The organism is Gammaproteobacteria bacterium (genome assembly GCA_029882975.1).
Classification (GTDB): Bacteria; Pseudomonadota; Gammaproteobacteria; order SZUA-152; family SZUA-152; genus JAJDNG01.
Genome location: JAOUJW010000018.1, coordinates 1 through 98,548 on the forward strand (window position 1 = coordinate 1; position 98,548 = coordinate 98,548).

85 protein-coding genes, 2 tRNA genes and 2 pseudogenes are annotated in these 98,548 nt (G+C 47.8%); 30 read left to right on the plus strand and 59 right to left on the minus strand.

The window, feature by feature from the left end:
• Nucleotides 1-204: 204 nt before the first annotated feature.
• From OEY58_13605 to rpoE, 13 genes are all read right to left on the minus strand, one after another.
• A tRNA-Met gene (locus tag OEY58_13605) sits at nucleotides 205-281 on the minus strand.
• A gap of 204 nt (nucleotides 282-485) precedes the next feature.
• On the minus strand, nucleotides 486-1,226 hold the full coding sequence (pdxJ, locus tag OEY58_13610) for a pyridoxine 5'-phosphate synthase (GenBank protein MDH5326489.1): 741 nt from the start codon (nucleotides 1,224-1,226) through the stop codon (nucleotides 486-488).
• Nucleotides 1,227-1,246: 20 nt separating this feature from the next.
• Nucleotides 1,247-1,978: a DNA repair protein RecO gene (gene recO / locus OEY58_13615; GenBank protein MDH5326490.1), complete on the minus strand. Its 732-nt coding sequence runs from the start codon at nucleotides 1,976-1,978 to the stop codon at nucleotides 1,247-1,249.
• Nucleotides 1,979-2,013: 35 nt separating this feature from the next.
• Entirely contained in the window at nucleotides 2,014-2,904 is an 891-nt protein-coding gene (era, locus tag OEY58_13620; GenBank protein MDH5326491.1) for a GTPase Era, read from the minus strand.
• Between the two features lie 29 nt (nucleotides 2,905-2,933).
• A complete protein-coding gene (gene rnc, locus OEY58_13625; protein MDH5326492.1) occupies nucleotides 2,934-3,590 on the minus strand; it encodes a ribonuclease III in 657 nt (218 codons plus the stop codon).
• A gap of 91 nt (nucleotides 3,591-3,681) precedes the next feature.
• On the minus strand, nucleotides 3,682-4,074 hold the full coding sequence (locus tag OEY58_13630; GenBank protein ID MDH5326493.1) for a DUF4845 domain-containing protein: 393 nt from the start codon (nucleotides 4,072-4,074) through the stop codon (nucleotides 3,682-3,684).
• Between the two features lie 94 nt (nucleotides 4,075-4,168).
• A complete protein-coding gene (gene lepB, locus OEY58_13635; protein ID MDH5326494.1) occupies nucleotides 4,169-5,008 on the minus strand; it encodes a signal peptidase I in 840 nt (279 codons plus the stop codon).
• Nucleotides 5,009-5,013: 5 nt separating this feature from the next.
• Nucleotides 5,014-6,816, minus strand: coding sequence for a translation elongation factor 4 (lepA, locus tag OEY58_13640; GenBank protein MDH5326495.1), 1,803 nt, complete (start codon nucleotides 6,814-6,816; stop codon nucleotides 5,014-5,016).
• Between the two features lie 189 nt (nucleotides 6,817-7,005).
• On the minus strand, nucleotides 7,006-8,427 hold the full coding sequence (locus OEY58_13645) for a DegQ family serine endoprotease (protein MDH5326496.1): 1,422 nt from the start codon (nucleotides 8,425-8,427) through the stop codon (nucleotides 7,006-7,008).
• 60 nt (nucleotides 8,428-8,487) lie between these two features.
• On the minus strand, nucleotides 8,488-8,967 hold the full coding sequence (locus OEY58_13650; GenBank protein ID MDH5326497.1) for a SoxR reducing system RseC family protein: 480 nt from the start codon (nucleotides 8,965-8,967) through the stop codon (nucleotides 8,488-8,490).
• Complete coding sequence (locus OEY58_13655) at nucleotides 8,964-9,911, minus strand: MucB/RseB C-terminal domain-containing protein (protein MDH5326498.1); 948 nt, start codon at nucleotides 9,909-9,911, stop codon at nucleotides 8,964-8,966. Before OEY58_13655 ends, OEY58_13650 begins: the two co-directional genes overlap by 4 nt.
• Before the next feature lie 15 nt (nucleotides 9,912-9,926).
• The gene (locus OEY58_13660; GenBank protein MDH5326499.1) at nucleotides 9,927-10,511 is read right to left on the minus strand and encodes a sigma-E factor negative regulatory protein; all 585 of its coding nucleotides are present in this window, start codon (nucleotides 10,509-10,511) and stop codon (nucleotides 9,927-9,929) included.
• Nucleotides 10,512-10,543: 32 nt separating this feature from the next.
• Nucleotides 10,544-11,125, minus strand: coding sequence for an RNA polymerase sigma factor RpoE (gene rpoE / locus OEY58_13665; GenBank protein MDH5326500.1), 582 nt, complete (start codon nucleotides 11,123-11,125; stop codon nucleotides 10,544-10,546).
• A gap of 233 nt (nucleotides 11,126-11,358) precedes the next feature.
• Between rpoE and nadB the strand changes: the two genes are divergently transcribed.
• Complete coding sequence (nadB, locus tag OEY58_13670; protein ID MDH5326501.1) at nucleotides 11,359-12,999, plus strand: L-aspartate oxidase; 1,641 nt, start codon at nucleotides 11,359-11,361, stop codon at nucleotides 12,997-12,999.
• Here the strand turns inward: nadB and OEY58_13675 are convergent.
• The 6 genes from OEY58_13675 to sdhC all read right to left on the minus strand — a co-directional run bounded on the left by OEY58_13675 (nucleotide 12,944) and on the right by sdhC (nucleotide 16,965).
• A complete protein-coding gene (locus OEY58_13675; GenBank protein MDH5326502.1) occupies nucleotides 12,944-13,423 on the minus strand; it encodes a hypothetical protein in 480 nt (159 codons plus the stop codon). The genes nadB and OEY58_13675 overlap by 56 nt on opposite strands.
• Nucleotides 13,386-13,637, minus strand: coding sequence for a succinate dehydrogenase assembly factor 2 (locus OEY58_13680; protein ID MDH5326503.1), 252 nt, complete (start codon nucleotides 13,635-13,637; stop codon nucleotides 13,386-13,388). The genes OEY58_13675 and OEY58_13680 overlap by 38 nt, the downstream gene beginning before the upstream one ends.
• Nucleotides 13,638-13,676: 39 nt before the next feature.
• Nucleotides 13,677-14,381 carry a succinate dehydrogenase iron-sulfur subunit gene (locus tag OEY58_13685; protein MDH5326504.1) on the minus strand — a complete coding sequence of 235 codons (705 nt, stop codon included), beginning with the start codon at nucleotides 14,379-14,381 and terminating at the stop codon, nucleotides 13,677-13,679.
• 64 nt (nucleotides 14,382-14,445) lie between these two features.
• Nucleotides 14,446-16,209, minus strand: a complete 1,764-nt coding sequence (gene sdhA / locus OEY58_13690) for a succinate dehydrogenase flavoprotein subunit (protein MDH5326505.1) — start codon at nucleotides 16,207-16,209, stop codon at nucleotides 14,446-14,448.
• A 46-nt stretch (nucleotides 16,210-16,255) separates the two neighbouring features.
• Complete coding sequence (gene sdhD / locus OEY58_13695; protein ID MDH5326506.1) at nucleotides 16,256-16,588, minus strand: succinate dehydrogenase, hydrophobic membrane anchor protein; 333 nt, start codon at nucleotides 16,586-16,588, stop codon at nucleotides 16,256-16,258.
• A complete protein-coding gene (sdhC, locus tag OEY58_13700) occupies nucleotides 16,585-16,965 on the minus strand; it encodes a succinate dehydrogenase, cytochrome b556 subunit (protein MDH5326507.1) in 381 nt (126 codons plus the stop codon). The genes sdhD and sdhC overlap by 4 nt, the downstream gene beginning before the upstream one ends.
• Nucleotides 16,966-17,089: 124 nt before the next feature.
• Here sdhC and OEY58_13705 point away from each other — a divergent pair, with 124 nt between their 5' ends.
• A complete protein-coding gene (locus tag OEY58_13705) occupies nucleotides 17,090-18,136 on the plus strand; it encodes a folate-binding protein (GenBank protein ID MDH5326508.1) in 1,047 nt (348 codons plus the stop codon).
• Between the two features lie 13 nt (nucleotides 18,137-18,149).
• The gene (locus tag OEY58_13710; GenBank protein MDH5326509.1) at nucleotides 18,150-19,016 is read left to right on the plus strand and encodes an HDOD domain-containing protein; all 867 of its coding nucleotides are present in this window, start codon (nucleotides 18,150-18,152) and stop codon (nucleotides 19,014-19,016) included.
• A gap of 25 nt (nucleotides 19,017-19,041) precedes the next feature.
• Here the strand turns inward: OEY58_13710 and OEY58_13715 are convergent, their stop codons facing one another.
• From OEY58_13715 to recJ, 5 genes are all read right to left on the minus strand, one after another.
• Entirely contained in the window at nucleotides 19,042-19,479 is a 438-nt protein-coding gene (locus OEY58_13715) for a response regulator (protein ID MDH5326510.1), read from the minus strand.
• Nucleotides 19,480-19,648: 169 nt separating this feature from the next.
• On the minus strand, nucleotides 19,649-21,754 hold the full coding sequence (locus OEY58_13720) for an EAL domain-containing protein (protein ID MDH5326511.1): 2,106 nt from the start codon (nucleotides 21,752-21,754) through the stop codon (nucleotides 19,649-19,651).
• Between the two features lie 240 nt (nucleotides 21,755-21,994).
• The gene (gene lysS / locus OEY58_13725) at nucleotides 21,995-23,524 is read right to left on the minus strand and encodes a lysine--tRNA ligase (protein MDH5326512.1); all 1,530 of its coding nucleotides are present in this window, start codon (nucleotides 23,522-23,524) and stop codon (nucleotides 21,995-21,997) included.
• A 55-nt stretch (nucleotides 23,525-23,579) separates the two neighbouring features.
• A protein-coding gene (gene prfB, locus OEY58_13730) for a peptide chain release factor 2 (GenBank protein MDH5326513.1) occupies nucleotides 23,580-24,678 on the minus strand; the annotation gives its coding sequence in 2 pieces (ribosomal slippage) (nucleotides 23,580-24,602 and nucleotides 24,604-24,678; 1,098 coding nt in all).
• A gap of 73 nt (nucleotides 24,679-24,751) precedes the next feature.
• The gene (gene recJ, locus OEY58_13735; protein MDH5326514.1) at nucleotides 24,752-26,542 is read right to left on the minus strand and encodes a single-stranded-DNA-specific exonuclease RecJ; all 1,791 of its coding nucleotides are present in this window, start codon (nucleotides 26,540-26,542) and stop codon (nucleotides 24,752-24,754) included.
• Between the two features lie 98 nt (nucleotides 26,543-26,640).
• Between recJ and moaB the strand changes: the two genes are divergently transcribed.
• From moaB to OEY58_13765, 6 genes and pseudogenes are all read left to right on the plus strand, one after another.
• The gene (moaB, locus tag OEY58_13740; protein MDH5326515.1) at nucleotides 26,641-27,156 is read left to right on the plus strand and encodes a molybdenum cofactor biosynthesis protein B; all 516 of its coding nucleotides are present in this window, start codon (nucleotides 26,641-26,643) and stop codon (nucleotides 27,154-27,156) included.
• A gap of 192 nt (nucleotides 27,157-27,348) precedes the next feature.
• Nucleotides 27,349-27,447 (plus strand): annotated as a pseudogene (locus tag OEY58_13745) (prepilin-type N-terminal cleavage/methylation domain-containing protein).
• Nucleotides 27,424-27,798 (plus strand): type II secretion system protein GspG, encoded by a 375-nt coding sequence (locus OEY58_13750; protein MDH5326516.1) that lies wholly within the window; start codon nucleotides 27,424-27,426, stop codon nucleotides 27,796-27,798. Before OEY58_13745 ends, OEY58_13750 begins: the two are co-directional and overlap by 24 nt.
• Nucleotides 27,799-27,808: 10 nt before the next feature.
• Nucleotides 27,809-30,640, plus strand: coding sequence for an EAL domain-containing protein (locus tag OEY58_13755; GenBank protein ID MDH5326517.1), 2,832 nt, complete (start codon nucleotides 27,809-27,811; stop codon nucleotides 30,638-30,640).
• Nucleotides 30,641-30,945: 305 nt separating this feature from the next.
• Nucleotides 30,946-31,290 carry a helix-turn-helix domain-containing protein gene (locus OEY58_13760; GenBank protein MDH5326518.1) on the plus strand — a complete coding sequence of 115 codons (345 nt, stop codon included), beginning with the start codon at nucleotides 30,946-30,948 and terminating at the stop codon, nucleotides 31,288-31,290.
• 57 nt (nucleotides 31,291-31,347) lie between these two features.
• On the plus strand, nucleotides 31,348-32,154 hold the full coding sequence (locus tag OEY58_13765) for an HDOD domain-containing protein (GenBank protein MDH5326519.1): 807 nt from the start codon (nucleotides 31,348-31,350) through the stop codon (nucleotides 32,152-32,154).
• A 10-nt stretch (nucleotides 32,155-32,164) separates the two neighbouring features.
• On the opposite strand, the gene OEY58_13770 is transcribed toward OEY58_13765, so the two are convergent.
• Nucleotides 32,165-35,107: a PKD domain-containing protein gene (locus OEY58_13770; GenBank protein MDH5326520.1), complete on the minus strand. Its 2,943-nt coding sequence runs from the start codon at nucleotides 35,105-35,107 to the stop codon at nucleotides 32,165-32,167.
• 169 nt (nucleotides 35,108-35,276) lie between these two features.
• On the opposite strand from OEY58_13770, the gene OEY58_13775 reads away from it, so the two are divergent.
• The 3 genes from OEY58_13775 (at nucleotide 35,277) to OEY58_13785 (ending at nucleotide 37,172) form a co-directional block, all read left to right on the plus strand.
• Nucleotides 35,277-36,212 carry a DUF6279 family lipoprotein gene (locus OEY58_13775; GenBank protein ID MDH5326521.1) on the plus strand — a complete coding sequence of 312 codons (936 nt, stop codon included), beginning with the start codon at nucleotides 35,277-35,279 and terminating at the stop codon, nucleotides 36,210-36,212.
• A gap of 100 nt (nucleotides 36,213-36,312) precedes the next feature.
• A complete protein-coding gene (locus tag OEY58_13780) occupies nucleotides 36,313-36,612 on the plus strand; it encodes a hypothetical protein (protein ID MDH5326522.1) in 300 nt (99 codons plus the stop codon).
• Nucleotides 36,609-37,172, plus strand: a complete 564-nt coding sequence (locus OEY58_13785; protein MDH5326523.1) for an NUDIX hydrolase — start codon at nucleotides 36,609-36,611, stop codon at nucleotides 37,170-37,172. The genes OEY58_13780 and OEY58_13785 overlap by 4 nt, the downstream gene beginning before the upstream one ends.
• A gap of 153 nt (nucleotides 37,173-37,325) precedes the next feature.
• Here the strand turns inward: OEY58_13785 and OEY58_13790 are convergent, their stop codons facing one another.
• The 3 genes from OEY58_13790 to queA form a co-directional block, all read right to left on the minus strand.
• Complete coding sequence (locus OEY58_13790) at nucleotides 37,326-38,681, minus strand: sodium:alanine symporter family protein (GenBank protein ID MDH5326524.1); 1,356 nt, start codon at nucleotides 38,679-38,681, stop codon at nucleotides 37,326-37,328.
• Nucleotides 38,682-38,773: 92 nt separating this feature from the next.
• Nucleotides 38,774-39,832, minus strand: a complete 1,059-nt coding sequence (locus OEY58_13795; GenBank protein MDH5326525.1) for a hypothetical protein — start codon at nucleotides 39,830-39,832, stop codon at nucleotides 38,774-38,776.
• The gene (gene queA, locus OEY58_13800; GenBank protein MDH5326526.1) at nucleotides 39,833-40,885 is read right to left on the minus strand and encodes a tRNA preQ1(34) S-adenosylmethionine ribosyltransferase-isomerase QueA; all 1,053 of its coding nucleotides are present in this window, start codon (nucleotides 40,883-40,885) and stop codon (nucleotides 39,833-39,835) included.
• Between the two features lie 76 nt (nucleotides 40,886-40,961).
• Here queA and OEY58_13805 point away from each other — a divergent pair.
• Nucleotides 40,962-41,048, plus strand: a tRNA-Leu gene (locus OEY58_13805).
• Between the two features lie 49 nt (nucleotides 41,049-41,097).
• On the opposite strand, the gene OEY58_13810 is transcribed toward OEY58_13805, so the two are convergent.
• Together OEY58_13810 and OEY58_13815 are read right to left on the minus strand one after the other, a co-directional pair.
• Nucleotides 41,098-41,829 carry a general secretion pathway protein GspB gene (locus OEY58_13810; GenBank protein MDH5326527.1) on the minus strand — a complete coding sequence of 244 codons (732 nt, stop codon included), beginning with the start codon at nucleotides 41,827-41,829 and terminating at the stop codon, nucleotides 41,098-41,100.
• A gap of 12 nt (nucleotides 41,830-41,841) precedes the next feature.
• The gene (locus OEY58_13815; protein ID MDH5326528.1) at nucleotides 41,842-43,551 is read right to left on the minus strand and encodes an AAA family ATPase; all 1,710 of its coding nucleotides are present in this window, start codon (nucleotides 43,549-43,551) and stop codon (nucleotides 41,842-41,844) included.
• A gap of 250 nt (nucleotides 43,552-43,801) precedes the next feature.
• Between OEY58_13815 and OEY58_13820 the strand changes: the two genes are divergently transcribed.
• Together OEY58_13820 and OEY58_13825 are read left to right on the plus strand one after the other, a co-directional pair.
• A complete protein-coding gene (locus OEY58_13820; GenBank protein MDH5326529.1) occupies nucleotides 43,802-44,233 on the plus strand; it encodes a PilZ domain-containing protein in 432 nt (143 codons plus the stop codon).
• A gap of 69 nt (nucleotides 44,234-44,302) precedes the next feature.
• Nucleotides 44,303-44,629 carry a S24 family peptidase gene (locus tag OEY58_13825; GenBank protein ID MDH5326530.1) on the plus strand — a complete coding sequence of 109 codons (327 nt, stop codon included), beginning with the start codon at nucleotides 44,303-44,305 and terminating at the stop codon, nucleotides 44,627-44,629.
• 14 nt (nucleotides 44,630-44,643) lie between these two features.
• Here the strand turns inward: OEY58_13825 and OEY58_13830 are convergent, their stop codons facing one another.
• The 3 genes from OEY58_13830 to glgC all read right to left on the minus strand — a co-directional run bounded on the left by OEY58_13830 (nucleotide 44,644) and on the right by glgC (nucleotide 48,567).
• Nucleotides 44,644-46,638, minus strand: coding sequence for a hypothetical protein (locus OEY58_13830; protein MDH5326531.1), 1,995 nt, complete (start codon nucleotides 46,636-46,638; stop codon nucleotides 44,644-44,646).
• On the minus strand, nucleotides 46,638-47,099 hold the full coding sequence (locus tag OEY58_13835) for an RNA polymerase sigma factor (protein ID MDH5326532.1): 462 nt from the start codon (nucleotides 47,097-47,099) through the stop codon (nucleotides 46,638-46,640). Before OEY58_13835 ends, OEY58_13830 begins: the two co-directional genes overlap by 1 nt.
• Before the next feature lie 229 nt (nucleotides 47,100-47,328).
• Nucleotides 47,329-48,567: a glucose-1-phosphate adenylyltransferase gene (gene glgC / locus OEY58_13840; protein MDH5326533.1), complete on the minus strand. Its 1,239-nt coding sequence runs from the start codon at nucleotides 48,565-48,567 to the stop codon at nucleotides 47,329-47,331.
• A gap of 202 nt (nucleotides 48,568-48,769) precedes the next feature.
• On the opposite strand from glgC, the gene OEY58_13845 reads away from it, so the two are divergent.
• Nucleotides 48,770-49,741 carry a metallophosphoesterase gene (locus OEY58_13845; GenBank protein ID MDH5326534.1) on the plus strand — a complete coding sequence of 324 codons (972 nt, stop codon included), beginning with the start codon at nucleotides 48,770-48,772 and terminating at the stop codon, nucleotides 49,739-49,741.
• 14 nt (nucleotides 49,742-49,755) lie between these two features.
• On the opposite strand, the gene OEY58_13850 is transcribed toward OEY58_13845, so the two are convergent.
• Genes OEY58_13850 through OEY58_13860 form a run of 3 tightly spaced genes read right to left on the minus strand, consistent with a single transcriptional unit; the run spans nucleotide 49,756 to nucleotide 51,091 of the window.
• On the minus strand, nucleotides 49,756-50,235 hold the full coding sequence (locus tag OEY58_13850) for a CDP-archaeol synthase (GenBank protein ID MDH5326535.1): 480 nt from the start codon (nucleotides 50,233-50,235) through the stop codon (nucleotides 49,756-49,758).
• A 4-nt stretch (nucleotides 50,236-50,239) separates the two neighbouring features.
• Complete coding sequence (locus OEY58_13855) at nucleotides 50,240-50,671, minus strand: hypothetical protein (protein MDH5326536.1); 432 nt, start codon at nucleotides 50,669-50,671, stop codon at nucleotides 50,240-50,242.
• 39 nt (nucleotides 50,672-50,710) lie between these two features.
• Complete coding sequence (locus OEY58_13860) at nucleotides 50,711-51,091, minus strand: DUF2384 domain-containing protein (GenBank protein MDH5326537.1); 381 nt, start codon at nucleotides 51,089-51,091, stop codon at nucleotides 50,711-50,713.
• A 237-nt stretch (nucleotides 51,092-51,328) separates the two neighbouring features.
• On the opposite strand from OEY58_13860, the gene OEY58_13865 reads away from it, so the two are divergent.
• Nucleotides 51,329-52,558 (plus strand): hypothetical protein, encoded by a 1,230-nt coding sequence (locus tag OEY58_13865; protein MDH5326538.1) that lies wholly within the window; start codon nucleotides 51,329-51,331, stop codon nucleotides 52,556-52,558.
• 1 nt (nucleotide 52,559) lies between these two features.
• On the opposite strand, the gene OEY58_13870 is transcribed toward OEY58_13865, so the two are convergent.
• Complete coding sequence (locus tag OEY58_13870) at nucleotides 52,560-52,847, minus strand: hypothetical protein (protein ID MDH5326539.1); 288 nt, start codon at nucleotides 52,845-52,847, stop codon at nucleotides 52,560-52,562.
• A 165-nt stretch (nucleotides 52,848-53,012) separates the two neighbouring features.
• On the opposite strand from OEY58_13870, the gene mtgA reads away from it, so the two are divergent.
• The 4 genes from mtgA (at nucleotide 53,013) to OEY58_13890 (ending at nucleotide 58,653) form a co-directional block, all read left to right on the plus strand.
• Nucleotides 53,013-53,729 carry a monofunctional biosynthetic peptidoglycan transglycosylase gene (gene mtgA, locus OEY58_13875; GenBank protein MDH5326540.1) on the plus strand — a complete coding sequence of 239 codons (717 nt, stop codon included), beginning with the start codon at nucleotides 53,013-53,015 and terminating at the stop codon, nucleotides 53,727-53,729.
• 172 nt (nucleotides 53,730-53,901) lie between these two features.
• A complete protein-coding gene (locus OEY58_13880) occupies nucleotides 53,902-57,330 on the plus strand; it encodes a hypothetical protein (protein ID MDH5326541.1) in 3,429 nt (1,142 codons plus the stop codon).
• Between the two features lie 8 nt (nucleotides 57,331-57,338).
• Nucleotides 57,339-58,316, plus strand: a complete 978-nt coding sequence (locus OEY58_13885) for a lipase family protein (GenBank protein ID MDH5326542.1) — start codon at nucleotides 57,339-57,341, stop codon at nucleotides 58,314-58,316.
• Between the two features lie 10 nt (nucleotides 58,317-58,326).
• Nucleotides 58,327-58,653, plus strand: coding sequence for a thioredoxin family protein (locus OEY58_13890; protein MDH5326543.1), 327 nt, complete (start codon nucleotides 58,327-58,329; stop codon nucleotides 58,651-58,653).
• A gap of 38 nt (nucleotides 58,654-58,691) precedes the next feature.
• Here OEY58_13890 and OEY58_13895 read toward each other — a convergent pair whose 3' ends face one another.
• The 4 genes from OEY58_13895 to OEY58_13910 all read right to left on the minus strand — a co-directional run bounded on the left by OEY58_13895 (nucleotide 58,692) and on the right by OEY58_13910 (nucleotide 62,568).
• Nucleotides 58,692-59,255, minus strand: a complete 564-nt coding sequence (locus OEY58_13895) for a chalcone isomerase family protein (protein MDH5326544.1) — start codon at nucleotides 59,253-59,255, stop codon at nucleotides 58,692-58,694.
• 70 nt (nucleotides 59,256-59,325) lie between these two features.
• Nucleotides 59,326-60,507, minus strand: a complete 1,182-nt coding sequence (locus OEY58_13900) for a peptidylprolyl isomerase (protein MDH5326545.1) — start codon at nucleotides 60,505-60,507, stop codon at nucleotides 59,326-59,328.
• A 226-nt stretch (nucleotides 60,508-60,733) separates the two neighbouring features.
• Nucleotides 60,734-61,816 (minus strand): hypothetical protein, encoded by a 1,083-nt coding sequence (locus OEY58_13905; protein MDH5326546.1) that lies wholly within the window; start codon nucleotides 61,814-61,816, stop codon nucleotides 60,734-60,736.
• A 221-nt stretch (nucleotides 61,817-62,037) separates the two neighbouring features.
• Nucleotides 62,038-62,568, minus strand: coding sequence for an NUDIX hydrolase (locus OEY58_13910; protein ID MDH5326547.1), 531 nt, complete (start codon nucleotides 62,566-62,568; stop codon nucleotides 62,038-62,040).
• A 79-nt stretch (nucleotides 62,569-62,647) separates the two neighbouring features.
• Between OEY58_13910 and OEY58_13915 the strand changes: the two genes are divergently transcribed.
• Entirely contained in the window at nucleotides 62,648-62,809 is a 162-nt protein-coding gene (locus tag OEY58_13915) for a hypothetical protein (protein ID MDH5326548.1), read from the plus strand.
• Nucleotides 62,810-62,818: 9 nt separating this feature from the next.
• Here OEY58_13915 and OEY58_13920 read toward each other — a convergent pair whose 3' ends face one another.
• From OEY58_13920 to OEY58_13940, 5 genes are all read right to left on the minus strand, one after another.
• Nucleotides 62,819-64,324 carry a type VI secretion system contractile sheath large subunit gene (locus OEY58_13920; protein MDH5326549.1) on the minus strand — a complete coding sequence of 502 codons (1,506 nt, stop codon included), beginning with the start codon at nucleotides 64,322-64,324 and terminating at the stop codon, nucleotides 62,819-62,821.
• Between the two features lie 292 nt (nucleotides 64,325-64,616).
• The gene (locus tag OEY58_13925; protein ID MDH5326550.1) at nucleotides 64,617-65,456 is read right to left on the minus strand and encodes a tetratricopeptide repeat protein; all 840 of its coding nucleotides are present in this window, start codon (nucleotides 65,454-65,456) and stop codon (nucleotides 64,617-64,619) included.
• Nucleotides 65,457-65,586: 130 nt separating this feature from the next.
• The gene (locus OEY58_13930; protein MDH5326551.1) at nucleotides 65,587-66,810 is read right to left on the minus strand and encodes a carotenoid 1,2-hydratase; all 1,224 of its coding nucleotides are present in this window, start codon (nucleotides 66,808-66,810) and stop codon (nucleotides 65,587-65,589) included.
• Between the two features lie 3 nt (nucleotides 66,811-66,813).
• Nucleotides 66,814-69,393 (minus strand): ABC transporter permease, encoded by a 2,580-nt coding sequence (locus OEY58_13935; protein MDH5326552.1) that lies wholly within the window; start codon nucleotides 69,391-69,393, stop codon nucleotides 66,814-66,816.
• Nucleotides 69,390-70,091: an ABC transporter ATP-binding protein gene (locus OEY58_13940; GenBank protein ID MDH5326553.1), complete on the minus strand. Its 702-nt coding sequence runs from the start codon at nucleotides 70,089-70,091 to the stop codon at nucleotides 69,390-69,392. The genes OEY58_13935 and OEY58_13940 overlap by 4 nt, the downstream gene beginning before the upstream one ends.
• Before the next feature lie 294 nt (nucleotides 70,092-70,385).
• Here OEY58_13940 and OEY58_13945 point away from each other — a divergent pair, with 294 nt between their 5' ends.
• A complete protein-coding gene (locus OEY58_13945; GenBank protein MDH5326554.1) occupies nucleotides 70,386-72,683 on the plus strand; it encodes an RNA-binding transcriptional accessory protein in 2,298 nt (765 codons plus the stop codon).
• Nucleotides 72,684-72,691: 8 nt separating this feature from the next.
• Here the strand turns inward: OEY58_13945 and OEY58_13950 are convergent, their stop codons facing one another.
• Nucleotides 72,692-73,177, minus strand: a complete 486-nt coding sequence (locus tag OEY58_13950) for a hypothetical protein (GenBank protein MDH5326555.1) — start codon at nucleotides 73,175-73,177, stop codon at nucleotides 72,692-72,694.
• Nucleotides 73,178-73,397: 220 nt separating this feature from the next.
• Here OEY58_13950 and OEY58_13955 point away from each other — a divergent pair, with 220 nt between their 5' ends.
• Complete coding sequence (locus OEY58_13955; protein ID MDH5326556.1) at nucleotides 73,398-74,918, plus strand: hypothetical protein; 1,521 nt, start codon at nucleotides 73,398-73,400, stop codon at nucleotides 74,916-74,918.
• A 198-nt stretch (nucleotides 74,919-75,116) separates the two neighbouring features.
• Here the strand turns inward: OEY58_13955 and OEY58_13960 are convergent, their stop codons facing one another.
• The 5 genes from OEY58_13960 to OEY58_13980 form a co-directional block, all read right to left on the minus strand.
• Entirely contained in the window at nucleotides 75,117-76,355 is a 1,239-nt protein-coding gene (locus OEY58_13960) for a DUF3391 domain-containing protein (GenBank protein ID MDH5326557.1), read from the minus strand.
• Between the two features lie 181 nt (nucleotides 76,356-76,536).
• Nucleotides 76,537-77,016, minus strand: a complete 480-nt coding sequence (locus OEY58_13965; GenBank protein MDH5326558.1) for a WbuC family cupin fold metalloprotein — start codon at nucleotides 77,014-77,016, stop codon at nucleotides 76,537-76,539.
• A 7-nt stretch (nucleotides 77,017-77,023) separates the two neighbouring features.
• The gene (locus OEY58_13970; GenBank protein ID MDH5326559.1) at nucleotides 77,024-77,836 is read right to left on the minus strand and encodes a rhodanese-like domain-containing protein; all 813 of its coding nucleotides are present in this window, start codon (nucleotides 77,834-77,836) and stop codon (nucleotides 77,024-77,026) included.
• 445 nt (nucleotides 77,837-78,281) lie between these two features.
• Nucleotides 78,282-79,586, minus strand: a complete 1,305-nt coding sequence (locus OEY58_13975; GenBank protein MDH5326560.1) for a hypothetical protein — start codon at nucleotides 79,584-79,586, stop codon at nucleotides 78,282-78,284.
• 20 nt (nucleotides 79,587-79,606) lie between these two features.
• Nucleotides 79,607-80,080 (minus strand): hypothetical protein, encoded by a 474-nt coding sequence (locus OEY58_13980; protein ID MDH5326561.1) that lies wholly within the window; start codon nucleotides 80,078-80,080, stop codon nucleotides 79,607-79,609.
• 158 nt (nucleotides 80,081-80,238) lie between these two features.
• Between OEY58_13980 and OEY58_13985 the strand changes: the two genes are divergently transcribed.
• Nucleotides 80,239-81,852 carry a hypothetical protein gene (locus tag OEY58_13985; protein ID MDH5326562.1) on the plus strand — a complete coding sequence of 538 codons (1,614 nt, stop codon included), beginning with the start codon at nucleotides 80,239-80,241 and terminating at the stop codon, nucleotides 81,850-81,852.
• A 9-nt stretch (nucleotides 81,853-81,861) separates the two neighbouring features.
• On the plus strand, nucleotides 81,862-82,701 hold the full coding sequence (locus tag OEY58_13990) for a decaprenyl-phosphate phosphoribosyltransferase (GenBank protein MDH5326563.1): 840 nt from the start codon (nucleotides 81,862-81,864) through the stop codon (nucleotides 82,699-82,701).
• Nucleotides 82,702-83,179: 478 nt separating this feature from the next.
• Here the strand turns inward: OEY58_13990 and OEY58_13995 are convergent, their stop codons facing one another.
• The 4 genes from OEY58_13995 to OEY58_14010 all read right to left on the minus strand — a co-directional run bounded on the left by OEY58_13995 (nucleotide 83,180) and on the right by OEY58_14010 (nucleotide 89,179).
• On the minus strand, nucleotides 83,180-83,878 hold the full coding sequence (locus tag OEY58_13995) for a hemolysin III family protein (protein ID MDH5326564.1): 699 nt from the start codon (nucleotides 83,876-83,878) through the stop codon (nucleotides 83,180-83,182).
• A 242-nt stretch (nucleotides 83,879-84,120) separates the two neighbouring features.
• Nucleotides 84,121-84,360 carry a hypothetical protein gene (locus OEY58_14000; GenBank protein ID MDH5326565.1) on the minus strand — a complete coding sequence of 80 codons (240 nt, stop codon included), beginning with the start codon at nucleotides 84,358-84,360 and terminating at the stop codon, nucleotides 84,121-84,123.
• A 128-nt stretch (nucleotides 84,361-84,488) separates the two neighbouring features.
• Complete coding sequence (locus OEY58_14005) at nucleotides 84,489-87,593, minus strand: error-prone DNA polymerase (GenBank protein MDH5326566.1); 3,105 nt, start codon at nucleotides 87,591-87,593, stop codon at nucleotides 84,489-84,491.
• Between the two features lie 50 nt (nucleotides 87,594-87,643).
• Complete coding sequence (locus OEY58_14010; GenBank protein ID MDH5326567.1) at nucleotides 87,644-89,179, minus strand: DNA polymerase Y family protein; 1,536 nt, start codon at nucleotides 89,177-89,179, stop codon at nucleotides 87,644-87,646.
• A gap of 155 nt (nucleotides 89,180-89,334) precedes the next feature.
• On the opposite strand from OEY58_14010, the gene OEY58_14015 reads away from it, so the two are divergent.
• Nucleotides 89,335-89,517, plus strand: a complete 183-nt coding sequence (locus OEY58_14015; GenBank protein ID MDH5326568.1) for a hypothetical protein — start codon at nucleotides 89,335-89,337, stop codon at nucleotides 89,515-89,517.
• On the opposite strand, the gene imuA is transcribed toward OEY58_14015, so the two are convergent.
• Nucleotides 89,511-90,134, minus strand: a complete 624-nt coding sequence (imuA, locus tag OEY58_14020; GenBank protein ID MDH5326569.1) for a translesion DNA synthesis-associated protein ImuA — start codon at nucleotides 90,132-90,134, stop codon at nucleotides 89,511-89,513. The two genes, OEY58_14015 and imuA, sit on opposite strands and share 7 nt — an antisense overlap.
• 70 nt (nucleotides 90,135-90,204) lie before the next feature.
• Nucleotides 90,205-90,807, minus strand: coding sequence for a transcriptional repressor LexA (gene lexA, locus OEY58_14025; GenBank protein ID MDH5326570.1), 603 nt, complete (start codon nucleotides 90,805-90,807; stop codon nucleotides 90,205-90,207).
• A 700-nt stretch (nucleotides 90,808-91,507) separates the two neighbouring features.
• Here lexA and OEY58_14030 point away from each other — a divergent pair.
• The 3 genes and pseudogenes from OEY58_14030 (at nucleotide 91,508) to OEY58_14040 (ending at nucleotide 97,150) form a co-directional block, all read left to right on the plus strand.
• Nucleotides 91,508-96,145 (plus strand): annotated as a pseudogene (locus OEY58_14030) (DUF4157 domain-containing protein).
• A gap of 185 nt (nucleotides 96,146-96,330) precedes the next feature.
• Nucleotides 96,331-96,795, plus strand: coding sequence for a hypothetical protein (locus tag OEY58_14035; protein ID MDH5326571.1), 465 nt, complete (start codon nucleotides 96,331-96,333; stop codon nucleotides 96,793-96,795).
• 121 nt (nucleotides 96,796-96,916) lie between these two features.
• Nucleotides 96,917-97,150, plus strand: a complete 234-nt coding sequence (locus tag OEY58_14040; protein ID MDH5326572.1) for a hypothetical protein — start codon at nucleotides 96,917-96,919, stop codon at nucleotides 97,148-97,150.
• 483 nt (nucleotides 97,151-97,633) lie between these two features.
• Here OEY58_14040 and OEY58_14045 read toward each other — a convergent pair.
• On the minus strand, nucleotides 97,634-98,548 hold a 915-nt coding region (locus OEY58_14045), incomplete at its 5' end, for a hypothetical protein (GenBank protein MDH5326573.1).

The window sequence follows — 98,548 nt, forward strand, 5'->3', positions numbered from 1 at the left end:
GCGGGCGCAGGATTTGAACCTGCGACCTTCGAGCGTCTGCGACTGGCAAAAGCTGAGCCCGACTTCATCTCGGGCACTATCCATATCTTCTCTTCGATTGGTAGCGGGGGCAGGATTTGAACCTGCGACCTTCGAGCGTCTGCGACTGGCAAAAGCTGAGCCCGACTTCATCTCGGGCACTATCCATATCTTATTCTCTTCGATTGGTAGCGGGGGCAGGATTTGAACCTGCGACCTTCGGGTTATGAGCCCGACGAGCTACCGGGCTGCTCCACCCCGCACTCGAAGGGCTCGCATTCTAACTAAAGTGCGACCAACAATTCAAGGCTTTATCGTAATTTTTCCTTATTTTTTTTATTTTTACGTGAAAAAGCCGGTTTCAGTCGCTCTCAGTCCGTCGCTCTCGGCACCCAGGGCTGCCCCGACATACACCATTCGTGGGTGTCGCCCCCGGCCTTCAGGATCCCTGCCCGACGCAGTTTGTCTCAGCAAATTCGCGCGTCCAACATCAGCTGTTTCATTTCCCTGACCGCCGCAGCCAATCCGGTAAACACCGCTCTGGCAACAATGGCATGGCCAATATTTAATTCCCGAATGGCCGGGATAGCCGCAATATCTTTTACATTATGATAGTGCAAACCATGACCGGCATTCACTTTTAAGCCCAGCTCTTCCGCTAAGGACACAGCCAGAATGATTTTCCTTAACTCCGATTCACGCTGCTGGGGTGACGCATCAGCGAAGTGTCCGGTATGAATTTCGATACAGGGAGCCCCACTGTGTGCCGCCGCTTCAATCTGATGGGGGTCCGCATCAATGAACAACGAGACTCTAACACCGGCCTCCTTAAGGCGTGAACAGGCGTCTTTGATAGACGCCACATTCCCCAGCACATCCAGACCACCCTCGGTCGTTAATTCTTCGCGCCGCTCCGGAACCAAGCAACAATCCTGAGGCTGAATTTTTTCAGCCATGAGCAACATTTCTTCTGTTACCGCCATTTCCAGATTCATGCGAGTTTGCAGTATGCCGCGCAACAGCTCCACATCTCTGTCCTGAATGTGGCGCCGATCTTCGCGTAAATGCAGGGTAATGCAGTCAGCTCCGGCTTGCTCGGCTTCAATCGCAGCCTGGATGGGGTCAGGATAAAGCGTGCCTCTGGCCTGTCGCAAAGTCGCTATATGATCAATGTTTACACCTAATAAAATTTCGCCAATTCGTTCCATTTTTTGTTTCCTTCTAACCGTTACAACGATGAGCGCAGCAGCTCTCTACTCATCAATGGCTTATCCCCCAGCAACCGACTTAAGGCATAACGCAGCAAAGTCTTCGCCTCTTTAAACACAACAGGGTCTACTTCTTCTAGCAATGAACCCTGCGCCAGTACCTGCAGCGTTCTTCCACTAACCCGTACTCCGGCTATCTCGGGCTCGGCATGAGGCACCGGACCGCGATCCATTTGATAATCGTAGCAGGCATCAGTTGCCACGGTAGCGCCGGATACGTCGTATGTTAACGACAAGCCGTACCCCAGGTTATCCAATAACTGTATTTCAAATACTCGCAGAACCCCTTGCAATTGCAAATCTGTAGCAGCCCCACAGAGCAAGCGTAGAGCCGAATCGTATTGGCTGAATAACTCAATTTGGCCCTCCGCTTCGTGTACGCAACGTACAATGACCTCGTTTAGATACAAGCCACACACCAAGGCTCGACCACGCAACGCCATAGCGGTGCCCTGAGGCTCCACTGCGGTCAGGTTCATCAACTCGCCTTGACCGGACCAACTCAACAGCAAGGGTTGAAATGGTTGCAACAGAGCATAATTGCGCGAACGTGCGGATTTTGCACCTCTTGCCACCAACGCTACGCGGCCGTGTTCCGGACTCATAGCGGTAACAATGAGACTGGTGTCACGATAAGCCCGAGAATGAATCACATAGGCAGGCTGCAGTGTTACTCGGCTGAACTTCGTCATAGCATTACGTTACATGACCTCACGACACAGGGGCACTACTCATCATCATGGTAGCCCAAACTTCGCAAGGCCCTTTCATTATCCGACCAACCTTGCTTTACTTTTACCCACAACTGCAAAAACACCTTACCATCGAACAGTAATTCCATGTCCTTTCGAGCCGCCTCACCCACTTTTTTAAGGACCTCGCCTTTTTTACCAATGACGATGGCTTTTTGACCCTCTCGTTCCACCCATATCAAGGCGGATATATGCCGTACCGATTCTTTGAAAGAGAATTTTTCTATCTCCACCGTCAGGTAGTGTGGAACTTCGTCGCCCAAACGGCGTAGCAGCTTCTCCCGCACCAATTCTGCCGCTATAAAACGTTCGCTACGATCCGTAATTTGATCTTCCGGAAATAAAGGCGGACCGGAGGGTAACAACTGACGTATGTGAGTTTCCAGAATCTGCACGCCTTCTGCTGTTTTGGCCGACAAGGGGATAATTTGATGAAACGGATATTTTTCTGTCAGCTGTTGCAAATATGGCAGCAAATCGTCTTTGCTTTTTAACTTATCCACTTTATTGATGACTGCAATGACTGGTAATTTTTGTTTTTTCAATTTATCCAGCACTAACTGATCTTCATCCGTCCACTTGGTGCGATCCAATAATAAAACGATAATATCTACGTCATGCAGGGCGCTGTCTGCCGCCCGGTTCATGTGCCGATTGATAGCACGCTTGGCACCCAGGTGCATGCCGGGTGTATCCACGTACACCACTTGTTCTTCAACCTGATTCTTTATACCGATAATTCGATGTCGGGTGGTCTGAGGTTTGTGTGCTGTGATGCTGATTTTTTGCCCCAACAAAGTGTTGAGCAAAGTTGATTTACCTACATTCGGGCGACCTATGATCGCCACATATCCGCTTTTAAACATTGCGATAATTTCCGGGAAACTGATTAAAACTACTTATGAGAATGGATAAACTCGAGCATTTGCTTTGCAGCCACCTGCTCGGCTTTTCGACGACTGGAACCCGCACCGCTAGTGCGATGGGAAAGGGTTTCCACAAAACATTCCACTTCAAAAACCTGTTCGTGGACGCTGCCTTCCTGGGACAGTATGGAATAAAGCGGCAACTGCATTTTACGTGATTGCAAATACTCTTGTAACTGGGTTTTAGGATCTTTTAGTGACTCATCAATGCTAAGACTATTTAACAACTCTTGAAAGTGATTTTGAACAAAGTCTCGAACCGCTTCCATGCCCCCGTCCATATAGACTGCGCCTACAACCGCCTCAAATGCATCCGCCAAAGTGGAATTTCGCCGAAAACCACCGCTTTTCAATTCCCCTGGACCGAGTTGCAAATAATCACCGAGGTCCAATTTTCGCGCTAATTTCGCCAGAGTTTCGCCTTTCACCAAACTGGAACGGCTCCGGCTTAACTCTCCTTCAGTGGCACGAGTGAAGCGCAAATACAAATGCTCGGCAATGAGAAACCCCAAGATGGAATCCCCCAAATATTCCAACCGTTCATTATTGCCGGCCTGCTTACTCCTATGGGTCAGCGCTTCTTCCAACCAAAGTGGCTCTTTGAACTGGTAATCCAATACTCCCATCAATTGGCGCAACAGTTTTACCCTTTGCGGAGTCAGACGGCGCTTGTTTTTATCTTTAGAAGAAAGTAATGGTTCCTCGAAAGTTTTGTTACTACTGACTTTCTTTCCCGTCAACCTTTGCATCCTCATCGGTGGTAAACCTCACCACTGCATCTACGTTACCCAGTAAAGGCCGACGTACTTCATAATTCACCACAACCGTGGTAGTAGCGCCATCACGTACGATTTCCACGTGTTCGTCCAAATTTACGTTCTTCACATTATCCACGCCGAGACGCTTTGACAAGGTGGATAGAATTTCCTCATCCGTCATTTCCGCCAGTCCGGGATTGGCGTTTAGTTTGGCTACATGGGACTTCACATTGAAATCTTCCAAGTAAACCGGTATCAAGCGGAGCGCCACCAATACCGCGAACCCTCCCACCACTAAGAGGAATGCCATGGATATAGCGGTTAAGCCCATTTGAGTTTTTATATTGCGCATTACACGACTCCCAAAATTGACGTTGATCACAGACTCCGTAAATAATAGCAGCTAAGGTGGCTTTTTGACGCGTATTCAGCGCCGTTAACATAATCTACTGAATAGATGTACCAATTCGATCCCAGGAAATGTAGCCATCGACCGCCCCATCCCAATTAAACCAGATCATAAAGGCACGTCCCACCAAATTTGCCTCGGGTACTGTACCCCAGTAACGACTGTCCTTGCTGTTGTCGCGGTTGTCACCCAACACAAAATAGGAATTTTCGGGTACCGTGAAGGTCAAATCATCCGCGGGCCTGTGATGATTAATCAGTACACTATGACTCAAAGTGTCCAGTTGTTCTGTGGTCATTTTTGCTCCGGACATGGCAACACCTTGCCCGACGCCTAAATAAACCGTATTGCCGCTTTGCGGCATTTCCTCACCATTGATATACACAACTTTATCGCGGTACTCCACTCGGTCTCCGGGCAGCCCAATGATGCGTTTTATGTAGTCAATTGAGGGATCCTCCGGATACCGAAATACAGCGACATCCCCACGCTGGGGTGAACCCACGTCTATTATTTTAGTGTCCAATACGGGCAACCGGATTCCGTAGGCAAATTTATTCACCAAAATAAAATCACCCGCCAATAAGGTTGGCATCATGGAACCCGACGGGATTCGAAACGGTTCCACCAAAAAAGATCTTAGTACCAAAACAATGAGAATAACGGGAAACAGGGAACGTGAATATTCCACTAAAATCGGTTCTTTGCTTACCCGCTCTCTGGCTTCATCCAGAGTTTCATCAGGTCCGGAATCATTTAACTGCAAACTATCGGCGCGACGACGCCTCTTTGGAGCAAACACAAAAGCGTCTATAGCCCAGATGATGCCGGTAATCAACACAGCCAAAACCATCACGGCCGGAAAATCTAAGTGCATTGTTTTCATTTTTTTCCCACATGTAAAACCGCTAAAAATGCTTCCTGCGGAATTTCCACAGAGCCCAATTGTTTCATCCTTTTTTTGCCGGCTTTTTGCTTCTCCAGCAATTTGCGTTTTCGGGTCATATCACCGCCATAACACTTTGCAGTAACGTTTTTTCGCAGAGCTTTCACGTTGGTTCTGGCAATAATGTGCGAGCCAATAGCGGCCTGAATCGCCACTTCGAACATTTGCCGCGGTATAATTTCCCGCATTTTTTCCGCCAATTCGCGCCCACGATAGTGCGCCTGGGAACGGTGAACAATTACGGCAAGCGCATCCACTCTGTCACCGTTGATAAGAATATCCAGTTTAACCAAATCGGCGGTTGAAAAGCGTACAAAATGGTAGTCTAAGGAAGCATAGCCACGACTAACCGACTTAAGCCGATCAAAAAAGTCCAATACGACTTCGTTCATTGGCAATTCGTAGTCTAAGGAAATTTGATTGCCCAAATACAGTAGCTTTTTCTGAACGCCACGTTTCTCTTCACACAAGCCAATCACATTTCCCAAATACTCTTGAGGTACAAGAATACTGGCCACGATAATTGGCTCGCGAATTTCACGAATGTAGTTGGGTTCCGGTAGTTTCACCGGGTTGTCCACATAGATAACCTCACCTTTGGTAGATTCCACTTCATAAATAACCGTAGGTGCGGTAGTGATCAGATTCATATCATACTCACGCTCCAGGCGTTCTTGTATGATTTCCATATGCAACATACCCAAAAAGCCACAACGAAACCCCAGACCCAAGGCCTGGGAGGTTTCCGGCTCATAGAACAATGCCGCATCATTGAGGCGTAGCTTCGCCAGAGCATCCCGCAAGTCCTCATAGTCTTCCGAACTGATGGGAAACAAACCGGCAAATACTTGCGGCTTAATGGGCTTAAACCCCGGTAGAGGTTTTTGGGCGGGATTATCTACTGCGGTAATGGTATCCCCTACGGGAACACCGTTAATATCTTTAATGCCGGAGATAATATATCCCACGTCACCTGCGCGCAGTTCCGGCAAGTCTTTGCGCTTAGGCGTAAACACACCGACTTTATCCACCAAATGGCTATTACCGGTGGACATCACTTTCATTTTCTGACCTTTGCGCAAACACCCATGCATCACTCTGACTAAGGAAATAACACCCAGGTAACTATCGAACCATGAATCTATAATCAGCGCCTGCAAAGGTCCATCCTCATTGCCCTTTGGCGGCGGAATCCGTGCGACCAATTGTTCCAGCAGATTATCCACGCCGATACCGGTTTTAGCACTGACCTCGACGGCATCGGCGGCTTCGATACCGATAATGTCTTCGATTTCGTGTTTAACCCGTTCCGGGTCGGCAGCCGGCAAGTCAATTTTATTAAGTACCGGTACTACTTCCAAGCCTTGCTCAGTTGCGGTATAACAATTCGCCACGCTTTGAGCCTCTACGCCTTGAGAAGCATCCACCACCAACAATGCACCTTCACAGGCCGCCAGTGAGCGGGACACTTCATAGGAGAAATCCACATGTCCTGGGGTGTCGATAAAATTTAATTGATAAGTGTTGCCATCTTTGGCCTTGTAGTTAAGTGTGACACTTTGGGCTTTGATGGTTATGCCCCGCTCCCTTTCCAGGTCCATGGAATCCAGAACCTGTTCTGCCATTTCCCGTGCTTCCAAGCCGCCACACATCTGGATAAACCGGTCCGCAATGGTGGACTTACCATGATCTATGTGAGCGATAATGGAGAAATTTCTAATATATTGCATATAGGACATGCATTAACCCGCAAGGCTGTTTCATTTGATAACTTATTCATTTAACCGAGATTTTCACTTTCGGTATTCCCGGAACCGCGCTATTGTAAATCAAATTGGCGCCACCACCTAATGGCAACGTTTGCTGCATGATAATTTGGGGAAGAGGATTGGCGGGTCCCTGTGTGCAACAAAGACCCGCTGAGGTGACTACTTCTCTGTAATTTTCAGAGCTAAAAACTCCGGGTCGCCACGACGTTGGATCAGCAATGGCACAGATTTACCGCTTGGTAAATCTTCTGCTATCTCTTTGAAATTTTTAGCATTCTTTATGTCTTTGTTCTGCAACATCAAAATGACATCCCCCTTACGGACGCCTGCTTTTCGGGCCGGACCGTTACCAATCTCTTTAACTATCACCCCGTTTTCCTTAATTTCCAAACGCTTACGCTCCTCTGCTGTAAGATCGGCCACCACCACGTTGAGCTTATTATCCGCTAAACGTTCCGGTTTTTGGGGTGCCGCAGCTATCTTGGTATCTTCATCAGGCAACTCACCAATTTTTATGCTTAGTTGCTTTGTCTTACCCTTTCGCAAAACTTCCACATCGACATTTTTACCCACCGGAGTTAAACCCACCAAAGGGGGCAAATTTGAGGATCGCACAATGTCCCTGCCATTAAATTTTGTCACAATATCGCCCACTTCAAACCCATATTTTTCCGCCGGACTATTGGGGAGCACTTTGGCAATCAAGGCGCCCCTGGGTTTATCCATACCAAAGGATGGCGCTAATTCCCGAGTAACATCCTGAATCAGGACACCGAGCCAACCCCGGGCCACATGCCCGGAAGTTTTCAACTGATCCACAATGTTCATAACCATGTTAATGGGTATAGCAAAAGACAACCCCATAAAACCGCCGGTGCGACTGTAGATTTGGGAATTAATACCAATGACCTTACCATCCAAATTGAACAAAGGGCCGCCCGAGTTACCCGGATTAATTGCAACATCGGTTTGGATAAAAGGTACATAGTTTTCACGGGGCAGACTCCGGCCCTTGGCACTGACTATACCGGCTGTCACTGAGTGATCAAAACCAAAAGGCGAACCTATGGCCAGCACCCATTCACCCACTTTTAACTTATCCGAGTCGCCGATTTTGACCACGGGCAGGTTTTTTGCTTTCACTTTCAAAACCGCCAAATCGCTGCGCTGATCACTCCCTACCAACGTGGCCTCCAACTCTCGACGGTCATTGAGACGAACAATCACTTCATTGGCGTCTTTGATAACGTGGTAGTTGGTTAACACATAACCGTCTTCAGAGATAATAAATCCTGAGCCCAGAGATTTAGAATCGAAATCATCGGAATCCCCGCCACCCGGACCACCTTCTTCACCGAAGAAATGTCGGAAAAGATCACCAAAGGGGCCTTCGGGGACTTCTCCAGGAGCAGGCATTTTGTGTTTGGGTGTACGCGGTGGATGCTTTATTTTCTGAGTGGTACTGATGTTAACCACAGCGGCTCCATATTTTTCTACCAAACGCGTAAAATCCGGTAAGTCCCTGGCTTGTGCCGGTATCGCCAATAGGCAAACAACTACAAAACTCAACACTTTCATCATAGATTTAGCCAACACTGTTTCTCCTGCATAAAATTCCAAGCACTATCCAGAGCCATCGCCCTATCCGTTGACAGAGCTTTTCACCCGCAACGGGTCAGTTACCAACCGTAATAGAACCGGCTGATAACGCCTATCCAATCGGATAGAAAATCCGAAATACCTTAACCACACCGCACCCAATCCCAAACCGAGCAGCGCCAAAATGACCGTGACGAGTTCCGACTGCAATAACAATTGCTGTTGCAACACCTCACCTAACAGTCCAAAACCAAACATCACCAGCAAGGGAACGATGTAAACCGCCACAGAACCCTTGATTAAGGCCTGCTCTTCCAAACCAATGACAACCCGGTCCCCCTCACTTACCGATAGGGTTTTCAATACGGCCAAACGCTTTTGCCGGGATTGAAAATAGTCACCTATAATGGCTGTACCACATCCCTTGTTTACCGCACACTGACCACAAACGCTTTTTTGTTCGGTTTGCACCCAAACCAGATCCCGATCCAATTTCACCACCGTGGCATTTTGCTCGATCATTTTTGTGTGTGGTTAAGCGAACCGGCAATAAATTTCACCGTTTCATGGGGTACTTCTCCCACCACGGTCACCTGGTGATTATCATATTTTGAGCCGTAGATATTGACAGCACCTTTTCTAAAAGCACCTGCATATCCTTGGTTTTCAGCACCTATATCCTCTATATAGATGGAAATAGACGCAAGCCCATCACTGATAACCAGATGTTCCGCCGATTGATCACTGTTTTGAATTTGTTGGATGTAGTGTCCGGTCACCATAAATCCATTTGGTAACTGCTTCACTTCCCAGTTAGCGTTCACGGAGGGGGCTCGATCATCTTTTTTATTATGGTGCCAAGTGTATGCCTCCCCGGATACACCCGGGTTAAGCATAGTATCGGGAATATTTTTTAACACTTCGATGTTCACAAACATCATTTGCTCCAGCGGTTTACCGGATTCTGTCAATTCTGATTTAAGCAATAAGCCACTGCTTTGGTCCACCCAGAGACGGTAACCATAGCGGTATTGGTCCTTGGGCTGAATCAGGATAATATGAGTTTGGCGTCCGGCAACCCTATCCGTACCCCCAAGCAGAATATTATATACCCCGACAAAATCACCGATGTTTTTTGACAATTTAGCAAATAGATGACTGTTGAAACGTCGTTGACGCACTACCACTGAGCGGCTATCGGGTAAATAACTGGTCACCACATCATTTTTTCGGATCACTTCTCTGGGCGCACCGCTTAAATGCACCAAACGCTCATATTCGCCATTTTTGTCTTTCTTGTGAATCAACTGCATGGATTCCAACTGACCGTCATGGCTATACACCAGGGTTCCATGATAGTTCAGGGTCTTTAAAGCTTCTCCCATTTGATTTAAGTATGTCACGGGATCGGGTTGATCCGCCCATGCTGCAGGAAATCCCGCCAGGAAAAGAAACAATAATTTCACTTATTTCGCCCGCACTTATTTCGCCTGAGTACTGCTCGGACTGACTACGATTCTCGCATAGGGCATCACTCCCTGAATGTGAGAGCGAGTTACGGTTTGGTTATGGTCCACCAGATATTTATTCAACTGGGGATTATATTGGGTGGCATTTGCCGGAATAGGACTCATGGGAAGGGCTCCCGTAGCCGCCGTTGACGGCGCGGGATTCAATCGGACAAACTCAGTGCTATCAGGCATTTCGGCAACTTGGGGTGCCGTACTGTCGGTGGTAAACATTTGTACACTCACAACAGTGGCAACCGCCACGGAAGCCGCTATGGCAATTCCGGAAACTTTCCGCATCAATGGTGCTACAAAATTCGGTAAACTTCTGGGGGCTAGAACGGTAGGTTCGGATTCGAGTTGCTGACTGACGGAGAGGTATAAATCGGGGTTGAGAGTTTTGGGTAAGTTGTGGCGCATAGCATCACTGATCAGATGATAACGTTGCCAGCGTTGTTTCAGTTCCGGGTCCGCATGTAAACGATCCACCAGATGGTCACAATCTTTTAGTTCTCCATCCACGAATGCTGAGAACTGTTCTTCAAATGTCTTCGTCATATTACAAGCCCACCGTATCAATCCTGACTTACTCAGTCTCTTTCTAATAAAGGTTTCAGAATCTTGTCTATGGCTTCCCGTGCCCTGAATATCCGAGAACGGACTGTGCCTACCGGACATTCCATCGCTTCTGCGATCTCTTCATAACTCATGCCGTCAATCTCACGCAAGGTGATAGCGGTCTTCAAATCTTCCGGCAAACTATCAATCGTTGACAATATCGCTGATTCAATTTCGTCTCGGTTCAACAAACCTTCAGGGGTCTCCTGCTCTTTTAATGCAGACTGCCCTTCAAACTGTTCAGCATCCTGTACATCGATATCCACATTCGGTAACCGCCTGCCTTGCGCAACCAAATGATTCTTAGCCGTATTTATCGCTATGCGATACATCCAGGTGTAAAAAGCGCTGTCACCCCGGAAGTTTGGTAATGCCCGGTAAGCCTTAATGAAGGCTTCCTGGGAAACATCCTGTGCCTCGACAACGTCTTTTACATATCGGGTTATCAATTTTACAACTTTGTGCTGATACTTCAGTACCAGTAAGTCAAAAGCTGATTTATCGCCTTTCTTCACCCGATCGACAAGCGACTGATCTGTATTCCGTTCGCCCATTTGGGCCAAACCCCTTCTGGAAGTAGGGCGAACTCGTTAACTCTACCAGGGTAGACAATAGCCTATCTGGTTAGTTCGCCAAAAATTTATTCTTTTACCGTTTACGGACCCTACGGGGCAACCCGGTAGACTAAAAACAGTAATGATAAGCAATATTTCACTCACTTGCGAATTTTACTTAGCAGATTATTGTAATATCATGCAGTTGAGCGCGCTATCGTAGAATTCACACCATGCATCAGGCAAACATATTTGACATACTTATTATTGGCAGCGGTTCTGCGGGCTTGAGCGCCGCTTTGCATCTGGATCCACAAACCCGCGTGGCCATATTATCCAAAGGTGAATTGAATGCGGGCAGTACCTCATTCGCCCAAGGGGGTATTTCCGCCGTTCTGGACCCTATGGACTCCATCCAATCCCATATTCAGGATACACTGAATGCCGGTGGCGGCCTGTGCAACGAATCGGTGGTCCGATATGTAGTGGAGCACGCCAAAGACCAGATACAGTGGCTCATTGATTTGGGTATGCCTTTCACCCAAGATGAAAACCAAGGCTACCACCTGACGCGCGAAGGTGGTCACAGCCATCGCCGCGTCATTCACACGGCAGACATTACCGGAAAGGCCTTATCCCAGACCCTGACCGCCGGCGTAGAGCAACGGGACAATATTCAGGTATTTGCCAATCACATTGCCATAGACCTGATTACCGGAGCCAAATTGGGCTTGCACTCCAACCGGGTATACGGCGCTTATGTGCTGGACCTGAACTCAGGGCAAACTCGCGTCATTCAGGCCAAAGCCATCATTATTGCCACCGGCGGTGCCAGCAAAGCCTATTTGTATACCAGCAATCCGGACGTATCCACCGGCGACGGCATTGCCATGGCCTGGCGTGCCGGTTGCCGGGTGGCTAATATGGAATTTATCCAGTTTCACCCCACATGCCTATACCATCCGCATGCTAAGTCCTTTCTCATTTCCGAGGCAGTACGTGGCGAAGGGGGCAGACTGCTGTTGCCGGATGGCAGCTCTTTCATGGATAAGGTGGATCCCAGAGGCGAATTGGCTCCACGTGATATTGTCGCTAGAGCCATCGACCATGAGATGAAGCGCCAAGGCCTGGATTGTGTCTATCTGGATATTAGCTTCAAATCCAGACAATTCATTCAAAGCCACTTCCCTAATATTTACGAACGCTGTTTGCGCTTTGGTTTTGACCTGAGTCGTCAACCCATACCCGTGGTACCCGCCGCCCATTACACTTGTGGCGGCATTATGACCGACATCAACGGCTTAACGGACATCGATAACCTCTATGCCGTGGGTGAAGCCACCTGCACCGGACTGCATGGCGCAAACCGCATGGCCAGCAACTCCCTATTGGAGTGCCTGGTTTTTGGAGCCGCCGCAGCTAAACATATCAACCAGTACATGGACAAAACCCGGGACTTACCCCAATTACCGGAATGGGACGAAAGTCGGGTCACCAATTCAGACGAAGAAATCGTTGTGGCACATAACTGGGACGAATTGCGTCGATTTATGTGGGATTATGTCGGAATCGTCAGAACCAATAAGCGCCTGCAACGGGCGATGCGTCGTATCAATATGCTGGAACGTGAAATTCACGAATACTACAGCAATTTTAAAATAAGCAACGATTTACTGGAACTGCGCAATCTGGTGACGGTATCCAAGCTGATCGTATTATCTGCTCTGGCCAGAAAAGAGAGCCGTGGTTTACACTACACGCTGGATTATCCCCAACTGGACAACAGCATGGCACCACAAAACACTGTGTTAAAACCGCCTAACTTTCTGCCACTTGAAATGCCAACGTCTTCAAAATCACCCGAAGCCTCCTGAAGGGCTCAACTGGTAATGAGTCGGGCAGAATTACCACATTGAAACGTTGATTTTGCTCCGTTTTAAACTGCAAAACGACCAGCTGAAGATGCACAAAGCTGCCCGGCAACAATTGCGCAATTTGATCCGTATGCTCCCGTGTATGCAACAGCCATTTGTTACTACCCAAGTACCGGATGGCATGAACCCTGTCGCTACGCACAAACACCGGCAAGGACCACCCACTCAACCAGCCCATGCCGGTCAGGGCTCGCATCCAAACCACAAAGACAAAGGTAATGCAGAGAATCTTTGCGGCATAGGATAGATCCAAGGAAACAGGAAATACAATGGCACCCAGTGCCAACAGATTTAGAGCGGCGGCTGCAATCCGCGAGGGTTGCAGCTCAATTGAAAGCTGAGCGGCGTATTTTTTCAACGACACTGGCTCGCATGGGATCCATGGGTATTACACGCCCCATTAAATACTCCAACAATAACTCGTCTGATTCCTGTAACAAATGCTCGAAACATCGTTGTTCGGCCGTGCTCAGATCATCGTATTGTCCGGGGTAGAAACCGCAAAGTAATGTATCCAATTCCAGCATACCCCGGCGACACTGCCAATAGAGTTGCGACATTTTCTCTCGTTGATCCATGACCAAATCCTAAGCGACCCTCACCGACTCAACATCGACTTACAGTAAATGTTTTAGCATGAGTTTACGTATATTGCCGATGGCGGCCGTAGGATTCAAGCCCTTGGGGCAAACGTCAACGCAATTCATAATGGTGTGGCAACGAAACACCTTATAAGCTCCCTCCAAATCACGCAAACGTTCATCGGCCGCCTGGTCGCGGCTATCCGCCAGAAAGCGCCAGGACTGTAATAAGGCGGCGGGACCACGAAATTTTTCCGGATTCCACCAGAAAGAGGGGCAAGACGTGGAACAACAACCGCACAGGATGCATTCATACAAACCGTCCAAGCAATCCCTTTGTTCCGGTGTTTGGTAATATTCCACCTCCGGTTCCGGATCGTTGACGATTAAATAGGGCTTTACCGCACGGTACTGATTATAAAACTGCTCCATATCCACAACCAAGTCGCGGATCACCGGCAAACCGGGCATGGGGCGAACGCAGACCGGCTGCTTCAATCCTTTGAGCGGCGTTATGCAAGCCAATCCGTTGCGGCCATTAATATTCACACCGTCGGAACCACAGACTCCCTCTCCACAGGAGCTGCGGAAACTGAGAGATTCATCCAATTCCGCTTTTATTCTGTTCAAAGCATCCAACAGCATCATACCTGACTGTAGGGACTCCAATTCGTAGTCCTTCATATAAGGTTTGCTGTCCGTCTCAGGGTTAAAGCGGTAAATGGAAAATTTCATTTCAATACACTCTTATGTCTATACACTCTACGCTGCGCTCTATCTCACCAACTGTTGGCTGCCCTCGGTATTAATAAACACGTTTTATGGGCGGAAAGGATTCCACGGATAAGGCCTTGGTCCGCACCGGTTTGTAGTCGAGGCGGTTGTCTTCACTGTAGTACAGGCTGTGTTTCATCCAATGTTCATCATCCCGGTCAGGAAAATCCACCCGTGAGTGCGCTCCCCGACTTTCCTTTCTTGCTAAGGCACTGACCACGGTCGCCATACCGATTTCCATCAAGTTTTCCAATTCCATGGCCTCGATTCTTGCCGTGTTAAAGGTTTTGCTGTGGTCCTCTATTCTGACTTCATGCATTCGGGCTTGCAGTTCCCGTACCTTTTCCACTCCTTCGCGCAACACAGCCTCATCCCGAAACACGCCACAGTAATGTTCCATGGTTTGCTGTAATTGTTGCCGAATCCGGTTGACGGATTCCCCCGCCCCGCGCTTGTCCCAACGCGCCAAACGAACCATTGCTCGATCGACACTGGATTCATCCAAAGCGCGGTGGGTGCGATTCTCCCTCAGGTAATCAATGATTTGCTTACCCGCAGCTCGTCCAAACACGATGATATCCAAGAGGGAATTACCTCCCAAGCGATTAGCCCCATGCACAGAAACGCAGGCACACTCCCCCACCGCATACAATCCCGGTACCGGCTCTTCCGCCCCCTGCCCCAGAGGCGCCACCACTTCTCCAAAACGGTTGCTGGGAATTCCACCCATGGTGTAGTGGGCAGTAGGGAATACCGGTATAGCTTGCTCAATAGGGTCTAAATGTAAAAAGGTCATGGCCATATCTCGAATACCTGGCAAGCGTTTCTTAATCACTTCGGCACCCAAATGATCCAGTTTTAACATGACATGGTCTTTACCCGGCCCGCAGCCTCGCCCTTCTCTAATTTCGATAGCAATGGCTCGACTCACCACATCCCGACTGGCCAGATCTTTGGCGTTGGGTGCATAACGCTCCATAAAACGTTCGCCCTCGGCGTTTACCAGGTACCCGCCCTCCCCTCTGGCCCCTTCGGTAATCAACATGCCTTTTCCGGCAATGCCCGTGGGATGGAACTGGAAGAACTCCATGTCTTGTATGGGAATCCCCGCTCGTAGAGCCATTGCCATACCATCCCCCGTATTGATACGGGCATTGGTATTGGTGCGAAACAGTTGCCCCACTCCGCCTGTGGCAATGAGAGTGGTTTTGGCTTCGATCACCAAAGGCTCACCCGTTTTAATGTCCAACAACACGGCACCCAGAATAAAGCCTTCACTATCCTGAATCAGGTCAACCGCAAAGTATTCATCAAAGAAATGGGTTTTGGAGCGAATGTTTTGCTGATATAAGGCATGCAATATCGCGTGTCCGGTTCTATCTGCCGCGGCGCAGGTACGCGCCGCCTGTTCGCCCCCAAAATTTTGACTTTGACCGCCAAAGGGTCGCTGGTAGATCTTGCCGTTGTTTAAGCGCGAGAAAGGAACGCCGGAGTGTTCCAGTTCGATTACCGAATGGGCGGCGGCACGGCACATGTATTCGATTGCGTCTTGATCCCCCAGGTAATCACTACCCTTAACGGTATCGTACATATGCCAATGCCAGTTATCGGGGGACACATTTGCCAATGCAGCATTCATTCCCCCTTGAGCGGCAACTGTGTGGGACCGGGTGGGAAAGACCTTGGATACGACGGCGACGGTCGCTTCTTCCCGGGATAATTGTAAGGCTGCACGCAGTCCTCCACCGCCGGCACCGACCACCAAAGCATCAAAACGTCTTTTGTTGATGGTCATTACATGCTTCTCCATGCCAACCAAATTGCAGCAGCGCTTACAACCATCACAGCGTCCTCATTAAGATACTCACTCCATAGATCAAACATGCGGCAAGATAAGTTCCCAGCAGAGCCAGCAGACTCAAGCGCAACCCCATAGGTTTGATGTAGTCCATGACCACATCGCGCAAACCAACCCAACTGTGTGCCAACAGAAACACCAAAAACAACACTAAAGCGACTGTCACTACCGGCGACTTCAGGACATCCAACCACACGCTATAACTGGACGGCGGATCAAGCAGCAGGGCTACCAAAAACACCAACAAGTATAGCGCTAAAAATACAGCTGAAATGCGTTGGATTAACCAGGTGCGAATACCCGCAGAAGCACTCATATCATCCACCCACCGATCAACAAGGTTATAACCAAGGCGGCAATATGTACAAACCACGCACTGAATCTGGCCGGCGCACGTTTAACCCAGATATCCATATCGATTAATAAAAAACGCAACCCTGCCAGAAAGTGATGGCACAATAGCCATAAGAATAGAATCAATACGGTTTTTGCCATGACGCCGTTCAGAAGATTGCTAATAAAATTGAACGCCTGCTCATTGCGCAACGACAGATCAAATATATACAACAGGCCGGGAATAGATAAGGTGAGCAACACTCCTGCAGCTCGGTGCAAAATGGAGAGTAACGCCGTTACGGGCATTCGAATTTGGAATAGATTCAGAAAAATTGGTTTTTTATTTGTATTGTCCATTACTTAGTAGTGTATACCAGTCTACGCAAAGTTCTAGTCTTCACGTTACGTCCTCCAAACGTTGTCCCATTCGCTTGACAAAAACGGTACAATAGCGACCTTGCCAAGCACCGAAGAGAAAAACATGAACCACTGGTTAGAATTTCTGCAATCTCAAAACGCCCACATCGATGATGGCGAGGTCGTTCATTTTGAACAGACGAACAACACGGTAAAAGAACCGATGATCAGCCCCTTGAGCCATTATGGTGTACTGGCTTTGAGCGGGGCCGATGTTGACACATTTATACAAAATCAATTTTGCAATGATGTTCGACTGACCACCCTGGAACAAAGCCAGCTGAGCGCTTATTGTTCCCCTAAGGGTCGGGTGCTGTCCTTGTTCCGGCTGGTGCGGCAAGCGGACCGTTATCTCCTGCTCATGCCACGGGAACGGATATTACCCACACAGCAAAGACTGAAAATGTTCGTACTGATGAGCCAGGTTGTAATCGAAGATGTGAGCAATGAAATGGCGATCATGGGATGCTACGGACCGGGAAGTGACGCGTTGCTCCAACAAACGCTGCTGCAACAGGCGCATCTGCCGACACAAACAGATCAGTGTGTCCAAATCCCCCCTTTGACTCTTATCCATGTATCCCAGACGGGCCCTATGTATTTAATCCTGGGTTCGCAAGAAAGTATCATAACTGCATGGTCACAGCTGCAAGATGGGGCCAATCCAACCGGACCGTACAGTTGGCGCTGGCATGGTATTCAGGCTGGATTACCGGAAATCTACCCGGCCACATCGGAAGACTTTGTGCCGCAAATGTTAAATTTACACAGTCTCAATGCGATCAACTTCAAAAAAGGATGCTATCCAGGCCAGGAAGTTGTAGCCCGTGTACACTACCTGGGCAAGCAAAAACGCCGCATGTATCTGGCACATGCTCACACCCAAACCGTGCCCCACGCCGGTGAAAACTTGCATACCAAGGATGATCCGCAAGGACAGAGTGTCGGTAAAGTGGTTTGTGCGGAACCCGCACCCGATGGAGGCGCGGATTTTCTAGCGGTGATACAAACCAAGAACGCCGAATCGGACTCGATTCAATTGCCTGACGGCAGCCTCATCACCATTAAAGATTTGCCCTATTTCGTCGAATTAGAGGGTAAGAAATCGTGAGAGACACTCCCATATGGAAAGTGCTGGAAAACTGTCGGATTCCCCCCAATCCACCCTGGACGAATTGCTGGATCAAATTCTTCTGGATCTAAAAAAGGACCGTTTGAGCCTACCGGTCTTGCCCCAGGTGGCATCGGGAATTTACCAGGGTATTAATGACAAGGATATTAACGCCAAAGAGCTGGCCAAATTTGTGGCAGTGGAACCGGCATTGTCTGCCAGGATTCTACAGGTGGCGAATAGCCCCTTAGTTCGAGGCAACTCCAAAATTGACAACTTGCATTATGCCATTACTCGAATGGGTAACACTTTGGTACACACCATCATTGTCAGTTTCCTGGTAAAACAATTGTTCCGCAGCCCCAACGTCGTCCTACACCAGATTCTATGCGATTTGTGGCAACACTGTTGCCATGTGGCCGCAATCAGTCACATACTGGCTAAAAACTTCACCCGGCTGTCTGCTGAAGAAGCTATGCTGGCAGGACTGTTGCACGATATTGGCAAATTACCTATTTTATCAAAGGCGACACAGAACCCGACCCTAGCCCACAATAAACCATTGCTCGAATCCATTATGGAACAGCTTCACGGTCAATTGGGGAAAATCATTCTAAAAACCTGGAATGCCGGCGAACAGTTTATTGCAGTTGCGGTGGAGCATGAAAATTTATTGCGCGATTCGGAAAAACCGGATTTAGTGGATGTGGTTCTGGTAGCCAATCTACACAGCCATGCCGGTGATCACCACTATCAAGGTTTGGACTGGAGTACCATTCCTGCTATGCAAAAATTAAATATTGACGTGGATCGCAGTATGGCTTTACTGGACGCGGCTAAAAAGGACGTTATCTTGATTAAGGAGTTGCTACAGGGTTAAACGAATTTTGCACAAACAGGGAATCTCATTCACCGGGCAATACATTCATTAACAACCAGTACATCCCCAATTGTTTAACCGCCTGAAGAAACTCTTCAAAGTCTACCGGTTTGCGAATATAACTGTTGGCGCCATCATCGTAACACGCCACTATATCCCTTTGCTCTATGGACGATGTTAAAACCACCACCGGTACGTGCCTGGTCCTATCGTCGGACCGTAATTTTTTTAAAACTTCCAAACCATCCACTTTAGGTAGTTTCAGATCCAATAAGATTAATTGCGGCTGTGCGGTTATATCCCTATCAGCATAAGGTCCGGTGCAAAACAAATAGTCCAGCGCCTCTACACCGTCACGGGTCACAACCACATCATTAGCTATATTGTTTTTATTGAGGGCCCGCAGAGTCAGCGCTTCATCATCTGGATTATCCTCCACCAACAATATAACTCTGTCGCTCATAGCTCTCCTTTGGCTCCCGTTCGACTCCCCCTTTAGGCAAGAGGTGACTCATAATGTAACAGTGAATCAGCCGTTCCCTAAATCTACTATAAATTCGCAGCAGCAACAACTTGGATACAAGGGCGCTAACTTCATTGCCAGGATATTGCGGGATAGCACAAGCGACAGATCACATAGTAACCAGTTGCCGTTGTTCCGGTCGACGTTCTTTTACCAGCATTTCCACCACTTGATCCGCGCGCATAGGTTGAGCGTACAGGAAGCCCTGACCTATGTCACAGTCGTGCTCCCGTAGAAACTCCAGCTGAGCTTTGTCTTCAATCCCCTCGGCCACTACTTTCAGATTTAAACGATGTGACATGGCGATAATGGAATCCACAATGGCGGCATCATCTTTATCGTGTACGATATCAGAGACAAACGACTGATCGATTTTAAGCACATTCAAGGGTAGCTTTTTTAGATAACTCAGGGAGGAATAACCTGTTCCGAAATCATCAATGGCTAAACGAATACCCATATCGTAGAGGCTCTTTAAGGTCTCCAGGGCGTGTTCCGGGTCTTCCATGACGCTGGTTTCGGTAATTTCCAGCTCCAACCAACAGGGATCAACACCGGTTTCATCCAATACCGTTCGAATCATCCCCACCAAATCTTTGTAGCGAAATTGTGTGGGCGATAAGTTTACGGCAATGGGAATAGGCATATTGATGGTATCCATCAATCTACGGATATGCAAACAGGCGGAACGCAGCACCCATTCGCCTACGGAAATGATCAAACCGGTTTCTTCCAACAAAGGAATAAACTGATTGGGTAACACAATTTCGTTATTTGTCGGCTTCCATCTCAACAGAGCTTCAAAACCAATAATATTGTCGCTAGTCAAGTGTATTTGCGGCTGAAAATACAACTCGAACTCCTGTCGATCCAGCGCCCGCCGCAAGGCACTTTCCATTTTCAAACGATCTGCGGAATCCACATTCATAGCTTTATGATAAAATTGGTAGCTGCCACCCTGACGCTTGGCGTGATGTACGGCTGTATCCGCAAACTTAACCAGCTCGTCGTAGTCCTGGGTATCATCCGGAAAAATAGCGATACCGATGCTGGGAGTCAGAAATATTTCTCTACCCTCGACCCAAAAGGGTTCGGAAAAAACCTTCATGACAGAATGCGCAATGGCATCCACTTCCACACTTTGATCCAGGTCGGGGCAGGCAATGGCAAACTCGTCACCGCCGAAACGGGATACAAAATCGCGATCATGGATACTGGCCACCAAACGTCGACTCACCTGTTGCAATAAACGATCGCCGGTATGATGCCCTAAGGTATCGTTGATTTTGATAAACCGATCCAGATCCAGATGCAACAAAGCAACCCTGCGATTATTATGCAAAGCGTTGACCATCGGTTGCTTAAAACGGGAGCGGAACAAAGTGCGATTGGGCAAGTCGGTCAATGCATCATAGTGGGTTAAATGTTGGATTCTTTCTTCGGCCCATTTTTGTGCACTCAAATCCGTAAACCCGGCAATATAGTGCGACACTTCGTTATTCTCAGTCCGCACCACACTGATGCTGAGCCATTCCGGATAAATTTCACCACTACGGCGCCGGTTCCACACTTCACCCTGCCAATAGCCTTTTTCATTAATGGAATGCCACATTTCTTTATAAAAATCTTCACTATGGCGACCGGAGCGCAGTATTTTTGGGGTTTGACCCAGAATGTCTGCCTGGGTATAACCGGTAATATTAGTAAAGGCTTTATTCACTCTAAGTATGCGAGTCTCTGCATCAGTGATAACGATACCCTCTACACTGCTCTCAAATACTTTCGCCGCCAGGCGCAGATCTTCTGAGGCGGCAATCCGGGCGCGTCTTACCTGGACTTCGCGTAACTCCCGTTCAATGGCGGGAACCAAGCGAGCCAAATTGTTTTTCATGATGTAGTCGTGGGCGCCGGCGCGCATTACCGTTACTGCGGTCTCCTCCCCTATAGCACCGGACACAATAATAAACGGCAGGTCGATCCCCGTACTTTGTAGTAATTGCAAAGCTTCAGTACCACTAAAACCGGGCAGGTTATAATCCGATAAGACCACATCCCACTGTCGCGACTGTAGCGCGGACAGCATTTCGCCGCGATTTTCAACACGGACGCAATTGGCATCCAGCCCGCCGTTGTTGAGTACGCGTAACACCAGACACAAATCATCCTGAGAGTCCTCAACCAATAATATGTTCAGTTTCTTCGCTATTGGTGACATATTAACCATCTGCTACGAGATTGTATGGGTTGATGTGCGGAATTTGGAAACATTGCTACTAAAGATAGCAAAGATTTACGTAAGTGCTATGAAATAACCAAATTCTTGGAAATGAAGAATTTGCTACACGAAAAGTTCAAAACTGACTATAAATAAGACACCTGCAACAGTGTCTAGAGACTATTCCGCATTTAAGAAACTCAAATTTTACAAAACCGGGGGCCGTTTCCCGGTTTCATCTCACAATTTACGCATATGCGGGAACAGCAATACATCCCGAATGGAAGGCGCGTCTGCCAGCAACATCACCAAGCGGTCAATGCCAATACCCTCTCCGGCGGTCGGCGGCATGGCATGTTCCAGTGCAACTATATAGTCTTCATCGTAGTGCATAGCTTCGTCATCACCGGCGTCTTTTTCCTCAACTTGTTTCCGAAAGCGGGCAGCCTGGTCTTCCGGATCGTTTAACTCGGAGAAACCATTAGCCAATTCTCTACCACCCACAAAAAATTCAAACCGATCCGTTACAAAAGGGTCGCTGTCCGAACGACGCGCCAATGGAGAAACTTCCGTTGGATAAGCCGTAATAAAAGTAGGATTTTTTAATCGATGCTCTACGGTTTTCTCAAATATTTCAATTTGAACTTTACCCAAACCGTAGGTGGACTTCAGCGGAATACCTAAGGACTCAGCGACCCCTCTGGCACTGTCCAGATCGTTTAACTGCGATTGCTGTAAATCCGGGTTAAAATGCAAAATAGACTCCAGCACTGTCATGCGGGCAAATGGCAAAGCAAAATCATAGCTATCACCCTGGTAGGACACCTGGGTAGTCCCTAGTATATGCTGTGCCATGGAACGCAGCATGTCCTCGGTTAGATCCATTAAATCCTGGTAATCGGCATAAGCCTGATAAAATTCCACCATGGTAAATTCGGGGTTATGGCGCGTGGACAAGCCCTCATTACGAAAATTACGGTTAATCTCATATACCCGCTCAAACCCACCCACCACCAGGCGTTTTAAATACAGTTCCGGAGCAACCCGTAGAAACAATTCCATATCCAAAGCATTATGAAAGGTCTTAAACGGTCGCGCCGTAGCTCCACCGGGGATGCTATGCATCATGGGCGTCTCCACCTCCATGAACTGATGCTCATTCAAATAAGTCCGCATGAAATTGATCACAGCAGAGCGGATGCGAAAAGTTCTTCGCGTCTCCTCATTCATGATCAGATCCAAATAACGTTGGCGGTATTTGGTTTCTGTATCCGACAACCCATAGTATTTTTCCGGTAACGGCCGCAAGGATTTTACCAGCAGCTTAATTCGGTCCACACGAATGGATAACTCGCCCGCCTTGGTGCGAAACACCGTGCCTTCAGCACCGATGATGTCACCTATATCCCATTTCTTGAATTGCTGATTATAAAACCCTTCGGCGAATACATCGCGGGATATGTACAATTGAATCTTTCCCGTCATATCCTGAATATGGGCAAAACTGTTCTTGCCCATGATTCGCCGAGTCATCATGCGCCCGGCCACACTGACTCGAACCGGATTCTGTTCCAAATCCTCGTCACTGCCGGCTTCGTAACGATCGTGTATCTCCGCAGCAAGTGAATCCCGACGAAATGTATTGGGGTAAGCACCACCTTCTTCCCGCAGGGAAGCCAGTTTCTGCTTACGCTGGGCAATGAGTTTATTTGTATCCTCAACGCTGATGGGGTTATCTTCGGATTTATTGCCCTGGTTTTCGTCTGTCATAGTCTCTAATTCTTTTGATACTGTTCTTTTTAAAGGTGAAGGTATCGTTTACAACTTATAAACCACTTTTCAAACTGGCTTGGATAAATTGATCCAATTCACCGTCCAATACTGCCTGGGTGTTGCCTGTCTCCACTCCTGTTCGTAAATCCTTTATGCGCGACTGATCCAGCACATACGAACGTATCTGACTGCCCCAGCCAATATCCATTTTGGAGTCTTCAACCGCCTGCTGGTCCATATTGCGTTTCTGCACTTCCAACTCGTACAACTTGGCCTTCAATTGTTTCATAGCAGTGGCTTTATTTTTATGCTGGGAACGATCGTTCTGGCATTGCACCACGACATTGGTGGGTATATGGGTAATACGCACAGCCGATTCGGTACGGTTAACATGCTGACCACCGGCACCGGAGGCGCGATATACATCGATGCGCAAATCGGCGGGATTGATTTCAATATCAATATCATCATCCACTTCAGGCGATACAAATACCGATGCAAAAGAAGTATGGCGGCGGTTTCCGGAATCGAAAGGAGATTTTCGTACCAGCCGATGTACTCCCGTCTCAGTACGCAACCAACCGAAAGCATATTCTCCTTCAAAGCGAATTGTGGCACTTTTGATACCCGCCACCTCCCCTTCGGAAACCTCTATCAATTCGGTTTTGAAGCGACGCTTTTCACCCCAGCGCAAATACATACGCAGCAACATTTCCGCCCAATCTTGCGCTTCGGTTCCGCCTGAACCCGCCTGGATATCCAAAAAAGCGCTGTTCGCATCCATTTCACCGGAAAACATGCGGCGAAATTCCAAGGAATCCAATTCTGTCTCGTAGGAATCCAAATCGGCGACCACCGAGTTTACGGTATCTTCATCCCCTTCCTCATCGGCCAGTTGCAGTAACTCCGAGGCATCCAGCAAACCTTTTTGTAAGCGGGTCAAGCCGGTAACAGCAATTTCCAGTTGGGCACGTTCCCGGCCCAATGTCTGAGCTCTTTGCGGATCGTTCCATATTTTCGGGTCTTCCAGCTCCCGCGTTACTTCAACCAGCCGTTCGCTCTTAGTATCCAGGTCAAAGATACCCCCTCAGGGCATCCACCCTGGCGGTCATATCTTTAATACGCGCATGAATTAATGCAGTTTCTATCATAGTGATATCGTCAATAACAAAAACGGGCAATCATACACCAGCGCGCTGCATTCATAAAGGCTTGCACACACCACTAAACCGTCTCAAGGGTTTCCCGCCTTACTGCGGTCCCGGCAGGGCGCCCCCCTTCCAGAGGCCTAATATGTTGCACCAACAGCTGCAAGGAGACTTTGCCGTTGTATTCATTGATTCCCAATTGATAGACCAGTAACACTTTTTGCACTTGCAAAGGCCAGTGTTCATCGGTCACACCAAAAGCGATCGCATCCAACTCTGTTTTACCTTGACTGGGTCGCAATCTCAATTTTAGATGCTTTTCACCCACCACCCGCCGTTCCAGTAATTCAAATTCACCATCAAACAGCGGTTCCGGAAAAGCCTGTCCCCAGGGACCACCGAACTTAATCAGGCGAGCCAGTTCCAGGTTCAGATACTCCAGCGGTAACTCGCCATCAGTCATTACAGTATGGCCGATGTCAGCAGGGCTGATATGGCGCCCCACTTCAGCAGCAAACTCTTTGGAGAATTCCTCATAGGCCCGCCGCTCCAGAGTCAATCCGGCCGCCATGGCATGGCCGCCAAATTTTTTCAACAAATGAGGTTTTCGAGCCGCCACCGCATCCAGCACATCGCGTATATGCACGCCGCTAATGGAACGAGCCGATCCCTGAATTAAACTATTTTGGGGCTTATCACTCACATCAGCAAAAGCAATCACCGGTCGATGCACTTCATCTTTGATTCTTGATGCCAGGATTCCGATAACCCCTTTATGCCAGGCACCGTCGTATAAACACAGACCCAAAGGTAAATCCTGCTCCTCCCCCAGATGCATGTCCTGCAACCATTCCATCGCATCGCGCTTCATTTGCGATTCGACCTGTTTGCGATCCTGGTTTAAGCGGTCCAGCTCCCGCGCTAAGGCCAAGGCCTGCTCCGGACTATCCGTTAACAAACATTCGATACCGATGGACATATCTTCCATGCGTCCCGCTGCGTTCAAACGAGGCCCGAGGGCGAAACCCAAGTCCGCAGCCACCACACTGTTTTGACGTCGACCGGACACCTGGATCAATGCCTGAATCCCGGCGCAACAGCGGTTTTTTCGTATTCTGGCCAAACCCTGCGCCACCAAAATTCGATTGTTCCTATCCAACGCGACCACATCGGCAACCGTACCCAAAGCCACCAGATCCAGAAGTTGCGCCAGATTAGGCTCCACTTGCCCTTTTTGACGAAACCAATCGCACTCCCTCAGTGACGCTCTTAAGGCCAACATCACATAAAATATAGTACCCACCCCGGCTAGAGACTTGCTGGGAAATGCATCGCCCATACAATTGGGATTCACAATAGCGTCTGCCGACGGCAAGGTTGCTGCGGGCAAGTGATGGTCCGTCACCAACACTTTAACCCCCAAGGCCTTTGCCCGTTCCACACCTGCGTGACTGGAGATGCCATTGTCAACCGTTATGATCAAGTCCGGCGTATAATCCCGGGCCAGATCAACGATTTCCTCTGTCAAACCATAGCCAAAATGAAACCGATTGGGTACCAAATAAGACACTGATGTCAAACCAAACAATCGCAAGGCCCGTACAGCCACGGCGGTGCTGGTGGCACCATCGGCATCAAAATCCCCCACCACCAACACCCGCTGTTGTTGATCCAATGCCTGGCGTAATAACGCAACTGCTGCGCTTAAGCCACCCAAAGCCTCATGGGGCAACAGCTGCTGTAGTGAAGATTGCAATTCCTGTTGTGATTCCACCTGGCGTGATTGATACACCCGGTTCAATACCGGGTGCGAATCTAAGACTATATTTTTATTGCCGGTTTTCCTGCGAACAATGGTAAATTCCATACGCTCCGTACTTCCTTATTTTGCCGGATTGGTTTTGTCTGTCTGGTTTTATCTGCGTGTAAGCGCGTATAATAAACGACTCCGACCAGGAATATAACATGAGCAAAGAATTCATCCCGCTAAACATAGCCGTTCTCACTGTGTCTGATACGCGAAATGATGCGGATGACAAATCCGGTCGTCTTCTGGTTCAGCGTCTGCAACAGGCCGGACACCACTTGGCTGACAAACAAATTGTCAAAGACGATATTTATCAGATTCGCGCCGTGGTATCTGCCTGGATTGCAGCGGCCGGTGTCAACGTCGTTGTGAGCACAGGCGGCACCGGCGTCACCGGTCGTGACGGCACACCTGAAGCTATTGCTGTATTATTAGACAAAACCATCGAAGGCTTTGGCGAACTGTTCCGTTCCATCTCCTATCGCGACATTAAAACCTCGTCGCTACAGTCCCGCGCCCTGGCGGGGGTAGCCAACGGTACTTATGTATTTTGCCTGCCGGGTTCCAGCGGCGCCTGCACCACCGCCTGGGATGAGTTAATCGAAGCTCAGTTGGATCACCGAACCTCCCCTTGCAACCTGGCCATGCTCATTCCCCGACTTCAAGAAAAATAGAAGAGCCGTTAACTATCTGTTTTCAATAAATTTCATTATTCGACCTCCGATCCCAGATACCACTTAAGATTTATTTCACATATCCGTTATTAGAACTGATGAAATAAGAAAACGTGACAGAACCGGCGGCCACCGGTTCGTTGGAGCTTGCCAACCATCATCGTTCTAAGCTTTTCTATTTATTGGGATTTTATGATGTCCAGAGGTTTTTCCTTAATTGAACTAATGATAGTTTTGGCCATAATGGCCATTATTGTGGCATTCGCCATCCCCGCCTACGAGGACTATGTGGACAGCAGCAATATCGCTGTTGCCAAAGCGGATTTAGTGAAAGTGTCCCAAGCGATCGAACAATATTATCTCAAAACCAGCAGTTTCCCGAATTCCCTGACAGATATAGGCTTTGACACCTACCAAGACCCATGGGGTAACAATTACCGCTACCTCAATATAAGCACCGTCACCACCGGTGTTGGCCCTTTAAGAAAAGATCGCAATCTCAATCCCGTCAATTCCGACTATGATCTGTACAGCGTCGGCAAAGATGGTGTCACATCCTCCAATTTTTCCGCTCAACGTGCCTTGGACGATATTGTCAGGGCCAATAATGGAAAATACATAGGTTTGGCCTCAGATTACTAGTATTCCAGCCATGCGCTTTAACATCACGCTATTCCAAAGCAAAGTCACACGACGAATGTTTATTCTGTTCGTCTTATCCGCATTGGTTCCTGTAAGCGTACTCACCTTAATGACTTATAAACAAATCGGTGTGCTTATTGATAAGCAAAGCACTCAGTTTTTGCACCAAAGCAGTAAAGCCATTGGACTGCGTTTATTTGAAAAACTACAAAACATGGCAACAGTCACGGACCGCTTCAATACTTTGCAAATAACAAATGAATCCGAGCAAAGTACAATACAAAAGAAAATACAACAAGACCGTCTCCTGGACCGGCTCTTCAGCAATATCAGCTTACATAAGAAAGGTAAAAGCTGGCAACTCTTGGGGGACAAACCGGATTTACCACCTTTATCCATAAGTGAACATAACCGTTTGAGTAGTGGCGGCCATGTACTGGTATCGGAGATCAATGAGAACGGTGACAGAGAATTTTACTTAATAAAACAAGTTAACCCCGGTCGCCAATTACTGGTTACCCATATTAGCTCATCTTATCTTTGGGATATCGATCACTTTTTGCCCTCGGACACGGAAGTATGCATTCTCGATCATTTGTACAAAATTCTATTCTGTACAAACAATATTAAACTGATAAAGGATCAAACACCGGCCGTGTTATCTGCAGCGCAGACCCACTCTTCCTTTGATTGGGATTATGGTGATATGGAATACACCGCCTATGTCCGACCGCTGTTTCTCAAAGGCGCTTTCCAAAGCCCGGATTGGACCATTGTGTTGTCGACCCCCAAAGCTCGCATACTAAAACCTCTAAAACGATTTCAAAACTTGTTTCCACCTTTGATAGCGCTGTCCATATTACTAGTTGGCTTGTTGAGCAGCCATCAGATTCGGAAAAGCCTCATTCCTTTGGAAAAACTGAAACAAGGGACACAAGAGATTTCCGAAGGCAAATTCACCGCGAATGTGGAAATTCACAGTGGTGATGAGTTTGAAGACCTGGCACAGTCCTTTAACAAAATGGCAAAAAAACTGGACACGCAGTTCAAAAGTCTACAGATCGTTGCTGAAATTGACAGGATCATGCTCTCCTCGCTGGATGCCAACTATATTGTCGAAACCGTAATGGATCGAATAAAAGATATTACGGAAGCTGACAAAAGCTTGATCTATAGAACCAGTACGCAACTAAACAACGAAGCGGCCAAAATATCCATCTATCACGCCAGCGTCGCCCTCAGCACTGCGGAAACCGAATTGCTGCAACGTAATCCCCGTTACATTTTTGTTCGTAACACAAACGAATTCCCTCTGTTTCTAAAGGATCTTAGTTATGAGGGTGCACGATGCCTGGTCATGCTCCCCATTTATTTGAAAAATGAACTGCATGCCACCGCCGTGGTTGCATACAATGAAGAAGTGGATTTTGATCAGTATGATTTCCAGCACGCTCGGGAACTGTCGGACCGAATCGCCGTCGCCCTGACCAATGCCGATTGGGAAGACAGGGTCTATCGGCAAACCAACTATGATTCGGTAACAGGTTTACCCAACCGAAAACTATTATCAGACCGGCTGGAACAAGCCATGCAGCGGGCCAGAAGGGATCACACCCAGATCGCCATCCTGCTCATTGATCTTGATCGTTTCAAAGCAATTAACGACTCCCTGGGGCAATCATCAGGAGACAATATACTAAAACTGCTGGGTGGACGTTTTCAACATTGTATACGCGAAACCGATACCCTGGTGCGTTTTGGTGGTGATGAATTTGTTGTAATCATGTCCGACATCCCAACCAGTAACAATATGGTCAACATTGTGAATCCACTGGCCAAGTCGCTGCTAAATGCGGTTATTTTGCCTTTCAAAATCGGCGGCCATGAGATCAATATAACTGCCAGCCTGGGCATTGCCCTTTTTCCCAGCGACAGTCGTAACGCAGGTGATTTATTGAAATATGCGGAATCGGCCATGTATCATGCGAAATCTATGGGCAAAGGCGGCTACCTGTATTACTCAAAAGATATAGATGCCACCACCCTGTCACAACTGGTTCTGGAAAACGATTTACGACACGCATTTCAAAAAGACGAACTGGAACTGTATTATCAACCTCAATTCGAGTTACAAACAAACACCATAGTATGTGCTGAAGTTCTGGTTCGTTGGAACCACCCCAAGCTGGGATTGTTGACACCGGATAAGTTTCTACCCCTGGCATTGAACACCGGCCTGATGGTGCCCTTAGGGAATTGGATAGTATCCAAAACCATTGAACAAATACACAACCGTATCCAAAACAACATACCCCTGATTCGTGTCGCCATCAATATCTCCGCACATCATTTCAATACAGGCAACCTGGTGGAGAAAATTCGCCAAGCCATGTTGGAGAAACAAATCAGTTCTGAAATACTGGAACTGGAAATCACGGAAGACACTGTCATGAGCGACTTGGATAAAACGTTTAATATTCTGCAGGAACTAAAGCAACTGGGCATAAAACTCGCCATTGACGATTTTGGTACCGGCTACTCCTCGCTCAGTTACTTAACTCGATTCCCCATTGACTATTTAAAGATAGACCAGTCGTTTGTTAAAGAACTGCCTCATAGCAACAGCGTTTCATCCATTGTTGCCGCGACTATTGCCATGGCACACAGTTTGAATCTAAAAGTCATTGCCGAAGGAGTCGAGAACAAACAACAACTGGAATTCTTACGCAATAAGAATTGCGATATCGTTCAGGGTTTTCTATTGAGCAAACCTCTACCCCAAGATAAATTAGTCCGGTTGTTAATCACAAAGGACCGGGATGATCGCACTGCCGCGTCCTGAAACGGTACTCCAATTAACTTTCCATCGGCCACTCCCAACATCAGTTAATATATACACCGGAAACAGCGTCACCTGACTTGCAGTCCTCTGAGGTTATAATCGTCCCAAAATGCCACACCAAAACAGTCAGCATTGCTTTTTCCATTAAAATAAATCAAAATGCTGGCCCATGAAAGACAGCATCAACACTCGGATATGTTAAAGCCTTTCACAGGCGCGACGGTTTCTTACCACCCCTTCCCCATATACTACATTCACAGGTTGAGATTAACTCAACCTGGCACTACAGTTGCTTCAGTAAAACTATGACGGTAGGAGCAACTCTTCTTGCGCTGCGACGGGCACGCGGTCTCAGTTTAACCGACATTGAAAACATGACCGGCATAAATAAAGGTGCCCTATCAAAATTTGAACGAGGTATCGAAGGATTGGGCCAACAAAAATTGGATAAGTTGTGTACATTGTACGGCACGACTCCTTCCGTAATCTATGCCATTGCGCGAGCTGCCACCCATAATCCCAAATTATTGTCAGAACAGGAAAAATTACAATCACTGGTAAAAAATTTATCTAAACTGATAAATAGATACTTGGCTGCCAGTGATTCAGTTCGAACGGATGTGGAAAAACTGTTGAGCAAAACTAAATAGGCACAAACCAACGACACACACGTTCGAATATCGACGGCATCAGAAGGAGTTTGATGTATGCAATTGCAGGAGTTAATCGACAACCCGGAACTGCCTTCATTACCTGAAGCGATTGTTCGACTTAATGACGCCGTGGCGCAAAACAAGTCGTTAAAAATCATCAATTCAATTATTAGTCATGAACCGGGATTGTCAGCTCGCACCCTGGAACTGGCCAACAGTGCCTGGTACAGACGCCAACAATCGGTGGACACGGTGCGCGAAGCCATCGCCATCATTGGCATTGATTCATTGCAGCAACTATTGTTGGCAAGCTCGGTGACTCGAATATTTTTTGGTGTCCCAGAGAAACTCATGGACATGAACACATTTTGGAACGATGCCATACGTTTTGCCTGCTACGCAAAAAGCGTGGCGGAGCAATGTGGTGAAGCAGCGGTTTCTGCCCAACTTTTTACCGCCGGTTTACTGACACCCATCGGCAAACTCATCCTGCTTTTATATGCACCCGATCAAGCTGCTGCATTGCTACAAGGCAAAGGTGGTTTTGAGGAGGAACAACAGACTCTGGGATTCAGCTGCAATCAAATATCAGCCGCCCTGCTAAAAAAGTGGCGTACGTCCGAAGCACTACATGCTCCTATAGGCTGTTATCACGCCCCGCAGCATTGCAGCGCACACCAAACCAGCGCTCATATTCTCAAACTGGCCGCCTTGCTTAGTCTCAACGACTCTAACGGTGAAGGAAAACCAGAAGACAGCCCCAGCTATAAGACTTTAAAGCTGTCGGCTGATTCCTTGAATCTCATCCATCAAACTGCAAAAGAAGCAATACACAACGCCAAATCACTGGTTGGCCTTTAAAGCAAAAGCTTTAACCAAGACCACCATCTTTCTCGGATAACGCCCGTTCACTATCGCTCCGCTTGTGATCCCGGTCACTGTCACGGTCGTGGTCCTCGTCATGACGATTAGAGTCCTCATTATCATCTGCATGGGTTCGCATCAGGCGATATTGCCACACCCGCTCACAATTCTCGTAACGATGTTTATTGTCAATTTCCTCATCAGTCTCATGAGCGGAATCGTCGTGGTCGGACTCGCCCTTCTTCTTTTTATCGTGGCGGTGTTCGCGGTTGGAGCACGCGCAAGACTTCGATTTTTTCGAACCGGTAAATGACTGCACCTCTGTATACTGCGTGGACGAGTTGGACGAGTCGTTATGATCATCAGAATCGTCTTTGCGCTCCTCCCTACAAGGTGAACACAAGCTTATCTCCCGAACTGAAATCAGCTCCGACCCCCACTGCCGCCCAAAATCCACAGTTATCTCCACCCCATTGCCCGGGTCGAACAAACCAAGATCCAGATTGGATCGTCGCAATCGTAAGTTTCCCGTATTCAGATCCAACTGCAATCGGGTACTTCCATCCTTGTACACATATACTGTTTCGCTTACGGATTGAAAACTGGCCAGTGGTTGCGAAAAAATCAATATCCCATCCACATGCACTTGCACCACGCTATCCGCTGCCAACGGGTTTTCCAGTGAAAATTGAGCCACCCATTTGATTTTTCCACTGTCGGATTCCACGCGTAAGAAACCCGTTTGCAGGGTGATTTGTTGCCTTGCCGAAGTAACCGTAATGGTGATGGAACCGGTGATGCTGTTGCGCCCGTCACTAATGGTAACCCGAGCCTCGTACGTCCCCTCAAACTCATAGGTATGCACAGGATCCATCTCAGTGGACGTACCGCCGTCTCCAAAATCCCAAAGATAGTGAATACTGTCTCTAGGGGGATAGGGACTGTTCGCAAAAAACTGTACCGTCAAAGGCGCTGCCCCTGTCGTTACATCGGCGCCGGGAGCAAAAGCCGCCGCTTCAACCTGAACCGTGACACTGGCGGTATCCCTATTCCCCAAAGCATCCGTCACTGCCACGCTCACTGTGTAAGTACCTGGCCTGGTAAAAGTGTGGGATACCTGCGCTTGATCTGCGGAGTTACTCCCATTGGCCGGATCGGAAAAATCCCAGGAATAACTCAAACGGGAACCCTCCGGATCACTGCTGCCTTGTGCCGAAAAAACCACGGTTAAAGGACTGGATCCTGATATCACGTTGGCGCTGATCACCGCATTGGGAGGTAGATTTTCGTTGGCGGTAATAATGACCTGATCGCCGCTTTGATCCAAACCATCACTGACGTTTAAAGAGATAATATACTCACCGGAAACATCGGCTAAAAAAGTCGGCGTTGCAGTCGAAGCATCCAGCAAGGCGGCCGAACTTCCAGTTGGTACCGAATCCAGAGTCCATTGGAATTGCAACGGGCCGGTGTTATCCGGATCCGAGGAAGTGGAACCGTCTAACTGCACCGTTTCCCCCACATAAACGCTACGATCCGCACCAGCCGCCGCCACAGGTAATTGATTTGCATCGATCATGATGCGCAAGAAGATATCCCATACTCCGTTATTATCGTCACTGACCAGATTCTCCGCTTCGGAACCGAATACAACATAGTTTCCACCGGCGGAAATAGCCGGCTCGAAACTGCTGAAGTCACCGGCAATAGATTGATCGTTCATGCTGACCAAAGACGTACTGGCATTGATGCGGTCTCTCAGAAATATGTCCCATGTAAGAGGATTCTTTCCTGTCTCCAAAGCGGCAGCGGTATAAAACACAACATAACGACCATCGGCACTGACGTCCGGGCGTCCCAAAGTGTAATTAGCGGCTTGTGCACCGCTACTGCTGACGGAAACACGTTCCAACTGTTGCGTGTCGATTGGATAAGCAAAAACATCGCGAAAGCCGTTAGTGTCTCCATCCACCAAATTCGTGGCATTGGACTGAAACAAAACCACCGACCCGTCGGCACTGAGAGACGGGGTGGTACTACCGCCATTTGCCTGCCCTGCTACCGGGTCACTGATTCGAACCAAGGTACCGGTTTGCAGATTTTTCATGTAAATATCTTCCACGCCATTACTATCACCGCTGAGAAGATTATCCGACGCCGAATCGAAAACCACCAAGGTGCCCGCCGCATTGATAGACGCGTGGGTACTGCTACCGTTTCCGGGTATACCATTACTCGCGCTGATTAATTGTGTTTCACCACTGCTGCGATGATATAAATACACTTGCTCTATCCCTGACAAACTTTGTCCGTCAATCAGGTTGGTAGCCACCGATTGATACACAATAAAATCGCCCGTGGCACTGATCATGGGGACTGTGTTTTTGCCATCTGCCTCTACACCGGTGGAAGATACGCTGATTCGGGTCAATTGCTGTTGCAATAAATCAAAAAGAAAGACATCCGCCGTCTCATTGGTATCATCCGGCACCAGGTTATTGGCATCGGAACTGAAAACCACAAAACGACCGTTATCACTTATGGCTGGAAAGTAACTGTTGCCATTGGCCTCAGCAGACATTCCCTGACTCAAACGGGTTGTGGTTCCGGTAAGCCGGTCGCGCAGGAAAATATCCCAAACCGCGTTATTGTCCTCGGGAACTAGATTATTAGCGATGGAGTCAAAGACGATGAAACGACCGTCCGCACTAATATCCGAACTGATGCTATTGTTATTAGCTTGGCTTAAATCGGTATGGATGGAAACTCGTTCCGTGATGCCGGCCAGATCCCCTGCTACAGCGGCCGAGAAAGTTTGCTGGGCGCGAAGTGGAGTGTTCGCCTGCTCGCTACAGGAAACCAATAGTATAAAAACCAGGAAACTCCATGCATATGGCAACACCAGTGCCGCAGATAAGTTCCAATTCCTATTTTTCACAGAACGTTTCACAGGATGCCCCCAAACTGTGGTTTCAGGGTTTCAGTATAGCCTGCTTCAGACTCGGTTCACAAATAGAGGATCATACAGGCCGCCAATGGGTGATCCGGCATTGGATGTGCAATATAATACAGCTTTACCCACTGCGGATACGAACCCACTGCAATATCGGGACCAGTAAATGCTAAATATTTATTCGTTTATTATCAATTGGTTAAAAAATGTTCTCAATTTGCAGCGCAGTCAATGCGTAAGCACACCTTTGCCTGTAACCTCTAACAGCGTTAAAGGCTTCGTAGTCAGCATGGCCTTGGTTTTGGCGTTAACGGCCTGCTCCACCCAAACCAGCTATAAATATCTGGATTGGATAATACCGTGGTATTTAAGTGATCTGGTCACTTTGGACCAGGATCAATCCGATCTACTCAACGCCTATATACAAACCAATTTGAGCTGGCATAAACAAACCCAGATTCCCCGTTATATCGATACCCTTACTCAGATCAGGGAGGAACTGGATAATCTGGATGGACGAAGAATCCAGCAAATAATTGACGCTTACGAACAATACTGGACACATATTGTGGCGAAAACCACGCCCCATATCACTCGTTTGTTACAAAGCGCCTCGGAAGAGCAATTGCAGGAGTTATTCAGTAATCTGGTGCAACAAAATAATAGTTTACGGGAACAATATGTACTGCCCAGTGTGCGCCAACAAGCTCGATTGCGCAGCCACCAGTTCGCGGATCAAGCCCGTTATTGGGTGGGCGAATTGACTGCCTCACAACAACGAGCCATTGAAAAATGGAGTTTGCGTTTGCGCCCTGCCAATCAATTGTGGATACAACACCGATTGCACTGGCAGGAAAACTTCCGAGTTGCGCTGAGTGCTCGCGATGATCCGGAATATTTTGGATCCATTATGCAAGAATTATTGATTTCCCCAGACAGATACTGGACGGAAAAATACGCCACCGTACAACGAATTAACGAGCAACAAACCATTCAATTAATCTTGTATTTGGTACGGGATTTAACCGAATCACAACGAGATTTTTTGGTACAGCGAATCGATGAAATATTGGCACAATTAAAAGAAATTTATTATTCCTAGAACGCGGGGAGGTATATCAGTACCATCACAGCATCAAGAGATGGGAATTTACGCTTTTTGCGTTATTATATCCATACTGTCCGCCAATATAGGGGCTGATATGCTAACAATGAAAAAGAAAATCCAATGGTTTGTGTTGCTGGGCTTACTACTCGGCAGTATGAATACTATGGCCGATGTATTGTCCATCCCGGACGCAGACTCCGATCCTTCTGTGGTGTTACCTGATCGAGGGATGAGCATGGATGAGGTGACCGCAAAATTTGGAGAACCTCTGCAAGTCATCGACGCTATCGGTAAGCCGCCCATAACCCGATGGATGTATGATCAGTTTACGGTTCATTTTGAATACCAGTACGTGATTCACGCATTTAAAAAACGCAAGACCGCCCAAGAATGAAATTTTGCAGTGATTGTGGCGCAGACGTGAGCTTTAAAGTTCCGGATGGCGATAATCTGCCCCGCTATATTTGCCAAAATTGCGGTCTTATCCATTACCAAAACCCGAAAATTGTCACCGGCTGTATTCCCGAATGGGAAGACAAAATTTTATTGTGCAAACGCGCTATAGAACCACGCTACGGTCTCTGGACCTTGCCGGCCGGTTTTATGGAAAACCAGGAAAGTACCGATGCCGCGGCTGCCAGGGAAACACTGGAAGAAGCCAATGCCCGAGTGCTGCGGTTACGCTTATATGCTGTCTACAATATCCCGCGTATCGACCAAGTGTACATTCTGTTTCGCGGTCAACTGCAAGACCTGGACTTCAGTCCAGGTAGCGAAAGCCTGGACACCCGGTTATTCACACACGACCAAATACCCTGGGATGAATTGGCGTTTCCCGTAATGACGGAAACCTTGAAACGCTATTACCAAGACCGCGACTCCGGAAGTTTAACCAATTTGAATGGCGGTAGTACCGGCCATACACATTTTGGCAGTATTTTGGATTTGCGGTAGTTGCCCCAACTCTTTCGCCTCAACGGTGGGGGGCATTTGGGGAATACCCAATGCCCCCGTTCTGTTCGGCTCATTGCAACTCGAAAAAACAACGGTGCTTCGTTGTATTTTTAGGCGGCGCGAGATACCGGCTGTGGTGTGACGGTGGAGGCTTTAATCCTTCTGGTGCTTTTCGTCCGCAAAGTATTCCTGGGTCAGAGTAAATATGACCGGGCTGAGTAGCAACAGCGCTATTAAGTTGGGAATGGCCATCAAAGCGTTCAAGGTATCCGCAATTAACCACAAGGGCTTTATTTCGGCTAAAGCACCCACGGGAACCGCAAACACCCACAACAGTCGAAACGGCATGACGGATTTTGGCCCAAACAGAAATTGCACACAGCGCTCGCCGTAATAGCTCCAGCCCAACAAGGTAGTAAAGGCAAACAAGGCCATACCCAATGCCACAATAGTACCACCACCGGCAAACGGTAAAGTCGCTTGGAACGCCGCGGATGATAGCGGTGCCCCGGACTGCCCTCCGGTCCACAAACCACTGATGATGATCACCAAGCCGGTAATAGTACAAATGATAATGGTGTCTATAAAGGTTCCCAACATAGCAATGGTACCCTGACGCACCGGATTATCGGTTTTGGCAGCAGCGTGCGCAATAGGCGCACTGCCTAATCCCGCCTCGTTGGAAAATACGCCTCTAGCCACGCCTTGTTGTATGGCCAACCAGATGGCTGCGCCGGCAAAGCCGCCCTGAGCCGCTGTACCGGTAAACGCACTTTGAAAAATCAAGGCTAACGCACCGGGAATTTTGTCCGCGTTAAAGACCAACACCACTAAACCGGCCGTCAAATAGGCAATTGCCATGAAAGGGACTAATTTACCCGCCACCTCGGCAATGCGGTTGATTCCGCCTATCAACACCAAACTGACCAATACCATAAGTACCAGCCCGGTGTATGCCGGCGCGATACCAAAGTTGGCGTTCATGGCTTCGGCAACCGAATGCGCTTGGATAGTATTGCCGATTCCAAACCCGGCGATAGCACCAAAAACGGCAAAACACACTCCTAACCAGAGCCATTTTTCTCCCAGGCCGTTCTTGATGTAATACATCGGTCCACCCACGTGTTTACCATTTTCATCCACATCACGAAAACGAACCGCGCAGACGGCCTCGGCGTATTTGGTCGCCATCCCCACCAAGGCGGTACACCACATCCAAAACAGAGCACCCGGTCCACCCACGAAGACCGCTACCCCAACCCCGGCAATATTTCCGGTTCCGATTGTTGCCGACAATGATGTCATCAGAGCATTAAACGCACTGATGTCCCCTTCTCCAGCGGCAGTACGACCGCGCCATAACATGCGAAAGCCATAACCGAGGCGAAAAATGGGCATGAAACGCAAACCCACCATTAGAAAGAAACCTGTGCCCAAAATGAGCACCAGCATGGGAACACCCCAGACGATGCCGTTGACCTTATTCACTGCTTCCAGAATCATGTCCATTAGATCAGTGCCTCATATTGCTTGTTGTTTTTGATTACCGCATTTGGAATAACTGCATCGTCTCTAAACACCGCCCTAGTTTAGCCGAATTATCAAAAGCTTGTCATGTATTCATACCAAAGCCGGCGCCGTCGCGGAAGAATCCGCTGCCACCGTTTGGGTTTGCAATGATATTCCTGTCCCGCAGCGGTCCACAAACACACACTGGCGATGGCTCCTTTTTGTACAGCGTGATCCACACCGCAGAACCACTGCTCGTCATATTGCTGCAGTAAGCCCCCCCAATTTGACAGGCTCGCCCCATTCAGTGACGGCAGTGCGGGCAACACCAATAAATGTCGACCGGCGTTTATGGAGCAAGGCTGCTGTAATTGTTGTAGCCATGACTGTGCCTGTTGCAAGGATGCCAAGGGGGTATCTGTTAGCGTCGCCAGACCCTGCAGTAAAGCGTGGTCGCCATAAACCTGTGTCCACGATGACTGCAATGACGGACCCGCCCCCAAAATACCCTGCGCCCACAACCACACACCGTTACAGGGATAACTATCTGCCTGTCGCGGTTCAAGTAACAATTGCTGATGCATGAGCATTTGCATTTCAGTCATCACCGAACGCCAGTAAGCACCATCCGGCCCTTGAGGCATACACTGGTTCAAATCCGCTCCCATAGCCTGCCCTAACGCCGTCGTTTGCACATCATATACCTGCTTGGATTGAATATACCAAGCACCGGACTGGCCTCGAAGAAGCTGCCACGGTTCGTTCGCATAGAGTTGATTCATTGTTCCAAACAGGGTTTGGCTTTGTGTTTGAGAGAGTTCCTTTCCCGGCAATAAAACCAAACGATCCCGATCCGCCAACATATGCACCGGTGTCAGTTTCATATACCAGGCATCCTTTGAGTAGGCCTGAGGCAACTCTCCCCGAACTTCCAACGCAGCCAGCGGACAATCCATGGATGCAGGCCAGGCAAACCAATTAAGTAGTTGTTGCTCCAGGGAGTGTTGCCCACGGTGTCGGCGGGAAATACTGAGTAAATGACTTAAACCCGGACAATCAGGCACAGCCGTCCCCAGGACTTGTTGCGCCTCCGGACTCAACCCGGCTAAGCCGGGTAAAACCAAGGTCAGATGAATTTTCTGAGATAGCACCTATTGTCCCTGCTGTACCTGGCGTGTTACCCACATGGCATCACCATAACTGAAAAACCGGTAATTTTGTTGTACCGCATGCTGGTAGGCGTTCATGGTGTGTTCATAGCCGGCAAAGGCGCACACCAGCATCAGTAATGTGGATTCGGGCAGATGAAAATTGGTAATCATGGCATCCACTGTATTGAACCGAAAACCCGGCTTAATAAATATATCCGTATCGCCCTCATAGGGCTGTATCGCGCCACTGCGCGAAGCCGATTCCAAGCAACGCACGGACGTAGTCCCCACGGCAATCACTCGACCACCGGCAGTGCGCACTGAACGAACCCGATCACATACCGCCGGGGAAACCATCATGTATTCGGAGTGCATTTTATGCTTATCCAAGTGATCCACGCGCACCGGCTGAAACGTTCCCGCTCCAACATGTAAGGTCACAAACGCCTGTTGAATCCCCTTGTCTTTCAAGGTTTGCAGCGTCACCTCATCAAAATGCAACCCGGCGGTTGGGGCAGCCACCGCACCTTTGTTTTTCGCGTAGACCGTTTGATATCGGCTTTTATCATCGCCCTCATCGGCCCGTTTAATATAGGGCGGTAAAGGCATATGACCGTGAGCTTCAAGTAAATCGATGACACTGCGCTGTCCCATACCGTGATCTTGCATTTCAATATGAAACAATTCGCCTTGGCGATCCAAAACCTGAGCCTGGATACCGCCTTCCAATTGCAACACTGCACCGGCTTTGGGCGACTTGCTGGACCGAATGTGGGCCAGGCACTGGCTTCGGTTAACCACTCGCTCTACCAACAGCTCCACTTTGCCGCCGGTGGATTTTTGCCCGAATAATCGTGCGGGAATTACCTGTGTATCATTAAATACCAGCAAATCCCCGGGACGTAACAGATCCGCTAACTGTCTAAATTGGGAATCCTGCAACTGACCACTATCTCCGTCCAAGCACAACAAACGCGAGGCGGATCGATCAGGCATAGGGTATTGGGCGATTTGCTCCTCAGGTAGAGCAAAGTTGAAGTCACTACGTTGCATGGCGGCCAATAGTATCAAAATTCAGGCAATTACGCCTTGCTCTTGAGGTCACAACACTATACTATGGCGCCCTGATGCCGGGGTGGCGAAACTGGTAGACGCGCCAGACTCAAAATCTGGTGGTGGCAACACCGTGTCGGTTCGAGTCCGACCCTCGGTACCAATCTCAAAATAGTAATTTTTCTTTAAAATCAATGAGATTTTCAGTTTAATTACTTATTACTATTCCAGTCTTGCAACGCACCCAATTTAAAAGCGTGCCCTCGAAAGGCAAACACCGCACCCTCCACAGTAATTTTCTGCAAAACAAGATCACTGCCTATATTCTGCCCTTCCCGCATCTTACTGCCATTTATCATCACAGAACTTTGCTTGGCCACGCTGGAATACACATGACCTTCAAAACGAATAGCCGGAAGTTGTTCTCGAATGTGTTGTGGCAATTCCGCCGCATCAACAATGGCGCCCGAGTTTTCGAAAACCACCGAACCGGAATTGGTTTGCGGGTTTTGCGCCTGGCGTAGCTCCTCAGCAGATACATTGAGCGGTTGCTCAGAAAATACCACGTTGTCGTTTGTAGATGCAGATAGTGCGGAGGGTTTTGTCACCGGCTTTTTAATGGGTTTAACCGGTTCTTGACGAACTTGAGCAACGCTAGGGGCAATAGCCATCGGTTCTGTTGTTGAATTCGCTTCCGTCTCCGTGTCAGGCTCTGTTGTCTGAGCCGACAAGGTTTCGGGATCATCCGCGGGTGTCGGGCGAGACATTACCCAATAAACCACCCCCACATTAAGCAACAAAATGATTCCAATTACATAGGGCCATACGGGGTGTTTTTCACGGCGAGGCTCATAGGCATTGCTGTGTAATGCCTTAATATCCGGCATCTCCCCTTTGGCGCGTTCCTGTTCTGATTTTTTCAGAGCATCTAAAATGTACGACACTAGCAGACCCTCTTAAGCTTTTGGACCGTTATGGTTTTTATTGTTCCGGTTGTTCCAGCGGTTCTGCTTCGAAATCCGGTTTGAAAAATACTCCCTGACTGGATCGGTATGAGGTTGTGCCGATAAAGGTGATTCGCGAAGTTTTTTCTGAATCAACATAGGTACCTTTGCACCTGCAGCGGTGTTTAAATGAATAATGGTTTGCGCACCGGCAATACCGTCTGACACCAATCCTGCCTGAACCTGAAAATCCCTTAACCGTTGCACCAGATAATCACTATATGCTTGAGAACCTTTAGTGGTTGCTTGCCCGTCCACTTTGGATAACAGTTCCGCTAACCAAGCCACATTCTTACTACGGTCCCCTGGGGAAACCGCACCGGTGTATTCGTTGGGCGGTCGCCAAAACAAGGTGTAGTCACCAAACCAGCGTGACTCCACATCCGACAATTTCATCTCTATCCTATTGTCGTTAATATATAATATTGCAGACTGACTATCCAAAGCCGTCACAGCCACATAAATAGCTTGACCTTTTTGATTCACTAAGGTGAGTACAGCCGGACGGTTTAAATGGCGTAAACTACGAAGATTGCCGTTTTTCTGCAAACATTTCAAACCCACTTTTTCCGCATATTGGCAAATATCGGACCCATCAAAATCAAACTCATGCTGCCACTGCCGAAAGATAGCCTTGAATGAATAATACTTGCTGACCTCCACCGGCTGGCTATCCAACAATTTCAAACTATCGGCGGAAACCCGACTTAAGGAATCCTGCTGCAGTAAAGCCAAAATATCCGTCTTAAAGGCGAGCCCCATACTCACCACGGCCAATACCACCACCAGCACCGAAGCCAATTGTAGCCCTATATTTTTCGAATCTCCCTGAGATTGCCGCAGGCGACTGGAGCGAAAAACTTCCTTAGCCGCCCTGACCACTGTTTGGCTATCCACAGTCTTCTTATTGTGCACATACGCACCCAGCAGAGCACGGTCACACAACAAATTTATTTTCCTGGGAATGCCGGCAGTGTATTTATAAATTCGTTTTAACGCAGTAGTGGTAAATATGGGATCTCGCTCCCTGGCCCCCGCCACTCCCAAACGATGCTCCACATAATCGACGGTCTCTTTTTGGGACAATGGTACCAAGTGATACCGGGCGGTAATTCTCTGCTCCAATTGGCGTAACTCCGGCTGACTGAGAATATCCAGCAACTCCGGTTGACCCAACATGATGATCTGCATCAACTTACGTTGATTGGTTTCCAGGTTGGTCAGTAAGCGCAATTGCTCCAGAACATCAGGGGTAAGGTTCTGGGCCTCCTCAATGATGACGACGGTTTTACGGCCTTGAGCGTTGGTTTCCAACAAATATTCATTGATACAATCGATAAAGGTCTTGATGCTGGTATTGCCCGGCGGATACTTAATGTGCAATTCATCACATATAGTTGCCAACAGCTCGTCCGCCAGCAACTTCGGGTTAAGCACCAAAGCCACATTGGAATCAGCCGGTATTTGATCCAGCAAGCAACGGGATATGGTTGTCTTGCCTGTACCCACCTCGCCGGTTAACAGGATGAAACCACCGTCCGCACTTACCCCATAGACCAGGTGCGCCAAGGCTTCCCGGTGGCGTTCGCTCATAAAGAGAAAGCGAGGATTTGGCGCAATGGAAAACGGTGTTTCTTTTAACCCAAAATAATCGTCATACATAAGCTATGTCATTGTATAAATGCGCGTAAATTATAGTGCAATTCCCTCAGTTACGCATTGGCTTAAACTCTTTTAGCGCGCTATGTCAGTTGGAACTTGAGGACCGGATAAAGTTTCGCCGGCGCTTGAATAAATACTTCTAAGTTGTTGTTTTACTGTACAACCACCCCCAAACCCAAGAAGAAAATTCAATTACTCGTCCGCTCGGACGACAATATTCAGCGGGGGGATGAAAACTTGAGGAAAATTCATGAATAGATCCGATCCCATGCCGGCGCGAGTACGGTATCAGGAACGTTGGAACTTAATGTATTATTTGCGTGTTTTTGCCCAGCCTTCGGGCCAACTACTGGGTCATTTGGTGGATATCAGCACAGAAGGTGCCATGATCATCAGTGATAAACCCTTGGCGGTGCATAAAGACTTTATTTTGAGTATGGAATTACCCAACGCCCAAGGAAAAATTGAACCTGTGGTCATGAGCGCGAGTATCATCTGGAGTAAACTTGACGTCAATCCGTATTTTACCGATACAGGCATAAAACTCATCGAGCCATCTACGCAGGCAGTGGAATCACTGCACCGACTAATCAAAGAACTCAAATCCTACGAATATACGGGACAAAGAATCGAACCCCCGGAGCCCGCAGAACTCAATCTGTATTTACAATTACCGGAATAGTACAATCGTCGTCGCTGAGGAAACTTTGTCCCGCAGCAAACCGATTAACGTAAATTAGAAGGATATTACATGGCACTGCCCGGCTGTTCCGACACCACTGAACCGTTTGCCTTACGTGTGGTTGGCGACAGCATGTTGCCCGAATTCCACGACGGCCATATTATTATTGTGGACCCATCCCATCCATTGTGTGATGGTGCGTATGCTGTTCTGGAGTATGAAGGCGAAGTACTGTTTGGACTGTACTCCCGACAAAATTCGCAACACACACTCAGGCACTTAAACAGCTCAGACGCCCCCGTCAGTCTCAATGGTCCCTTTGAGGTCAAAGGCGTGGTAGTGCAACGTTCCACCGGCCGGCGGCGAGACCTCAAACATTATGAGTACGAACCATGAGCCAACTCTTCAGATCAAAAATGGTACTGAATGATATCCGCCAAATGCCGGGTTTCCTTTAAACTTAAATCGCTGGCTACGGCGTAACTCAAGCCCTCATTCACGGAAAGACATACCGGAATTGCTTGGGATGTTTGCACGCATTGTTTTGATTTTGAACTCATCGTGGCGGCAGTAATAATCACACTGATTTTTTGCTTCTTACTGTTTTCGTAAATGGAATATAAGGCAAATTGTTCCTCCGTAGGCAGCAAGATGGAACCCACCCGTTTAAAACCGATCTCTGTCAAATCGTTACTTTGAAGATTTTTTCCGAGTCGCTTTGCCAGCCAAGAGATCAAATTTTGGTAACGTTGGCCCGCAGTTTCGATCAAAGAGCGATCGTTTTTGGCGTAAAACTGGTGGGCATTTAAAACCAGTCGTTCCAGTTGCAGGTTAGAACCTCCCGTTTTCATTTGATCCGCCCCACCACTGAGAATCCACCCCAAAATGAGTCCGGCTGCTGTAAAAGTAATGGCCGGTACCAACTGAGTTGCGCGAAGAGCTTGCCATAGATCAAGCGCAGCTTGACTAAAGCTCTTTCCTAACCACATCACCGCTTTACCGACGGAATCAAATATATTATTGCTATGATCAATAACTTCTGCATCGCGGTAGGCGCGCTCTTCCTGTCGCCGTCGAATATGCTCAGCTGCGACCGGCAATACGATACGCCGGGGCTCCAATAAAACAGCGTATGGGCTTTTCTCACCGGTGTTATCTGCCTTCGCACCTCTCTTCTGATCTTCGCGAACTACTTCCACCGGAATTTCCACCGGCTCTGTCGGTCCCAAAGGATCCTGCCGAGTACCGGGTGGTGCTTCGGCCTCAGCCTGTACTGCGGCCTCTGCCTGAACGGTCTCCACCGGAACTTCGGTCTCAGTCTCAGCCTGCACTTCGGTCTCAGTCTCAGCCTGCACTTCGGTCTCAGTTTCAGCCTGCACTTCGGTCTCAGTCTCAGCCTGTACTTCGGTCTCTTGAGCCCCAATCGTTATTTCGCTACCAAGCGGTGCCTCAAACTCCTGGGCATGAGCTTCATTCTTAACAGAATCATCATCCAGATCGATAACATTGTTGTCCGTTGGCGTGGAATTCGGATCTGCCGGCAACACCGATTCTGCAAACTGAATTTCTGCAGTCGCATCGGGTTGACCCAAAGCTTCTACGGTTTCAATGGCTTCCGGCAGCGGTCCTAATTCAATGATGGTGACTGTTTCAGGTTCGGAAACCGCGTCATGTTCCCCTACGTGTAACTCAGCCGGCGCTTGCTCAGAAGCTGCCGTTAGTTCCACGTTTGGAAAGACTTGCGATTCTATTGCTTCAGGTTTTTCCGTGTACGGAGGTTCTGGCGCAGCACTATTGCCCACAATATCCCCTGCCGGAACCACTACAGGAATTTCTTTTTTGTGTACTGGCATTTCATCTTTGATGACAGGCACTTCATCTTTTCGTACGTCAATGTGTGCATCGGTCTGCGCGGATTTGGGTCCCGTGTGACTGGCCGGGGCTGGAGGTGCTGTTAAATTCAGTGGTGCGGGTTCATCATTTTCGGCTTCTTTCCCCTTCCACACGTTCTTTAGCTGCTCTAAATATGCGTTTGGTAACCAACGAGAACTGTAATAGGACATCGACTCTCTCAGTGAATACCACCACTCCATTCCCGCAGTGCTTTCCAGGGAAAACAGATTGCGCGAACGTGACAATGAATTACCTGTATGAGATTGCAAATACCCCGATGCTTTACCACTGTACAACGCATCCAATATATGATCCGGTATCTTCTCTTCAATTAAATAATCGAACCGCTTGTGAAGTTTGTCGTTAATGAGTAAATAATCGCGGATTTCCTCCGAACGTCCAGGCTCGCGAACGAACCGTTCTTCAACATTAATGGCCTGGGATTCGGTTAATTGTGCGTCAGTGTATGCGTGAACTTCAGCAACAGATATGGGCTTGTTTGTGGTTTCCATTAGACGGCTTCCGATGTAGCGGGAACCAATTGATTCTTTTTCATCTGTGCCCGCAAAGATACACGAGCGCCGTGAATATGATTGAGTAGTTCACCTAGGGAAATGTTTAATATGGTAGCAACATCTTTATAACCAAACCCTTCCAATGCAACCAAGAGAAATACTTGGGCCTGCAATGGCGTAAGTTGGTTCAGGTTTAATTGTGCGGCATCGGTGTGTTGCGAAAAAGACCGGCGCTGTTGCTTACTGTTAATCAAATCGTTGTGCAAATTATGAAAAACACCAAACACCCAGGCTTTAGCAGCCCCGTCCTCTTGCTGTTCCCACAAATAGGTCATGTCGGTGAGACAAGCAATACACTCAAACACCATGTCGTCAGCCAACTGCGCATCACTGACGAGCGCGTGCGCGTATCGACGCAAATATGGCAATGTATTCTCAATGGATTTTTTTACATCCAAGATGGTGACCCCTTAGCTGCGATGAAGTCCCTGATAGCCCCGTCAATATTTTCCCTTTGTAATCAAACCCCCGCCTTATTCCTGGGCCTATGTAGGCAAAACGGAAACTCCTGCAGCGAGTATGGGCTAAAACAGAGCAGATAGTTTTAGTTAGTTGGTTGTAAGCGTATATTTACAAGATGGGCTTTGCAACAAAAAACTGATTTTATTATAACGGTTAGAGATATAATCAAGGGATCGTTATCTCATTTATAAATTTGTGATTTTTTGCGATCACATTGATTCCCTGGGGCGACTGAATATAACATTTTCGGTCCGCCTCCAAATCGTACCCCACTACGGTGCCATCGGGTATATTCACATACTTGTCCACAATACAGTTTTTTATTCGGCAGCCTTTACCCACTTTGACCCCATCGAACAACAAACTGTTCTCTATAAAAGAATCCTCATCCACAAATACGTTGTTGAACAAAATACTGTTTTGCACACTGCCTCCGGTAATCACCGTTCCGCTCGACGAAATGGAATTGATGCAGATACCTTCAGTCCCAAAGCTCCCCGGTGCCGTCCTTGCCGGCGGATATTGACCGGCGTAGGTCCGTACATGCCAATCACTTTGATACAAATCGACAGGGGGCAACGGTTTTAGCAAATCCATATTAGCTGCATAATAACTATCAATGGTGCCCACATCACGCCAATAACGATCCTGGGATACCCGGCCGTCGCTACCACCGAATTCGTAACCGTAGACCTGCCCTCCTTCCAATAAATGAGGGATGATGTCACTACCGAAATCATGCGAGCTATCATCAAGTCCATGATCACGACGCAGAACATCGAGGAGGAGCGACGTGGAAAATACATAAATCCCCATGGACACAGACGCCATACCGGGTTCTGTTGGGTGTGCTTGGGGCTGCTCCGGTTTCTCGGCAAAATGATTAATTCTTTTTTGCTCATCCAAACTTAATACACCAAAAGCACCGGCTTCATCGATAGGTACCGTCATGCATGCTACCGTCAAACCCGCACCGCTGTCTCTGTGAAACTTCAACATCGGTTCATAATCCATACGATAAATATGATCCCCCGCAAGAATCAAAACCCACTGTGCCCCACTACGTTCTATCAGATACAGATTTTGATAAATGGCATCTGCTGTTCCTTCGTACCAATTCTCACCGGTACGCATTTGTGGCGGTACCGTTGTAATGTATTCACCCAACTCCGGATTAAAAATAGACCACCCATTACGCAAATGCTTTTGTAGAGAATGAGATTTATACTGGGTTAGGACTAAAATCCGTCGTAGTCCGGAATGGAGACAGTTGCTCAAAGCAAAGTCTATAATGCGATATTTACCGCCAAAGGGTACTGCGGGTTTGGCCCGATCCAAAGTTAATGGCGCTAAGCGAGTGCCGGTACCTCCGGCTAATACTACGGTAACCGTTTCATTTAACATGGGCAGCACAATCTATTATTGTTCAGAATATTGAAAGCGTTAGAGAGTATCATGCACGCGGAAGCGATGCCACAACCTATCGACGTAACAAACCATTTGCACGGCACTGTTTCGGTGCAATGCCATTGAATTTAAAATGTTGAAACGTGTGATAAATGCGCATATCCTACAGCCCCATTGTTGTGCACCCTTATGATGCAAGATGCAAACTGAAAACCCGGCCATCTCATTGGACCAAGACTTAGCGGAAGATTTGCTCTATCTTGAAAAAAGATTGGGCAAAACCCATGCGAAACTGCGCCTGGGCATTGAAGTGGCCTCAGATCCCAGGGTATTTGGCGGCGGATTGAATTTTTTTCATCCGGAAAACTGGTATTCCACTCATGCGTTAATTCGCTATTGCTTGAAACTCTCCGGCTTGTATTGGCGCGGAGTGAAAAATGCTGCTAATTTCAAACTCAACCATAACACGTTCAAAATCCCTCATTTACCCCAAGGCTTGCAGGATTTCACGCTTTTGCATTTGAGCGATCTGCATGTGGACATGAATTTTGAAACCACACGTGAATTAGCCCGGCGAATCGCGTCTTTACAATATGATATCTGTGTGTTGACAGGAGATTATCGAGCCAACACATTTGGTTCCATTAAAGGCGCTATGGATGGAATGAAGATAATCATGGAAAGCATAAATGCCCCCGTCTATGGCGTATTGGGGAATCACGACAGCATTCGCATGGTTCCGCAACTGGAAAAAATGGGCATACACATGCTGTTAAACGAGACCGTGGCCATCGATCGAAACGACAGCCGTTTCTATCTGGCGGGTATTGACGATGCTCACTACTTTCGAGTCGACAACATGGAAAAAACTTTAAAAGAAATTCCCGAAGGCGACGTATCCTTGTTGTTAAGCCATACTCCGGAAATTTTCCGCCAAGCAGCGCACGCCGACTTCAATATCATGCTGTGTGGTCATACCCACGGTGGCCAAATATGCCTGCCCGGTGGTATACCAATCACCCTCGATGCCAAGTGCCCCCGTTATGTGGGCAAAGGCGACTGGCGCTATAAAAATCTGCAGGGTTACACGTCTGTTGGCGCCGGCACGTCCATTGTGAACGTACGCCTTAATTGTCGGCCGGAAATTACCCTTCATACTTTTTCCCGCTGAGTGGAACCGGCTGACTAATAGGGTTTATTGCGTATACGCCAACGATACAACCAACGCGACAAGAATATTTCCGCAAAGAAAAACCCGAATACTACCAGCGCTAACCCGGCGGGACTCAGTCCATAGTGGTACTGATAGGCCAAAGCCGGGAACAAACTTTCCGGAATCTGATCCAGCCCTGTGGCTTGCGCATGTACGGGTAATCCGACACGCCTTTTTATAAAACTGGAAAGCATATCCCCCACCATACACCAAAAGGCAATGACCCAACCGACTTGCATGGGCAAATTTATAACGACAGCTACCCATGGGGTGAGCAGCAAGGCACTGAGCAAACCGATTAAGGTTTTGGATGAACCCAACAAGGGCCGACCATCAATAAAACAGGCGTTACCATCCACGGGGTAACGAAAACGCCGCCCCAGTATTTTTCTAACCAGGATGGGGGCGCCATTAGCTACGCCAATTAGCAATAACAGTTTTAACTCCAACATCGGCTTACTTCAACATAGGAGAACGAGTTACACATTGATTAGCGACACAAACTGTGGCCGGTTTGTCCACGATAACACAAGCCCCCATACGAGCCATTTTCTTATTTAAAAAGCTATTAATTTGATTGTATTGACGAAGCAGCATTTGAAGGTTTTCAACATCGGTAGTTGCAGTGGAATAAACACGATAGTGCCCCACCCCCCCACAAGGATTGAACCCTTGAGCTACGGTTTTACACTGAGCATGGGATTCACATGCAGTGTGAATGCTTTTCCCTATTGCGGCAGCCAAACGACGTTCCCGGGCCGTAAGCTGGGAAATGGGTGTCGTCTGTAAAGCATCACTGTCGATCGGTTTTATTTGGACAGCACTGCCTTGAGTGCAGGCTTGACCAACCAGCATCAAAACCAATGACACACTCCGAATAATGCCCATAGAATATTCTAACCGCGGCAGCCCCACCGCATGATAACTTTATTCCTGCGTATCAATGGGTTGGACACTGATCTCCCAATCATAGGAGCAATCCAAGTGTACCCGAACTGAGACAATACCATTGAGACCATCCTGTAGCATAGCGGTCATGGGGGTTCGATTCCTGAAACGCTTATTGATTTTGTGCAACCAAAATGTACCCATTTGCTCGTTGAGTGGAAAACTGGTACGTAAGGCATCAGCAATACCAATAAGATGTTCCGCCCGTTTCAGCACTTCAGGATCATCAGGCAATGGGGTACCGTCAGAGTATTTGTGCAGTGATCGAGAACGTATCGATGCTGGAAATGCCAAAAGACTCAGTTTGTCACTATTGGACAAATTCCAATCATCCAGCAAATTCATCACCATTCGAGCCATTTGGCTACTTTCCGGTGGTTTTTCCGTCATGGTGTTTTAAAGAATCATCAAATTAAAACGATAAGTTATAACAGGCGGGCACGATTGGCAAATTTTCCGACTAAGCCGGTAGGGATGCTATTTCCAGCGTCAGGCCAAGCTATTGTTTTAATGGCGGTAATATGATTTGTGACTCGGGTCACGGAGATTGAAGAGCCGAAACCGTTATTATGTTTATCCCTCTATAGGCTAATGCCAATGCTGAAAAAACTGAATCAACGAATAAAAAACGCCATGAACGAACGGCTGTACCAATTCGCCACCCGGTTCGAGCGCCTGTATCAAATCCTGTCCATATCCTTGGCCGTAGTCGGTCATCTGTTTTTATACAGTTTTCCTCTGCTGGTCCTTGGAAGTTTATTATTGATTCTGAGCCAGAGTTTACCTCTTTCCATTCCGGCAATGATTACCATCGGAATTTGCTTGGGGATCATGGCATTCGGCATTTTCATAAGTTATCGAATAGCCACTATAAAATTCCAGACACCCGAAGGTCTTGCCATTGAACCGGGTAAAGCGCAAGAACTCTTTCAAGTGATTGCAGAAGTGGAAGACGCGTACAAGCTGGTGCAAGTGCACAAGCTGGTCATCTCCGATAGCTACAATATAGAATTACTGAAAACACCACGTAATGGTTTCCCGTATTTGTCCCATAACACCTTGGTCGTGGGTCTACCCTTGGCACAAACCTTATCGCCGGAGTACTTTGCTATTGCTGTACGGCGTAAGTTGATTCAATATTCCAAACGTCATAATCCCATTATCAACTGGGTCAACCAGCTACGCCATGTGTGGCCCTTATATGCCCGTGCTTTTAAAAAACGCGGAGCTGTTGGAGATCAATTGATCCACTGGTTTTTCAGCGGATTCAGTCGCTTCTATGAGTTTTTTACCCGCCGCTGCGTGCAATTGGACGAACTCCACGCTGACAAGGGCGCTCTGGACATGGTGAATGCCGAGGAATTACTGAAAACGATAGAGACCATGTTGATCAGTGAAACATTTCTGAATTCCAAATATTGGCCCAACGTACTGAACGCCGCGCGGAAAAACCCCAAAGCCGCCCCGCCACCGTTTAACAAAATATCTGAAATGGTGCGTAACACACTGGCGGGTATGGATAAATCCAAATGGCTCGTGATGCATTTAAGCAAAGAGGCAATGAAAATCCACAAAGGTACCAAAGCACCGTTTAAAGCCCGAATGGCCGAGCTGGGGTGTTCCAGCGTGGAGGAACCGGAAGTAATGAAACAATGTGCGGCTCAATACTACTTTGGAGAAAATTACCCGAAAATAGTCATGGTGATGAACAAACAATGGTTGACACGTGCTTTCCGGAGCGTGAAACCGGTAGTGCCACTGCAAAAACCGCCAACCAAGCAGACCAAGGTGGCTCCGGCAGCTGCATTGGCCGCCGGGAAAAAATAGTTCAGCAGTCGTCGTCTTGTTCCATCACTCCGGATTTCGGATTGAACCATTGGGTATTTATAAACATCATCGAACCTATACGTTCGAAATAAGCGTCCATTGCTCCAGCGATATCCTTATCACTTATTCCGTCATAGATAAACACCTGGCCTTCTCTCTCCAGAACCAAATCCTGCGTATCGGGATTCAGTAGACGTTGTTTTTGCCAATCCGCAGCCCAGGTATTGTAACTGGCAGTAAACAACACAGCTCCTGCAATAACGGCCACCCATTTGTTCCAATCGTTCACAACTTTTTCACCTCATTTCTGTCAAAAAACAACTTCCTTTTGTTCATAATGACACCAGCGCCGGCGTCAGAGTTTAGTCGAAATGAATCAGCCCGGCGCTGAGTCTCCGGTAAACTATTTGCATGGCAATGGAACGGAATCATAGAAAATGGGTATGTTGCGACCATGATAAAATCACTGTTTGACAAAGTAGATCGCTGGATCTTTTTCTCGAAAATCGGCGCTGTTCTCCTGCTGGCCCTGCTATTAGTGGAAACCGGGTTTGTGCTGGGCTTAATGCCTGACTGGGAGCAGTTTATTCATGGTCCGATTCAAAAATCCCGCATTATTATGGACTACGAATATTTGCAAACGCAAAACAAAGGCTGGCCGAGCTTGCAGTGGAATCCCATTCCACTATCGAAAATTCCAAAGACAATGCTTCGCTCCGTGGTAGTGGCAGAAGACAGCCGCTTCTATAAACACGATGGATTTGACGAGGAGGCATTTCAAAAAGCCATGGAATACAATTTACGCAAAGGACGCTTTGTCTATGGAGCCAGCACCATATCCCAGCAAACTGTGAAAAACCTTTTTCTAACCACTTCGAAATCACCGTTGCGAAAATTACACGAAGCCATTATTACTTGGGCTATGGAAAAAAACGTGGGTAAAAAGCGCATTTTGGAAATCTATTTGAACATTGCTGAGTTTGGGCGCGGAGTTTATGGTGTAGATGCAGCGGCAAGGTACTATTTTGGAAAACCCGCCGGAAAACTAACACAACAGGAAGCCATCGAGTTGGCCGCCACCCTACCCGCTCCGGTGAAACATAATCCGCGAACTCGTACGGCTTTTTTTAAAAAACATCGTGACAAAATTCAGCGAAATTTAGGTGTTTAATTCCGGCCCAGGGGAACATTACCTCAATTTGCACTGATCCACCTGTTTTCGGTATATTAAGGATCAAGGGGACGCATCAAGGTGGCTGTATCACAGACCATCGGATTTCTACACAACCGTGGCACATAATCTATACAATACAAAGAGTTAATGTGCCACTCGGGGGCACACTATGAAACTGTCACAGGGCCGGTTCGCGGTCGTATGCTATATCGCCACACTCTTTACCCTTAGCACATTGTCTACGCAAGCAGCCATTCTGAAGGTCAACAACAGCGATCTGGACTGCAATGACACGCGCACCGGTTTGCCGGCAGATACTCCCTATTGCAACGTAGCATCGGCGTTTACCGACGCGGTGGACGGTGATGAAATCCAGGTATCACCGGGCGTGTATCGTACCAATATCAGTTCAACCAAAGCCATTGTGATTACCGGAAGTGGCCCCGGAGCCACTGTATTGGATGGCGGTGACAGCACGCGTATTTTTTTGGCCAGTCAAAGTTTGACACTGTCCAATCTCAGTTTAACCAACGGCCACGCGAAATCTTCCGGTGCCGGTGGGGCTATTCGAATCTCCGGCACCACTCAGGTCGCCGTTCTCACTATCGACAATGTGGTGTTTTACAACAACCAAGCCACAATCGGTGGCGCCATCGCCACCGCCGGAAACAATGTCATAGTCAACATCAACAACAGCCAGTTTCAAAACAATAGTGCCACGCGTTTTGGCGGTGCGATTTATTACTACGGTGACAGCAACTCCACTCAAAGTTTGCAAATCAACAACAGCAGTTTCAGCAATAATCAAGTCACTGATAATAACCGAGCCAATCAAGGCGGCGGGGCTCTGTACAATATGGGTAACGCCAGTGTGAGCAACACCACATTTAGTGGTAATAGCGCCAGCCATGGAACCGGACAAGTTAACGGTGGCGCCATCAACAATCAGGCCACCGGCATCTTAACGTTACACAGCAGTACAATAGCGGATAACCAAAGCACCATGGGCACTGGCGGAATATACAACCTGGGCAATCTCACTTTGAGCAATTCCATCTTAGCCAATAATTCGGTTAACGCCAGTCCAGCCAATTGCAACAGCATCAGTTCCGCCGGTTATAATCTTATTGGTGATACCACCAATTGTACTCTCAACGGCAGTGACACCACTGACATCAGCAACGCCACTGCAGTCCAACTGGGCATAGGCCCTTTGGCAAACAATGGCGGCCCGGGACTCAGCCACGCTTTGAACAGCGGCAGTGCAGCCATCGACAGCGGCAGTTGTACACTATTGTACGATCAGCGCGGCGCTCAGCGCAGCGGCACCTGCGACCGTGGTGCTTATGAGGCTACAACAACGCCTGACATTCTCGTATATCCTGCCCAAGGTATCATTACCACTGAAGCAGGCCATACGGTGACCTTAAGTGTGGTTCTCAGCGCCCCACCCAGCGCCGTTGTTCAATTGAACATAGCCAGTTCCCTACCCAGTGAAATCTCAGTTTCCCCCACAACCCTGACGTTTACCAGCACCAATTGGAATACCGTACAAACGCTCTCGTTGTCAGGTCAGACCGATAATCTCACGGATGCTGACCAACCCGTACAAATTAGTCTAAGTGATGGCGCCTTATCCGCCTCTGTCACGGCTACTAACTGGAACGTCAATAATGTTGCCTCACCGGGATTTACAATTAGAGCGCCGGATCAATTGATCACGACGGAACAAAGCCAGACGGCACATTTTTTTATAAAACTCACCAGCCGACCCACTATTGGAACGCAGGTGGCAATAACTGCCCGCATCACCGGCATTAATGCCGACGAAGCATCCATTTCCGTCACCCTGCCCATAATATTTAACGCTGACAACTGGAACTTCGAACAACCCATCAGCGTCCAGGGCATAGACGATACTATTGTGGATGGCAATCAGGAATATCAACTGGAATTCTTACTGGAAACCGACAACACCCTAACCACCGATGCCATATACCAAAACGCAGGCATTGCTACTCAAAATTTCACTATGATTAATCTGGATAATGACCTGCCCAATGGTGAAACAATGGGCGTAACCGTTACCCAGCCGACAATAACGGAAACTTCTGAAAATGGAGCGGAAACATCCTTTCAGGTACAACTGAGGTCACAACCCACAGCCAATGTCACCTTAAACATGCTCAGCAACCTGCCTGGTGAAGGCAATATCAGCAATCCACCGTCGGCTCAGCTGATATTTACACCAACGAACTGGGCTTCACCACAAACTGTGACTGTAAGAGGTCAGGACGATAATTATGTTGACGGTAACAGACCCTACAGCATTCTGTTCGACAGCCCCCAATCTACCGATTTGGTTTACAGCCTCGCGGTTATCGATCGCATAGATTTAACCAATATTGATAATGAAACACCCGGCATGATGGTGACGGCAGGAACCGCCCTGATCACCAATGAAACCGGAAGTTCGGTGGACATCCAAGTGGAATTAACAAGCCCTCCCAGACCCGGCACTGTAGTTGTAGTCAGCACGAATTACGATACCACAGAGCATCAGGTATCGCCTGAAAGTATTACCTTCACTGACACGAACTGGGGCCAACAGACGTTCACCATAACCGGATTGGATGATGCGACTCGTGATGGGGATGTAGTGGATTCAATATCCGTTTTTGTCAGCAACACCAGCACCAACGGTCCCTATCATAACTCCGGTCTGCAAGAAACCGTATTGGTGACCAACATAGACAACGGATCAGTAGCCAACCCGGGCATTACGGTCACTGCCCCGGCGCAACTTCAAACCTCCGAGGATGGCACCACAGACACCTTTACGGTGGCATTACAAACCCAACCGGCGACCAACGTCGTCATCACGGTCCAAAGCTCCGATCCTACGGAAGGGACTGTGAACACGAATAACAGTCTTAACCTCACCTTTACACCAAGCAACTGGTCTACGCCACAAACCGTAACCATCACCGGAGCCAGTGATGGGGACAGTGTCGATGTCAACTATCAAATCCAATTTTTGGTTTCCGGTGATCCCAGCTACGCCGGTATGCAGGTCGCCCCGATCCCTGCGATCAATATCGATGTTTCGTCCGCGATCATTGTCACGCCTACCGGGGGTTTGGTCACCACCGAAGAGGGGGCGACAGCCACTATAGAAATTTTCCTCGAAAAAGCACCTTTGGGGGGTAATGTGTACATCGACGTTAGCAGTTCTGACATCACCGAGGCTCGTGTACTGGACAATGGCTCAGGCTCGTATGTCCAAACAACTCGCCTGACATTCAACCCCAGTAACTACAATACCCCCCAACAAGTCACGGTCAGAGGAGAAGATGATTTTAGTCCGGATGGTGATATCAGCTATCAAGTACAGATCTCATCCTCAAGCTCCAATGACAGCAGTTACGATCTCGGCAATGTACACTCCATTTCCGCCGTAAACCGGGACAATGAACCACCCCGCGGCGGTGACAGTGGCGGTGGGGCATTAAGCTTTGCCTGGTGTTTGCTTGTTTTGGCCAGTCTGTGGCGGCGGCGATTCAAAACGGATATACATTGCTGCAAAGCACCATGTTGAATTAGTCATTGAATACCTACAGGGAAATATTGGCGACGCAGGGTTGGCCGGACGTAAGACGGCAATTGCTGTGCATCGCTGCTGCGTTTGGCATCTTCAGTCAGGCGACGGCAACCCAGACACCCGACATGGCGCAGGTCTATCAGTTGGCGCGCTTTGCCAACGCGGCCTACGAAACCACTACTGAAATTAAACAGGTTTGCCGCGATAACGGATACCACTTGATACACACCGGCAGGGTTTTAAACGGCACCTTACGCTTTTTTATTGCAGAAAACCGTCATACCCGCTCTACCTTGATCGCCGTACGCGGCACGGATAATCTGGGCAATACCATCACCGATCTGGATGCCAAGTTAATTGAAAATGATCATATTCCCATTCGATCTCATCAAGGTTTTACCGAAGCGGCAGATGCCGTCTACGCGGCAATCGCCGGACGTTTAAATAAATCGTATTTCGTCTCAACTGTCGGTCACAGCTTGGGCGGCGCAGTGGCTGTGCTGCTATCCATGTACCTGGATCATGAGGGATTCAAAATACAACGTGTCACCACATTCGGACAACCCAAACTCAGTGATCGCAAAGCATCAAACCGATTCGCACATCTACCCATATTGCGACTGGTCACAGAAAAGGACATAGTGCCCTTAGTCCCCCCTGTGGATTTGAGTCAAGCCATGCAATGGGAGCTGGATATCTTCTGGCACCTGGGTGATGAAATTCTGCTATTGCCCGGCCCTTATTACACCCAAGTGACCGGCTTGGATGGAATCTTACGCAGTATTGATTTAATTAAAGAAAAACCGGGTAAAACGAATATAAATGCACACAGAATGGAGCAATACTTGCTCAACTTGCGCCAAAAAGTCCAATCTTCTGTGGAAGTTCCTTTTTCTCAACGCAAATCACCGCAACCCGGCAAGCAGAACCCATCTCAGAAAAATCTCCCTCAAAGCACCCTTCCACCAGAGTCGTGGATATAATCAGAAGCCTATGAAAAGTATTAATTTGGATGATTTTGAAACCCATGTAATTCAGGCTTCTTACGACAAACCCGTGTTGCTGGATTTATGGGCTCAGTGGTGCCCACCCTGTCTGGTGTTGGCTCCTATCTTAGATAGAGTGGCGCAACAATACTCCCAGTCGGTGGACTTTCTCAAAATGGATGTGGATGAAGAAGACAATATGAAAATCGCGGGCCGTTATCAGGTACGCGGATTTCCCACCGTATTGTTGATTCGTGACGGCGAAGAAAAAGAACGTTTTTACAGCAGTAAACCCGAAACCTTTATCACTGATTTTATAGAGCGTTGGCTGTGACGTTAAAATCGCCAACGCTGCCGCCGAATTACCCGGGTTTAATCCTGACCCAACATAGCTTCTTTGAGATTGCTATCTGCCGGACGATCACCCAGCCAAACTTTTAACAGCGCAGTGTAAAAATCCCTGCCCGGTATGGTACCGCGCAACTCATTGTTAAACGTCATGCGGGTTCCACTGTCAGGAATATAGTCCAACAGGATCACGTCTCCGGTTTTACTGTCGTTAAAAAAACTGTTGAAAGTTTGCAGGCGATCCTGTAGTGATTCGTAATCCTTGGAGCTATTATTTTTCTTGAAACCCTCGTCCCAAGCCGCCGTAATTTTTGCCGCTTCCAGATCTTTATACAATACGTGCATCACGACTCGCTTGCTATTGGCATTATCGAAAACGTCTTGCGGCTTTGCAGCACGTTCCGACAAATACAAAGCTCCGACATAAATACTAAAGAAAAATTTACTGCGTATACCCGCGCCGTTTAAGACCAGTTTACTGCCCTGCACAGAAACCGATTCCGGAAACACTACACCGGATATTTCTCTGGCAGAACATACAGACGTCGTAAAAAGGAATACTAAGATCATTGCCCATGGTGTTTTCATACGAGACTCCTTATTGTTATATTATTACTTTGTTCTTGTTCTGCCCGCGCTAAAGCGCTGGAGTTAAATTTTAGTTATTTTTTTCAAACCGGCTCATAAGCTGAAACAAACCAAACGCAGCCATGAATAGCAAAGCAGCCACCCAAGAATTATCGTGGCCTACAGGAACAAATATCAATAACAAAATAAAAGAGCTGATCAAAACATTAACCAGCAACAGCGACAACAAACGGTTTTTCGAAATACGCTTAAATAGAAAGAAACCCAATACGCCCACCGCAATCATCACCACCGCTAAAATAGCAATCAGACTGATCAGTGGGTTTTCCAAAGAATAGTCCAAGGGGTTAGCCGCTTTTAACGCCTGGGTAGCTGCCGCAATTTCATTCTGATCACCTATTTTTTCAGGAGGATCAAAAGGATATTTTGCATAATGAGCAACAAGATCAGTCAGCACATAAGCTCTATCGACCTGGATTCGTTTTTTGGGTCGATTTTGATCGTCAATACGCCCTCCCAGCATTTTATTAACCACCGAGCCACCACTCTCCAAATGTCCGAAAATGGTGTATGCACCATCCAAATGCGGTGCATCTCCCAACATAATACAAAAAGAACTCGAAGCGCTGTTGACGTTGTTATCCCAACGCGCCATGGTAAGCTTACCTTTTCGGTGTTTAATTTGGCTGAACTCACCAGGAATTTGTTTGATCAACTGCCGCTGAGATACGCTCAGCGGTGTACTACGACTCTCCACTTGAGATAACTGAATCAGAAAACCCGGCTCGATACGAAAAAAATCAGTCGTATCGTACATTCCCGCTCGCACCATGTTAAGTATGTGTGTTACATGCTGAGGTGCAACATCGGGATACAAAGCCAACAGCAAGGGACCATAATTGGTAGACAGCACAATGTATTGATTGGATACCTTGGGATTTTGCGGATCCGCAACACCGGTTTCCTGCCACTGTGTCAGCACCGTTTGGCTGGTGGTTTTCGCGGCGTTTTGATCCCCTGGACTGGCGCTTTGTGCATTTAAACTCTGTGAATTTGTACTCTGTGAATTTGTACTCTGTGAATTTGTACTCTTTGCGCTCGTACTTTGATCATTTTGTTTTTCGATACTCAGAGCCTTGTCATACTCCACCGCTTGCGGGGACACACTTGCAACAATGCAATACAGCATCGCAAGTAAGAGCACTGGTAATTTCACTACAACGGCATGCTGTTTAAGCGCTGGTAAACTCAATCTATGCTCCCCCGAACAATTTGGAATCTTTGATTTATCCCCGGATGAGCGGAGATGGGATCGGATTGCTTAGTTACGAGACGACAAGATTCCGCATCCATGCTCATATTCCATAAACCCGAGAGTAAAAACACAGGGAACATCGTGAATATTCCAACGTTTTGCAACAAAGTAATTAACGATTCTGTTCTCATAAAGGTCATTCACGGAGTTAATGAGAAATTCCTCAGGTAGGATTCAACTTGGCATCACCCGATTCTCCGGTTACATCGGTCAACTGCATTTTCAGTGGATGCGACACGGTTCTATTTTGCAGTTTCCATATCACGCCATCAACAAAGAAATGATGTATTTGTACCGCAGCAGAGGTAACGGCGATTGCGAAAAAAGTGGTAGTTCCAAACACCCCACCTATTTTGGGAAACAAATAAAACAAAGCAATACCGCCCAGGACATTAATAGCATACCAGCGACTGGTTTCCAGGATAGCGTATGTTCTGGATGGTTTGATCTGTTTTAGATCCATTTTCTCTTTCAGCTGTATGCCCCATGCGATCAACATATATTGCAAGCTGTGGAACAAGGGTACAAATTCCTGAAAGGATGGCATGTACACAGCTTGTATAAACCAAAGATATTGGGTGACTGCCGGAAGTAACACAATGGGTGGAATCATACGCTTGTTTTTACGAACCCAAAAGATGACAGCCACTACAAACAATACCATGGCAACCCACATTCCCACTTCCATGGTATCTGCCAGCCACTGCGGTACGGAAAAACTGGGGTACTTAACCCCGTAATAATCATAACCGTCACGACTGACTTCAGCACGCACAGTAGAGAGCAAATAACTCAACAGAATGAAACTGATGAATACCCGGCGTTCGAACGCATTCAGCTTGATACCGGCACGCATGCAATACAGAAAGGTTATCCCAATGGTTTGTCCGCTGTAGTGGTACGGTGACCACAACATGAACAACTTAACAAAATAAGGTGCAACCAAGGTAGGATAGGCAAAAGATAGTAATAAGCCGCCCAAAACAACAAAAGGTATCACATAAGCCGTCACCGGATATTGTTCAATATTGGCTTTGGATTGATACAAACGGTAGGTGGACATTGAAAAGTGAGGCCAGTTTATAAACCATTGCAGAATAATGGCCAGGGTGATCACCTGTGGCGTGCGCGCATCTGTGTAAAACAACCAAAAAGCAACAAACAGCAGGAAAGATGAACCCCCTATACAGAAAAAATCCACCCACTTGTTTACAAAATAGAGCGAATGATTCGCTTTGGCTGTCATAGTCAGTTTCCGCTACTTTTTCACTTTTGGTCTAATAACAACATCACGTAGCTCTTAACGCTCCCATGTGCAACGTAGGCCTGATCAACCTATGTGCCACTGAGTTACGCGATTAGTAGTGTTTGCATTACCCCTGCGTATAACACCTAAGTAAGGCCTTAGTGTATCACGGCTTTACAGATAAAGTTATATGGATTCTCGCTATAAAAGCTTTTCTTTTTCTATATTTGCGCAAGACCAGGATAAATTTTAACCAGAGCCCGAAATAATCCTACCACCGATTTTGCATCACTAATATCCCCCGCCTCGGCCATGCGCCAAGCCTCTTGCATATTTATCCAGTGCACTTGAAACACTTCACTGGGCTCGGGTTGTGCCGTAGAGAAGTGTAAATCCCCTGCCAAATATAGATGTACTTTTTCTGTAAACACACCGGGTGAGCTGATGCAGTACCCCAACGACTGCCACTGAGTAGCAAGAACACCGGTCTCCTCCGTCAACTCCCGTTTTGCCGTATTCAGAGGGTCTTCCATGTGATCAATCTTACCTGCCGGCAATTCCCACAACCACTCATCCATAACACAACGGAATTGTTTCAAGAGGCAAACTTGTTTTTTGTCATTGACCGCCACCACGGCGGCCCCACCGGGGTGATGTACAATTTCCATTTCAAACTCATGCCCATTGGGTAAAACGGTGGTTTGCGTCGTCACATTAACCACTTGACCTTCATAGATTATTTTTTGCCCCATCGAAGTCTCCGGTAAAGTTTTACGGGCAGTATCCGACTATAACAAAAGCACCTCCAGCAACCCTAGCGATGAGTACTTTATGTTTATTGATGCCATTAAACACCGACTTCGCCGTAAGGACGAAGATTTAACCCGCTTACAGGAAATCGAAGCGCAAGCACAACGCTTTGAACAGCACGTGCTTGAAGCCATGCAGTCCATTGCTGACGAGGAAGAAGAAACCGATCAGCCCGAAGATTGAGGCGGCGGTTCAGCCCCATTGTCCTTGGATGCTTGCCCCGGAACTGGATAAGGATTGATACCCCATCAAGCGAACCCCGTTGCGATTGCGATAACTCAACAAGGGTATAAAACCCAATTGCAGTAATTCCTGTCCTTCCCGTTCCGTTAAAAACACTTCGGCACAGGGTTTCATATGCGCTTCACCGTCGTGTTTATAGCTATGAAAGGGTAAATCGCCCAAGTCCAAACAGGCTTCGGGACGAAATTGCCAAGCCGCATTACTGAAGCCCTGCCCTAATAAAATGACGGCACCAAGCGCACCGTTTCCCCATAGATAGTCAGCGTGTTGTGGTAAACCCGAACGATCCCACTCCAGTTCCTCAAAGCGAAACTGTTCAATTTCCTCAGCGGATTGGCCATAAGGTGTGCGCAACAACAGACGAGGCAATATCAAGCCCAGATGTCGGGCATTTTCCTGTGAACGTAATGTCTGCCAAGCCTGCGCACAATGTAGATTACCTTGTTGTAGGCCGGACAACAAACTGGTTGCCGGGGCACTTAGGAACGGCCCGCCTGCCTGTTCGGACAACGCTGCCATTTTCTGTAACACTGCCATATCAACATCGTTATCCCCGAAATAATACAAACCGGCTAATAGTGCCCAGGGCTCGCCATCCAGGCGTTGCACCGCTTGCTCCACGAGCATGGAATAAAGCGGACAGTCCTGCAGCGAGTCAGAGGACAGTGACTGTGCCAAAGCGTTCTGGCTGAGATCTAACACATACAGTTTCAAATCCAAATTCAGTTCCAGACGGGTCACCGTCTCATACAAAGAGCGCCAGTTGGCTTCCAGGGCCTGAAATGCCCCATGATGCAAAATACAGCGCATGCGTTTGGCAACTTCTTCATCCAACAGGGTCAGCAAGCGTGGCAAATCCTGATCCGCTCCGGTTTCCACATGGGGTGAAATCACCTTCTGTAGAAACGAATCAATCTGGCTTTTGCGTGGTGAGATTTCCACTTTGTCGGTAGATAGAGTGGCGGGACGATCCTGTAAAAGCTGATCAAACAAGCCTCCCTCCCCAGCCGCCGTGTCCGCCTGTTGCACTGCCACAGCGGGTTCCGGCTCGATGAGCGCACCGTTAATTTCCCGATTCAGCATTTGTTGCAATTCGCTTGCGGCAGCTGCGAACCGGGGCGGATCCAATAGCCGCACCCGCAGCTCCCGCCAGGGTTTAAACAGATCCAGTTTCAAATACAATTGATCCGGATGAAAATCGTCCAGGTCATTGATTGTTATCTGTATATTTTCGCCAAAAGGAATGGGTAAGGTGATATTAAGCTGTGGTGATAAACTTTGGAGCACCGAATCAAAATTATCCAAATCCATGCAAATAGGTTTTAACTCCCTCTGACCATCTCCGTCAGCACTGAAATCCCCTAAAATTACTATGTTAAAACCGCCTTGTTGCTTTTTTGGCGTTTTCCCTTTAACACTTTGATAATCAAAGCTAAATTCCATTCTACCCGGCATCGCTGCACACTCCCCATCTTCTGCTACACTGACATTATCCGATAATCTGGAATAAACCTAAAGACACGGAGTGGTACGGTCGACATAAAAACTATTGACTATTTAATTGAATAGGAGAAAGTTATGCTATCTGTCACACTTTGGGTTGTCTTATTCATCATCTTCCTGGTGGCAATGCAACAGGAAGGACACTTCTAAATCCGATTTGAATCAGACGGTTGTTGTACTATTGTTGTACTGAGCGATTGTTGTACTGAGCGGTATTTCAGTCAACAATCGACTCGGATTAGTGTCAAGGATTGATGCGCTCCAATTTTTCTAGATAGGCCATGGCAAACTGGTGCTCAGTGTAATCCGTGGCACCGGTGGCTATTGCCTGCTGAAATAGGCGTTTGGCGTTGATCCGATCATTTTGCAAAAGATAATACTGCCCTAGATAGTAATAAGCTTCACACTTGTGACCGCGTTTCATCTCGGCTCCGGCCAACACTTTTACCAAATCCTCGGCCGTAACCTGATTCAAATACAAACGCAGCAAAGCGCCCGGCCAGGCATTCAAATCCAGCCCCTGCACCATTGAAGCCACCACGCTTTTGCTGGACGGATCTTGATACTTCTCACTTAAAACCAACCATAACATGCGATACATGTCACGGGGTTTAATCTGTAGATACAATAAAAAATCCTTTTGTGCCTGTTGATACCGCCCTAACAAAAAATACATCGCCCCGCGTGTGGCATAAACATGGCTGTTGTTGGGTTCTATTTTGCCCGCCATGTGTAAATCGTTAAATGCCAGTTTGTAGTTTTCCTGCTTGGCATACGCCAAAGCCCGGTCTATGTACGCCTGCGCAAAAGAACGGTCCAATTTGATGGCTGAGCCGAAGTCCGTAATAGCCAGTGCATACTGATTCAACGAAACGTAGTGGCGTCCACGTTCCCAATAGCGCTTCACTAAAGCACTACCTTGCAAACGTCCGGAATTAATCACTTTGGTATGGGAGGCGATCGTGTCATCTGCCGCTTGCACCGTCCATTTCAATATTCGCAGCGGCACCACCGCATGGGCCATACCGTTGAGCAACAGCGCAATGCAAACAACCATTGCCGAATTACCAATGAATTTTTTCATGCCTTATTTTTTACCGAATTTCAAAATTTAAGAACTCCGAATTAACCCGTTGGATGAGATATGAGAGCTTTTTTTCAGAGTTAAACAAAGTTTCAGTAAGTGTAAGTGTAGCAAAAAAGACTTATAAGAATTATTGCACTGGGGCTTGATACCCTGCCAACTCCACATAACCGTAGCCGGTGAGTTTTTTATTGGAATTCCCCTTATACTGATAGCCACTGATCTTGACTGCCCCTTCCCAGTATCGGAACACCAAATTATGTTCCTGATCTGCCACCAGGGGCTCAATGCTAAGTTCTAATTGATCTTTCGGTATGGTCAAGGTCCATGCGGACGGATACTTAATACCGGAGTGTGGGCTGACCCAATAATCTTTTACTTCCACCACCACATCTTCAGCGGGTAAAGTGCGATATTGTTCACCCAACCCCACCAAGGTTCCGCTGCTAAACTCGTCCGAAGTACCATCTTTACGGCGCAGTTTATAAAACATTATATCCCGACCGTCACTCAGTTGCAGAGAGAACCAGTCCCAACCCCGTTGATCCGCTTCCAGCGCCGACGTAGACCATTCCCGGTCATACCAGCTGTTTCCGGATACTTTGTAAGTGGTCCCGTTAGCGGCCAGGGTTCCCTGAGTGTCCAGGCGGGTTATGGAGTAGTAAAATGAGGCATTGCCTTGTTTTTTTCCTTTTTGACTCAATCCGTTAAAGCCATGCAATACTACGGGTTTTTCCGGCTTCAATAACAAGTCGATCTTAAGATCATTCTTGGAAGCAGTGACCTTTAGCGGAAACACACCATCCCCTTGAGACTCCACTCGCCAATCATCCAACCACAATTTTATACCCTTACTATCCTTAGCACTCCCCAGCGCTTGCGCACCAGCCAAGCCCAGTGCCTTACGGGAAAATTTTTCATAGCTGGAAAATTTATTGGCACTTACATCCGTTATGGCAAAATGTGCCATATAGAAATGATTGGCCCGCCAGTTTGAGGAATGAAACTTACTGCTGCCACTGCTGGACATATAGTCACTGCTGTAAATTTCCTGGCTATCGGGAATCAGGCCGAACCGAAACAAAGTCAGTTGATACCCAAAACGATGTCCTGCCTGAGACGAGAGGTTTCCGGTGAAATACCACCATTCATGTTTATACTCGGGATGAGCCAGATGATCATCCGGAAACTCAAACTTCTTGGTTCTGTGGACACGGGCAAATCCCCCACTGGAGTCCGCATTTAGTATATCGGCCACCTGTAGTACGCCGGCACCATCCTGACTCACGGTTTTTTTATCACAGGCGACAATCAAGAGCGCCACCAACACAGTTATTAGTATAGGACGGATCATGCGCTACTCTTCCCTTAAAGCGTCGGCAGGCTGAACCCTGGAAATTCTAGCCGCCGGAAACGCACCGGCAAGCAAGGCAGCAACCACGGCTAAAAATACGGATTGAAACAACACCATGGGTTCCAGAGTTATATCCATACTCCAACCAAAGGAGCGGCGATTGATCACCACAATCAAAATAGCTGCCAGTGCCAGGCCCAATGGAATCGCCAGGATGCCGGCCAGACCGCCTATAAGCCCCGACTCGCCACTGATCACAAACCAGACTTGGCGGGGAGTGAGACCGATGGTTCTTAATAAGGCAATCTCTCTGCTTTTTTCTATGTGAATGGCCATAAGTGCGCTGAGTATTCCCACAAACGCCACGATAATAGCAAGCAAACGCAATACCTGAGTCACAGCAAAGGTCCGATCAAAAATGCGAATGGAACCTTCGCGCAGAACCTCATTGGAACGAATCAATAAACGCTGTTCCTTTACTAATTTGTAGGGGTTTGCCAACTCTTTATCTACAATTTCCTGCATTTTTTTCATCACCGTTGCAATGTTGTCATCTCGCTTCACATACACTGCCAACGAAGAAATACTCTTATCGTTCCAATAGCGCAAATACGTCTTTCGGTTCATTGCGACGACACCCCGCTCAGAACCGTAATCGGTATAAACGCCGGCTATTTTAAATAGATGCTCACCTTGATCCGTAGGCAACATCAAATGGTCCGCCACGGTTAGCTTATGATGAAATGCAAAGGACTCGGAAATCAACACTGCGTCATTATCGAAAAAGTCGTTCATCGCATTTTCCTGATCGCCTTCGATTATGCGAAACTTAGAAAACGAGCGACGCGGCATATTCACTGCCAGTATCTGTACAAGTTCGTCCTTAGTATAAATTTGAACTCGACGTGAAACCCCGATATCTTTTATTTCCTCAATTTGTTTGAAACGGTCTACCCACACCATGGATAAGCCGCCTTTATTCAAATCAGACGCAATACCGTCCGGTGCTACGTAAATGTCCGCCTGCAAGGTAGCATCCAGCCAAACCACTACCGAATTGCGAAAACTATCGATCATCACGGTCACGCCGATACTGGTGGCCACCGCAATACTCAAGGCGGTTATGGCCACGCCGGAACGACTGAAGGACGTTAACACACCGCGGGTGAAGATATTGCCTAGCTCCCCGAACAAGGCTCGCATCAATGGCGTCAGCATTTTCAACAATGCCAGGGTCATGATGGGCACCAGTAAAGCAAAGCCCAAAACAATAATAAACAAAGCCGCAAAACTGGCCGGCAAACTGTCACTGAGCAAATACAATATGCTTAAGCCCACCAGCAACAATACATAGCCTACCCAGGAAGACACTTTCATGGTGCGAAGAAAGCTAATCTCCATGGCCGACCGGGAAAACGCGTTGCGAGTGGTGGATTTAGTGGCCTCATAGGCCGGAATGAACACAGCGGCCAGGGTAGCAGCCATCCCCAGAATCATACCTTTAATAATTGAGCCATTGGAAATGTTCAATTCATTAACAGTTACCACGAAGTACAAATCGTTAATCGTCCGGGTAACCAGGTGTAACAAACCGCTGCCCAACAAAATTCCAATAAATACGCCCAGCACCGTGGCGATCAAGCCGATGATTCCCGCTTCCACATAGATCAATTTAAAAATTTCCGAACGCGTCACCCCCAAGGTTCGCAAGTAACCTAATATCTCACGGCGTTGGATCACGGAAAAAATCATAGTGTTGTAAATCAAAAACAAACCGACAAATAATGCCAGAAGACTCAAGGCGGTGAGGTTGGTCTGAAACGCATTACTTAATTGTGATAGAGCATGGGTACGGGCATTCGCGGAAACCAGTGAGGCGTTTTCAGGTAAATGAGACAGTATCCTTTGCTTGATGGATTCTGCTTCGCCCTCAGGTAATTGCACATCGATCTGGCTTAATCGCCCCTGCATCCCCAGAATTTCCTGGGCTGTCGCAATATCAACAATCACAATGGTCTGTAAAGCTTGTTGATTCATGCTGTCCTCGGTTCTCACCAAACCGACGGTTTCGAACAAGTATTTGATACCGCGGACAGTCATATAGAATTCATCACCCAAGGCCAGTCCATATTGCGCCGCCGTGGTGTCCAGTAAAATAGCGGCTTTTGGATTGGTGAGAAACTCCACCACATCGAGACTGCCGAAAGTGTTGCCTATATGCGTACGAAAATTCATATCGGCGAATATATCCACTCCGAGAATATGCAGAGTTGGTCCTTCGGGAAGTTGTTCGGTACTGAACTGGCCATACCCTTCTACAATGGGCGCGATCAATTCCAATCCGGCCTGAGCCCTCAAGGTGCTGTACAACTGTTCGTCAATATGATCGGGGCCACCGACAATCTGGTGGGTTGCGGCACCGGTTACCGCTGTGCTGGATAGCTCAAAGGCTTTGCTGGCACTGCTATTGGCCAGATCGATAGCGACAACAACTGCCACGCCCAAAGCAATGCCTATCACCGATAGCAATATTTGCCAGGGATGATGGGTATAGTGGCGTATTGCCACTTTCCACAAGTTCATGCAGAGCCACCCATGTTAACCTGTATCAGGCGACCATCCCGTATTCTGAAAACTCGGTCGGCCGATTGTGCCAGTTCCTGGTTATGGGTAACCAACACCAGGGTCTTTTGTTCCTTGCGCACCAGCGTAGTCAACAATTTCATCACTTTGCGACTGGTATCCGTATCCAGGTTTCCTGTTGGTTCGTCAGCCAACAACAACAAGGGTTGGTGTATCAGAGCACGCAACACAGCAACACGTTGTTGTTCCCCACCGGAAAGTTTATCTGGAAAACTTTTGGCTCGATCCGCCAAACCCACCGCGCCCAGCAGTTTCGCAACATGTTGATGGTGAGCTTTTTTTAATCGTCCGGTCAGCTCCAGAGGTAAAAGTACATTTTCCTGGACTGTTAAGGTGGGAATGAGGTTATAAAGCTGAAAGATAAAACCAATGTTATTGCGCCGAAAAACCGTGCGGTCGTGTTCATTCAGCGCAGTCAGATCCTTGTTATCGATCACAACCCTACCGGAACTGGGTGCATCAATTCCACTCATAATATTCAGCAAGGTGGACTTGCCGGAGCCACTACGCCCCAACAGCACAATAAACTCACCGGCATGAATCTCTAAGTTCAGCTCTTCAAACACTAAACGTTGAGTTTCACCTTCTGTATAATATTTGCTCAGATTCTCCAGTTTGATCAATACGGATGTGGTCATGTCTCTTTATTTATTTATTTTATCGTTGTAAGTTTCCAGTCCCGATCGTATCCTTGTTCGGAACCACTAAAGAGTGGCAGCAAAAAATTAGAATCATTATACCATTTCACCGTAAAGTCAAAACATTGCACAGTTTAAACAAGCTGTACGGCGAAAATGTATAAATATTATCCATAATACACAATCTTTATAGTATTTCCCGAGGTTTCGTAAATATTTCCTTAGATATATTATATTGCCCAGGGAACTCACTAATAATAATGTAGTTTTATCACACGGTAACTTTCTTTTACTATGAATACATTGCAACAACGCTTAGCTCAGGAACTGGAACTGCCACTAAACGCAGTAGTCACCACCATTGGCTTATTGGACGAGGGTTGCACAGTACCGTTCATTGCCCGCTATCGTAAAGAGGCAACCGGTGGATTATCCGATATCCAACTACGACATTTGCAGGAACGTCTGGGATATGTACGGGAATTGGACGATAGACGTCAAACCGTTCTCAAAAGCATCTCCGAACAAGGCAAGTTGACCAAAGAACTGGAACACGCCATCAACTCGGTGGACAGTAAGACCCAGTTGGAAGACTTGTACCGGCCCTATATGCCCAAACGGCGCACCAAGGCACAAATCGCCCGTGAAGCCGGACTGGAACCCCTGGCACACCTACTCTTACAACAACCTGAACAAGACCCTCACCGTGTTGCCTCTGAATACCTCAATGAGGAAAAACAAATAGAATCGGCGGATCAGGCACTGGAAGGTGCGCGACATATCTTAATGGAGCATTTTTCAGAAGATGCGCAATTAGTGGGAGAACTGCGTCAATTCAGCTGGGACAATGCTTTGCTGCAATCCAAAGTGGTAAAAGGCAAGGAAACTGAAGCAGCTAAGTACTCCGACTATTTTGACAGCCTGGAGGCAGTAAAATCCATTCCCTCACACCGTATGTTAGCCATGTTCCGGGGCCAAAAAGAAGGCATGCTGCAGCTCAGCATGGTATTTGAGTCTCCCGATCAAAATGTTGACCCCAAAAGCTTCACTATCCCCGAATCCATGATTGCGAGGCGGTTTCAGATTCAACAGCAAAACCGAGCCGCTGATCAGTGGTTGTGCGACAGCGTTCGTTGGGCCTGGAAAATTAAATTGTCCACCCATATGGAATTGGAATTGAAAAAAACCCTGCGAGACAATTCCGAGAAAAAGGCCATTGATGTCTTTGCTCTCAACCTAAAAGACCTTTTGTTGGCGGCCCCCGCAGGCCATCAAACAGTGATTGGACTGGATCCCGGGATTCGCACCGGCGTAAAAGTGGCCGTTGTGGATATGACGGGAAAATTGTTGGATACGGCAACCATTTATCCTCACGCCCCCAGACATCAGTGGAAAGAATCCCTGGCCATATTGGCCCACTTTGTCGAGAAACACACTGTCAGACTCATTGCTATCGGCAATGGCACCGCGTCCCGTGAGACGGACAAGCTGGCGGCTGACTTAATCCAATTATGCAAATCCGTCCCCTTACAAAAACTGGTGGTTTCCGAAGCCGGGGCATCGGTTTATTCCGCTTCACCTTTGGCATCAGAGGAGTTTCCTGACATTGACGTGTCACTTCGGGGCGCCATCTCCATTGCACGCCGCTTACAGGATCCTTTGGCAGAACTGGTTAAAATCGATCCCAAATCCATCGGCGTGGGACAATACCAACACGATGTGAATCAAGTAAAACTGGGGCACAGCCTGGACAACGTAGTAGAAGACTGCGTTAACACCGTAGGTGTGGAATTAAACACAGCTTCAGCTCCCCTGTTAACCCGTGTGGCAGGCTTAAATTCCACTTTAGCCAAAAACATAGTTCAGTATCGTGACAAAAACGGGCGCTTTGCCAATCGAAAAGCACTGCTGGAGGTGCCCCGGTTAGGTCCAAAAGTCTATGAGCAGGCCGCCGGCTTTCTGCGAATTGTCAACGGCGACAACCCACTGGATGCCTCAGCCGTACATCCGGAGTCCTACGAAGTGGTTAATAACATTCTTGGCCACACGGGGCGGGAAATTCATCAGCTCATCGGCGACAAAAAACTGTTACGAGGCTTGAAAGTGGAGGCCTTTGTTACAGACCGCTTTGGCGCCCCCACGGTCCAGGATATTTTGAGTGAGCTGGAGAAACCGGGACGGGATCCTCGCCCCGAATTCAAAACCGCCACTTTCAAGGAAGGCGTGGAAGAAATTACCGATTTACGTGCAGGCATGCGCCTGGAAGGTGTAGTGACCAATGTGACCAATTTTGGAGCCTTTGTGGATATTGGTGTACATCAGGACGGATTAGTCCATATTTCCGCCCTGTCGGATAAATTTGTATCCGACCCTCATGAGGTGGTCAGCGCCGGGGATATTGTAAAGGTGCAAGTATTAGACGTGGACGTGCAACGCAAACGCATTTCACTGAGCATGAATTCCTCAGCAACCGCAGACGATATGGCATCCAAACCCGCCCAAAAGACATCGAAGTCGAGACCAGCCAAGTCGAAACCATCCGCAGCACCGCAAACCGCTATGGCTGCGGCGTTTGGAAAATTGAAATCCTAAGGTCCAAATCAGGGAAAGTATTCAATAAACACATGGCGATACGTTTCGTATTCTTTCACGTAAACATCAAACCCGTTGCCCAAACCCCGAAAGGATACCGCATGTTCTGCGCCGGGTGCGTAACGAGACAAATAATTGGAGGCATTAAAATATAACTGATAATAACTAATTATTTCCGTTGCTGTTGCTCGGGAATGATAGCTCATAACATTCTGCGCCAGTGTTTGACTGTAAACCAAACGGTAAAAATATTGCTTGGAATTTTCTACCGGATTTAAAGTTGGCAACTGCCGCATGATGTCGTTAATAAGAAATGTGTATTCCCACGGCTCTTTTGCTAACTTGTTGTTTTTAAGAGATAATTTGGCATAGTAGACCACAAAAACCACTAACAACGATAACACCAACAAAGCAAAACCGACCACCCGTACATTGAAGTAGGATCGAAGAATTCCCGATCGGAAAATATTTTGCTTACGAGCCGATAAAGACATTAACAAAACCGAATTACTCTTTTATTTTTATGGTTATTTAACCGCAAATTGATTCATAAAATTTACAACGGTAATAACTGTTTATGATTTAAAAAATACTCTCTAAGCTATTGTTATTTCGAATATTCCGTTTTTACCGAATGGCACATCCTATCTCAGGTGCTATTTGAGCACAAATCCAGCCCTATTTGAATTTAAGTTTTGGACGATAAATATAGCGATGACGCAATCCAGTAGATACCAGGTTTACGCGTATTACCTGCTAAGTATCGTGATACTTAGCGTGTTCGCGTTTAGAAACCACACACAATTTGAGGTTCCCCCGGACTCAGGCTTGATCCTGTGCTTCGCTGCGCCTTTCTTTTTTGCCGCGTTATTATACATAAAGCTCGAAAAATGGTGCATCACCAACACAGATGCCTTGGACCAACCCCGTCGGCAGCTCATTGTTGATCTATCTCTGTATACCGTCATCGCCACCAGCATCGCAGGCATTGAATATTTTTACTATCAAGTTCCTCAACTGGTTGCGCTAAAGTTCTTTGTCTGGGCAGCCATTCTGGGATATTTTGCCAGTATAGACAATGCCCTCAATCGCGAACGTTTATGCGTCAAGTCCAAGCGATTTGGCTATGAATTAAACGCTGCGTCATCAGCAGTAGCTCATCGTTTAAATCTGTTTCTGAGTGTTACCGTACTGGTTGTCATCATTGCAATTGCCATGACAGCGTACAGCTATATTAATCTGGAAGGTTCTTTGCTGGATCTGACGATGAATGATCTAAAACAAGCGTTCATCGTTGATACTCTGTTCATTATCGGCTTCATTGTCAGTTTGACAGTACGTTTGATTTATTCTTTCTCCATCAATCTACAACACTTCTTTGACACCCAATTGGCCGTACTTCGTAACGTGGAAGAAGGAAATCTGGAGTCCTTGGTGCCGGTATTGAGCCGGGATGAGTTTGGTGTCATCGCTCATCAAACCAACTCCATGATTTATCAATTGCGGGAAAAACAAAAAGCGCAACAAACCCTGGAAAAAATCGTCAGCCCCGACATTATGCATAAGCTGCTGACCGGTGACGAGAAGGACCTGAAACAGGGACAAGAATATGAAATTGCAATATTATTCTGCGATTTACGTAAATTTACCAGTTATGCGGAAAACACACCACCGGAAGAAGTTATTTTCTTCCTCAATGCCTATTTCACCAAGATTTCCGATATTGTCACCGAACACGGCGGTATCATAAACAAATTCATGGGCGATGCCATCTTGGCGGTCTTCGGCATTGATAACAACGAGGAATACATTCAGGCCGCCATTGATACCGCCTGGGATATACTGATGCACTCCGATTCCATCAAAATGCGCGATGGCAGTACCTTCCATATCGGTATCGGCGTACACAAAGGTTTAGCAGCAGCCGGCACCATCGGATCAGCGGATCGTTATGAATATACCTTTATCGGTGATGCCGTAAACACCGCCAGCCGACTGGACGGCCTCAGCAAACGCCTGGGCTATCAACTAATTACTTCTAAGGAAGTGTATCAAGAATTAAACAGGGACTCTCAAGATCGTTTCGTGGACCTCGGGTCACAACACATCAGAGGTAAATCCACTGCCGTACATGTCTACGGAGCGGTCAACCGGGATAATGAAGAAGAAGAGTATGATGACGATGATGATGATAACATCGTGCCATTTTCAACCGGCCCAAAATATGCCGGTTAGCGTTTGCCTCTAGACTATAGCTTCTTAACAAATATCTAAACACACTTTAAACACACTTCAAACACACTTCCAAACTTTCGTTCGCTTATCTGTGTGCTTTGGTTGAGCTAATCACTTCGATTAGCTTGAGGTGTGTTGGTGTGCGGCTATGTTCTGCTATGTTGGTGTGCTGTTATGTTCGAGCGCTGGCACGAGTAATCAAGCCTGTAAACTTAATTCCTGCAATATGTAGTTGCGCACGTCAATTCCAAAAACATCGGGTTTCACAACACGACGAATTTCGTAGGAGGTATCCTTGTCGCGGAAATGGTCCAGATTAATGACCGTAGGCGGCTCGTAAGGCTCTCTTTCCTTGTCCCTTACCAGCATAAGACGGGGAAACAGGCGTTTGGCAGGATCAGCGGAAATCACAATGCCAATATCACCACGATCCAGCTCCACCACACTGCCAATGGGGTAAATTCCCAGGCACTGAATAAAATTCTCAATCAAATTTCCATCAAACAGCTCTTCACGCCACACGTACATGTTCTTTAAGGCTTCTTCGCTGGTAATGGACGGTTTACCATACAATCCGGAAGTGACACTGTCATAAACATCCACAATGGCCACCATTTTGGTGAACAAACCCAACTGACTACCCTGCAAATTTTGCGGATAGCCTGAGCCATTGACGCGTTCGTGATGATCCCGAGCAATTTCTATTGTGCTCGGCGGTAATCCTTTAATTCTTTGCAGTAAAACCACACCGTGCAGGGTGTGATCCTCCATCAACTTTCGTTCTTCCGCCGTTTGATTGCTGTGATTCAACAATATTTCACGGGGAACCTTGGACTCACCAATATCATGCAATAGCGCACCGGTTCCCAGTTCATGCAATTGTTTCTTATCCAATCCCAGATACCGTCCAAAAATCAAACTCAAGGTGCACACATTAACAGAATGAGCCACCGACTCGTTATCTCGGTTCCGTAGCACACTGAGCAACATGAGGGCATCCGGGTTTCGGATAACGCTGTCGGCGACTGAAACAACAGTTTTTTTAATATTCTTTACATTCAGCGCCTTACCGACGCGTACGTCCTGAAAGAAATCATTGACCCGATCCAGAGTCTGCAAATAAATCTGTTTGGCCTTAGGAAATTCCGATTCAAAATCGGCTTTATATGGTGTCACAACCACCGGTTTTACTTTTGGCCGCGGTTTATCCGAAGCTGGGGATGCAGGCCTCACGGTAACCCCTTTAGAGCGTATGGGTACCACACTCTTTTCGGGATCCACATAGACGTATTTGCAAGTATTTCCCAACTGTTCCAGCTCTTGCATATTGGTAATACGGAAGCCTTGGAACAAAAACGGTGAATCTAACCATGGACGGTCCAATTCGGATACGTACATACCCTTTTTAAGCTCTTTAATTTCAAGCATTATTTTCATGGTGTTACCTGGGAAAACTCCGAAAGTTGAAGAGAAACCGCCTATACGTAATTTCGGCTGATTTTGAAATAACTTTTGCCCTGGATCGAAAAATAATTAGCGGCTATGTATTTGATAGAAAGTACAAAATATTTGACAAAGGGGGATATAACCACCCACCTCCTTTGTGGGGGAAATCCGTTTAGGACGGGGGCAAATCTCCTTTGCGACTACTTTCAAACCATGCAAGAAATTGGCCGACTGACTCTTGGTTCTCTGACGGAGCCCAACGGGCAAACTCCTTGTCTGAATCCGCATGGTACGGACCGGGTTTTAGTTCCCACAAAACAGTTTGTGGAGCCAGAGAGCTAATGGTGTGAAAACAACCGCCCGGAATCTCGATGGCCAGAATATTGGCAGGGCTAAGATGTATTTTTTCCACAACTCTGCCGTTGACATCAAATAATACTATTAGGGCCTCACCACGGATAAGCTGAAAATATTCCCAGCGATCGGCCTTATGCCGATGAGGTTGGACGTAGGTACCGGGCTCCATGGCATTCAACAGGCGCTGAATCTTGTCACCCAGATGATCGTGCAGGTTGTGATTAATTCTTAAGCGTTTTGAGGAACGGGCCTGTCGGCTCAGATCGTCCAACAGGCCCAATGTAATACTTTTCAAGGAGAGATTATTTCCAGGTTAGCTTGGCCAACATATCATAATAAGCGCGGGCGCCTTTTTCCATGAAATAGTAGTCCTTAACGCCGGCTCGTTCCAAGGCATATTGAAGCCACCGCACTTGCTTTCCTACTTCGTCATAGATATACAGGGTCTTGTTCTCCATTTTCGCTTTTTGGATAAAATTGTTTATTTTCTTACGATCATCCAAGCTGGCCCACCGCTCCATACCTGGATAAAACCCCACGCCTGCACGTTGAAATTTATCCCTGACATCCAGCACCATCGATTTGTGTTTGCGCCGCATAATGGATTCACTAAAAGCGTCAGGATCCAACAAACGAGCTTTAAATCGCTTGCCGGCGATCAGCATGTCTTTGCGAACGGGCGATTGTCCCAATAACTCTGACTCGGCAGGATAGGCATTGGTCCAGTCGAAAATACCCGCATCAAACGCAAAAACGTTGCTCACCTTGGCCTCTTGGGCTTTTTTCACTGACAAATAAGATTTCATGCAGCGATGACCATTACAATAGAAAACGATGGGTCTATCGGTTTTCTCACGCAACCGTAAAACTTGGTCTTCAAAGGAAGTTGAAGCGATGGGAATATTGATTGCTCCCTTGATACGCAGTGTCTCGTATTCGTACTGAGAACGTGTATCGACAATAACAACTTTCTTTTTGGCCTGGTAAAGTTCATTCAATTCCATCACCGGGATTTTGGGATACTTAACGCGCCCCGGAAATCCTTCATCGGCAAGAACAGACGTATTCAGCAATAGTGCCGTTAGTAGTGCCACCCAAACAAAAACAAACTTCATCTTTTTCTCCTTGTCCTCACACACAAACAGAAAAAATCTTGCGCATCGATTCCAAGATTAAACCGATACCCCCTACTTACTTACATTACATAGAATACACTTAAGTATCTGCAATGAACATTGTTATTTTTTATTTGTCATTGAAGCGATTAATAGATATTTATCTTAAAATCGCCTCATATAAGCACTGACACAGACTCAGTAATATTCCTAAACTACGTAAGCCGATTCCTAAAAACCACAGATTAAACTCGTAATTTGGTGTGATTTTGGAAGCTCAGCAGCACTGGCTGTAGTGTCCCGTCTCTCATTGCTTATCTATATTTGATTTTAACGTAGAGATCAATATCCCAAATCTCTATTTAAACGTCAGTAAAATCGCAAATACAAGGGGGACTACGCATAGGCTGCGCACTACAGTACCTAAGGGTAGACCGATAAGACTTCAGTTTAAGCGGCTGTGGATGTATGTGACGATTTCAGTGTCATCATAGCTCGAGCTATTAATCACTTTTTCCAGTATATATCCGGCTTCTCGGTTTTGCTGTACTGCCAACAATCCCTCTGCAGCAATAATTTTGGTGTTAAGATCGCTATCCGTGTTGCGTAAATAATCTTCCAGACGACGCAGATTTTCGCTGTTGGATTTGTTTTCAATCAAACCGTGCATCAGTTCAACAAAATATTCCGGCGAATATGCCACCTGTTTCTGCAATTTCATCAAGCCATCAACAGCACTCACGTTGTTGACTTGCGCGATGGCTTTAGCATACTGCTGAAACTCTGAATGAAAACCATCGCTATAGGCTCGGCTAGCCAAGCCGGCCAATACCGCGGGGTTTTGATATACAATGTCCTTTAAGCGATCCTTTGCCTGTGGATCACTGCGTCCATAATAATCCACGATTTCCAATGCCATCTCCTCGTCGTACCCCATACCCGCCACCATGTTTTTTAATACAGTATGCAATTGCTCATTGAATTCCGTTGCTGCACCTGTTTGCACTAAGGCATCCATAATGGGCGCGATTCCCTTTGGGTTTTTCAACTTAGTCAAGGTCCAATTCAACTGCGAAGCCAATGGGGCAGCACCGGAGACGGCCAGATTTTGCAACGAACGCATTAACTGACGTATGTGCGCATCAGAGCCATTTTTCACCAATTGCAACACCACAACAGCCGCGACATTTTTTTCCACTGCGCCGCTGATTAATGTATCAAACACCGGCAACATCATAGGGTCTCCAAGCTCAATGATGCGGTAACTCAATTCCAGCAACATCCCTTTGGGCACACCTTGGTTCATCATCAAGTCACGAATCGCCAGCAAACAATCATGGCATTGGGTAATCTGTTGCCAAACCCGTTCCATCTCCTCAAGCTGTTTACCGCTCCAAGCACTCATAAAATCGCGAATGAGCTGTGTCGACTCATCTGCACCTGACAACGGCGCAGGTTTTGCTGCCAGGCTTCTGTTATCCTGTACTAGAGTAGGCGATACAGCAGACTGACGGTCGGGTGCGGTATCAAACAGCGACGGGATTCCTGCTTCAACAGCGGAATGTACTTGCGGCGCTTGCCGCTGAGATAACTCAGTAGTTTTACCCCCGCTACCCGCCGTACCCTCGTTGTCTAATAAATTTTCCCGGCCACTAACACGAATAAAGGCAATTACGGAAACCGCAATCACGACCAGCCAGGCTTTCCTGGCTCGACTTAAACGTGCCAGTTTATTTATGATTGTGCTCACCGGGTTACCGTTCTCGTCACTTATTTCGTTGTTTCATCTTCATCAGCAAACTTATTCCATATATTTATGGCTGCTTCCTCACCGGACTTATAGGCTTTTTGCAACACCCTCGTGGGTGCTACTTTATCCTTGGTATCGCCATTGCATGGTGACGCCTTAAAATAGTTGTGTACCGTGCGGGCCATATGCCGCTCACTGCCTTTGTAGACCCCCTGCTCCAAGCCCAGACGTATGGAAGCGGTTAACTGCGCGTCACAACCACAATCAAAATACCCTTTTTCCTCGTAACACAGATCATGAACCTGGCAGGATGCATCTAAATGATCAATTGGCGTAGGTGCCTTACTGGTATCAACAGGATGATCCGGGCCGCACCAATTTCCGTAAATAGGAAACTTTCCTGCTGTACGCTTATTGTACTGTTTATGGCTGGAACCGCACGCACTCAATAAACTGAAAGAACAAAAAATAAGAAAAAAATGTCGATAACCCATGCTGCACCTTTAATTCGCTCGTATGTTATTAATCGCAAAAATTAATCGCCAAAAGTGTAGCACAATCCCTGATCCGCTAAAGCACCTAAGTCGTACCCGGTAAATTCTTCGCTATCTCTATTCAGCTTTAAGCGCTTGAATTATAATCCACTCCTCATATGAATCGGTCAAAACTAATTCCCTCTACTCTCACACCCACCCCATCGCCGGCCGGGCAATGGAAACTGCTGTCTTTACTGTTTCTATGCCTGGTATTTTTATTTCACAGCTACCCCTTGGGGCTCAGTGATTTCTGGTGGCATATGAACAACGGCCGCTGGATTTGGGACACACTATCCCTACCTTCAACCGACCCCTTTACCTACTCTTATGCACGCGATGATGACATTCGTCGAGTCGTCATACTTAAAGCGTACTATTTGGGCCAGGTTTCGTTCTATTTCGTCCATTCGCTTTTGGGCATATGGGGCTTGTTGTTTTATAAAACCTTACTATTGTTGGTCCCATACATACTATTGCTCAAATACTTGCGCTACCGTGACGTGGACCCGGTATTTGCTATTCTATTGTTGTGTCCCCTGCCCTTTATTATTTTTCGCCTGGATGAGCTACGGCCGCATATTTTTTCTTTTATTGGAGCCGTATGGGTATTCTATCTACTGGAAAGGTTCATCGATGCATTAAAAGCGGGACAACGACCGCATCAGTATGCTGTTCTAATCCCTATCGTGATGCTGGCCTGGGCCAATCTGCACCGGGGTTTTATTATCGGCTGGGTGATTTTATTTACCTATCTTTTCTTCGCGATCATTCATTCCATCCGAGGGAAGAACTCTCTGACACCACAGCAATTGAAATTGCTGATTATCGTATGCAGTACCGGCATACTCATTACACTACTTAATCCCAACGGGGCCAATGCTTTTTTAGCCAATTTTGTGGAACTCAAAGGCCCTTTCATGCAGGTTATCGATGAGTTTTTTCCTTTGTGGAAATATTCCAAGCTGTATCAGGCGTGGCACATATTTTTCGGTTGCGTCGCCATCACGCTGTTGACCGCATATTTCTTCTGGCAAGCCTTCATACGCGGCACATCACGCCCCCAAGCCGTCCATCTGGTTCTTGCCGCAGGATTCGCCTATGAAGGTTTTGCCACATTTCGATTCAGCCATTTTCTCTGCTTTTTATTGCTGGCTATCGGCGCCAAATACTACGCCCAAACCAGCCATGAGCTGGTGCAAAAACACCGCAAGGTTTTTGTCTCCTTGCTGTTGGTTTCCTTATTTGTCCTGGGGAGCTTTGCCATACTGCGTAGCGCTGTTTGGAAAGGACCATTGGAAACAGCTTACATTCCCCAAAAAGCCGTGGAATTCATTCAGAAGAATCGACCCGCGGAAAACCTTTTTAACGCGTTTGAATACGGCGGTTACGCCTCTTGGGCTTTATCCCCCCAATACAAAATCTTCATCGATCAGCGTAATCTGGATTATTCGGTGTATAAAGAATACGGCCGCGCCTGGAATGGCGACTACGCCGACGTATTTAACAAATACCAGGTCAATACGGTACTGTTTTATCTGCAACAGCCCGTACTGGGACGCGTTCCCCGTCTGGTCAAACGCCTGCTTATCGATAATAATTGGCAAGTAGTGTATGTTGACCGTCTTTCCATTGTTCTCATCAAAGCACAAAGCAATACGGACCTACCCATCTATGACAAAAACAAAGTGGCGAACTACCTCATCCAGTTGGACTCCGCTTCGAATAAGTGAGACTGAAACATGAGTGCTTATTGGCAACTGCTGCGCCCCAAACAATGGATTAAAAATATATTTGTTGTACCCCCGATTATTTTCTCCGGTCGCTTTCTCGAGAATGATGCGGTAATTGACCTGGGCTTGGCGGTATTGTTGTTTTGCCTCTGCGCCTCTATTGCCTACATCGTTAACGACATTCACGATCTGGAACAGGATAGAACTCACCCGAAAAAATCCAAAACCCGGGCCCTGGCATCGGGACGCGTCACCGTGAAACAGGCGATACTCGTTGCCATCATTTTGACGCTTACTGTTTTTACCACCGCTTTTATCGTCAATGCAAAGTTGGGCTTGGTGTTGCTGGCCTATTTACTCCTCACCATTGCTTACACCTACAGCCTCAAAAACTTCCCTATCGTGGATTTATTTACCATTGCCTCGGGTTTTGTGTTACGCATGTACGCCGGAGCCGTCGCCATTGAGGTGCCATTATCCGATTGGATGTTCATTACCGGCTTTACTCTGGCCTTATATCTGGCCGCCATCAAGCGCAAACAGGAACTGTGTTCCGGAAATTTGCAACGACCGGTATTGAAACTGTATTCGGAAACGCTGGTGCAGCGTTACGCCGAAATGTCCGCCACAGGCGCATTGGTATTTTACAGTTTGTATGTTGTAACAGAAAACTCAAAATTGGTGCTGACCATACCGCTGGTACTGTTTGGCTTGTTCCGCTATTGGTACGTGGTGGAAACCCACAACGCCGGTGAATCACCCGCCGACGCCTTCTTTCAGGATTGGCTCTTAAGCTCCACGGTGGTGCTGTGGGCAATCATCTCTATGGTGGTGTTATGGCCGAAGTGAGCTTGACACATGCCCGTGGGACAAAGCGGAAAATTGAATCCAAGGAAGTGGTTTTCGCTTGTTATGAGCAGGCATTAAGTCTGCTCGGTGGAATACGTAAACTATTCCACCCTACACATACATAAACATCACATACACGAGCAGCTCACGCATTAACCCAAGCTACAGTTGCACTTGGTGTGTTGTGGCCGCAATAAAAGGACACTATTCTCTTCACATTACATCAGAGTTTGTGCGGATAAACTTATTTTGATTCTTATCGTATGCCAACTCAATCATCTTGTTTTCTGACTCAGAATATCTCAATCGAACACTGCGGGAATCACCTAAGCCCTCCATAAAAAAGCACACTTGGACGAAAGGAAAAAATCGAAGCCGGTCTTTGCTAATTTTACTAATGCTACACATGGGAAAAAAGCGGTCCATCAATATAGGCGACAGACTGCACGAACACAGCGATGGTGAATCTACAGCGGGGCTATGCGTGCGACAATTTTGATGGTGGCGTTATGCCATCGGAGAATTTGTTGATAAATGCCCAGTGGTAACCGATACCGAATAATACCGCTACATGAAATAACTCATGCGGTCCGACCACGCCCGGCACAATGATAGGATAGCGCAGAAATTCGAGTACGGCACCCAATGTGTAGGCCAAAGCACCGTAGATCAATAATTTGATGAATTGAAAACCGTAACGCCGGTAAAGCAACAAACCCGTGAGTGCGCCAATCCAGCCCATGAGCAAATAAATACTCAGGCCCAGCCACTCGCTCATCTCATGAAAATATATGGATTTGAAAACAATCCCGCATATAGCAATAGCCCATACCAGCGATAAAATACCCCAACGCCGCCAGCCGCGAAACAACACCCCATGCACGGGAGTAAAACTACCGGCGATTAGAAAAAAGATACCGGCATGATCCATGCGCTGCAAAATATCACGGGCTGTTCCACCCGGTGCCAGGAGATGGTAAACCCCGCTCATGGACAACAGAAACACAACAGAAAATACAAACAAACCCAACATTATCTGGCGATTGACGCTACCCTTTCCACGCAGCACCAGCACCACGCCCAATGCAAAAAATACAGCAGCGGCCACTAAATGGGTAATGGAACTAAAAGGATCACTAAATCCTGGAATTGGAAGTATTTCGTATCGATCAAACATTACTGCAATTCAAATACACAAACAGATAAATAATGCAGTGCGAATTTCGCGCCACATCGCTTTCATAAAGTAACCCGTTAACATTAACAGGCTACCCTATTGATTTTACACGGTTGAGCCACTCAACGTATTTCAATATTGTTACAGTTATTCGCACTTCACCCGAAAATTAATCATGGGATCCTTATTTAAATGTAGCAAAGGGACGATCCAAATACTGTTAAAAATTCACACTTTGGGATTCAATTGGTCACGGATTTGCGTTTGCTGCGTTTTTTAACAGGGGGTTTGGGAGACTTGGTTTGCGTATCGATTGACTCAATTAACTTGGATAGCTCCGCCAGTTGTTTTTCGGCATCTTTGATTTCCTGACTGTCATCACAAATGCGACACACCACGTGCAAGCGATCTTCCACTTCCCGCAGTGATTTTAATACCAACTTAGCCTGACTGGGGCTGATGGTGACTTTGTTTTTATCCATAAGCATTTCCCAGGTTGGGTAAAATGAAAAGAAATTGAACGCAAAACATTCAATCGTAAACCAAAGCTTAACATTTTATCCATTTTAATGAAAACATCCTTGAAAATAATACAGTTTTTGGAATTGCATTAGTGAAAATCCCGGGATTTATTGTCCAAACGGCCCAGCCAGCTACTTAAATCCCGCAGATCCCGCGCAATCAGATGTAATACCCCATCCTCTATTTGCACCACCCCCTGTACCCATAATAAACGGGAACGTAATACCGCTTTTTTGCAACGTTCGGCCAAACGGGGCCACACCACCACATTGACATAGCCCGTTTCATCTTCCAGAGTCACAAACATCACATTGGCGGCTGATCCGGGTCGTTGTCTGGATATCACCAACCCTGCTGTGGCAACAAATGCTCCGTTAGCACAAGCCCACAAAGCGGCAGCACATAACACTTTGCGTTGCTCAAAACGAGAACGCAATAAACTCAAAGGATGACGCTCCAAACTCAAGCCTAAACAGGCGTAATCGGCAATAATATTCTCACCTTCGGTCGGCTTGGGTAACAAGAACTCGGGTTCGGTTTCCCCGGTGGGAAACAAGGCAGCAGTCGTCCCAATTGGGTTTGTTGCGGCCGCATTCACTACGCTCACATCGCTGACCGCCCAATAAGCTCGATGCCGATCAGAGGCCAGCGCATTGAGTCCGCCTCCTGCGGCCAAACACTCCAAATCCTTACGCGCAATCGCCGCCCGAGACATCAACTCCTGAACGCTGTTAAAAGGTACACTACGCGCTTGCAATACGGCATGCGCAGCCCTATGACTCAAGCCTTTCACCATACGCAATCCCAGCCGTAAGGCAAAGCCGGATGATTTTTTTTCCAAATGACAATCGTAACGGCTGTGATTCACATCCACCGGAAGTACGGTGACACCATGACGTCGGGCATCGTTCACCAATTGCGACACGCCATAAAATCCCATCGGCTGGCTGTTGAGCAATGCACAAGTAAACGCAGCGGGATAATGATATTTAATCCAGGAGGACGCATAAGCCAACAAGGCAAAACTGGCGGAATGGGATTCGGGAAAACCGTATTCACCAAAGCCCTTTATTTGCTGGAATATCTGCCGGGCAAAGGCTTCGCTATAGCCCCGTTGCTGCATGCCCTGCAACAGTTTTGCTTCAAACTGCTCCAGGCCGCCTTTACGTTTCCAAGCCGCCATGCTACGGCGCAACTGATCCGCCTCACCGGCACTAAAACCGGCGGCCACCATAGACAAACGCATCACTTGCTCCTGAAAAATGGGCACACCCAAAGTGCGTTGCAGTACGTGCTCCACTTCCGCATTGGGATAAGTCACCGCTTCAGTGCCATTGCGCCGCGCCAAATACGGATGCACCATATTCCCTTGAATAGGGCCCGGACGAATAATCGCAATCTGGATAACCAAATCATAATAGTTACGGGGTTTCAGCCGCGGCAACATACTCATTTGAGCTCTGGATTCGATCTGAAACACACCAATGGTGTCGGCCTGCTGTATCATTTTATAAACTCGCGGATCTTCAGCCGGGATATCCGCCAGCGTTATGGTACGATCATCGCATTCACTGATATAAGCCAACGCCTTGCGTATGGCGCTGAGCATACCCAAGGCCAAAACATCCACCTTTAATAAGCCCAGCGCTTCCAGATCGTCTTTTTCCCACTGAATCACGGTACGCCCGGGCATGGAGGCATTTTCCACCGGCACTAATGTAGACAGCAGGCTTTCACTGATCACAAACCCGCCCACATGTTGGGACAAGTGCCGGGGAAAACCCAATATCTCTCGGGTCAAAAAAATCAATCGGCGAATCACCGGGCTTTGCGGCGAAAAGCCATTGGCTTGCAGTTCTTCTTCGGCATACTCTTTGTTGTTCCACCAATAGATGGATTTGGCCAAACGATCCACCTGATCCAGGCTCATACCCAGAGCCTTACCCACGTCGCGCACCGCACTGCGAGGCTGATAGGTAATGACGGTAGCGGCCAGCGCGGCACGTTCTCTACCATACTTATGGTAAATATACTGAATCACCTCCTCACGCCGCTCATGCTCAAAGTCCACGTCAATATCAGGCGGTTCGTTACGCTCGCGGGAAATAAACCGCTCAAACAATAAATCCATGCGCCCCGGATCCACTTCGGTAATCCCCAGGCAGTAACAAATAGCAGAGTTGGCCGCCGACCCCCGGCCCTGACATAAAATATTTTTAGAACGGGCAAACAGCACAATGTCATGTACGGTTAAAAAGTAATGCTCGTATTTTAATTCCTGAACCAAATCCAGTTCGTGTTGAATCAAACCCAACACTTTTTTGCTGGGCCCTTGCGGCCAACGACGTTGCATCCCTTGTTCGGTTAGCTGTCGCAACCAGCCATTGGCCGTATATCCGGGCGGAACCAGTTCACTGGGATAGTCATAACGCAATTCATCCAGGGAAAAATGGCACTGTTGGGCAATGATCCCAGTCTGCCGGATCAACTCCAGTGGATACAACTGCGCTATCCGCTTTAAACTGCGCATATGCCGTTCACCATTGGCCTGTAGTTCATAACCCAGCTCCGACACGGGTTTTCCCAAGCGTATGGCGGTTAATACATTCTGCAAGGCCCTACGGCTACGATGATGCATATGCACATCACCCGCAGCACACAAAGGAATATGAAGTTCTTGCCCCAACTGCTGTAACTGTTGCAGCAGTTGCCGATCTCGGCCCCCCAACAACAACTCCACCGCTATCCAGGTTTTTCCCGGAAACAAACCCTGTAGCCACCGCAGGCCCTGTGCGGCGAAGTCAGTGGCTGCGATATCGGGCAACCATAAAGCCAGGCAGCCCACGGGACAGTGTTGTTCAAACAGCGCCTGGTTTATGCGGTATTCACCTTTGGCGGCATTGCGCCGGGCCACGGTAATCAAACGGGATAAACGTCCATAACTGAGCCGGTCCGTGGCCAGTAGCACCAAGCGAACTCCATTTTCCAGCACAAATTCACTGCCAATAATCAGTTTAAACTGATGCTGCCGGGCCAGCACATGAGCCCGCACCACACCGGCCAGCGAACATTCGTCCGTCAGCGCCAAGGCATGATAGTGCAATTGCAACGCTTGGCTCACTAACTCCTCGGGATGGGACGCCCCCCTTAAAAAAGTGAAATTGCTGATACAATGAAGCTCAACATAGGACAAGTGACTTGAATGAGCCGAGTGAATGGGGTCAGCAAAATCAGTCAAGCCAGTCACGCAAACAAACCCTGCAAATACCAATCTTTGTCGCCACGCAGTTCCCGATAGACCCACAAGCGCCGATGCTGTTGATCGGCGGCAATATAATAATCCCTGCGCACATCAGCACCGGACCACCAACCGCTCTCAATCCGCTCCGGACCGGACAACAAGGACAGTTCACCTTCGTACCACAACTTCCCTGCCCGAAAACGCAATAACCGGGGAGTGGGCAATAACCACAAAGGCCGGCGATTCAGTTGTTCAGCCATACAGGAGGACAACGCATCGGCAGACACCCGTACAGCGTATTCGGGCCGGTGTTCCGCCACAGCATGCAGATATTGAATGGCGGAAGCACCCAGACGAGTCTGCAATTGTTGTAACAACTGCTCCAGACTGCTTTGCTGCGCCCCTTGCCCCCCCATCCCTCCTGCCTTGGTCGTAAACAATGAGTCGCTGTGGGATTCGTGTGCCAGAAACTGCCGCGTTTGTAACAACAAGCCAATCACCGGAGCCTGTAACTCCATGGGTTCCAAACGAGTTTGCAACAAAGCTTGTAAATGCTGCTGATCCCGACTGGGATAACGCAAAGCGATACGAATACAGGTAGCCTCTCGGGTATGGTGCAAAAAACGCATCCTGTAACCGTACAGCAGCCAATCCCGACGCCACAGATATTTTTCCAGTTTGGCAAACAGGGTTGCGGACATATCCAACAACTGTCGCTTATCATTCAGCTCATAACTTAAATCGTAAGCAGCTTCAAAGCGTTCTGACGCTCGATAACTTTCCCGTAAATCTGCGGCTTCCCCCAAGGCCCGTTCGAGATACAACAACAATTCGGGTCCAACACGCCGTGCCAGGGCCGCTTTAGGCAGACGCCACACATCCCGCAACCGTCGCAGCCCGGAATTGTACAGCTGTTTTTTTTTGTTCGCGGGGATGGGTAAAACCTCGATGGGAACCCCCCCCAAAACCGAGCGCAGAGAATCCATCTGTTGTACCACCACGGCCCGACCGCTGTTAGCCAGTAAAAAACTGGCAATAGGTGTTGGTGTTACGGCTACTTGAAAGGTATAAGCCCCCTGGCGTAAGTCTTCATTAATATGGTTTTGCAGCGCTTGCAAACCACCATACAAACGCAAACTGCCCTGCACTTCCAGCAATAAAGTCTGTGGTAGTTGCACATGTACTTTTGAACTGAAACCATTGGCCCATGCGGCCAAACGTTGTAGTTTTTTTTTAATAGCGACAGGGTCATAAGCGACGGTTTTAAGCCCTTGGCACAAAGTATAAGCGGCGCTCACACTCATGCCCGGCACCACGCCGTGACACTCCGCCTCAGCAGAAGCCATGACTACCACGCCCCGTCCTTTCACTTGTTCAACAACAGCAATAGACTGAGAGCAGGTAGGCCTATAAAGTTCCAAGGCCAAACGAGGGAAAACAATCGCCATCCACAGTTCCCGCACTGAAACGGTGCGGGTATGTGCAGGTTTTTCCACCGACGAGAAATCAAAAGGCAATACCCGTGTAGACTTATCCATGGGGAAAGCCTCAAACAGACCGGGCGAGCGAAACTGAGGGTGAGAGTAAGGGTGAGAGTAAGGGTGAGAGTGCGAGTAAAGCCAAGAACAAAACTGAGAATGCAGCCAAGAGCAACACTAAGTATAACATTGAGAACGAAACCGGGTTAGAAGCGATGGCTTTTGAAGCCGTGGTTCTCGAAGCCGTGGTTCTCGAAGCCATGGTTCTCGAAGCCATGGTTCTCGAAGCCGTGGTTCTCGAAGCCGTGGTTCTCGAAGCCATGGCCTCCGAAATGGTGTCCGCTCTGTTGCTCATACGTGTGAGGACTCCCTTAAGGCGCAAGACCGGAACTCAATGACAGATAAAATCGAGTGTCGCCGACTGATACTGATAACCCCGGCGCGCTTTTAATACAGTAATATGGGTTCCATCCTTGCCAGAGCTTAATTGCAGACGCAATGCCGATGGCGAATCCTTCACATTACGTTGGCGAAACAATACCCCCAGCGTATTACTGGCGGTTGCCGCCAATTGCAGACGACGCACCATGGAGTTGGGTAACCAATCCAACCAGGCCAATACCAAAGCACATTCTTGCGACTGCAAGGCTTTTTCGATACACCATAAAGTATCCTGGCATTTGGCATCCGGGGTAACCAAAATAATATACCGGGTATCCACTCCCGCCTGCACCAGGGCGGGCGCATAAGGGACATGGGGAGGTGCAATCCATAAAACATATTGTCCAGCCTGGGTCATGGACCGAATCATGGGCATCAACACCTGAAGCTCACCTACGCCCCAACATGGGGTTACCATTTCCACCAATGTACCCGTAGGCCAACCTTGATTGGGTAAAATCGCATCCAAAGAAGGATAACCACTGGGGATGCCTCTTTGCTGATCGGCAACGGCTTCACCGGCTTTCCAAATAGCTTGATTGTTACGCAATAACTGCTGCAATTGTTCATTCATAACTGATGCTCTAAGCTGTAAATATTGAGATCCAACCTATAACGGTCTAAACCCTATAACTGTCTAAACTCTATAACTGCCGTATAACACCCACCGCAATCCCTTCCAAGGCAAACGGTTCGCGCGCCAAATTCACTCGAATGGGTTCATAATCGGGGTTTTCCGCCAGCAAATACACAATACGACCTTTCTGCTTAAACCGTTTGACGGTGACTTCGTTTTCCAAGCGCGCCACAACGATCTGACCGTTGCGTGCGCTTGCACGACGATGCACCGCCAACAAATCACCGTCTAAAATGCCGACATTACACATACTCTGACCGTGCACTCGCAATAAATAGTCAGCCTTGGGATGAAATACATCGGCCTCAACCTGGCAGTACTCTTCGATGTGTTGCTCCGCAAGGATGGGGCTGCCTGCTGCCACTTGACCGACAACCGGCAACCCCCTTTCGGCCACCTCGTCCAACACCCGAATACCCCTGGAGGTTCCGGGGTACAATTCAATTGCCCCTTTACGTTCCAGCGCCTGCAAATGTCCACGCACACCATTGGTGGAACTAAGCTGTAAAGCTGCTGCAATTTCCGCCACCGTGGGGGGCATCCCGTTGATTTCAATCATACTGCGAATGTAATCCAGTACTTCTACTTGCCGTTCTGTCAAATCTTTCATGGTGATTTCTTGATCAGTGAATTAATGGACAGTGCTTTTATGGACAGTATACACCATGATGGGTTCAGCACAAGGGGGAGTTGAAAAAATTATTATTATTGTGAGCTCCCGAAATTCCCGTTCACCACCCCATATCCGGCGAACATTCTGCTCAGGACAGAAACTTTACTTATTTAGTCAGCAACCTGCACATTAAAAACAACAAACCCTAAAGGGTTACTCAGATTGTCCGTTAACTCCTCTATTGGCAGTTAAGAAGTCGGTAATAATCATGCACCTTTCTGATAAGAATTCCGTAGTTAAACCAATAGTTAAACTCATCATCCTTTTTGGCTTGTTATCACCTCCAGGTGTTCAAACCTCCTTTGCCGCTGACAAGCTCTTTAGATATCAGGGCCAGGCGTATGAAACACTGGACCAAGCCGAAGCCGCGATGAAAACTAGAACTGATGCTTCACCATACTTGCAACTAGTAAATGTAGAACCAACCTACGGCGGAGATTACAAATACACATATGACACTGGCGATTCAATACCACTAGTACCAGCACCCAACGCCGATTGGGTTTATTTCTCAAATGTATCAGATGAAATGTATTTAACTGAAGGCGATGCTGTAAATGCAACAAAACAGTATTGGGTTGAAAGAAGGGGGTATTGTTTCGACAGTGTACGCAGTCGATCGAGTAATTATGGCTTTTTGAGATGGGCTGGCGGGGGTTATCGATATACTGAGGATTACAATATTCTACGCTTGGAATCGGGTGGGAATGTATTGTTTAACTTGTTTTTCTATCAATGTCAGGTCCATGCAGTCCAGGGTGCAACATTTATAAGAGCTAAGAAATACCAATGCCTGGCAGGCCCGGTTAACTGGAAGCGTAAAAATACCAATTACTGCGGCATGTCCGACACCATCACCGGTCCCGGCCAATACCAAACCGCCATGAACCCGGCGCCGCAACAAAGCGAGTGCGGCTCGCCTTGCTCCGGTAGCGGCAACGTAGACAAATCTTCGAGCGTCCTCAAAACCTTAATTAAACACCCCATCGACCCCACCCACGGCAATAAATACTACCGCGAGACTTTAATTGCCGGCACCGGCATCGGCAGCTTGCCCTTGAGCTTGTCTTACAACAGCGCCATTAGAGAAAACACCGGCCTCGGTGTGGGCTGGACCCACAGCTATTCCCAAGCCGCCGTGTTGAGCACACCCCCGAGCTTGAACTCTCAAGACAACCTCATCAAAGGCACACCGCAATCCTCTTTGGCTGATGCTTGCACCCAGGGCTGGGACGATATCAAAGCCCAACTGGATGCCACCTGGAAAGACACCTACGCCAGCATCAATAACGGGCGTTGCGATATCCTCCAGAACACCGGCGCCGGTGCACAAAAAGTCAACAGCCTGTTTATGTACAATGCCCATACCGGCGACGCTGTAAAAGTGAATAACGAAGCGCCAAAAACCCTCAACATTACCCGCCCCGACGGCAGCCGCTTGGAATATGTTAAAGACGGCAGTCAGTGGGTTAACCGCCATGCCGATCAGGCCAAGCTGGAATCTGTGGTGGACGGCGGCGGCCAAACCACCCAGTGGCAATTAACCACCCCGGATGATTCCGTAGAAGTGTACAATGCACAAGGTCAACTGCTCTCCATACAGGATAAAAACGGCCGCAGCACCACCTTCTCCTACAATGGCAATGGCTCTCTTTCTCAAGTCTCCTCGGACACCGGAAAAACACTGCAATTCAGTTACGACATTCTGGGTCGGATCAGCGTGGTTCAAGACGACGCGCAACGCCAGTGGCTGCTGAGCTATGACGCCGCCAATAATCTCAGCGCCATTACCTATCCGGACGGGACGGTCGCCGACCTCCTCGACAACCCCAGCAAGCGGTTCCATTACGAACACAGCTTGTTTCCCCATGCCTTAACCGGAATGACTCAAGAATTGGGCACCCGCTTGGCGACCTATGATTACGATGCCCTGGGCCGCGCCATCCTATCCACTCACATTGACAACGTCGACCGTGTCGATGTCGCCTATAACCCGGACGGCAGCCGCACCATCACCAACAGCCGCGGCTTTCAAAGCACCTATCAGGTTCAAATGCTCAACGGCAAACGCTTCATCAGCCGCATCGACGGCCCGGCTTGCAGTAATTGCGGCGAGGCGGATTCCAGCTATGAGGCGGACAGCGCAGGTCATCGCCTCAAAGCCAAAACCGTACAAGGGCTTCGCACCGAATGGGGCAATTTCGACAGCCGCGACAATCCCGGCTATGAAATTCAAGCCGCCGGAACGCCGCAAGAGCGTCGTAAAGACTTTACCTACGACGACCGCTTTCACTACAAAATCAAAACCATGACCGAGCCTTCGGTCGTGCCCGGACAACACAAAGTCACCACCTTTAGCTACGACGCCAACGGCAATACCACCGCCATTCGGGTGGACGGCTTTGCCCCGGATTTGAACGACCCCGGCAATACCACAGGCATTGCTGTTTCCCGAACCACATCGTTTAAATACCTGGGCCCTTTACATCAGCTCAGCGAAATCGACGGCCCCTTGGATAACGCCATATTGGATGACCGTACGGTTCTGACCTACTACCCCAATAATGCCGGCGAAGGCTTCAACCGGGTGCGCTTGAAAAAAGTGACCGCCGCCAACGGCATTGTCCTGCGCGATCAGATCCAATACAGCGCCACCGGTAAAGTGATCAGCGAAATCCGCCCTAACGGCTTGCAGCTCAGCTACGCCTACTACCCCGGCAATGACCGTCTGAAAACGGTGACTCAAACCGGCAATGACGGTGCATCCCGAACCACGCACTGGACCTATCTGGCCAATGGCCGGGTGGAAACCGTAACCGTGGCCTACGGCAGCGCCGCTGCCGCCACCGTGACCTTTGGCTACGACGCCGCCGAACGTCTCACGGACATTAGCGATGCCCTGGGCCATACCATCCACTACACGCTGGATACCGAAGGCAATACCCTGGGTGAAGAACGCTACGACGCCAATCAAGTACTGCAACAAAGCCTCAGCCGTACCTTCGATGCCTACAACCGCCTGGATCAGCTTATCCTGCCCAACGCCACCCAGGACTATGACTTTGCCCCCAACGGCACCTTGCAACAAGTCAGTGACGGCAAACAACAAGTCACCCGTTACGACTACGACGCCCTGCGACGTTTGACCACGGTGACCCAACCCGGCGATATTACCAGCCAATACGCTTACGATGCCCAGGATCAACTCCAACAAGTGACCGATCCGAGAAACAACGCCACCCAATACGTGCTGGACGATTTGGGTAATCGCTTGAGTCGCGTCAGCCCCGACACCGGCACCAGCCGCTACGAACACGATGCCGCCGGTAACATCATCGCCCAGATCGACGCCAAAGGCCAACGGGTGGATTATCTGTATGACGCACTCAACCGCCCGATGCAAGCCAGTTACGCTGACGGAGCCATTGAGCAGTTTGTCTATGATACCGCCATCAATGGCGTGGGACGTCTGGCCCAGGTGAGCCGAGCCTTAAACGGCAATGAACACAGCACGGTGGAATACGCTTACAACGGTTTTGGCGAGATCGCACACAAACGCCAGATTACGGTGGAACTCATTGATGGCATAGAACAACGCCGTGAACTCACCACGTCCTACGCGTACAACGCCCTGGGCCAGGTCAACAAAGTCACCTACCCCTCCGGCACGGTGGCGGATTACGGCTATGCCGGTGGCCGCATCCATTCGGTCAGCATTAATGGCAGCCTGTTTATCGACAATATTGTCTATCACAGCAACGGCGCGATTGAGTCCTGGCAGTGGGCCGGCGGAGCGCAAAACGGTACGGTCTATGTGCGACAGTTTGACAGCAGCGGCCGTCTCAGCGCCTATTCTTTGGGGGCCCAGGTGCATACATTAAGCTACGATGCCAACCACAATGTAGAACTGGTGGACTCGGCCAACACCCAGGCCGCTTACACTTACGATGCCCTGGACCGACTGCGCACAACCAACAACGCGGGTACGGTGAGCTTCAACAGCAGCTACGACTACGACGCCAACTCCAATCGTACCCTAAGCACCCAAAACGGGTCACAGACCGATTACCGCTATCCGCTGGAGAACAATCTGTTGAGCCAACGCATCAGCACGGACCCGCTCAATGCGATTAACACCCTCCCCCACCAATACGATGCCAATGGCAATACCACTCATAATGGTGTATTCGCCTTTGCCTATGATGCCAAAAATCGTTTAATCGCCGTGGACAACGGCGACACGGCCAAGTACTTGTACAATGCTCTGGGCCAAAGGGTGAAGAAAAACGCCGTGGGCAACCCGGCGGATGTGAACGGCGATGGCATCATTGATTCGGCTGACATCATCGCCACCAACGGCCCCAACGGTATTGCGGTGGATTGCAACGGCACCACCGGTGGTAATAATGGTAACGGTAAAGGATTGGGTAACACAAAAGGACAAGGACCGCTCTCGGCATCCATGTCTTCGCGGCATAAGCCCATCCCTGGGCAAAATACGGCCTGTATTGCCAATCAGATTGGTGGTAATCCCAACAGTCCCAAGACCAAAGCAGGTGGCGGCAGAATCACCTTGTACTTTGCCTACAATGAATCCGGTCAGTTGATCGGCCAATACAAGCCGGATCTTTCAGATCCTGCTATCCCCATGGCCCTCTCCCCCACCGAGGAAACCATCTATTTAGGTGTGATTCCCGTCGCAACCGTCCAAAACGGATTGGTCTATACTGTGTACACGGATCATTTGAATACGCCGAGATTGATTCAGGACAGCTCAGCGAGAACCGTTTGGACCTGGGACAACACCGATCCCTTTGGTGGAAATGAAGCCAATGACGATCCCGATGGGGATGGGATTAAGTTTGTATACCTACAAAGGTTTGCGGGGCAGTATTATGATGCTGAGACGCAGCTGCATTACAACTACTTTCGGTATTATGATCCGCAGACGGGAAGGTATGTAACTTCTGATCCCATAGGGTTGGAAGGTGGGTTGAATACGTTTGGGTATGTGGGTGGGAATCCGATAGCCAATATCGACCCGTTGGGACTTGAAAAACTTCCGCAACATGTTATCGATATTTTGGAATTTCATTTCCCAGGTTTTGATTTTGAAAATATTGAAACCCACCAAGGTTTTCCTTGGTACATTCTTGATAGCTTTGAAGCTGACGCTTTCACGAATGGATACGATATTTATTTTAAAAACAAAAAGTATGATCCTTGCACTGCGGAAGGAATTGCGTTAATAGGTCATGAAATTGAACATTCAGTACAGTACGGTAAAACATTCTTGAGTAGAGCTCGCTACCGGAGAACCTACGCTATTGAATTAAAGAAACTTTGGGAAACCATGGATTTTAATGATGCAATTAAAAATATACCCTATGAAAAGGATGCTTCCAAGAAGCAAAATGATATACGTGAACATATACAACAACAGTTTGGAAACGAAAACCTATGCAGTTGCTCAAAATAGTATTAATTGTAAATGTTTTAGCTGGATGTAGTCCGTTCTTGTACAGTGCACATACTAAAGACACGGATATTGAATTTTTTAGTTTGTCGCGAAACGAGAGTGCCAAAAAGTTCAAAAAATACAGCTTGGAGCGACAATTTGAATTGTATTTAGCAGGAATGAATAGACATCCACCATACTTGTTTTTGGCTAAAATAATTGCTCAGAAAGGAGAGCAAGCAACGCGGTTTCTGGTCGGTAAACTAGAAGAAGAAAAGAACGAAATGAATCAATTTGAAATATTATTTATATTCGAAACCATGAAAAGTTACGGCTATTACGATATAAGCCAAAATCAAACACAAATGAAAATAGTCAAGAATGCTATAGACAGCATGACATTAGAACCAATACGGAAACGAAGTAAAGACTCATTATTGAAAATAACAGCTACTAATCAGGAATAATAAGTATACAAGGGTGATGCAAGGGGGCTAGGGTCGCCGAATTACCCTGTACTTTGCCTACAATGAATCCGGTCAGCTCATCGGCCAGTACAAGCCCGATCTTTCAGATCCTGCTATCCCCATGGCCCTCTCCCCCACCGAGGAAACCATCTATTTAGGTGTGATTCCTGTCGCAACCGTCCAAAACGGATTGGTCTATACTGTGTACACGGATCATTTGAATACGCCCCGGTACATTGAAAACGCTGCAGGCGTTAATGTCTGGCGCTGGGACAACACCGATCCCTTTGGTGGTAATGAAGCCAATGACGATCCCGAAATGATAGGGGTCAAGACACTTGTTTCACAATACTAGAGGATTCCTGTTCAGCTTCTCGTAAGCGGGTTACTTAAAAAGCGAAGGGGGCTAGTCGCTTGCTTCATAATACTCAATGCTTCTGTATTCCATTTTGTTGACAGAGTAGAACAAGTGGGCACGTTGCCTCGTGGAATAAATAAATCAGGTTTTGTCTGTAAAACGTAGGCATGTGCTGCTCCCGGCGTTTGATTGAACACCGGAACAGGCTAGTTCAGATTAGCTGTTTAGAAAAGGGGGCAGTTCGTGAGTAAAGGACACGGATCCTGCAAGGGACAAGGTTTTGTATCAATGTCTGAAAAAGCCTGTGACCAAATGGGTGGGAAAGTGGGAGCCGGGCGTCATCATAATTGGGACTGCCCCCCCTACTAATTACCGAGTGTTACACTAGATTCCATTCCGGTGCTACGGCCAGCATGACCCGCGCGTCCCATGCATGGAGTATGTTCCCGAGGTATTTTAAGACAGAGCCAGATAACAACCTTAATTACTAACCCCAAGCGTAAACCTTGTATCCACTCTAGGAGTCGTTATTTGCGCTCCGGTATTATCTTGCATGACAACATTCTCAACATTGTAAGTTATGATACCGACCCTTGCAGTCATAAATTTTAAATGCACAAGTTCATCAATATCGCCAATGCTTGACATAGTGCTAGAGTTTAATCGTGTTGCACTAATAGAATAGGAAGTTACAGCGTTAGCATCCGTTCCGTTATTAACTACACTGCAATTCCAGTTCTTATTGCATTCAAAGCCAACATAACTTAACCAACCTGCTTGACTAGTTGTAATATCAAGATTTACGCTTCCCAATTCAGGAAGGTTATAAGTACCTAAAGTAAAGGATGTTGCACTGGCACCCCCGATATGAGTAGCGTATCTGTCATTAAATCCAATGGTTTTATTATTGGTGAACATATTACCGAATGGCGGACCATATCTACCAACAACCACTTCAAATTGAGTACATCCTTGTAGAGCTCCATTATGCAAAGCATCCACGCCTCCATCGGTTACACAAGCCTCTACAGGAGTAGGAATATAGTCACCATTTTGGTCGAGATTAGATATACTTCTCCATGTGACTAAAGCAGTTAATTCCAAAGGATTGGAGGTACCAATAACCGGCGATAAACCACCGACACCTTCATAATAGTCAAACAAAAAATTAGTGAAATCTAGAGGGTTGGTTGTTATGTCATCTGTAACTGAACAAGGAATAGATGACCAGTCATTAATACCATATTGAGCATTTGGGCTACAGCTTACTAGAGGCGGTTGATTATTCGTTGGGACTTGAATCTCTGCACCTATCGTTAATGGGACCAATCTATCAGTTGACAACAATGTTGAATATGAACCGTCTGACATTAAACCATCATCTCCCACCGTTAT

What these genes read in the sequence shown, in the direction of transcription:
- sdhD (MDH5326506.1), bottom strand. Translation starts at nt 16,588, where the DNA reads ATGAGTGCTTCTGCGGGTATTCGCACCTGGTTAATCCAACGCATTTCA.
- sdhA (MDH5326505.1), bottom strand. Translation starts at nt 16,209, where the DNA reads ATGACCATCAACAAAAGACGTTTTGATGCTTTGGTGGTCGGTGCCGGC.
- OEY58_13650 (MDH5326497.1), bottom strand. Translation starts at nt 8,967, where the DNA reads ATGATCGAGCAAAATGCCACGGTGGTGAAATTGGATCGGGATCTGGTT.
- OEY58_13715 (MDH5326510.1), bottom strand. Translation starts at nt 19,479, where the DNA reads ATGAGCGACAGAGTTATATTGTTGGTGGAGGATAATCCAGATGATGAA.
- OEY58_13645 (MDH5326496.1), bottom strand. Translation starts at nt 8,427, where the DNA reads ATGATGAAAGTGTTGAGTTTTGTAGTTGTTTGCCTATTGGCGATACCG.
- mtgA (MDH5326540.1), top strand. Translation starts at nt 53,013, where the DNA reads ATGATAAAATCACTGTTTGACAAAGTAGATCGCTGGATCTTTTTCTCG.
- OEY58_13775 (MDH5326521.1), top strand. Translation starts at nt 35,277, where the DNA reads ATGCTAAATATTTATTCGTTTATTATCAATTGGTTAAAAAATGTTCTC.
- OEY58_13760 (MDH5326518.1), top strand. Translation starts at nt 30,946, where the DNA reads ATGACGGTAGGAGCAACTCTTCTTGCGCTGCGACGGGCACGCGGTCTC.
- OEY58_14035 (MDH5326571.1), top strand. Translation starts at nt 96,331, where the DNA reads ATGCAGTTGCTCAAAATAGTATTAATTGTAAATGTTTTAGCTGGATGT.
- lepA (MDH5326495.1), bottom strand. Translation starts at nt 6,816, where the DNA reads ATGTCCTATATGCAATATATTAGAAATTTCTCCATTATCGCTCACATA.
- OEY58_13860 (MDH5326537.1), bottom strand. Translation starts at nt 51,091, where the DNA reads ATGGCTCGAATGGTGATGAATTTGCTGGATGATTGGAATTTGTCCAAT.
- OEY58_13945 (MDH5326554.1), top strand. Translation starts at nt 70,386, where the DNA reads ATGAATACATTGCAACAACGCTTAGCTCAGGAACTGGAACTGCCACTA.
- era (MDH5326491.1), bottom strand. Translation starts at nt 2,904, where the DNA reads ATGTTTAAAAGCGGATATGTGGCGATCATAGGTCGCCCGAATGTAGGT.
- OEY58_13970 (MDH5326559.1), bottom strand. Translation starts at nt 77,836, where the DNA reads ATGAAGTTTGTTTTTGTTTGGGTGGCACTACTAACGGCACTATTGCTG.
- OEY58_13950 (MDH5326555.1), bottom strand. Translation starts at nt 73,177, where the DNA reads ATGTCTTTATCGGCTCGTAAGCAAAATATTTTCCGATCGGGAATTCTT.
- OEY58_14015 (MDH5326568.1), top strand. Translation starts at nt 89,335, where the DNA reads ATGGCTTTTGAAGCCGTGGTTCTCGAAGCCGTGGTTCTCGAAGCCATG.
- OEY58_13825 (MDH5326530.1), top strand. Translation starts at nt 44,303, where the DNA reads ATGGCACTGCCCGGCTGTTCCGACACCACTGAACCGTTTGCCTTACGT.
- OEY58_13785 (MDH5326523.1), top strand. Translation starts at nt 36,609, where the DNA reads ATGAAATTTTGCAGTGATTGTGGCGCAGACGTGAGCTTTAAAGTTCCG.
- OEY58_13890 (MDH5326543.1), top strand. Translation starts at nt 58,327, where the DNA reads ATGAAAAGTATTAATTTGGATGATTTTGAAACCCATGTAATTCAGGCT.
- OEY58_14040 (MDH5326572.1), top strand. Translation starts at nt 96,917, where the DNA reads ATGGCCCTCTCCCCCACCGAGGAAACCATCTATTTAGGTGTGATTCCT.
- OEY58_13895 (MDH5326544.1), bottom strand. Translation starts at nt 59,255, where the DNA reads ATGAAAACACCATGGGCAATGATCTTAGTATTCCTTTTTACGACGTCT.
- lexA (MDH5326570.1), bottom strand. Translation starts at nt 90,807, where the DNA reads ATGAAAGATTTGACAGAACGGCAAGTAGAAGTACTGGATTACATTCGC.
- OEY58_13920 (MDH5326549.1), bottom strand. Translation starts at nt 64,324, where the DNA reads ATGCCGGGTAGAATGGAATTTAGCTTTGATTATCAAAGTGTTAAAGGG.
- OEY58_14010 (MDH5326567.1), bottom strand. Translation starts at nt 89,179, where the DNA reads ATGGATAAGTCTACACGGGTATTGCCTTTTGATTTCTCGTCGGTGGAA.
- OEY58_13955 (MDH5326556.1), top strand. Translation starts at nt 73,398, where the DNA reads ATGACGCAATCCAGTAGATACCAGGTTTACGCGTATTACCTGCTAAGT.
- recO (MDH5326490.1), bottom strand. Translation starts at nt 1,978, where the DNA reads ATGACGAAGTTCAGCCGAGTAACACTGCAGCCTGCCTATGTGATTCAT.
- imuA (MDH5326569.1), bottom strand. Translation starts at nt 90,134, where the DNA reads ATGAATGAACAATTGCAGCAGTTATTGCGTAACAATCAAGCTATTTGG.
- OEY58_13680 (MDH5326503.1), bottom strand. Translation starts at nt 13,637, where the DNA reads ATGGATCAACGAGAGAAAATGTCGCAACTCTATTGGCAGTGTCGCCGG.
- OEY58_13880 (MDH5326541.1), top strand. Translation starts at nt 53,902, where the DNA reads ATGAAACTGTCACAGGGCCGGTTCGCGGTCGTATGCTATATCGCCACA.
- OEY58_13660 (MDH5326499.1), bottom strand. Translation starts at nt 10,511, where the DNA reads ATGACGAAGACATTTGAAGAACAGTTCTCAGCATTCGTGGATGGAGAA.
- rpoE (MDH5326500.1), bottom strand. Translation starts at nt 11,125, where the DNA reads ATGGGCGAACGGAATACAGATCAGTCGCTTGTCGATCGGGTGAAGAAA.
- lepB (MDH5326494.1), bottom strand. Translation starts at nt 5,008, where the DNA reads ATGCACTTAGATTTTCCGGCCGTGATGGTTTTGGCTGTGTTGATTACC.
- OEY58_13995 (MDH5326564.1), bottom strand. Translation starts at nt 83,878, where the DNA reads ATGTTTGATCGATACGAAATACTTCCAATTCCAGGATTTAGTGATCCT.
- OEY58_13930 (MDH5326551.1), bottom strand. Translation starts at nt 66,810, where the DNA reads ATGATCCGTCCTATACTAATAACTGTGTTGGTGGCGCTCTTGATTGTC.
- lysS (MDH5326512.1), bottom strand. Translation starts at nt 23,524, where the DNA reads ATGACAGACGAAAACCAGGGCAATAAATCCGAAGATAACCCCATCAGC.
- OEY58_13990 (MDH5326563.1), top strand. Translation starts at nt 81,862, where the DNA reads ATGAGTGCTTATTGGCAACTGCTGCGCCCCAAACAATGGATTAAAAAT.
- OEY58_13755 (MDH5326517.1), top strand. Translation starts at nt 27,809, where the DNA reads ATGCGCTTTAACATCACGCTATTCCAAAGCAAAGTCACACGACGAATG.
- OEY58_13790 (MDH5326524.1), bottom strand. Translation starts at nt 38,681, where the DNA reads ATGGACATGATTCTGGAAGCAGTGAATAAGGTCAACGGCATCGTCTGG.
- OEY58_13850 (MDH5326535.1), bottom strand. Translation starts at nt 50,235, where the DNA reads ATGTTGGAGTTAAAACTGTTATTGCTAATTGGCGTAGCTAATGGCGCC.
- OEY58_13980 (MDH5326561.1), bottom strand. Translation starts at nt 80,080, where the DNA reads ATGGGTTATCGACATTTTTTTCTTATTTTTTGTTCTTTCAGTTTATTG.
- OEY58_13940 (MDH5326553.1), bottom strand. Translation starts at nt 70,091, where the DNA reads ATGACCACATCCGTATTGATCAAACTGGAGAATCTGAGCAAATATTAT.
- OEY58_14000 (MDH5326565.1), bottom strand. Translation starts at nt 84,360, where the DNA reads ATGGATAAAAACAAAGTCACCATCAGCCCCAGTCAGGCTAAGTTGGTA.
- OEY58_13780 (MDH5326522.1), top strand. Translation starts at nt 36,313, where the DNA reads ATGCTAACAATGAAAAAGAAAATCCAATGGTTTGTGTTGCTGGGCTTA.
- rnc (MDH5326492.1), bottom strand. Translation starts at nt 3,590, where the DNA reads ATGGGAGTATTGGATTACCAGTTCAAAGAGCCACTTTGGTTGGAAGAA.
- OEY58_13765 (MDH5326519.1), top strand. Translation starts at nt 31,348, where the DNA reads ATGCAATTGCAGGAGTTAATCGACAACCCGGAACTGCCTTCATTACCT.
- pdxJ (MDH5326489.1), bottom strand. Translation starts at nt 1,226, where the DNA reads ATGGAACGAATTGGCGAAATTTTATTAGGTGTAAACATTGATCATATA.
- OEY58_13925 (MDH5326550.1), bottom strand. Translation starts at nt 65,456, where the DNA reads ATGAAAAAATTCATTGGTAATTCGGCAATGGTTGTTTGCATTGCGCTG.
- OEY58_13960 (MDH5326557.1), bottom strand. Translation starts at nt 76,355, where the DNA reads ATGAAAATAATGCTTGAAATTAAAGAGCTTAAAAAGGGTATGTACGTA.
- OEY58_13935 (MDH5326552.1), bottom strand. Translation starts at nt 69,393, where the DNA reads ATGAACTTGTGGAAAGTGGCAATACGCCACTATACCCATCATCCCTGG.
- OEY58_13855 (MDH5326536.1), bottom strand. Translation starts at nt 50,671, where the DNA reads ATGGGCATTATTCGGAGTGTGTCATTGGTTTTGATGCTGGTTGGTCAA.
- OEY58_13865 (MDH5326538.1), top strand. Translation starts at nt 51,329, where the DNA reads ATGCTGAAAAAACTGAATCAACGAATAAAAAACGCCATGAACGAACGG.
- OEY58_13910 (MDH5326547.1), bottom strand. Translation starts at nt 62,568, where the DNA reads ATGGGGCAAAAAATAATCTATGAAGGTCAAGTGGTTAATGTGACGACG.
- OEY58_13905 (MDH5326546.1), bottom strand. Translation starts at nt 61,816, where the DNA reads ATGACAGCCAAAGCGAATCATTCGCTCTATTTTGTAAACAAGTGGGTG.
- OEY58_13705 (MDH5326508.1), top strand. Translation starts at nt 17,090, where the DNA reads ATGAACCACTGGTTAGAATTTCTGCAATCTCAAAACGCCCACATCGAT.
- recJ (MDH5326514.1), bottom strand. Translation starts at nt 26,542, where the DNA reads ATGGAATTTACCATTGTTCGCAGGAAAACCGGCAATAAAAATATAGTC.
- OEY58_13820 (MDH5326529.1), top strand. Translation starts at nt 43,802, where the DNA reads ATGAATAGATCCGATCCCATGCCGGCGCGAGTACGGTATCAGGAACGT.
- OEY58_13915 (MDH5326548.1), top strand. Translation starts at nt 62,648, where the DNA reads ATGTTTATTGATGCCATTAAACACCGACTTCGCCGTAAGGACGAAGAT.
- glgC (MDH5326533.1), bottom strand. Translation starts at nt 48,567, where the DNA reads ATGTTAAATGAAACGGTTACCGTAGTATTAGCCGGAGGTACCGGCACT.
- OEY58_13710 (MDH5326509.1), top strand. Translation starts at nt 18,150, where the DNA reads ATGGAAAGTGCTGGAAAACTGTCGGATTCCCCCCAATCCACCCTGGAC.
- OEY58_13985 (MDH5326562.1), top strand. Translation starts at nt 80,239, where the DNA reads ATGAATCGGTCAAAACTAATTCCCTCTACTCTCACACCCACCCCATCG.
- OEY58_13815 (MDH5326528.1), bottom strand. Translation starts at nt 43,551, where the DNA reads ATGTATGACGATTATTTTGGGTTAAAAGAAACACCGTTTTCCATTGCG.
- nadB (MDH5326501.1), top strand. Translation starts at nt 11,359, where the DNA reads ATGCATCAGGCAAACATATTTGACATACTTATTATTGGCAGCGGTTCT.
- OEY58_13720 (MDH5326511.1), bottom strand. Translation starts at nt 21,754, where the DNA reads ATGTCACCAATAGCGAAGAAACTGAACATATTATTGGTTGAGGACTCT.
- OEY58_13830 (MDH5326531.1), bottom strand. Translation starts at nt 46,638, where the DNA reads ATGGAAACCACAAACAAGCCCATATCTGTTGCTGAAGTTCACGCATAC.
- sdhC (MDH5326507.1), bottom strand. Translation starts at nt 16,965, where the DNA reads ATGGACAATACAAATAAAAAACCAATTTTTCTGAATCTATTCCAAATT.
- moaB (MDH5326515.1), top strand. Translation starts at nt 26,641, where the DNA reads ATGAGCAAAGAATTCATCCCGCTAAACATAGCCGTTCTCACTGTGTCT.
- OEY58_13630 (MDH5326493.1), bottom strand. Translation starts at nt 4,074, where the DNA reads ATGCGCAATATAAAAACTCAAATGGGCTTAACCGCTATATCCATGGCA.
- queA (MDH5326526.1), bottom strand. Translation starts at nt 40,885, where the DNA reads ATGCAACGTAGTGACTTCAACTTTGCTCTACCTGAGGAGCAAATCGCC.
- OEY58_13845 (MDH5326534.1), top strand. Translation starts at nt 48,770, where the DNA reads ATGCAAACTGAAAACCCGGCCATCTCATTGGACCAAGACTTAGCGGAA.